The following is a 115,343-nucleotide window of genomic DNA, read 5'->3' as shown; positions in this document are numbered from 1 at the left end:
GAAGGCGAGGAGCGCTTCTCGGCCGGCATCAGCCGCTTTCCCTATCTCGGCGCCATCGCCCACCGCATCCGCTCGGCCGACCTCGCGCGCGTCTATGACAGCGGCCGTCTCGACAGCTGCGTCATCGGGACGCTCACCCAGGACGAGACGATCGACGCCTCGATCCATGTGCCCTCCATGTTGTCCAAGCATTTCGCCATTGTCGGCACCACCGGCGTCGGCAAGTCGACCGCCGTGGCGCTGTTGCTGCGCAAGGCGCTCGCCGCCGATCCGAAGCTGCGGGTTCTGATCCTCGATCCGCACAACGAGTTCGCCGCCGCCTTCCCGACGGAAGCCGTGGTCATCGACACCGACACGCTCGACCTGCCCTTCTGGCTGATGCGGCTGGAGGAGTTCGCCGAAGTGGTGTTCCGCGGCCGCCCGCCGGTGCCCGAGGAGCTCGACATCCTGCGCGACGTCATCCCCGAGGCCAAACGCGCCTTCAAGGGGGGTGGCGACACTGCGCTGATGAGACGACCGACGGAAAAGAGCTCGATCACGGCCGATACGCCCGTTCCCTACCGCATCGCCGATGTGCTGGCGCTGATCGACGAGCGGATCGGACGGCTTGAGGGACGGACCGAGAAGCCGAGCCTGCGTTCGCTGAAAGTGCGCATCACCGCGGCGATCAACGATCCGCGCTACGGCTTCATGTTCTCCTCCAACACGATCACCGACACGATCCTCGACACGATCGGCCGGATCTTCCGGGTGCCTGGCGATGGCCGGCCGCTGACCACCTTCCAGCTCGGCGGCATCCCCTCCGAGGTGGTGAATTCCGTCGCCTCCGTTCTCTGCCGCATGGCCTTCGAAATCGGCCTGTGGAGCAATGGCGGCGTGCATATGCTCGTCGTCTGCGAAGAGGCGCACCGCTATGTGCCCGCCGATCCGGCGCTGGGCTTCGTGCCGACCCGCCAGGCCATCGCCCGCATTGCCAAGGAAGGCCGCAAATACGGCGTTTCGCTCGGCATCATCACCCAGCGCCCGGGCGAGCTCGATCCGACCATCCTGTCGCAATGCTCCACCGTCTTCGCCATGCGCCTGTCGAACGAGCTCGACCAGGAGATCATCCGCTCGGCCATTCCCAATTCGTCGATCTCGACGACCAGCTTCATCTCCTCGATCGGCAACGGCGAGGCGATCGCGTTCGGCGAAGCGGTCGCCGTGCCGATGCGCATGCGGTTCAAGCGGGTCAAGGACAGCGAACTGCCCAAGGCCAGCGGCTTCTCGATGAAGCTGTCCGACGACACGCCGGCCACCGTCGATTTGCGGACAATCGTCGCCCGCATGCGCTCGATCTCCGCGCCGGAGACGGCGGCCTTTCAGCCGCAGGAGCCGGCCATCGCCCCGGCAGTCGCCCATCCGCAGCACGCGCCGGAGCGCGCCATCGTCCCGCCGCCGGCCTCGGCGCCGTCGCCGAGGCCAGAGGTCTTCCGCCATGACCTTCTGCCACAGGGAGATCCGCCGGCGCATCCGCAGCTCGGCCGGTTCAATCAGATCCGCAACCAGCTGCTGAGCGAAGACGCGACGCCGCGGCGGATGGAGGATCGCCCGTTGCACCGCACGCCGCCGCCGGACGAGACGGACCCTCCGCCCCACCGCCCGTCCTCGCTGCGCGAGAGCCTGTTGAAAAAGCCGCTCGGCAGCATCATCCGCAAGTAGCGGGATCGACGCGGATCCAGTCCGGGCCAAGCTGGTTGCGGAACCAGGTCATCTGCCGCTTGGCATACTGGCGCGTGGCGGCCGATGCCGTTTTTACCACCTGCTCGCGCGTCATTGTCCCGGCCAGCATGGCAGCGATCTGCGGCACGCCGATCGCTTTCATGACGGGCAGGTCCGGAGAAAGCTCGAGCGCCAGCACGCGCTTCACCTCCTCGACCGCCCCCTCCTCCAGCATGGTCGAAAAGCGCCGATCGATCCGCTGGCGGAGCAGCGCCCGCTCCGGCTCGACCACCAGCTTCAGCGCCCGATCCGGATCGACCAGCACCGGACCGCTTTCGGCCTGAAAGGCCAGGATGGAGCGCCCGCTGGCGCGCTTCACCTCCAGCGCGCGCAGGATCCGCTGCCCGTCCCCCGGCCTGATCCGCGCCGCCGCCTCTGCATCGTCGCGCGAAAGCGCATCGTGAAGAGCGGCGGCGCCCTGCGCCGCGAGTTCCGCCCGCAGCGCCTCGCGCAATGCGGCCGGCACGGGGGGCATGGCGGACAGGCCGCCCGTCAAGGCCTTGAAGTAGAGCCCCGTGCCGCCGATGATGATCGGCAGCCGGTTCCGTTCGCGGATCTCGTCGAGAACCGGCGCAAGATCGCGGGTCCAGGCACCGGTGGAATAGGTCTCGCTGGCCGGCACATGGCCGTAGAGCCGGTGCTCGATCCCGGCCATCTCCCTGTCCGAGGGGCGCGCGGTCAGAATGCGCAGCGTGTCGTAGACCTGCATGCTGTCGGCGTTGATCACCACGCCGCCATAGCGCGCGGCGAGATCGAGCGAGAGCGCCGACTTGCCGCTGGCGGTCGGCCCGGTTATCAGGATCGCGTCCTGTCCAGTTTCAAGGGTAATTGCCATGGCTCTCGTTGCCACGCTTGTCGCCGCTCCGTCAAATCCGGTGCTGAGCCCCGCCCTTGGCGAGCGCGCTGCAGCGGCGGTAGAGGCCGCCGGTCTCTACTGGCTTGCCGATGGCATTGCCTGCGACATCGCGCTGCGCGACGGCGTGGATGCCGCCGAGGCCGAGGCGGCGCTGCGCGACGCGATCGCGGGGCAGCCGGTCGATGTGGCGGTGCAGGTGGCGGAAACCCGGCGCAAGCGCCTGCTGATCGCCGACATGGATTCCACCATGATCGGCCAGGAATGTATCGACGAGCTGGCGGCCGAAGTCGGCCTCAAGGAACAGGTGGCCGGGATCACCGCCCGCGCCATGAATGGCGAGATCGCCTTCGAGCCCGCGCTGATCGAGCGCGTCGCGCTTCTCAAGGGCCTGCCTGCCGCCGTCGTCGACGAGGTGATCGCCCGTCGCATCACACTGACGCCCGGCGGCCAGCAACTGATCGCCACGATGAAGGCGAAGGGCGGCTATACGGCGCTGGTTTCCGGCGGCTTCACGGTCTTTACCGGACCGATCGCCGCCCGGCTCGGCTTCGATGAACACCGCGCCAACCGGCTGATCGAGGCGGACGGCCATCTGACCGGCGACGTCGCCCGACCGATCCTCGGCAAGCAGGCGAAGGTCGACGCGCTTGAAGACATCGGATCGCGGCTCGGCATCACGCCGGACGAGGCGATGGCCGTCGGCGATGGCGCCAATGATCTCGGCATGATCCAGCGGGCGGGCTCGGGCGTGGCGCTGCATGCAAAGCCCACCGTGGCAGCTCAGGCCAAGCTGAGGATCGACCATGGCGACCTGACGGCGCTCCTCTACCTGCAGGGCTATCGCAAGACGGATTTTGTCGGATGATCGAGACCGAGCGGCTGCGGCTCCGAAACTGGCGAGAGGCAGACCGGGCGCTCTTTCACACGATCAACAGCGATCCCGAGGTGATTACCTTCTTTGCTACTCGTCGCACCAGGGACGAGGCGGATGCCATGATGGATCGCTGCGCGGCAACGATCGCGCAGACGGGGCGAGGCTGGTTCGCCCTGGCCGAGAAGGAAAGCGATGCGCCGATCGGCATGTGCGGTCTCGCCGATGCCCATCTCGCGCCGCTGTTCCCGGCGGAGATGGTCGAGATCGGCTGGCGGCTGGCGCGCCCCTCTTGGGGCAAGGGCTTTGTCACGGAAGCTGCAGAAGCCTTGCTGCGCCTCGGCTTTACCCGGTTCGCCCTTCCCGAAATCGTCTCTTTCGCCGTCCCCGACAATCAGCGCTCGCTGGCCGTCATGCGGCGTCTCGACTTTCAACGGGACGAAAGCCGGGATTTCGACCATCCGCGCGTGCCGGACAGCCACGCGCATCTCAAGCGTCACCTCTTTCACAGCCTCACTGCAGGGCGCTGGGCCGAGCAGCGGCCGGCTGCCACGCGGGGCGGCCTGCAGATTGGCACCCCGTCTATTCCAGGCGCAGGCTGACGAAGCGCAGTTCCCCGGTCTTGTTCGATACCATGACGAGCGTGTTGCGACGCCCGTCACCCTTCAGCTCCTCGATGCGCGCCGACACATCCTCTGGCGTCTTCATCGCTTCCTGGCCGATCTCGACGATGACATCGCCGGCGACGATGCGTCGCTCGGCCGCCGGAGATCCGGCCGCCACGTCGGTGACCACGACGCCCTCGATATCGGCGGCGATCTCATAGGTCTTGCGGCTGGCATCATCGAGCGTGGCCAGCGTCATGCCGAGCACGACATCGGCGGCCGGCAGGGTGGCGGCCGGCGGCTCGGCCTGATCCGTACCTTCCTCCGTGCCTTCCCCCGCTCCAGGGGCCGCGGGCTCGTCGGAGGCAGCCTCGTCATTGTTCTCGAGCCGGCCGAGCGTGACCTTGACCGTCTGCTCCTTGCCGTCGCGCAGGATCACCACATCGACCGCCTTGCCGACCGGGCTCTCCGCCACCACACGCGGCAGGTCGCGCATTTCCACCACATCCCGCCCGTCGAACTTCACGATGACGTCGCCTGCCTTGATCTCGCCATTGGCGATCGGCCCGCCTTCGATGATGCCGGAGACGAGGGCGCCACGGGCCGTGTCCATCTTCAGGCTCTCGGCAATGTCATCGGTGACCGGCTGGATGCGCACGCCGAGCCAGCCGCGGCGGGTTTCGCCGAATTCGCGCAGCTGGCCGACGACATTCTGCGCCAGCTCCGTCGGCACGGAAAAGCCGATGCCGATCGAACCGCCGGAGGGCGAGATGATGGCGGTGTTGATGCCGATGACCTCGCCCTTCATGTTGAAGAGCGGTCCGCCGGAATTGCCGCGGTTGATGGCGGCGTCGGTCTGGATGAAATTGTCGTAGGGGCCGGCATTGATGTTGCGGCCGCGGGCCGAAATGATGCCGACGGTGACCGTTCCGCCGAGGCCGAACGGGTTGCCGATCGCCATCACCCAGTCGCCGATACGCATGGCGCGGCTGTCGCCGAAGGGCACCGCCGTCAGCGGCTTCTTCGGCTCCACCTTTAGAAGCGCCAGGTCAGTCTTGGTGTCCGTGCCGATCAGCTTGGCCTTCAGTTTCGAGCCGTTGGCGAAATTGACCTCGATGTCGTCGGCGCCCTCGATGACGTGGTTGTTGGTGACGATGTATCCGGCGGGATCGATGACGAAGCCGGAGCCGAGCGATTCCACCTTGCGGCTTTGCGGACCGCTGCCGCCCTGCCCCTTGAAGAATTCATCGAAAAAATCCTGGAAGGGCGAGCCCTCAGGCACCTTCGGCATCGGCGCTTCGTCGTCGGATTTCACGTTCTGCGAGGTGGAGATGTTGACGACCGCGTCGAGCAGGCCGGCGGCAAGATCGGCAACCGAGGCCGGCCCCTGCATCATGGCCGGCGGCACCTTGATCTGCGGCGCGGCGGCTGAAGGCGGTGCGGGAAGAGCCTCCGGGGCTGCCGGCGGCGCAGCGGGTGCCGGGGCGGGCGGAACCACATTGGCAGGCGGCGCCATCTGGGCTGCGGCCGGCAGGACCGTTCCGCCAGCGAGAACGGCCGAAAGACCGGCGACGAGCGACCGGGTGAAGCTCAGGCGGAAAGTCGATCCCATGGGGTCCTCATGTTCGCAAGATGATGCAGCGGCCGCGATCGCGAAGTGCGGACGAGATTAGAAAAACGCGCCATGAAGCGAAAGCCCCAGCGGCACCCCTTCGCCACGTCGCCGTGGCAGGCCGCGTTCGAAAATGCATGCGACGCGGAGCACAGGCTGATCATGCGGTGAAGATAAGGCGGGGCCCTGCCCCGTCCAGTCATCTTTTCGTTATGCCCGCATTTCGCTTTCACCGATGCCGCGATCGGCTGGTCCGCTCCCACGGACTTACAGCGTTACCTCGTGCCCATGCGCCTTCAACGCGGCGAGCGCCTTGTCCACATCCGATTCGAGAATGAAAACATAGTCGGTCGAGAACGTGGAACTGGCAAAAAGCCCGACGCCTGCCGCCGACAGCGGCTGCAGCACCGAGGAGAGAATGCCCGGAATGTCGAAGGCGAAATGCTCCTCGATGCGCAGGCAGCGCCAGCCGTTGGAGGAGATGACGCTGGTCGGGACGCGGGCGGCACGGCAAACGAGCGTCATTTCCTCGCGCGAGCTCGACACGGCCCAGAAGCCGGGTCCCGGAAGCCATTCCGGGATCGGCGTGCCGACGTTCAGCCGGATGATCGCATATTCGGCTTCGACCAGACGGATCAGCAATTTGCGTGACATGAATTTCCTCGCGGGGAGCCGCATCCTGCCCGGTTGCGCTCCAGCGGCGGCGCGGCGTGCGCCGTCGATGGCTTGATGGCGCACTGTCTGCGCCCGCTGGCCATTTACCAGCCCGCCTCCTCGCCCTCAAGCCCCTCCTTTCGGAGCAGGCAGGATGGCGAAGATCATGAAAAAGGCCGGCGCAGGGCCGGCCTTTCGAGGTTCATACGCCGACCCGGCTCAATTGGCCGGCGCGGGATTGGCGGGTGCCAGAGCCGGAGCGCCGGCGGGCGCCTGCGGTGCCGCGGCGGCAGGGCCGGCAGCCGGTGCAGCGGGCGGCGTCGGCGTGCCGTCGGAGCTGTTGAAGTAGCGGAAGAACTCCGAGTCCGGCGAGATGACCAGCGTCGTGTCCGGACTGCCGATCGCCTGTGAATAGGCGGTCATCGAGCGATAGAACTCGAAGAAGGCCGGATCGCGCTGGAACGCGTCGCCGAAGATCCGCGTGCGGTCGGCTTCGCCTTCACCGCGCAGCACTTCGGCATCGCGCTGGGCATCGGCAACGATTTCGACCACCTGACGGTCGGCAATCGCGCGGCGACGCTGGCTTTCTTCGTTACCACGGGCACGGATCAGCTCGGCCTGGGCCAGACGCTCGGCGCGCATGCGGTCATAGGTCTGCTGCGAGACTTCCTGGTTGAGATCAGTGCGGCGGATGCGGACGTCCTGAATGTCGAGGCCAAGCGACTCGGCATCGGGCTTCAGGTCGGTGCGTACTTCGCGCATCATGGCTGCGCGCTCTTCCGACAGGGCCGCCTCGAAGCCACGCAGACCGTAAACCCGGCGCAACGAACTGTCGAGACGGGTCCGCAGCCGCGATTCGGCCGATTCCCGGTCGCCGGAAACGGTTTCGCGGAAGCGGCGTGGATCGGCGATCCGATAGACGACGAAGGCGTCCACCTCATAGAACTTGCCGTCGGAGACCTGGACGCGGATGTTGTCGAGATCGAAGCGCAACGCCTGATCCTCGACATACTGCACCCGGTCGGCATCCATGAAGCCGAAGGGCAGCTTGAAGTAGAGACCGGGCTCGGTCTTCACATCCTGGATCTGACCGAAGCGGACGACGACGGCCTGCTGACGCTCGTTCACGACGAAGATCGAGGAATAGCCGATGATCAGCAGCACGCCGAGGGCGATGAGAAGGGCGGGAAAACGGTTCGACATTTACTGGGCTCCGCCGGTCTGGGGGGCCGGACGGCCGATTTCGGTCAAGGGCAGATAGGGCAGAACGCCCTGGTTGCCGGACTCGTCGAGAATGACCTTCTTCGACTTGCCGAGCACGCCCTGCATGGTTTCCAGATAGAGCCGCTTGCGGGTCACGTCGGGCGCCTGCGAATAGGCATTGTAGACAGAGATGAAGCGCTGCGCCTCACCCTGGGCTTCCTGCACGATCCGGTTCTTGTAGGCTGCCGCCTCTTCGCGCAGCTGGGCCGCCTGACCGCGTGCGCCACCCAGAACCTGGTTGGCATACTGGTTCGACTGCTCGACATACTGGTCTTCGTTCTGCTCGGCGCGCTGGACCTCGTCGAAGGCATCGGCCACTTCGCGCGGCGGTGCTGCATCCTCGATCGCGACGGTATTGACCGAAATGCCGGACCCATAGGCATCCATGGTCACCTGGATCGTGGTCTTCACGTCCTCGGCGATCGCCTGGCGATTATCACGGAAAATATCCTGTGCCGGACGACGGCCGACGACTTCGCGCATCGCGCTTTCGGAAACCTGCCGCAGCGTGTTGGCCGGATCCTCGACATTGAACAGATAGGCCTTGGGGTCGGTCACCGAGAACAGCACCGAGAACTGGACGTTGACGATGTTCTGGTCGCCGGTCAGCATCAGGCCGGCATTGGAGCCGTCGCCGCCGGCACCGCGGCCGCCGATCGACTGCTGCTGCTCGGTGACCTTGACGATCTCCACCGTTTCAAGCGGCCACAGATGGAAGTGCAGCCCCGGCATGGAAATTTCGTCCTTCGGCTTGCCGAAGCGCATCTCGACGCCACGCTCGTCCGGCTGGACGGTGTAGATCGAATTGACGAGGAAGAAGGCCACGATCAACAGCGCGACGATGACGAAGACGCCGCCATTGAAGCCGCCGGGAATGACGTTTTTCAGCTGGTTCTGTCCCCGGCGGAGAATCTCCTCCAGGTCCGGCGGACCGCCCGGGCCACGGCCATTGCCGCCACCGCGCGGACGATTCGGTCCCTGGCCCCAGGGGCCCTTGTTACCGCCGCCACCATTGCCGCCGCCGCCACCCCATGGGCCGCCGCCGCCATTCTGATTGCTCCAGGGCATTCATACCTCGTTTGTTGGTTACTCCCCACCCGCAGGTCGGGACCAGCGAGGCTGTTCACTTTATAGGGAGCCGGAAATGCCCTTTCAACGCGACTCCCTCTCACTTCGCCGTTAGAGGTGAAAATAGTTCCACGCATGGCAGGCAAATGGCGGCAGCGGCGGCCGAGCGTCCCCGCAGAGACCTGGCCGTCGCTCAGCCGCGCGGCGTCGCCGGCGCGTGCCGCGTGTAGGTCTCGATGGTCATCGCGTGGCTGTCCTTCTCGCCCCGCGTCAGCGGCTGCGCGGCGATCCGCTCGAACTGTGTCTCGTCGATGGCAGCGAAGACCGTGTCGCCCTCGATCTCCGCCTCGACGCGGGTAAGCTCGATCCGGTCGGCCTTTGCCAGTGCCTGCGCATAGATCGTGCCGCCGCCGATCACGCAGATCTCCGTCACCAGAGCAGCGCGGGCCCGCTCGGCGGCGAGCGTCAGCGCGGTGTCGAGGTCCGGTGCCACATCGACGCCGTCGGGCGCGTAGTCTGCCTGGCGGCTGACGACGATGTTGGCGCGGCCGGGCAGCGGCCGGCCCAGCGACTCGAAGGTCTTGCGCCCCATGACGACCGGTTTGCCCAGCGTCAGCGCCTTGAAATGTTTGAGATCGGTCGGGAGGCGCCAGGGCATGGCGCCGTCGCGGCCGATCACACCATTGCGCGCGGCGGCCACGACGATGACGACGGAGATTTCGGCTTCGCTCATCCTAAACGGCCACGGGCGCGCGGATAGGCGCATCGGCCTCGTAGCCGGTGAGCGTGAAGTCCTCGAAGCGGAAGGCAAAGAGATCGTGGACCGCCGGATTGAGATGCATGGTCGGCAGGGGCTTCGGCGTGCGGGTCAGCTGCTCGCGCGCCTGGTCGAAATGATTGCTGTAAAGATGCGCGTCGCCGAGCGTGTGGATGAACTCGCCCGGCTTCAACCCGGTCACCTGCGCCACCATCATCGTCAACAGCGCGTAGGAGGCGATGTTGAAGGGCACGCCGAGGAATATATCGCCGGAGCGCTGGTAGAGCTGGCAGGAGAGCCTTCCATCCGAAACATAGAACTGGAACAGGCAATGGCAGGGCGGCAGCGCCATCTCCTCGACCAGCGCCGGGTTCCAGGCAGAGACGATCAGCCTGCGGGAATTGGGGGTGGTCTTGATCGCCTCGATCAGATTGGCGATCTGGTCGATCGATCGGCCATCGGCCGCCGGCCAGGAGCGCCATTGTGCGCCATAGACCGGACCGAGATCGCCGTTCTCGTCCGCCCATTCGTCCCAGATCCGCACGCCGTGTTCATGCAGATAGGCAATGTTGGTATCCCCGCGCAGGAACCAGAGCAGCTCGTGGATGATCGAGCGGACATGCAGCCTCTTCGTGGTGAGCAGCGGGAAGCCGGCCGCCAGATCATAGCGCATCTGGTAGCCGAAGATCGAGCGCGTGCCCGTCCCTGTCCGATCGCCGCGGTCGCTGCCATTCTCCAGCACATGGGACAGCAGGTCGAGATAGGTCTTCATGACAAGGCACTCCGGAAGAAGTCGCACGCGTCCGCTGCGCCCGACAGGGCGAGCCTATAAGCGAACAGCTTAGAGAGTCGATGGAGAATCGTGATTGCGGAGATCGAGCTCTCGAGGTTTCAACAACAATCGGTCCCGCCTTGCGAGGATTGCGGACCGAAGGCCTTTTCATCGCACGCGAAAGCGCCTATATCTCTCCTGCTGGTCTTCGGCTCAGCTATGGCAATAAACTGTCGGTGTAATAAACCTATTGGACCCGGGGGCGGTACCCGGCGCCTCCACCAAAAACCGGTCCGGTCCTTTTCAGACCGGCTTTTGATGGGGGCGAAATAGGATCGACAAGGGCGTAAAGATCGAACTTTTGCTCGGCATTGTACCACCGTTATCGGGCTAAAATAGTAGTTGCAAACGACAACTATGCGGAAGCTCGTCTCGCTGCCTAATGGCGGTGTGACACTTCAAATCAAGTCCTAAGGGGTCGCACTCTTGGGCGGGGTTCGAAGGCACCTGGCAACAGAAGCCTTCACTTCTCTCCCTCCCCTTGTCCGACGCTGACGCGCACGCGCCTGACCTGCCCTGCGCCTTGAAATCGTCGATCAATAATGCAAATGCTTTGTGACACGACGCAGGATGCCCGGCCTTTGCCCGGCTGCGTCCCGCACGGCATGAACAGGAAAACGGGGACCTTATGGGCCAGGATCACATCCGCTACGACATTCTGGCGCAGGATGCGCTTCGCAGCGTCATCCGGAAGGTGCTGGGTGAGGTCGCGGCCACGGGTCATCTGCCCGGCGACCATCATTTCTTCATCACCTTCCTGACCGGCGCGCCCGGCGTGCGCATTTCCCAGCATCTGAAGGCCAAATATCCTGAGCAGATGACGATCGTCGTCCAGCACCAGTTCTGGGAGCTAAAGGTGACGGACTCGTTGTTCGAGATCGGTCTTTCCTTCTCCGATACGCCGGAAAAGCTGGTGATCCCCTTCAACGCCATCCGTGGCTTCTACGATCCGTCCGTCAATTTCGAGCTCGAGTTCGACGTGGCCGCCTTCGAGGAAGAGGAGCCCGCCGGTGCCGAGGTGACCGCCTATCCGGTTGCCCCGGTCGAGCGCAGCGAAGAGACGACCGAGGCAGAGCCGAGTGCGGAGACGGATGAGGACGGCAAGAAGCCGGGTGCGTCCGTCGTCTCGCTCGACGCCTTCCGCAAGAAGAACTGATCGCAGCGATGAGCGGCGACGTCGTCAATCTCCGCCAGGCGCGCAAAAAGAAGGCGCGGGCCGAGAAGGATCGCGTCGCCGAGCAGAACCGCCTGACCCATGGCCGCACAAAGGCCGAAAAAACGCTGACCCGCACACTGAACGAGAAGGCCGCCCGCACCCTCGACCAGGGCCGGCGCGAGGGTAGCGACGGAGCCGAGGATGCGTGAGCGGCAGGCGCGCGCCTGACCGGTGCATCGCGTCCCGCAGCCGGCGTGGGAATGGCTCATCGGCCGAATGCGCCACCCCTGCCCGGCGACCGACATGCTGAAGAAACATTCCACGACCCTGCACGGCCACCGCACCAGCATCACGCTGGAGGATGCGTTCTGGCAGGAGCTGCAGCGCCTGGCCGGGCAGCGCGGCCTGCCGCTTGCCGGGTTGATCGCCGAGGTGGACGATCAGCGCCCGGACGGCACCAACCTCTCCTCCGCGCTGCGGCTTCATGTGCTTGCTGCCCTCAAGACCGAGGCCGCCTCCGCGACATCACGTCAAACCGCTTAGGTCGCGGACGCCCCATCTCGCGTCGTCGCTGCAGCTCGAGGCAGTCGCGCGCAGCCTGTGCGTTCGGGAACAACGCCCGATCAGCGTTCGACACTGACGTCCGCTATTGCGGGACGACGCCGGGCAGCCCGTTCAGCGTGGGATCCTGCGAGGGCACCGATGACGGCGCCGGCAGCGGCAGAGTAGGATTGACGAGAGGCGGGGCCAGCGTGCCGCCGCGCTCCACGCGTTCGGCCGGCGGAAGCGGGGACGTCTGGGCGCCGGACTCGGCGGCCTGCCCGGCTTCCTCCGCCGCGCGCCTGGCAGCCGCCGCACTCCTGGCAGCGGCCGCGGCAGCGCGCGCCGCTTCGCGCGCTTCGGCCGCTTTCGCCTCGGCCTCCGCCTTCGCTTGGGCAGCGGCCCGCGCGGCGGCGGCGGCCTTGGCCTCGGCGTCCTGCCGCGCCTTTTCCTCTAGAGCCTGACGTGCGGCCTGCTCGGCGGCGATCTGCCGGCGGCGTGTCTCCTCGATCTGGCGCAGCCGGTCCGCCTCGCGCAGTTCGGTCACTTCCCGGTAGAGCGCAACCTCGCGGCGCAGGCGCTGCTTTTCGAGCACATTGCCCTGCAGGATCTCGACGCGCCGCCGCTCACGCTCGAAGGCGCGCAGTGAAAGGAAGTTGACGAGATCGGCCGTGTCCAGCTTGACCGTCGGGGCCTCGATGGGGCCGGCGAAGGAGAGCATGACCTGTGGCTCCGCCCCGGCCAGGGCGGCATCGCCCGGGCGATAGGACAGTTGCAAGCTCCCGGCCAGTGTCTCTTCCGGCAGTGCGGCATCGAGGCTGGCGCTCACCGTCGCGGCCGCATCGGCCGCCGCGACATTCTGCGCCCGCAGCGTTCCGCCGGCGATCGAGAACGGCACCTCAACCGTGCCGAGCGCCGCCTCGCCGTTGAGGATCAGCGGCCGGACGAGCGGATCGATCGCGTCGGCGGTAATTTCTCCGTCCAGACCATCGGCCGCGGCGAGGATCGCCGGCAGGGCAGCGGTGTTGAGGCCCTTGATCGTCAGGCCGTTCAGCGTTGCGGAACCGGAGCCGCTCATCGATTCCGCCATCGCCCGCAGCGTCTCGCCGGAGGCTTCCAGCGCCAGGGTCAGGTCGGCCTTGCCCATTGCGACCGGGCCGCCAGCGGCTTTCCAGACCGGTCCTGAAAGATCGGCGCCCGTGACATCGAGGCGCGACTGCAGGAAACCGGAGCCGCCGCCATTGCCGAGCGACAGGCGGCCGGTGAGCTTGCCGCCGAACCATTCACCGGTCGCCTCGGTCATATCCACCTGCTCGCCGGTCCAGCTCACCTTGCTGGAGAGGTTGGAGACAGCGCCGAACAGGCCCGGCCAAAACTGCTTGGCGGTCAGATCGAGCGTCATGTTCATGTCGGGCCAGGCGGGCGCGATGATCGGCGTCGTTGGCAGGCCGCCATTCGGCGCCTCGACCGGCCCGAGCAGGCCTTCGGCCAGATAGGCGAGGTCGAGCGTATCCAGCGACAGCTGGCCGCTGCCCTCGCCCGGCTTCTGCCGGTTGAAGCTCAGCTGGCCGGTAAAGCCATTGCGGTCGGCCCGCCCTTCCAGGTTGGTGAGCGCCACCGTTTCTCCCGTAACCGTGACGTCGCTCTTCAGCGTCAGCGGCAGCCCAGTTCCCGTCTGCGGCAGGGCGATGCCCTTCACCAGCAGAAAGGGCTCGAGATCGCGGGTCTCGAGCGCAATTTTCGTCTGGCCGTTCAGGAAGTTGGCGCGCGAAAGATCCACCTCGCCGGTGGCGTTGAAGCTGCTGCGTTCGGTGTTGAACACCAGCGAGCCGTTGGCACGGTCGCCCTCCGTGCCCTGCAGCTTCAGCGAGAGCAGCCCGTTCGCATCCGTATCAAAGGGCAGCGGATCAAAGCCGGCCTGGCCGATCAGCACGAGGCTGGACGGGTTTTCGAGCGTCGCCTCCAGCAGGATCCCCTGACCCGTGGCCGCCTGGGAAAGGCTCGGCGCCTGATAGTTGATGGCAACGCGCGAGCCGCCGGCAGTGCCGATGACGCCGAAGATCACCGGTGCCGTGCCATTGTTGCCGCCGGCCGTCAGCGTCACGTCCAGCGCCGCCTTGCCGTAATAGCCGCCGCTGCCGGCCAAACGCGCGATCGCCGGATGATCCGGCGCGTGTCGGCCGATCATGGCGAAGAAATCGGTCATGTCCTCGGCGGCCAACTTCATCCGCGCGGAAATGGCGGGCGCGTCGAGCGCGCCGCTCATTCGGCCGGACAGCGCCAGCTGCGCGCCGGCGAGATCGCCGATCGCCACGCGCTCGGCCTGGAGCTGGCCGTTCTTCAGCGTCGCCACGAATTGCACGTCCCGCGCCTCCTCGCCGAGCGCCACCAGCGTCTCGGCCGAGATATCGGCAGCGATCGTATGGCCAAGAAGGGTCTGGTAGGAGGCATCGCCCGCCACCAGCCCGGTCAGTGCCTGCAGGGCTTCGAGATCGAGACGATTGCCCTTGAGCTGGATCGACAGCGTCGGCGGCACGCCGTTGAGCGACTGGCGCTCGATGCGGCCCTTGAGCGTCGCCGGGCCGGCGGCGACTTCCAGTCGTTCGAACTGCTGCAGCGTGTCCGTCAGGTTCACGGTGGCCGAGAAGCCGGCGGTGCGCAGACGGCGAATGGCCGGATCGACGGAGCCGGCGAGCCACGAGGCGAGGCCGGAAGGCTGGTTGGAAGCAAGCAGCAGATCGCCGCGGAAAGCACGCTGGCCGGTCAGGTTCAGCCGCCCCTTGGCTTCCAGCAAGGTCCGGCCGGGAAGTTGCGCCACGGCATTGTCGATCAGCCATCCAGCGCCATCCGGCCGGAAATCCAGCCGCACGTCGCGCACAGTCGTATCGCCGATGACGATGGCGGGAAGCTTCAAGCTCGCGCGACCGGGCACCTGCGGAATGGGGATCTCGGCGAGGATGTTGAGCATGGCGGACAGGCGCTGGCGCACGGAGATCGCCGGATCGCGCCCCGTCTTGCCCGCCTCGCCACGATTGCCGATGCGGCTCACATCGATCTGCTGACCATCGGCCAACAGCAGAAATTCCGGCACCTTGCCGGTGTCGAGCGTCGCTTCGCCGGTGACGAGGTAAGGATCGTCCCGCGGCCCTACTTCCAGCCGGTAGTCAGGCACGCGGATTCGTTCGTTGGTCAGCTCGAACTCGCCGTTGATGCGCAGCGCGCCCGCCTGGTCCTCGGCCTTGGCGGCCTCCGTCTTGTCCGCTGCGTTCGGCTGGTTTTCGAACAGCGTGAACCGGCCGGCATAAAGGGGGCGGAAGTCGGCGATCTTCAGTTGGCCGTCGAGATCGACGCCGAAGGGGCGCTTATCAGGCGTCAGCCGGGCGCGCAGCGGCAGGCTGCCCGCTTCGTCCGCCTCGCTGGTGGTGATGGAGAAGGCGCCGGCCTCGCCGTCGAGCGCCGCCCGGCCATCGATCCGCCAGGGGCCGGCCAGCGAGCGCGCGGCGAGATCGGCATTCAGCCCGGTCACCTGCCGGGTGCGGCCGGTCTGCTCATCGACGAAAATGATCTCGCCATCGGTCACCTCGACATTTTCCAGGACGACCGTCTTGGCGGGGATGGCGGCACGCCGGCCGCGCGCCCAGTCGAGCGTGCCATCCGGCAGAAGCTGCATGCGCGCCCGCGGCCGCTCCAGCCGCATGTCGAAGATCAGCGCCTCGCCGCTCAGAAACGGCGCGAGCTCGGCATCCATCGAGAATTTCGCGACCTGCACGAGCGGCTCGCCGCTTTCCGCCTCGCCGACCCGAACGTCGCTCAAGGTTACGGAGGGAAAGGGAATAAGCCGCGCATCGACGCTGCCATGCACGACGACCGGCTGGCCGAGAATGCGGCTCGCTTCCCGTTCGAAATCCTTGCGGAAATCCGTCCAGTCGATGAACAGCGGTGCGATCAGCGCGCCGAAGAGCGCGACCACCACCAGTCCACCGAGAATGACGAAGAGTCGAGCCAGCACCTGCCTTACGCCTTCTTCCTGACCGGGCGCGCAGGACGAGACTCACCCGACCCTGCGCCGGTCGGACGATTTCCAGACAGCCGCGCCGCAGGCGGGCACGCCTGGCCTGAACGAGAGAAGCCCGCACTGCGGGGGAAGGAGGACATCGCCGTGCTCATAGGCGGAAGATCTTGCCGGGGTTAAAGATATTCTGCGGATCGAGGCCGCGCTTCACCTGCCGCATGAGGTCGACCGCGCCACCGAGTTCGGCTTCGAGAAAGGGCATCTTGCCCTGACCGATGCCGTGTTCGCCCGTGCAGGTTCCGTCCATAGCCAGCGCCCGCGCGTTCAGCCGCTCGACAAAGGCTTCCGCCCCGGCGAGAGCAGCCGGATCGGCATCGTTGAACAACAGGCCGACGTGGAAATTGCCGTCGCCCGCATGGCCGACGATCGGGGCGATCAAGCCATGCGCGATGCTGTCCTCCTGCGTTTCCGTCACGCAATCGGCCAGCCGCGAGATCGGCACGCACACATCGGTGGAGAGGATCGCGAGACCCGGCGCCAGCGCGCGCTGCGCCCAATAGCCATTGTGGCGCGCCTTCCAGAGAGCGGCCCGCTCCTCTGCATTCGACGTCCAGCTGAAATCCGTCCCGCCCATCTCGGCCACGATCTCGCCGAAGGCTTGCGATTGCAGCGCGACGCCCTCGGGGCTCCCGTGGAACTCGACGAAGAGGGTCGGCGTCTCGGGCAGGGACAGATTGGAATAGGCGTTGGAGGCTTTCACCTGCAGGGCATCGAGCAGCTCGATGCGGGCAACGGGAATGCCGGACTGGATGGTGAGGATCACCGCATTGCAGGCGTCCGCGATCGTCGGAAAATGGCAGACGCCGCCGGCGATCATGTCCGGGATCCCATGCAGGCGGAGCGTGACGGCGGTGATGATGCCGAGCGTGCCTTCGGCGCCGACGAAGAGCCGGGTGAGGTCGTAGCCGGCCGAGGACTTGCGTGCCCGCCGCGCGGTCGTGATCTCCCGGCCGTCCCCTGTCACGACATTGAGGGCCAGCACGTTTTCCCGCATGGTGCCGTAGCGGACGGCATTGGTGCCAGAGGCGCGGGTGGAGGCCATGCCGCCGATGGAGGCATTGGCGCCGGGATCGATAGGGAAAAACAGGCCCGTCGCCCGCAGCTCGGTGTTGAGCGCCTCGCGGGTGATGCCGGGCTCCACCGTACAGTCGAGATCGCCCTGATTGACGGAGAGGACGCGGGTCATGCGGCTCATGTCGAGCGAGAGGCCGCCGGACGGGGCATTGACATGGCCTTCCAGCGAGGACCCGGTGCCGAAGGCAATCAGCGGCACCCGGTGCTCCGCCGCAACGCCGACGATGGCGCAGACATCCGCGGCGCTCTCCGGGAAGATCACGGCATCGGGAAGCTGCGCCGGAATATAGGTGGTCGAATGCGCGTGCTGACGGCGCAGCGCCTCGCCGGTTTGCAGCCGGTTGCCAAAGCGAGGAGCCAGCGCCGCGAGCGCCGCAGCAATGCCCGTCTCGTTGCGCAGGCCGGACCTGATCGCACTCAATGCCATCCGTTTCGGTGCCTTTCGTCCGCGGCCCAGTCGTCGCGGCGGACCTGCAGGAATATCAAGGCGCTACTGTAAGAACCGGAATCACTTTGTCCAGCACCTCCTGCACTGCATTCGGTTTTCGTCCCATGGATGACGCAAGGAAAACACAGCCCCGGCCCGCAAAGGAAAATGGCGGCTGACACTCCGCCCCCGCGGCTGTGCCAAACTGGGACAGCTTCGGCCCGTCCGTCTACTCGGCCGCCTGCGGCAGCGGGTGGTCCTCGAGCGTGGCGATGCGCTCCGCCTCTTCGAGTTCGCGCTGCAGTCGCCGCTCCTCGTCCACCTGCGGCTTGGTGAAGCGGGCGATGACGAGGTAGGCGACGGGCGTCAGATAAAGCGTCACCACGGTTGCCAGTCCCAGACCGCCGACCAGCACCCAGCCGAGTGCGATGCGCGCCTCCGCCCCTGCCCCGCTGGCCATGATCAGCGGCACGGCGCCGACGATGGTGGCGATCATCGTCATCATCACCGGACGCAGGCGGATGTTGGAGGCATTCTCGATCGCCTCGCGCAGTCCCTGCCCCTGGTCGCGCAGCTGGTTGGCAAATTCGACGATCAGGATCCCGTTCTTGGCCATGATGCCGACCAGCAGCACCAGGCCGATCTGGCTGTAGATGTTGAGCGTGTTGCCGGTGAGAATGATGGCGAAGACGCCGCAGGCGAGACCGAGCGGCACGGTGGACATGATGATCAGCCCGCTGATCACGCTTTCGAACTGGGCGGCCAGAACGAGGAAGATGATGACCAGCGCGAAGCCGAAGGTGATCAGGAGGCCGTTCGAATTCTCGTTCAGCGTCGCCGCCTCGGCGAGCGGGATGACGCGGGAGCCCGGCGGCAGCAGCGGCGCCGCGGTCTGTTCGGCATAGGTGAGCGCTTCGCTGAGCCCGATGCCGGGGGCAAGCCCGGCCGAAAGCGACACCGAGCGCAATTGCTGCTCGCGCTGCAGCTGCGGCGCAACCGCCTGTTCCTCGACGCTGGCGATCGACGACATGGGGACGATGCGCCCGTCGCCGGTCTTGAGATAGATGTTCTGCAGGTCGGTCGGATCGTTGATCGGATTGGTGGTCGAGAGAAGCTTGACCGGATAGGCTTCCCCTTCGACATAGACGTCGAGCACGGAGTTGCCGTCGAGCATCGCCTGCAGGGCGGAGGAGAGACCGGTGATATCGATGCCCAGATCGGAGGCGCGCTCGCGGTCGATCGTCACCGAAAGCTGGGCCTGGTTTGCCTCGTAGTTCAGCCGGACATTCTGGAACTTGCCGCTGTCTTCCATCGCGCGCACCAGCGAGGCAGCGGCGTCGCCGAGCTTCTTGTAGTCGTTGCCGACCAGCGCGATCTGCAGTCCATTGCCGGCACCGCGAATGCCAAGGCTGTTCGGCTGCACGGGGAAGACGCGGATCGACGGGATCTTGTTGGTGAGCTGGGTAATCTCCTGCGAGATCTGCTGCTGCGTGCGCGTCCGCTCCTTCCAGTCGGCAAGGGTAAGCACGATGAAGCCGCCATTGACGGAGCCCCCCTGGCCGGACACCGAATAGACATTAGCGATCTCGCCCTTGTCGACCATCGGCTGCAGGGCGTCTTCCACCCGCCGCATCTGCGCTTGCGTATAGTCGAGCGAAACCCCCTGCGGCGCCTGGATGCGCAGGAGCACGCGGGCGCGATCTTCGGTCGGCGTCAGCTCGGAGGTGATGGTGGTGAAGGCGCCGGCGCCGGCTGCCACGACCATGGCGGCGACGATGAAGACAATCAGCGGCGCGTTGAGGCAGGCGCGGAGCGTGCGGCGGTAGAAACCGGCAGCAGCCGCCCCGATCCGACCCATGATGCCGCTGTGGCCGTGTCCCTCGGCGTGGGCTTTCAACATCCGGGAAGCGAGCATCGGACAGAGCGTCAGCGCCACGAAGGCCGAAAGAAGAATGGCAAAGGCGAGGACGAATCCGAATTCGCGGAAGAGCCCGCCGGTCTGCCCGGGAAGAAAGGAGAGCGGCACGAAGACGGCGATCAGCGTTGCCGTGGTGGCGATGACGGCGAAGAACACTTCCGTCGTGCCGAGCACGGCGGCCGCCCGCGGCCCCATGCCTTCGCTTCGCCGCCGGACGATGTTTTCCAGCACCACGATCGCATCGTCCACCACCAGGCCCGTGGCGAGCACGATGGCGAGCAGCGTCAGGATGTTGATCGAGAAACCGGCGAGATAGATGGCCGCGCAGGTGCCGATCAGCGCGATCGGCATGGTCAGCGTCGGGATGAGCGTCGCCCGCCAATCGAGCAGGAAGAGGTAGATGACGATGGTGACGATCAGCACCGAGGCGACGAGCGCGATCTCCACCTCATGGATCGCGCCCTGAATGAAGACCGCGTCGTCGCTGGTGATCGTCAGCGTGGTTCCGGCCGGCAGAATCGTCTGGATCTCCGCCACCGTCGACTTCACGCCCTCGGAAATGTCCAGCGTGTTCGATTGCGCCTGGCGGATGATGCCGAGCCCGATGCCCTGCTTGCCGCCGGAGCGCAGCGCCGAGGTGCCGATATCGGGGCCCATGGTAACGGTCGCCACATCGCCGAGCCGCACATTGTCGCCAAGCAGCACCCGCTCGAATTGTTCGGGCGTCTGCAGGTCGGCGGTGGCGCGCACGGAAATATCCTGGTCGGCGCTGGTCAGCGATCCGGCGGGCACATCCAGCGAGGCGGTGGCGAGCGCCGTGCGCAAATTGGCGACGGTGAGCCCGCGCGAGGCGAGCTTCGACTGATCGACGTCGATGCGGAAGATCTTCTCCTGATCGCCGTTCAACTGCACGTCGGCCACGCCTTCGACGGCGGCCAGCCGGTCCGTCACCTCGTTTTCGGCCAGCAGCGTCAGATCTTCCATCGAGAGGAGATCGGAGGTCAGCGCCAGGCGGACGATCGGCTGGCTGTCAGCATCGGCCTTGACGATCTGCGGCGCATCGGCGGAATCCGGCAGATCGTTGGTCACGCGGCCGAGCGCGTCGCGCACGTCGTTGGACGCCTGGCCGATATCGGTGGAATCGGAAAATTGAAGCGTTACCCGGCTCTGCGCATATTGCGAGGTCGAGGAAATATCCTGGATGCCCTGCACGCGGGAAACCGCGCCTTCGATGACCGAGGTCACCTCGCGGTCGACCGTTTCCGGCGCCGCGCCTTCGAAACGGGTGTTGACGGAGACGACCGGGCGGTCGACCTCCGGCAGTTCGCGGATCTCCACGCCGTTCAGCGCGGCGAGACCAGCCACGATGATCAGGGTGTTGACCACCATGGCGAAGACGGGACGGCGAATGAAGAGCGCGGTGAAGCCCGCCTGCCCCTTCGTGCCGCCGCCATGGCTGCCGCCGCCGCTCATCGGGCGCCTCCGGCAGAAACGTCGGCCGCAGTCGCCTGCGAGACCTCCTGCTCCGGCGGAGCGGCGCGGTTGGCCATCTGCACCTTGCCGCCATTGCGAAGGCGCTGCACGCCCTCGGTAACGACGAGATCGCCCTTGGCGAGCGCGGCATCCACCAGCACCTTGTCGGAATTGCGCTGGACGATCTTGACCGGCACGCGCTCCGAGGTCTCGCCCTTGACGCGCCAGACGAAGGAGCCATCCGCGCTCCACTGAACCGAAAGGGGATTGACGGTCGGGAAGGTATCGCCGGGGAAACGGGCGGTGACCGCGAAGGACATACCGGCCCTGAGCGCATCATCGGGATTGTCCAGCTTCGCCCGGACCCGGAGCGTCCGGCTCGCCTGGTCGATGCGGTTGTCGATTGCGAAGATCTGGCCTTTCAGCGTCTGGGTCTGGGCGGCAACAGGCACGGCCTCGATCTCCTGGCCGACGCTCATCTTGTTGGCGAAGCGCTCCGGCACCCAGAAATCGACGAGGATCTGCGAACGGTCGTCGACCACGGCGATCGCGCTCGCGGTCGTGACGTAATCTCCCGGATTGACGGTGATGATGCCGACCACGCCCTTGGACGGTGCGACGATGTCCCGCCGGGTGAGATCAAGTTCGGCCATCTTCAGCGCCAGTTCTGCAGCCTGTTCGGCAAATTCCGCCTCCCGAAGCGTGGCGATCGAGACGGCATTGCCGAGGCGGCGGTTGCGCTCCACCTTGTCCTTGGCCCCCGCCAGCGCGACCTTGGCCTGGTCGACGGCGATCTTCTGCTCCTCATTGTCGAGCCGGGCGATCACCTGGCCGGCGCCCACCTTGTCGCCGGACTTGACGAGAACCTCGGCGAGATTGCCGGTCGACAGCGGGGTCACGGTGACGGAGAGAATGGCCTCGCCATTGCCGATCGCGTTCAGGCGGTCATTGACCAGCGCCGTGCCGGCGGCTTCGGTGACGACGAGCGGCGTCTGGTTGCCGCGCCCGGGATTCTGGCCACGGCCCTGATTGCCAGCTTGCCCGCCCGCCTGGCCTCGAGCCTGCCCATCGCCCTGCCCGCCCGAACGCGCCGCACCACCCTCCGGCGATGCAGGAGCAACGAGCGCCACGAGATTGGCCGGCACACCGGCAGCCACGAGCTTGGGTCCGGCTGAAGGCACGAAATGGACGAAGGCCGCACCGCCTGCCGCAAGAACGACGACACCGACAGCAAGCTGTGTCCAGATCCGCATGAAAACACTCCGTGGAAAACGGCTGGGGAGCGTAAGCCACGCCTCCTTCGCTGGGGTAAAGCCTAACCAAGGCATCCGGTTCGATCAATGCGCGAGATTCATTATTACCACTTTGTAATCTCACGGAAATTTTCACGGAACCGTGATCGCGCCATCCCCATTTGCACGGGATCGTCATGGTCGCGCCGAACTCTAGGGCGAGAGCAGCAAAGGAATGAAAGCAGAACGCATTCTGGCCTTTCCACCCCGAATCACTACATTGGGCGCCATGAGCAACGGATTTGACGATATTCCCTTCTTCGACGAAGAGCCCGTTCGGGCCGGCCGAAAGCCGCAGGAGGCGGCACCCGCCGCCCGTGCGCGGCAGGGGGACGGGCAGCATGCGCCGGCTGCCGGCGGCATCGCCGCGCGCGCCATGGCGGCGCGCTCCGGTGGACCCGGCCCCGCGGCAGACTATCTCTCGGGCCTCAACCCGGAACAGCGCGAGGCGGTGGAAACGCTGGACGGTCCTGTTCTGGTGCTGGCCGGCGCCGGCACCGGGAAGACGCGCGTGCTCACCACCCGCATTGCCCATATTCTGGAAACCGGCCGTGCCTATCCGAGCCAGATCCTGGCGGTGACCTTCACCAACAAGGCGGCGCGCGAGATGAAGGAGCGCATCGGCGTGCTCGTCGGTGGCGCGGTCGAGGGCATGCCCTGGCTCGGCACCTTCCACTCGATCGGTGTCAAGCTGTTGCGCCGCCATGCCGAGCTCGCCGGCCTGCGCTCCGACTTCACCATTCTCGACACCGATGACGTGACCCGGCTGATCAAGCAGCTGCTGCAGGCCGAGCAGATCGACGACAAGCGCTGGCCGGCCAAGCAGTTCGCCCAGATGATCGACGGCTGGAAGAACAAGGGCCTGACCCCGCCCGATATTCCGGAAGGCGACGCGCGGGCCTTCGCCAACGGCAAGGGCCGCACGCTCTACGCCGCCTACCAGGCGCGGCTGCGCAGCCTGAACGCCTGCGATTTCGGCGACCTGCTGCTGCACCCGATCGCGATCTTCCGCCAGCATCCGGACCTGCTGCGGGAGTATCATGCCCGGTTCCGCTATATCCTCGTCGACGAGTATCAGGACACCAACACCGCCCAGTATCTCTGGCTGCGCCTGCTCGCCCAGCGTTCCGCCCCGCGCCGGGACGAAGCGGGGGCGGCCCCGGCCGAAGGCCGGCAAGGCCAAGCGGCCGTCGCACCCGATGGCGCGCCCTCGCGGAGCGCGCCGCAGAGCGGCGACAGCGCGAGCGCACGGCAGGTCAACATCTGCTGCGTCGGCGATGACGACCAGTCGATCTATGGCTGGCGGGGCGCGGAGGTGGACAATATCCTGCGCTTCGAGAAGGATTTCCCGGGCGCCAAGGTCATCAAGCTCGAGCGGAACTACCGCTCCACCGCCCATATTCTCGGCGCTGCCGGCCACCTGATCGCCCATAATGAGGGCCGGCTCGGCAAGACGCTCTTCACCGAGCGGACGAGCCCGGAGGACGAGCGCGTGCAGGTTCATGCCGCATGGGACTCGGAAGAGGAGGCCCGTGCGGTCGGCGAAGAGATCGAGCAGCTGCAGCGCAAGAAGCACGCGCTGAACGATATGGCGATCCTGGTGCGCGCCTCGTTCCAGATGCGCGAGTTCGAAGACCGATTCGTCACCCTCGGCCTCAACTACCGGGTCATCGGCGGCCCGCGCTTCTACGAGCGGCTCGAGATCCGCGATGCCATGGCCTATTTCCGCCTCGTCTGCCAGGGCGCCGACGACCTCGCCTTCGAGCGGATCGTCAACACGCCGAAGCGGGGTCTCGGCGACACGACGGTGCGGCTGATCCATGACTACGCCCGCGCCCGCGACATCCCCATGCTCGCCGCCTCCGGCGAGCTGATCGAGACCGACGACATCAAGGCCAAGGCGCGCAAGTCGCTGTTCGATGTCGTGACCATGGTGCGCCGCTGGCAGGGCCTTCTGGAAACCACGCCGCATACCGAGCTCGCCGAAACGATCCTCGAGGAATCCGGCTATACCGACATGTGGAAAGCCGACAAGACGGCGGAAGCGCCGGGGCGGCTGGACAACCTGAAGGAACTGATCCGCTCCATGGAGGCCTTCGACTCCATGCGCGGCTTCCTCGAACATGTGTCGCTGGTCATGGATGCCGAGCAGAACGAGAGCCTCGACGCCGTCAACATCATGACGCTCCACTCCGCCAAGGGGCTGGAATTCGAGACCGTCTTCCTGCCCGGCTGGGAGGAAGGGCTGTTCCCGCATCAGCGCGCACTCGACGAGGGCGGTCGCGCCGGGCTCGAGGAAGAGCGGCGGCTTGCCTATGTCGGCCTGACGCGCGCCAAGCGGCGCTGCCATGTCTGGTTCGTCTCAAACCGCCGCATTCACGGCCTCTGGCAATCGACCATTCCCTCCCGCTTCCTCGACGAGCTGCCGGAGGGCCATGTCGAGGTCTCGGAGATGGACCAGAGCTATGGCGGCTATGGCGGAGGCGGCTATGGGCGCGGCGGCTACGGCCAATCGCGCTTCGACAAGGCGGCCGGCCTGTCCGAACCCTTCTCCAACACCTACCAGACGCCCGGCTGGAAACGCGCCCAGGCGAACCGCACCGACGCGACGCGCGACAATTGGGGCAATCGCTCCGGCGTGGCGGTCGAGCGGATCGGCTATGGCGAGAGCGGTCCGCGCAGCCGCACCATCGAAGGGGAACTGATCGCCAAGTCCACCACCGACGTCCCCTCCAAATTCTCCCTCGGCGACCGCGTCTTTCACATCAAATTCGGCAACGGCAACGTGGCCGCCATCGAAGGCAACAAGCTGACGATCGATTTCGACCGGGCGGGGCAGAAGCGGGTGCTGGATGGATTCGTGGAGCGCGTCTAGCCCAGCTTGAAAGGCAAGCGACGGCTCTCCCCTCATTCCGCGACCTGCAGCCAAAGTTTTGGGCGGATCGGGTGCCCGCCGGACCCGATCCCATGCACCCGCGCGCGTTCATTAACGATCCCTCAACAATAATGCCCTAAAGTTGCAGGAGAAACTGAACATGCAGCCGGAATGAGGTTCGGTTGCGGGTCTCGCCCCGGTCCATGAGGTGGCGTCGAAGGGGTTGAGTGAAGGAGCAGCGCATGACCACGATCGCCAGCAATGTTGCCTTGACCCTCCTTGCCCAGCCCTCGCCGCTTCTCGCCGCGCCGCTTCTTGCCTCGTCAAGCGCAGGCGGCGGCGCCCGCAACGCGGCAGACACGATCCTCGCCATCGTCTCCGCCGCCGCCAGCGCCGGCGAGAAACCGGCCGACGCCGCACCCGCCCCGACGGCGCGCGCGGTCGGCGGCACCGTCTCGTCCGAACTCTCCAAACCGCAGCTGAGCGCCATGGCCGCCGCCGGGTCGATGGTGACCAGCGAAACGACGATCGACCCGGCCGTCTACAGATTCGATCCGATCAAGGCGTCGGTCGAGAATGCCGAAGCGTTTATTCGCAAAGTCTCTTGGGGGATTGATCAGTTCAACGATGGGTTGAGACCCGACGACGAGATTCCTGACCGTCAATCGTTCAACCAAGTGTATATTCAGTGGGGTGAAATTCGCATTGCAAAGGGCGATGACCCTGAGAAGGTCAAGAAGGCTGTCGCCGATTTTTCCAGCGATAAGGCGTATCAGGACAAGGTTGATGCAATCAAGTTTTGGAATTCCAAACGAAAGGAACTTGCAGCGGATGCTATGGAAGGCATAGACAACATGAAGCGCCTGGTTTCGGAAGTATTCGGCGGAACAATTGACGTAGTCAAAAACGCTGACGGCCGATTAAGCCTTGCGAATATAACGATCCAAGGCAAAGATGGAGCGATTATCCTTAAATATGATAGCAAAGATGGCTTGAAGACATTCCATGGAGACGGAAGTGTCCGAACGCAGTATGCTCTGAACGAGGTCAGCCAATGCTGACCTCGCACGTCGAGTGCCTGAGCTAATCAGGTGAATGCACCAAAGTCGAATGAGGCGTTGGACAATGACTGGGCCGAGATACCGATGATCGTGATGTCGATCGTTCCGACGACGACATGCGCGTTGCCGCCAGAATTGAAGATCGTGAGATCACTGTATTCATCTGCGATGGCGGCATTGAACTTGAGACGGTCTACACCGATTTGAAAATCCTCAATCACACTTTTGTCTGCAGAAGACGTGAACTGGAAGTTGTCAGCACCCGCTCCGCCCCAAAGCTCATTATTTCCTTCTCCGCCGTCCAATGTGTCAGTCCCAAAGTCTCCGAAGAGTTTGTCGGCGCCTAAACCTCCAAGCAACCGGTCGTTTCCACCTTGACCGTAAAGATAGTCATTACCCGCGCCACCATTGAGGATATCATTCCCCGCAGCGTTATAATCCGCCGCCCATGGGTTATCCTGCGTTGTATCCCCGTACAGCGTATCGTTGCCGGCATTGCCGTTGAGCGTGTCATTGCCGCCATCACCCTCGACATACTCGCCCAGAGCCCCGCCGGTGAAGGTGTTGGCATCCTGCCGACCGTAGACCTTGGTTCCCGGCGTCATGATGACGACGCTCGAAAAGTCGATCGCGCCGCAGAAGTAGACCGGTTTGGGTCCATCCGTACCGAAATAGATGCGCTCCACGTCCTTCAGACCATTGTCGCGGATAAGAACCGCTGTCCAGTAATAGGGAAATTTTGGAGCGACATAGATTTCGTCGAAGCCCGCCCCGCCGTCGAATGTGTCCCATCCGTTCTGAATACCGCCGACGGCATAGCTCTCGGGTCCCGAAATCTGGAACACGTCATCGGACGACGAACCTTGAAACTCTTCCCAGGCGGATGTGCCGATCCAGTAGTGCCACCCGTAATAGACCGGCGGCGACCCCAGCGTCGGCCGGTCCTCCGCCCATTGCAGGCTGTCGCCGTCGGAGGCCAGGAATTGTGACGGGGCGGGGTCGGTCGTGCTGGTGGCGAGGTCGTCGGTCAGACCCTTATAGAATGCGAGTGACATTGCCTTCTCCTTTCTCAAAAGCTTGAAAACGATCGATCATGAAAAGACGCGAGACATCGGTCCGGAAAGGACCGGATGGTCCTCGCCGAAGGCTGGAGGGGGCATGAACTGAAATGCGGAACTGCGGGTGGGACGGTCGATCTAAATGCGTTCGGCGCTTTCGGCTGACCGCTGCAGCCGGGATGGCAGCCGGCAAAACGACTGATTGACCGAGCCGGAGATCCTTTAACACTCCCTCAACAATAATCTCCTAAAATTGCATGAGAAACTAAACATGCAGCCGGAATGAGGTTCGGTTGCGGGTCTCGCCCCGGTCCATGAGGTGGCGTCGAAGGGGTTGAGTAAAGGAGCAGCGCATGACCACGATCGCCAGCAATGTTGCCTTGACCCTCCTTGCCCAGCCCTCGCCGCTTCTCGCAGCGCCGCTTCTTGCCTCGTCAAGCGCAGGCGGCGACGCCCGCAGCGCGGCAGACACGATCCTCGCCATCGTCTCCGCCGCCGCCAGCGCCGGCGAGAAACCGGCCGACGCCGCACCCGCCCCGACGGCGCGCGCGGTCGGCGGCACCGTCTCGTCCGAACTCTCCAAACCGCAGCTGAGCGCCATGGCTGCCGCCGGGTCGATGGTGACGACTTACGACCCCATCGCCGCTGCCAATGGCTTTACTCCGATCAAGGCGTCGGTGGAGAATGCGGAGGCGTTCATTCGAGGCACGTCTTACGGGATAGATGATTACAATAGGGGGCTAGAGCCCGACGAACAGGCACCCACACGCGAAGAATACTTCGCTCAATACGCAGCATGGGGCGCAAAACGGCTGGCGGATGGTGAAGATCCTGTAATGGTCAAGCGGGATCTCGACTATTTCGCTACCGAAGAACAATTTCAGTCAGCACGAGAATGGGTGGAAGTCCGAAATTCTTCGCGGCACAAGTTAGCCGAACTCGGCCATGACCTTCTTGTTGCCGGGCAAGAGAGAATTGCCGAAGTCTTCGGCGTGAAACTTCCAATCAGCTTTGACGAACATGGCCGTGCATCCATCGGTAGTTTCGAGCTGCGTTACGGCAATGGCAATCTGATGCTGCAATATGACCCGAAAGCTGGGCTGAAGACGTATCATGAAGATGGGACCCTTCGCAGCAGCTATGCGAAAGACAAGGTCAGCTATCTCTAATGATAACCAAGGCCCATGCGTCACCACGCATGGGCCGCTTCTCAAACATAAACGCCGAAATCGAACATGGAGCTATTGACGGCGGACGCTCTGATACCAGCCAGCGTGATATCGACTGTGCCGATCACGACATGGGCGTTTCCGCTTGCATCGCTACTGATCGTAAGCTGGCTGAACCCGCTGGCGATTTTCGTATCAACTCTTATGCGGTCGATACCGACCTCAAAATCTCTGACGGTGCTCTGATCACTCCCGTAGAGGATCTGAAAGAAGTCAGCACCCGCACCACCATAGAGTTCGTTCTTCCCAGCTCCCCCAACTAGCTTGTCGGCGCCAGAGCCGCCATACATCGTGTCATTGCCAGCCCCCCCAGAGAGCCAGTCATCTCCGCCTTGCCCGTAAAGAGTGTCATCGCCGACATCTCCCCGCAGGATATCATTCCCCGCAGCGTTATAATCCGCCGCCCATGGGTTATCCTGCGTTGTATCCCCGTACAGCGTATCGTTCCCGGCATTGCCGTTGAGCGTGTCATTGCCGCCATCACCCTCGACATACTCGCCCAGAGCCCCGCCGGTGAAGGTGTTGGCATCCTGCCGACCGTAGACCTTGGTTCCCGGCGTCATGATGACGACGCTCGAAAAGTCGATCGCGCCGCAGAAGTAGACCGGTTTGGGTCCACTGGTGCCGAAATAGATGCGCTCCACGTCCTTCAGACCATTGTCGCGGATGAGAATCGCTGTCCAGTACCAGCCGTACTTCGGAGCGACATAGATCTCATCAAACCCGGCTCCGCCATCGAACGTGTCCCAACCGTTTTGAACGCCGCCGTATCCTTCGTATCCTGCGAGCTGGAAGATATCGTCTCCGGTCGAGCCTACGAACTCCTCGTTGGCCCAGCTGCCGATCCAGTAATGATAGCCATAGTACCAAGGCGGCGACCCCAGCGTCGGCCGGTCCTCCGCCCATTGCAGGCTGTCGCCGTCGGAGGCCAGGAATTGTGACGGGGCGGGGTCGGTCGTGCTGGTGGCGAGGTCGTCGGTCGGACCCTTATAGAATGCGAGTGACATTGCCTTCTCCTTTCCCAAAAGCTTGAAAACGATCGATCATGAAAAGACGCGAGACATCGGTCCGGAAAGGACCGGATGGTCCTCGCCGAAGGCTGGAGGGGGCATGAACTGAAATGCGGAACTGCGGGTGGGACGGTCGATCTAAATGCGTTCGGCGCTTTCGGCTGACTGCTGCAGCCGGGACGGCAGAACCTTCGCGCTGTCAAAGACGGCACCAAACGCGACCACCACCCGATGCGAGCATGGTCACGAGTCCTACACCTTCTTTCAGAAGATGTAAATTAGATATCCATATTATTAAAGGTTGTGTCTGGTTGCGCGCGAGGCAGCCTCGCCGGCTCTGTGCTCGAGCGGGGGCCAGTGAGCCCCTCACCCGTTCCGCGAAAACAGAGACGCCAGCGTCTTGGCCGGACGTGAGAAGCCACCCTTCATGCTGGTCACGATGACCATCTGCTTGATTTCGCCGCGCTTGAAGGCTGCGAGAAATTTCGGGTAGTTGGCGAAGGCGACGCAGCCGTGGCTGTCGCCGCGCTTGCGCAGCAGGTAGCTATGGGCGAGCAGACCGACGCGGCCATGCGGGGCGATGCCATCGACCGGGGTCAGGCGCACGGCTTCCACGCCGTGGAAGAGGGATTCGCGCATGGTGACCTTGTAGGTGCCGGGCGGCGTCGGGCCCTTCATCGGCACATGCACATATTTCGGGTTGTCGCGCATGGCGCCGATGCCGGAATGAGCTTCGAGCTTCTCGCCGTTCGGCATGTAGACGACGCCTGCGGAAATATCATAGACCGCGACGCCCTTGCTTCTGCCGAAGAGCGGGCGGGCGATGGGCGCATCGTCCTCATCCTCGTCCATCGAGACATCGGGCTTGGCATAGGCGAGCAGGGTGCGCTTGGCCGGCTTGGCGCGGGCGGGCGGAGCGAGTTCGGCCTCCGCTTCCGCGGCGATGGTGACGCCGGGGCGCGTCATCGGAAGGGGCCCGAGGTCGGGCAGCCGCTCGGCCGTTTCGTCATCGGACAGGACGAGGCTGAAGGGCTTCGGCAGCCCGCCGGTCACGGTTCTGTCAGGCTCCACCATGGCGTTTTCGCGCAGCGGCACGGTGATGCCGCCGGTATCGCGCGCGGCAAGGCCGGCGATCGCCTGGGCGGGCCGCAGCGTCCTTGCGGCGCCTTCAGCCGAGGGAAGGCCCGGCATCGGCGGCAGAGGCTGCACCGGGGTCGCGGCGGCAAGGGTGATGGCCGGCCGGGCGAGCGCCACGCGCACGGCGCTTGCGCGCGCCGTCAGTTGCCGGGGCGCGGCGGCATCGGCCACCGCCATCAGCGGCGTTTTGACGAGACGGGAAAACTTGGCGAGATGGACCGTGCGGTCGGCACGCACTGTCCGCGGGATCGCGTTGAGCTTCAACGAGGTTTCGAAACGCGGCAGGCCCGGTTCGGAAACAGCGCTGCCCATGCCGTGCATGGTGGCGAGCGTGGCCAGCATCCAGCCGCCGAAGAGCAGGCTCGCGCCGAGTCCCCCTGCCAGGATCACGGCCTTGGAGAACGAGGACCCCTGGCGGCGCGTGTGGCCGATCGGGAAGGAACTGGTAGTCTCGACTGCAAGCGCCATGGAAGCCTGTTACCCAAAGACAGTTACGCTATCCGGCGGCAAGATCACGCTATGCCGTCAGAGCCGGGAGTTTGGGTCGCCAGGCGCCGGAAAGTTGTTGCGCGCTTAAGACCATGCCGGCTTGTTCAAACAATGGCAAAACATGGTAACCATTTCCTTTACGAGCCGAACATGACGTTCGCGGCGCTTTCGATCGTGCGCCACCGCACGGAAAAGCCGCCCCATTGAGGAGCGGCTTTCAGGAAACCTGGCAATTGTGAGCGGAATACGGCGTCAGCCGTCGATGCGGCGGATCGTGCTGCGCTCGGCAAAGAAGAAGGGGCGAAGACGAACGCCCAGCACATTGCCGGCAAAGGCAGCAAGCGCCCAGACATAGCCATGCAGGCTGCCGGAGGCGATGCCGGAGAAATAGGCGCCGATGTTGCAGCCATAGGCAATGCGCGCGCCATAGCCGAGCATCAGCCCGCCGACGACGGCGGCCAGAATGGAGCGCAGCGGGATATCGAGGCTCGGCGCGAAGCGTCCGGCAAGCGCGGCCGCCAGCATGGCTCCGGCGATCAGGCCGAAATCCATGATCGAGGTGATATCGGCAAAGACGCTTTCGGACAGCGCCTTGGCATTGGCCGGCGTCTGCCAATAGGCCCAGGACGCAGGATCAAAGCCGATTGCCGCCGCTCCCTTGGCGCCCCAGAGCGCGAAAGCCGAGGTGATGCCCCAGGGCCGGCCGGCCAAGGCCAGCGTGGCGAAGTTGAGGAGCGCCAGCGCCAGCGCGCCCCAGACCAGCGGCCAGGGACCGCGCAGCAGACGGGACACACCCTGACGCGGCGCCGGCGGCGCCTGTTCCAGCGCGCCGTTGCGGCGCGTCTCGACAAGCACGGTCAGGCCGGCGATCGCGGCGAAGAGGGCCAGGCTGATGGCGATGCCGCCCACGGCCCCGAACTGCGTCAGCGAGACCGGCGGCAGGGCCGGCAGGCTGGTCCAGAAATCGAAATGCTGGGTGGCGACCACGGAGCCGATGATGAAGAACAGCAGCGTGACCAGCATGCGCGCATTGCCGCCACCGGCCGTGAACAGCGTGCCGGAGGCGCAACCGCCGCCGAGCTGCATGCCGACGCCGAAAAGGAAGGCGCCGAACACGACACCGATGCCGGCCGGCGACACCGAGCCCTTGACCGGATTGCCGAACAGCGTGCCATCGACCAGAGGCGGAAAGAACAGGATGACGGCGACGGCAAGCAGCAGCATCTGCACGCGCAAGCCCCTGCCGCGGCCTTCGGCGATGAAGACCCGCCAGGCCGAGGTGAAGCCGAAGGCGGCGTGGTAGAGCGCGATGCCGAGCGCGCCGCCGACCAGGAAGAGCGCACCATGGGCCGGACCATAGGCAAGGCCGAGCGCCAGCGTCCCGATCGCCAGCACGGCAAGCGACACGAGGCCGGGAACGCCGAGCGGCGGCAGGCCCGAGGTCGAGCCGAAAGAAGGAGAAAGAGCGGACATGAAAGCCTCCGTATGTTGAGGCTTACTTAGTGTCTCTCCCCTGCTGTTCCGAGGAACCATATTCCAAGGCTTGGACGAAGACCGGAATAACTGACCCCCTCCGGTCCTTCGCAGGACCACTGCAGGCCGAGAAAATTCCCGTCCTGCCTTGTGCAGCGCGCCAGCGCTCTTATGTCCATCATACGTTTCTCATATCCCGCCCCTGATGGAGCCCGAACAATGATGCCTTTCCGCCTGACTGTCCTGTCCGCCACCTGCGGGATCCTCGGCGCGTTCCTTGCCGCGGCCCTGCCGGCCCGTGCCGAAACGGTGGGCGAGGTCGGCGTCGACTGGATGGGCAACGATATTCTGGTGGACGCGCTGACGGACCCCAAGATCGAAGGCGTCACCTGCCATGTCACCTATTTCGACCGCGGCGTGCTCGACCGGCTGAAAAACGGCAACTGGTTCGAGGATCCCTCCAACAACTCGATCGCCTGCCGGCAGACCGGGCCGGTGGTGATCGGCGATATCGATCTTTCCAAGGAGGGCGAGGAGGTGTTCCGCGAGGGGCGCTCGCTCATCTGGAAGGCGCTGGTCGTCAACCGGATCTATGACCGCAAGAACAACACGCTGATCTATCTCGCCCATTCCCGCCAGATCACCGAGGGTTCGGCCAAGATGTCGATTTCGACCGTGCCGCTCTTCAATCAGAACGCCGTCTGGAAAAACGGCGCACCGCAATGATGCGCCGGGGAGGCGCGGTCAGACCGCGCTGCGCGCCTCTTCAAGGACGGTGTCGGACGTGATGATCGCAATTCCTGCATCGGCCATCTCGTCACGGGCAGCGGCGACGCCGGCCGGATCGATGCCGCGGCTTGCATCCTCGATGAAGCGGATTTCGGCTTCGGGCAGCATGGCCTTCGCATCGAGCGCGGAAAACTTCACGCAGTAGTCGGTCGCCAGGCCGCAAAGGTCGAGCCGCGTCACGCCCCGCGCACGCAGATAGTCCGACAGGCCGGTCAGCGCGCTCCGGTCGTTGTCGCGAAAGGCGGAGTAGCTGTCGACCCGTGGATCGAGGCCCTTCTGCTGCACATGGTCGATGCGGGCGGTGTCGAGATCGGGATGGAAGGCGGCATCCTCCGTTCCCTGCACACAATGGTCCGGCCACATCATCTGCGGCTTGCCGTTGAGCACGCCCATGTCGAAGGGTGCCTTGCCGGGATGCTGCGAGGCGAAGCTGCCGTGATCGGCGGGGTGCCAGTCCTGCGAGGCGACGACCAGATCGTAGCCGCCCTCTTTCATCAGGCGATTGGCGACCTCCACCACGGCATCGCCCTCCGGCACGGCCAGGTGGCCGCCAGGGCAGAAACCGGTCTGGATATCGACAAGCAACAGGCATTTCATCGGCACGCTCTCCCCGAATGATCGAGGCGACCATAGACCGCGGCGGCGCGAAGGCCAACCGGCCTTCGCACTGCGTTACCCCTTCGCTTGGCCGCTAGTCTCAGGCAGCCTGGGCCAGTTCGTCGGCGATCACCGTATCGAGGTTCAGGAAGCAGACCATGGTCTTTTCGAGCGCGACGATCCCGCGGCAGAAAGCGCGCTGCGCTTCCGGAATGATCTCCGGCGCCGGCTGCAGGTCCTCGCCGCGAATGGTCATCATGTCCGAGACCTGCTCGACCAGCAGGCCGACCAGCTTGCCATTGATGTCGGTGACAATGATGGCCGAACGCTCGGAGGGCTCGGTCATGTTCATACCCAGCCGGCAGGCCATGTCGATGACCGGGATCACCGCACCGCGCAGGTTGATGAGGCCGAGAACATAGGCCGGCGTGTGCGGCATCGGCGTCACCGGCGCCCAGCCGCGAATTTCGCGGATGGCCATGATGTCGATGCAGAACTCCTGCTCGCCGAGGTGGAAGGAGACGATCTCCATTGCGGAGCCGGATTGTTTGATGGCGGATGTCATGGTCAGAACTCTTCCCAGTTTTCTTCGGAATGGGCGGGGGCCGCATGCGGTTTGGCGGAGCTTGCCGTCTGCGGGGCGGAGGTGGAAAAGGCGCCTGAGAGTTTCCCCATCAGGGCTTTGGCGGGAGACGGCGCCGGCCGGCTGGCGCGGCTGGCGGGCTTGATGGCGGGACGTGCAGCCGCCGCTGCTGCCGGCTTGCGAACCGGCGCGGCAGGCGCCTGGGACCGCTCGACGGGCTTATCGCTGAAGCTGCCGCCCTGCTGGCTGTTGCCGTGCGGGTGGCTGCTGCCTTGGTGGACGGTGCGCTGGCTGAGGCTTGCCTGCTCGCCGATGCGAAAATGGGCGATCGCCTCCACCAGGCCATCGCTGTCCTGCGCGAGGATCTGGCTGGCGGCCGTCGTCTGTTCGACCATGGCGGCGTTCTGCTGGGTCATCTGGTCCAGCTGGCCGATGGCGCTGTTGATTTCGCTCAAGCCTGTCGATTGTTCGCGCGCCGAGACGAGGATTTCAGACATATGGCTATGGATTCGCTCGACATCGGCGCCGATCCGGCCGAGCGCGGCGCCCGTTGCCTGCACCAGGCGGACGCCGGTTTCCACCTCGCCGGACGAGCGTCCGACCAGGCCCTTGATATCCTTTGCGGCCATGGCGGCCCGCTGGGCGAGCTCGCGCACCTCCTGCGCGACGACGGCGAAGCCCTTGCCCGCCTCGCCCGCCCGCGCCGCTTCCACGCCGGCATTGAGCGCCAGCAGGTTGGTCTGGAAGGCGATCTCGTCGATCACGTTGATGATCTTGCCGATCTCGGCGGATGCATTCTCGATGCGGGCCATGGCGTCGATCGCCTCGCCGACGATGCGGCCGGACTCGGCGGCGTTGGCCTTGGTCTCGCCCACCATATGGCTCGCCTCTTCCGCCCGGTCGGCGGAGCTGCGCACGGTCGTGGTAATCTGGTTCAGCGCGGCCGAGGTTTCCTCCAGCGAGGCGGCCTGCTGTTCCGTGCGGCGGCCGAGCTCGTTGGCGGCGGTACGCATCTGCTGGCCGTTCGCCTGGATCGAACCGGCATTCTCGCGCACTTTCGCCATCAGGAACGTCAGGCGATCGAGCGCCTGATTGTAGTCGAGCCGCAGCGACTCCAGATCGGCGCGGAAGGGTTCGGAGAGCGAGACGGTCAGGTTGCCCTCGGCCAGCCGCTTCAGCCCGGCGCCGAGCGCGGAAACGGCACCCGCCACTTCGCGGGCATTGGCCTCGGCCGCAGCCTCGCGGGCCGAATGGGTGCTTTCGCTTTCGCGTCGCGCCTCGGCGGCACTGCGCTCAAGATCCGCCTTCTCGACTGCGGCGTCGCGGAATTGCTCAATGGCGCGCGCCATCTCGCCGATTTCGTCGCCGCGGCCCACGGCGGGAATCGCGCTCGTGTAATCGCCGGACAGGATGCGGCGCATGCTGTCACGCAGGCCGGTGATGCCCTTGCGGATGACGGCGCCGTGGTTGAGCGTCAGGCCGAGCATGACGATCATGGCCACGCCGGCGCAGACGAGCTGCAGCCAGAGGGCGCGTGTCGACAGCACGTCTGCCTCCCGCATGCTGTCGGCCGCGACATGATGGGCGCGGTCGGCGAGCTGTCCCAGCCGCTCGACAAGACGCGAGCCGGCTTCGTCCACCCGGTCGTCGAGCGCCATGATCGCCTCGTCCTGCCGGGCTTCGATGAGCCTTGGAAGCTCCGTGGCGACGCCGGTGACGATGATCCCGACATCCTGATCGAGGCCCTGTCCGAGCTCCGGCGCGCCGAGCTCAGCGGCGACAGCCGCGATCTTGCTCAAGCCTGCCTGCAGTTCGGCGACACTCTCGTCGGTTTCCTTCTTCAATTCGGGCGAGACCGTGCCGCTTGCGCGGTCGACCATGGCATCCATGCCGGCCAGAAGCAGCCGGAGATTGGCATCGCGCATGGCCAGGGCATCGGCCATGCTTTGTTCGGCGGCGGCTGCCGCGGCCACGGCATGGCTGGCGGAGCGGTTGAGGACCCAGCCGGTGCCGATGACGGCGCCGAACCCCAGGAGGGCGGCGATGGCGAGGGTTCCAAGACGGAAGGAAATGGTCATGCTGCGCTTCGGAGACGATGTGGACATCGATGCTGTTTTCCGGAAAGACAATTCGCAGGATCATCGTGGCGAAGGGCTGACATCATGCCGGCCCGGACGAGCGGCTTTCCCATGAACCCCCTGCATTGCCGCCGCCCCCCCGCTTCGGGTGACGCGCCACGCCAAGGCCCTTCAAGGCTGGATGTCGTCCCACATCCATATCAGAACATCCTACTTGAAAGTGCTTAATCCTTTCATAAGAGCAGCCCTTCATGTTAGCGATCGGATACGCTATTCTCACGGTCATGAAGACCGGTACCCCGCCCCTGCCCCTCGCGACCCGCGACGCCCTGCGTCTGCCTGCCGTGTTGATCGGCGGCGGCAGCGTGGTGCTGGTTCTGCTTGCCGGGCTGCTCGGCTGGCTGACGCTCGGCGGCGACATGCTGCTGGCGCTTGATCTCGCCGGCCTGTCCACCTGCTTCTAAGCCCCTCCCCACCCCGCCGCGCCGCCGGAGAGATCCGCCCATGAAAACGCTCCGCATCGTCCTCTGGCTCGCCGTCGTCATCGTGGCTGCCGCGCTCGGCTGGATGACCTATCAGATCACCGCCAGGACCGAGACGGCCGAAGGCGGGCCGTTCGGCGTGCCCTTTGCGCTTGTCGGGCAAGGCGGCGCGCCGGTGACGGAGGCGGCGTTCCGCGGCAAGCCGACCGCGCTGTTCTTCGGCTTCACCCATTGTCCCGAGGTCTGCCCGACCACCCTGTTCGAGCTGGACGGCTGGCTGAAGCAGGTCGATCCGGACAAGACGAAGCTGCAGGCCTATTTCGTAACGGTCGATCCCGAACGCGACACGCCGGACGTGCTTTCGCGCTATGTCGCCAATGTCTCGGACCGGATCACCGGCATTTCCGGCCCGGCCGACACGGTAATGGCAATGGTCAAGGGCTACCGGGTCTATGCCCGCAAGGTGCCGCTGGACGAGACAAAGCCCGACGGCGACTACACGATGGACCACACGGCCTCCGTCTTCCTGCTCGATGCCGAAGGCCGCTTCCGCGGCACGATCGCCTATGGCGAGGATCCGGCAACCGCCGTGAAGAAGCTGGAGAACCTGGCCAAGGGCTGACGCTGTCTTTGGCCGCGGAACATGCTAAAGCCGCAGCCCGAACGCAAACCTTGCAGGAACCATGCCGTGGCCGATCTCCGCCTCTTCATCACCACCACCGAGACGGGCTCCGAACAGGCGCTGGCGCTGATGAGCGACGCCTTCGAGGATGAAGGCTACGCCATCGCCACCATGGAGATCGATGAAAAGCGCGATGTCTGGGAGGCCTCCCTCTATCTCGATTTTGCGGAAGAAGAGGCAATGGCGGACCGGTTCAGGGCCGTGCTCGCGCCGCTTTTCCCGCAAGCCCAGATCGAGCGGGAAGAGATTCCGGATATCGACTGGATCGCCAAGTCGCTGGAAGGGCTGACACCGGTGCGCGCCGGCCGTTTTCTCGTTCACGGCTCGCATGACCGCGACAAGGTGCGCGCCGGCGACATCGCCATCGAGATCGACGCCGGCCAGGCCTTCGGCACCGGCCACCACGGCACCACGGCCGGCTGCCTGGAGATGATCGAGCATGTGGTGCGCGCGCGCCCCGTCACCCGGGTCCTCGACCTCGGCACCGGCTCGGGCGTGCTGGCGCTGGCCGTGCGCAAGATCAAGCCGGTCCCGGTTCTCGCCACCGACATCGACCCGGTCGCCACGCGCGTCGCGCGCGAGAACATCCGCCGCAACGGCGTTCTGACCGGACGCGACGGCATCACGGCCGTCAGTGCTGCCGGCTTCCAGTCCCCCGCCTTTGCCGGCCATGGCCCCTTCGACCTGATCGTCGCCAATATTCTCGCCCGGCCGCTGATGCGCATGGCGCCGCAGCTCGCCGCCCATCTGGAGCCCGGCGGCGCCGTCATCCTCTCCGGCATTCTCGCCGCCCAGCGCTGGAAGGTCCTCTCGGCCTACAATGCGCTTGGCCTGCGGCACGTGCGCACGCTCTGGCGCAATGGCTGGGTCACCCTCCTCCTCGACAGCCGCCGCAGCTGATCGGCACGTGCTGCCGATCAGGTGGCGTGCGAGACCCGGAAGTGTCCGATCCGGCAAAGCTTCGAAACGAAAAAGGCCGCCCGGCGCTTAAAGCGTGGGGCGGCCTTTCCCGAACAAGGGCGATGCCGAAGCATCGCCAATCGACCGGCACGCCGATCGATCTGTCCGCGAGCCTGGGAGGAGGAGTGCTCGAGCGGACATCTTCGTGATCCGCAAGCTGGCCACCCGGGAGGGAGGAGGAGAGAGAGGCCAGCCGAACCAGGATCACTGAAGACAGGTGCCTTGCGGCATCTGCGGGAACGGTGTTCGTCGCCGTTCGTTGAAGATGTTTTTAGCGCTTTGGAGACAGCCCGGCCAGCGGCTCGCACACATGGGTGCCATGCGCAGATCGCATAAGTCATATGATTCGCCGCCTGTGTGCCTCCGTCTTTGCCCTTGCCGTCGTCGGCCGCCTGTGTTTCGAGTGAAGGACATTTCCGCAGGAAGCCCGCCATGTTCCAGTCCTTTACTGTCACCTCCACCCCAGAACATGGTGCAGCGCGCGTTGCCGCGCTTCGCGCCACATTCGACAATCGGGGGATCGACGCCGTTCTCGTGCCGCGCGCCGACGAGTATCAGGGCGAGTACGTGCCGGCATCGGCCGAGCGGCTCTCCTGGCTGACCGGCTTTACCGGCTCGGCCGGCATGGCGCTCATTCTGCGCGACAAGGCCTTGGTCTTCGTCGACGGGCGCTATGTGACGCAGCTGGCCGAGCAGGTGGATCCCGCCGTGTTCACCGGTGCCGATCTCGTCGGCGAGCCGCCGCATCTGTGGATCGAGCGGCATGGAGCCAAGGGTCTGCGGCTCGGCATCGACCCGTGGCTGCATACGGGGGCCGAGGTGCGCAAGCTCGAAAAGGCGCTCAAGGCGATCGGCGGCGAGCTCGTCGTGCTCAAGGACAATCCGCTCGATCCGCTCTGGAGCGACAGGCCGGATGCTCCGCTCGGCCGCGTCCGGCTTCAGCCCAACGAGCGGGCCGGCCGGCTTGCCACCGACAAGATCGCCATGATCGCCGAAACCGCCGTCAAGGCCGGCGCCGCGGCCGTGCTGCTGACCGATCCCTCCTCGATCGCCTGGACCTTCAATCTGCGCGGCGCCGACGTGCCGCACACGCCGCATCCGCTCGCCCGCGGCCTCATCCATGCCGATGGCACGGCCGAAATCTTTCTCGACAAGCGCAAGACCGGCATCGAGGAAGAGGCCTATCTGACCCAGATGGCGCGCATCGCGCCGCCGTCGGACTTCGAGGAGCGGGTTTCGGCGCTGGCCGCCAGCGGCGTCACCCTGATGATCGACCCCGACCAGGCGCCCTTCGCGATTGCCGAACGGATCCGCCGCGACGGCGGCACGGTGTTGGAGGCCGATGATCCGGCCCGCCTGCCCCGCGCCATCAAGAACGAGGCGGAGCTCGACGGCACGACCCGCGCCCATCTGCAGGATGGCGCCGCCATGGTGGAATTTCTGGCCTGGCTCGACAGCCGGCAGCCCGGCAGCGTGACCGAGATCGCCGCGGCAAAGGAACTGGAATCGATCCGCTGCAGGGTCGGCGAGCGTCTCCAGAACCCGCTGCGCGATATCTCCTTCGACACGATCGTGGGCGCGGGCGCGCATGGAGCGGTCATTCACTACCGGGTGACGGAAGAAACCGACCAGCCGCTGGCCGAAGGCAGCCTGTTCCTCGTCGATTCCGGCGGCCAATATGTCAACGGCACGACGGACATCACGCGGACAGTGGCGATCGGTTCGGTCGGCGCGGAAGAGAAGCGCTTCTTCACGCTGGTGCTGAAGGGCATGATCGCGATCTCCACCGCCCGCTTCCCCAAGGGCACGCGCGGCGTTGATCTCGATCCCCTCGCCCGCATCGCGCTGTGGAAGGCCGGCGCGGACTACGCGCACGGCACCGGCCATGGCGTCGGCTCCTATCTCTCCGTGCATGAGGGACCGCAGCGCATCTCGCGCGCGGCCATGCAGGAGCTGCTGCCGGGCATGATCCTTTCCAACGAGCCCGGCTATTACCGTCCCGGGGCCTTCGGCATTCGCATCGAAAATCTCATCCATGTGCTGCCGGCGGACGCCATCGAAGGGGGCGATGCGCCGATGCTCGGCTTCAAGACGCTGACCTTCTGCCCGATCGACCGCCGCCTGATCGTCACCGACCTCTTGACGGACGAGGAACGGCGCTGGATCGACGCCTACCATGCCGAAACGCGCGAAACGCTTGCGCCGCTGATCGAGGTGGAGGAGGTGAAGGCCTGGCTGGAGGCAGCGACCCAGCCGCTTTAGGCGGGGGCGCCTTCCCGGCTCGCCGGTTGTCCTCAGTCCGTCCGCAGGCGCGAAACGGCTAGAACAGGCCGCCGAGCCGCAGGGCCATGACCGTCAGCCAGCCGCAGAGCAGCATGACGAGCGAGGGCGCGCGCAGGCCGATCAGGAGAGCGACCAGCATGGCGATCGACACATCCGCCCCGCCGAAGACGAAGGCGGGGGCGACGAGCGTGGACAGGACCGCCGCCGGCACGGCGTTCAGCGCCGCCTCGAGCCGGGGCGGCAGCGTCTTCAGCCGGCTGATGAGAATATAGCCGCCGATGCGGGTCAGATAGGTGGCGAGCGCGGCACCGAGAATGATGAGCGGCAGGCGAAGATCTCCGGTCATCGCTGCGCCTCTCCGCCTGCCCGCGGCTTCAGCGGCAGAAACGCCCCGAGCAGCACGCCGGCCAAAGCACCGATGCTGACATGCCAGGGCGAGCCGACGGTTTTCATGGCGATGACCGAGGCCAGCGAACTGACCGCCACCACCGGCAGCCAGTGATCCCGGCTGCGGAAGCCGAGCACCAGGGCCATGAAGTAGATCGGCAGGAGAACATCGAGCCCGATCGCCTTCGGGTCGCCGATCAACTGGCCGAAGGCGGCTCCCACCGCCGTCAGCGCCACCCAAGGCAGATAGAGCGAAAGCGCCATGCCCATATACCAGCCATAGCCGACCCGCTCGCCGCGCTCGCCCTTCTTCTCGGCTTCCGCATATTGCGGATCGGTAATCAGGAACAGGCCGATCACCTTCTGCGCGAAGCTGAAGTGACGGATATGCGGGGCGACGGACGCGGAATAGAGGATGTGGCGGAAGTTGACCGCGAAGACCGAGAGGATCACCACCCAGGCGGGGATCTCATGGCCGAACAGTTGCAAGCCGACCATCTGGCTCGCCCCGGCAAAGATGCTGGCACTCATCAGCACCGCATCGAAGGTCGAAAACCCATTGTCGACCGCCAGCGCGCCAAACAACACCGCAAAGGGCGCGACGGACACCACGATCGGCGCCCCGCGCCGCACCCCCTGCCAAAACCCGTCAGACGTCATGCTGTCCAGTCTCGCTGCCGCCGAATGTCCGGCACCCGGGCCTTACCCTCTCGTCCGCCGCTTCACAAATGAAATGGGCTGATGCGGGGATCAATCCCGGGAATGGTAGGGGATATCCAGTCGGCGGCTTGGGGCCACTATCGATCATCCCCTCGACCACGCGCACCGGAGCCAAGACCCCCTCTGGCCTGCCGGCCATCTCCCCCACAAGGGGGGAGAGACCGCAGGGCCTGCTCCCAGCGAGAGCGGCTCCCTCTTCGGCGGTCAACGTTTGATCGACCTCCCAGGCTTCGAGGCCAGAGATTTCGGCGAGCGGGCGCCTCTGGGTCTCTCCCCCCTTGTGGGGGAGATGGGCGGCAGCCCAGAGGGGGTCTTCTTGTTCGCCGCCCTTGCAGACCCTCAGCGGCGGGGTTTGAACGTATGGTCCGGTCCGGGAAAGCTGCGGGCGCGGACTTCCTCGGCATAGGCGCCGGCGGCGGCGGAGACTTGGGGGGCGAGTTCGGCGAAGTGTTTGACGAAGCGCGGCTTGAAGTCGTTGAAGAGGCCGAGCATGTCGTCCGAGACGAGGATCTGCCCGTCGCAGGCCGGCGAAGCGCCGATGCCGATGGTCGGCGCCGCCACGGCGGCGGTAATCTCGCGCGCCACCGGCTCGACCGTACCCTCGACGACGATGGCGAAGGCACCGGCCTCGTCGATCGCCTGCGCGTCGCGGCGGATGGTCTCGGCCTCCGCATCGCTGTGGCCGAGCGAGCGATAGCCGCCGGTCGTGTTGACGAGCTGCGGCATCAGCCCGACATGGCCGAGCACGGGAACGCCGCGGCGTGTGAGGAAGGCAACGGTTTCCGCCATCTCCTCCCCGCCTTCGAGCTTGACCGCCGAGCACTGCGTTTCCTTCATCAGGCGCACGGCGCTGCGGAAGGCCTGTTCCTTCGACTCCTGATAGGAGCCGAAGGGCAGATCGACGACGAGGCAGGCCTGGGTGGCGCCGCGTGCGACCGCCTGTCCATGGGCGATCATCATTTCCATCGTCACGCCGACCGTGGAGTCCATTCCATAGAGCACCATGCCGACGGAATCGCCGACCAGCAGCAGGTCGACATGCGGATCGAGCAGCCGGGCGATCGGCGTCGTATAGGCGGTGAGGCTGACGATCGGGCGCTCGCCCTTCATCGCGCGGATCGCCGACGGGCTCAGCCGGCGGCGCTTGGCTTCGACGCTCATGCTCAGGCCACCTTTTTCAGATCGAGACGCGTCCCATAGACGCGATTGTCGAGAAGCCGCGTCCGACCGAAACGCACGAACAGCAGCAGCAAGACGGGCCGGCCATCAAGCCGGTCCAGCACCTGCAGCGTCTCCGGGTCGCGCAGAGCCACCACCTCGGGCACCGCCAGCGGCTCGCGCGACAGAAAGGCCGTCACCGCAGCTTCGAGCGCGTGCGGGTCGCTTATCCCCTGGCGGATCAGCCGTCCGGCCTCCTCGAGCGCGCGCGGCACGATCGCGGCGGCGGTGCGTTCCTCGTCTGTCAGATAGACATTGCGCGAGGAGCAGGCGAGCCCGTCCGCCTCGCGCACGGTCTCGACGCCGATCACGGCGACGGGCTGGGCGAGATCCTCCACCATGCGGCGGATGATCTGCAGCTGCTGGTAATCCTTCTCGCCGAAATAGGCGCGGTCCGGCTGCACGATGTTGAAGAGCTTGGTCACCACCGTGGCGACGCCGGCAAAATGGCCGGGCCGGACGGCACCTTCCAGTTCGGAGCCGAGGCCGGGGAGATCAACCACGGCCTCCATCGGCCGCGGATACATGTCCTGAACGCCGGGTGCGAAGAGATAATCGACCTGGCCGGCTTCGAGCATGGCCTGATCGCGCGGCAGGTCTCGCGGATAACGCGCAAGGTCCTCATTGGCGCCAAACTGCAGCGGATTGACGAAAAGGCTGACGACAACCACGTCGTTCTCGGCCCGGGCCCGGCGCACGAGCTCCATATGCCCCTTGTGCAGGAAGCCCATGGTCGGCACGAGGCCGACCGAGAGGCCCTGCCTGCGATGATCGAGGAGAAGCGCGCGCAGCGCTTCGATCCCGCTTACCGTCTTCATCCGGCCCTCCCGCCGTTCAAACCCGGCCCCGCCGCCGCGCCGATGACAGGCAGAGCGGGAGCGCCCGCCCACAGAAGCGCGGGATAACCACATGCGCGGAAACACCCTTTCCCAGGACGTTCTTTTGCACGTGCTCCTCTAGCCTGTGCGCTGCGGAAAGACAATTCGAGAATGGCCCCCTTGCCCGGCCGGTCAACCGCCGAGGAAGGCCAGCCATTCGTCCTCGTCCATGACCGCGACGCCGAGCTCGCGGGCCTTGTCCAGCTTCGAGCCGGCGCCGGGGCCGGCCACCACATAGTCGGTCTTCCTGGATACGGAGCCGGCCACCTTGGCGCCGAGGCTCTCGGCCCGGGCCTTGGCCTCGTCGCGGGTGAACTTTTCGAGCGAGCCGGTGAAGACCACGGTCTTGCCGGCGATCGGGCTGCCGCTCGCCACTGGCGCCTGCTCATCGAGCGGCGTGACCCAGTCCAGAAGCCGTGCCAGGACATCGAGATTGCGTGGCTCCTTGTAGAATTCGACGATGGCGCGGGCGACCACCTCGCCGATCCCCTCGATCCGGTTCAGATCCTCCCAGGCATCGCCCTCGCCGCGCGCCGCCGCCTGCATGGCGGCGCTGAAGTCGGCATAGGTGCCGTAGGAGCGGGCAAGCAGCTTGGCGGTGGTCTCGCCGACATGGCGGATGCCGAGCGCATAGATGAAGCGCGACAGCGCCACCTGCCGCCGCTCGTTGATCGCCGAAAACAGCTTGCGGACGCTGACACGGCCGAAGCCCTCGACATTTTCCAGCTTTGCGAGCGATCCCTGCTGGCGCTGCTCGAGCGTGAAGATGTCCGGCGCGGTGCGGATCGAGAAGGCGGGATCCTCGGCCTCGAAGAAATAGTCGATCTGCTTCGAGCCGAGCCCCTCGATATCGAAGGCGTTGCGCGAGACGAAGTGCTTGAGATGCTCGACCGCCTGGGCGCGGCACACAAAGCCGCCGGTGCAGCGGCGCACGCTGTCCACCTTGCCGGTCTTTTCATTGACCTCGCGTACCGCATGGCTGCCGCAGACCGGGCAGGTCGTCGGGAACACATAGGGCGCGCTGTCGGCCGAGCGTTTCTCCGGCACGATATCGACGATCTGCGGGATTACGTCGCCCGCGCGCTGGACGATGACCGTGTCGCCGATGCGAATGTCCCGCCCCTCGCGGATCGGCTGGCCGGCATTGCCGAGGCCCTTGATGTAATCCTCGTTGTGCAGGGTGGCATTGGTCACGACAACGCCCCCGACCGTGATCGGCACCAGCCGGGCAACCGGCGTCAGCGCGCCGGTGCGGCCGACCTGGATATCGATGGCAGTGAGCGTGGTGAAGGCCTGTTCGGCGGGGAACTTGTGCGCCGTCGCCCAGCGCGGCGAGCGCGAGCGGAAGCCGAGCCGGCGCTGCAGCGCCAGGTCGTCGACCTTGTAGACGACGCCATCGATATCATAATCAAGGTTCGGCCGTTCGAGCCCGATCTGGCGGTAGTGGTCGAGGATGGTGGACACGGACGACAGCCGCTCGGTGAGCGGGTTGATCGGGAAGCCCCAGCGGCCGAGAACGGCGATCATCTCGTACTGCGTCTCGGCCGGCATCTCCGACAGCTCGCCCCAGGCATAGGCGAAGAAGCGCAGCTTGCGCGTGGCGGTGACCGTCGGGTCCAATTGGCGCAGCGAACCGGCCGCCGTGTTGCGCGGGTTCACATAGGTCTGGCGTCCCTCCGCCTCCATCTGCGCGTTCAGCGCCAGGAAGTCGCTTTTCGCCATATAGACCTCGCCCCGCACCTCGACGATTTCGGGGGCATCGGCGGGCAGGCTCTGCGGGATTTCCGCGATGGTGCGGATATTTGCGGTGACGTTCTCACCCGTCGTGCCGTCGCCCCGCGTCGCTGCCGTCACCAGACGGCGGTTCTCGTAGCGCAGCGACATGGAGAGGCCGTCGATCTTCGGCTCGGCCGTGAAGGCGATCGAATCATCCGGCAGGCGGCCGAGGAACCGGTAGACGCTGCCGATGAAGTCCTGCACGTCCTCGTCGCTGAAGACATTGTCGAGCGAGAGCATCGGCCGGGCATGGGTGACGGTCTGGAACAGGCCGGAGGGCGCAGCACCCACCTTGCCGGAGGGGCTGTCCGGCCGCTTCAACCCGGGAAACCGCGCCTCGAGAGCCTCGTTGCGGCGCTTCAGCGCATCGTACTCGGCGTCCGAAATTTCCGGCGCATCCTTGCCGTGATAGAGCGCATCATGCCGGGCGAGCTCGGCCGCCAGAAAGGCAAGTTCCTCCACGGCATCGGCCTCGGTCAGCGCTTCCACGGGCTTGCGGTCGGTCATGGCACTCACTCAACTGTCCCTATCGCAGGCGTTGTAGCGCAATTCGGCCGCTTGAGAAGATGTGACGGCGACGTTCAACCGGAATCAGAAGAGCGGAAAACCTGCTCAAGCCCTTCATAAGGCTCGCAGAAGCCAGATACGAGCGGCCTAGTGATTTCCCGACAACAGCCGCGCCGCTGCGGCCCGGGCTTCCTCGGTAATCGAGGCGCCGGCGAGCATGCGGGCGATCTCTTCGGTACGGCCCTTGTCGTCCATGCGCGCGACCCGGGTGGCAATCGTTTCCGCCTGCTTCTCCGAAGGTCCCTTGGAGATGAGAAGATGCGTGGCAGCCCGCGCCGCGACCTGCGGGGCGTGGGTGACCGAGAGCACCTGAACTGTGGCCGAAAGCCGCTTCAGCCGTTGGCCGATCGCATCCGCCACGGCCCCGCCGACCCCGGTATCGATCTCATCGAAGACGAGCGTCGGCGCCGAGCCGCGGTCGGCCAGCGCCACCTTGAGCGCCAGCAGGAAGCGCGAGAGTTCGCCGCCCGAGGCCACCTTCATGATCGGCCCCGGCCGGGTGCCCGGATTGGTCTGCACATGGAATTCGACGACATCGATGCCATCGGCTGTCGGCTGTGCCGGATCGCTCTCGACAGTCGCCGTGAAGCGGGCACGCTCCAGCTTCAGGGCCGGCAGTTCGGCCATGACGGCCGCGGAGAGCGCAGAGGCGGTGTTGTGCCGCTTGGACGAAAGCGCACTGGCGGCGGCATCGAAATCGGCCTTAGCGATGGCCACACGTCCGTCGAGCTGCTTCAACAGCTCCTCGCCGGCATCGACATCGGCCAGCGCCGTGATCATCCGCACGGCGAGCGCCGGCAGTTCGGTAACGGGAACGGAATATTTGCGCGCGGCGGCTCTCAGCGCGAACAGCCGCTCTTCGACGCGCTCCAGTTCCTTCGGATCATATTCGGTCTTGCGCAGCGCGGTTTCCACCGCCATCTGCGCATCCGAAAGCTGGTTCAGCGCGGCATCGAGCAGCGCGACGGTTTCCTCCAGCAGGCCCGGCGCCTCATGGCTCTTGCGTTCCAGCCGGCGCATCAGCGAGGCGATCAGCGGCACCGGCGAGGTGTTGCCGTTCAGAAATTCCGAGGCTTCGTTGATGTCGGAAGCGATGCGCTCGGCCTTCATCATCGTCGCGCGGCGCTCGGCAAGGCTGTCCTCCTCGCCGTCTTCCGGCGCAAGCGCCTCCAGTTCCTCCACCGATGCGCGCAGATAGTCGGCCTCGCGGGCGGCCGCCTCCACCTTTTCGCGGTGGCGCTTCAGGGCGCGTTCGGCATCCCGCCAGGTCTTGTAAAGTTCGGCCACCGTCACCGCCTCGGCGCTCAGGCCGCCGAAGGCGTCGAGCAGCAGGCGATGGGCGTTGACGTCCACCAAGGCGCGGTCGTCATGCTGGCCGTGGATTTCCACGAGCATCTGCCCGGCCTGCCGCATCAGCTGCACCGAGACCGCCTGGTCGTTCACATAGGCCTTGGTGCGGCCATCGGCGGATTGCACGCGGCGGAAAATCAGATCGCCTTCGTCGTCGATGCCGTTGTCGCGTACCAGCTGGCGGGCCGGATGGTCCGGCGCCACGTCGAAAACGGCCGTCACCTGGCCCTTGTCGCCGCCATGGCGCACGAGCGAGCCATCGCCCCGACCCCCGAGGGCGAGCGAGAGACTGTCGAGAAGGATCGACTTGCCCGCGCCGGTTTCCCCGGTCAGCACCGAGAGCCCGGCATCGAAGGAAAGGTCAAGCCGTTCGATCAGGACGATATCGCGGATCGAGAGCTGGGCGAGCATGGGTTTTCAGCTTTTGAGATCAGACGCCGAGAATCTTCTTGCCGGCGCGGGAAATCCAGGAATTGCCATTCTCACGCGGCTCCAGACCGTTCGTCTGCAGGAGCTTGTAGGAATCGGCATACCACTGGCTGTCGGGGTAATTGTGGCCGAGAACGGCGGCAGCGGTCTGCGCCTCGCTCGTCAGACCCATGGCGAAGTAGGTTTCCGTCAAGCGCGCCAGTGCTTCCTCGACCTGATTGGTGTTGGAATATTGCTCGACCACCGTGCGGAAGCGGGTAAGCGCGGCCAGATATTCGCGCCGCTCCAGATAATACCGGCCGACCTGCATTTCCTTGCCGGCGAGGTTGTCCTTGGCAAAGCGGATCTTCGCCTGGGCATCCTCGACATATTCGGAGTCCGGATATTTATCGACCACGACCTGCATGGCCGCAATCGTGTTCATTGCCGGCTTCTGGTCCTGCGTGACCGTCGGGATCTGCTTGGAATAGGCAAGCCCGACGATGTACTGCGCATAGGCCGCATCGGCCGATTCCGGATAGAGGTTGAGATAGCGCTGGGCTGCGTTGATCGCGTCCTGGTTCTGGCCCTGCCGATAGCTGACGAAGGCCTTCATCACCAGCGCCTTGCGCGCATATTCGGAGAAGGGATGCTGCTTGTCGATCGCGTCGAACTTGCGCGCGGCCTCGGTCGTCTTGCCGGCGTTCAGGTTGGCGAGACCCTGATTGTAGAGCACGTCCGGCGGATCCGTTTCGGCCGTCAGCTTGGTGATGTCGATATCGGGATCGTTCTGGCAGGCGGTCAGGCCCAGGCCGGCACCGCAGACCATCAAGGCCAGGAGCGCCGTCCGGCCCTTGGCCTTCCACTTGAAGCCGTCTGCAAGCACCATGTTCACTTCCCACTCGAAGAACGGCCGCCCCGCCGTCCGGGCGCTCCGCCCACGATCTGCGTTTTAGTTCAACATCCCTGGATATCGCAACGTCTTGATGATCGATTAACGCAAATTTGTGGCAGATCGACCATGAAAAAGCCGGCCCGAAGACCGGCTCCCATGCAATGCGGCGGCGATCAGGCGAGCCGCGGCGCCAGTTCCGCACCGGCAGCGGCCAGCGCGACCCGCTGGCGCGGCGCCGTGGCTTCGACGATCTCGTAGGCGGTAGGATCGGCAAAGAGCGCCTTCAGCGCATTGGCATTCATCTTGTGGCCGCCGCGGAAGGACCGGTAGCAGCCGATGAAGGGTGCGCCCGCCAGCGACAGGTCGCCAACGGCGTCGAGCGTCTTGTGACGCACGAACTCGTCCTTGGCATAGCGCAGGCCTTCGACATTGATGACCGTGTCGTCGTCGGAGATGACGACCGAGTTTTCCAGCGACGAGCCGAGACCGCGGCCGGCCGCCCACATGCGCTCGACATCGCGCATGAAACCGAAGGTGCGGGCGCGCGACAGCTCGGACTTGAAGACCGACGCCGACATGTCGCCCTGCCAGGCCTGGCGGCCGATCAGCGGCGTGTCGAACTCGATCTCGACCTCGAACCGCATCCCGCCGTCATAAGGCACGAATTCCGACCAGGATGCGCCATGCTCGATGCGGACCGTCTTGAGGATACGAATCATGCGGCGCTTCACGGCCAGGGCCTTGATGCCCGCTTCTTCGATCGCCTCGACGAAGGGCGCCGAACTGCCGTCCATGATCGGCATTTCGCCGCCATGGACTTCGACGAGCAGGTTGTCGAGGCCGACGGCATAGATGGCTGCCATGACATGCTCGATCGTGGCGATCGAGGTGGCCGGCGCGGTGCCGAGAATGGTGCACAGATCGGTGTTCCCGACCTGGGACGAAATGGCCTTGTAGGAGGAGAGAACCCGCCCGCCCTCGACCCGCTGGAACACGATGCCGCTGTCGGCCTCAGCCGGGTGGAAGGTGATCGAGACCGCAGCGCCGGAATGCACGCCGGTTCCGCTCAGGCTGATCGAGCGTGCGATCGTCGTCTGAAAACCGAGAAGTCCGATACCGAGTGCCATGCTCTTCGCCTTAATCACGCTGGCGGCCGTGCCGCCGAGGTTCCGTTGACCGGAGGTCTGCGCCTGCTCAGGAGCGAAAGCGATCCTCGGAGCGTCTCCGCCGCCGGTGTCTTTCCGCGTCCATGATGGGAGGTCGCAAGCGGTGCCTCACAGTTGGTAGCCTGAAGATAGAGCGGCGAAACCTCTATCTCAAATCACTGTTTCTTTCGCTTTGTAACGCTTCCCCCTCCCCCGCTACCTATTGATTTGACAATGGAAACGGGAAAATGCCCGGGCTTTCGCCCAGGCATTCCGGCAAGGTGGAAGACGGGTCCGATCAGTTCGACTGACGGCGCAGGAACGCCGGGATTTCGAGCTGATCGTCGTCATGCGCACGCGGCTGCGGAACGGTGCGGCCGCGGTCGTCGAGCGCACCGCGACGCGGCGCGTAGACGCTCGCTTCGGGGGACAGCGGACGGCGCTGCTGAGAGGCAGCGGCCGGCGCTCCCGAAGTCATATCCGACGCGACGGAGTGGTCTTCCTCCTCGCGGCGGCCGAGCGAATTGGTGATTCGCTTGAGCAGGCCCATCGGGCCGCGCTCTTCGTGATGGGCAGCCGGTGCGACGCGATGTTCGACCTCGGCCTTCACCATCGGCGGAAAGTCTTCCACCTTGGGCATGCGGGCAGAGACGTCCATGCCGGGGCGCATGGCCGGGGCGACCGGCTCCTGGCGCGTCTGCGCCATCGGCTGGGCCTGCATCGGCTGCTGGTAGACGGGCGCTTCCGCCATCGGCTGGGCCGGTGCCGGAGCGTGGTGCATCGGGGCCTGCGCCATCGGCGCATGCTGAACCGGCTGGGCCGGTGCAGCGGCGCGCGGAGCGGCCGGCGCTTCGGTCGGCGCAGCGCCGGCGAAGAGGCGGCTCTGCGGACGGAAGGCTTCTTCCTGCGCCTTTTCGGCGGCGCGGGCGTTGATCAGCAGTTCGCGTTCGATCTCGGCCTGGCGGATCGCTTCGGCGATCGCATCAACCTGCGGCGCGGCCGGCTGCTGCGGAGCCTGGACCGGTGCTGCCTGGGCGGCCGGAGCAGAGGCCGGGATGGCGGCCGACGGACGGACGGTGGGCTTGGCTACCTGGCGAAAACTGGCATTGCGATCGGCCACCTCCGCGGCCGTACGATCGATACCGGTTGCGACGACGGACACGCGGATGAGACCTTCGAGGTCTTCATCGAACGTTGCACCGAGGATGATGTTGGCGTCCGGATCCACTTCCTCGCGGATGCGGGTCGCGGCTTCGTCGACTTCGAACAGGGTGAGGTCGCGACCACCGGTGATGGAGATCAGCAGGCCTTGAGCACCCTTCATCGAGGTTTCGTCGAGCAGCGGGTTGGCGATTGCGGCTTCGGCAGCGGCCATAGCACGGCCTTCGCCGGATGCCTCGCCGGTGCCCATCATGGCGCGGCCCATTTCGCGCATCACCGAGCGGACGTCGGCGAAGTCAAGGTTGATCAGGCCTTCCTTGACCATCAGGTCGGTGATGCAGGCGACGCCCGAATAGAGAACCTGGTCGGCCATGGCGAAGGCGTCCGCGAAGGTCGTCTTGTCGTTGGCGATCCGGAACAGGTTCTGGTTCGGGATGACGATGAGGGTGTCGACCGACTTCTGCAGCTCGGCAATGCCCTGATCGGCAAGCCGCATGCGGCGCTGGCCTTCGAAGTGGAACGGCTTGGTGACGACGCCGACCGTGAGGATGCCCTTGTTGCGGGCTGCCTGGGCCACGACCGGAGCCGCACCCGTGCCCGTGCCGCCGCCCATGCCGGCGGTGACGAAGCACATATGCGTGCCGTTCAGGTGGTCGATGATCTCGTCGATGCATTCTTCGGCAGCCGCGCGACCCACTTCCGGCTGCGACCCGGCACCGAGACCTTCGGTGACGGCGACGCCCATCTGGATGATTCGTTCGGACTTCGCCATGGTCAGCGCCTGGGCATCCGTATTGGCAACGACGAAGTCGACGCCCTGGAGGCCGGCCGTGATCATGTTGTTGACGGCGTTGCCGCCGCCGCCGCCCACGCCGAACACAGTGATGCGGGGTTTGAGCTCGGTGATATCCGGCTTCTGCAGAGAGATGGTCATGTTACCCGTTCCTTCCTGGTTTCTGGCCGCCTTGCCGAGCCGGCCAAATCACAAATAACCCGTATGCATGTCCTAGCTTACGCGAGGCTAGAAGCTTTCCTTCAGCCACTGCCCGACCCGGGCAATGCGGCCGTTTCCGCCGTTGAGCGAGGTGAGCATGCCGCCTTGCGCAGCATGGGTTTCGAGCGCGGCGACCTGCGGATAGATCATCAGGCCGACGGCGGTCGAAAAAGCCGGGCCCTTGGCGGCGGCGGGCAGGCCCGAGACGCCCAGGGGACGGCCGATTCGCACGTTGCGGGCGAGGATCCGCCGGGCCGCCTCGGGCAGGCCGGTCAGCTGGCTTGCCCCGCCGGTCAGGACGACGCGCTTGCCGACGATGGGCGAAAAGCCCGATTTCTGGATGCGATCGCGGATGAGCTCGAGCGTTTCCTCGATTCGCGCCCGCACGATTCGCGACACCAGGGCGCGCGGCACGTGAGTCGGCTGGTCGCGCTCATCCTCGCCGATCGGCGGAACGGTGACCATTTCCCGCTCGTCGGCATCGTTCGGCATGGCAGAGCCATGCACGACCTTCAGCCGCTCGGCGTCCTCGATCCGGGTGGAAAGCCCGCGGGCGAGATCGGTCGTCACGTGATGGCCGCCAAGACCGACGGCATCGGCGTGGATGAGCTTGCCCTCGGCGAAGACCGAGATCGTCGTCGTGCCGCCGCCCATGTCGATGGCGGCGCAGCCGAGTTCGACCTCATCATCGACCAGGGCAGCCAAGCCGCTGGCATAGGGAGTGGCCACGATGCCTTCGACCGAGAGATGGGCGCGGTTGATGCAGAGTTCGATGTTCTTCAGCGCCGCGCGTTCGGCCGTCAGCACATGCATGTCGACGCCGAGCACATCGCCATACATGGACAAGGGATCGCGAATGCCGCGCTCGCCATCGAGCGAGAAGCCGGTCGGCAGGGAATGGAGGATCAGACGATCCTGGCGCTGCGAGCGCTGGCCGGCGGCGGCGAGCACGCGCTTCAGGTCGTTGCCGTCGACTTCCTGGCCGCCGAGATCGATGGTCGCGGTGTAGATGTCGCTCTGCAGCCGGCCGGCGGAGATGTTGACGATCAGGCTGTCGATCGTCAGGCCCGCCATGCGCTCGGCCGCGTCGACCGCCAGGCGCACGACGCTTTCGGCCGCATCCAGATCGGCGATGACGCCGTTCTTCATGCCGCGCGACTTGTGATGGCCGAGGCCGATGATCTCGATCGCATGGGTGCGGCCGGGCAGGATCTGGCTCTCCGCGCACGGCGTCAGCCGGCCGATCATGCAGACCACCTTGGTGGATCCGATGTCGAGCACCGAGACGACGTGCGAGCGCTTGGCCGAGAGCGGCTTGAGGCGGGGCATGCCGAAATGGGATGAACCGAAAAGGCTCATAGACTGTCCTCTTGCTGCTCGATCTTCTTGAGCTGCTTTGTACGGGCTTCCAGGGCGACCTGACGGCGCTCCGCAGCGCCGGCGGTCAGTTGAATGCTGGTGCGATCTTCGAGCCGAAGATCGACGGCGGCGATATCGCGTTCGAGCAGCTGCTGGCCCTCCTCCATCGTGGAGAGCACCTGCATGGCGCGATCGAGATCATGCTCCGGCAGCTTGACGATGACGCCATTGTCGAGGACCAGGTCCCAGCGGCGGCCGGCGACGCGGACATAGGCCTTCACGCGCTTCTGGATCTCCGGCCAGTCGGCGAAGCGCGCATAAAAGTCGGCAGCAGCTGTTTCGGCGTCCCGACCGACGAAGAGCGGCAGAGCGGCGTATTTGTTGTCGCGCAGCGGCGCGATGACGCTGCCGCTCTTTTCGATGAGCGACAGATCGGAGCCATGCTGCCAGATGCCGAAGGCCTTGCGCTCCTTGAGCGTGATCTCCACCGTGTTCGGATAGACCTTGCGGATGCGCACATCCTGCACCCAGGGCATTTCGGCGATCAGCTTGCGGGCGACCTCGATGTCGAGCGAGACGAGCGAGGTTGCGCCATCGAGGCCGAGCTGCTGCAGGATGTCGATTTCCGAGGTCTGGTCGTTGCCCGAGATCTTCACGTCCTCGATGGCAAAGCCGGCCGCCGACGTCGCCGCCTTGGCCACCTCCGGTCCATGGCCGCCGAGCGACATGCCGTAGAAACCGGTGGCGGCGTAGAGCGCGATGACGGAAACGGTGCCGGTATAGGGGGCGAAATGAATCCGCCCCGTTCCGAGGTTCACGAGAAAACGGGTGAGCCGGCGGAACGGACGCGGCAGAATGAACTGCGCATCGCGCTCGGCGAGCTCCAGCGGTGTCGGCACCCTGGCCTTGCGACCTCTCAACGCAAACACGAGGCGTCCTCCACCATCCAGCTCAAGAATTCACCAAAGCGATAGCCGGCATGCGCGGCCATTTCGGGCAGCAGGGAGGTGGGGGTCATGCCGGGCTGCGTGTTGATCTCGAGCCAGATCAGTTCCCCGGATCGCTCGTCGAAGCGGAAGTCGGAGCGGCTGACGCCGCGGCATCCCAACGCCTGATGCGCCGTAACGGCCAATCTTTGGATAGTTTGGTAAACATCCGGTAAAATCTGTGCCGGAATGACGTGCTGCGAGCCGCCTTTCACATATTTCGCATCATAGTCGTAGAAGGCATGGCCGAGCGGAATGATCTCGGTCACACCCAGCGCCTCCTCGCCCATGACGCCGCAGGTCAGCTCGCGGCCGGGAATATAGCGCTCGACCATCACCCGGTCGCCGTAGCGCCATTCGCTGGACGACAGGATCTGCGGCGGATGGGACTGGTCTTCCTTGACGATGACGATGCCGAAGCTCGACCCTTCGCGCACGGGCTTGACCACATAGGGGGCCGGCATCGGATGCGCACCGGTGATCGCGTGACGGTCCATGATCAGCGTTTCGGCGACGGGAATGCCTGCGGCCTTGGCCACATGCTTGGCGAGCGCCTTGTCCATGGCAAGCGCAGAGGCCAGAACGCCGGAATGCGTATAGGGGATTTCAAGGTAGTCGAGGATGCCCTGGATCGAACCGTCTTCGCCATAGGGCCCATGCAGGGCGTTGAAGGCGACATCCGGTCGGAGATCGGCAAGCACGCTGGCGACCGTGCGGTCGACATCGACGCGGGTGACGCGGTAGCCCTCCTCCTCCAGCGCCGCCGCGCAGGCGGCACCCGAAGATAGGCTCACCGGACGCTCGGACGAAAAGCCGCCCATCAGCACCGCCACGTGTTTGCCGCTCATGATACCCTCGACACTCTGCCTTCGAACCCTGTGCCGACTGCCGCCCCGCCTGCCTTCCGCGAGTCGCGCCGTCGACTGGAAAGCACTTAAGAGCCATTAAGGTTAATGAACCGTTTACTTTCGTTAACCTGGCACGGGATCCAGCCCGGGGAGAGGGCGCTCGCAGACGCCGCGCCGCTGCATGGGTCATTTGTGCAACAGCTACCCTGCCGGCCGATCTGGCCCGATGTGACGCGCCGCTGATGAGGAAAGAGGCAGATGGCGCCGTCACCCTTCCAGCAGCCATGCATTCGCATCACAGCTGCCTTCAACAGGAGCTGCTAACCCATTATAATCTTGCGTTTTGCGGGTTTATTCCGAAAGGAACTTGCCGTAAGAGCCGCTGGAAGAGCGCGCTTGATGGCAAGCCGCCTTCCTTAATTTGACGGACAGAACCATGAGCAAAGCGATACCCACCGGATCGCCGACCGCAGACGTTTTGGACGCACGCGCGACGAACTCCCCGGCCCGCGTGCTTCTGGCGAGCCTCGTCGGCACCACGATCGAATTCTTCGACTTCTATGTCTATGCGACCGCCGCCGTGCTGGTCTTCCCGACCCTGTTCTTCCCGAACAGCGACCCGACGACCGCGCTTCTCGCCTCCTTCGCGACCTTCTCCATCGCCTTCTTCGCCCGCCCGCTCGGCGCGGTGGTCTTCGGGCATTACGGGGACCGGATCGGCCGCAAGACGACGCTGGTCGCCGCCCTGCTCACCATGGGTATCTCGACCGTCATCATCGGCCTGCTGCCGACCTATGAGCAGATCGGCGTCATCGCCCCGCTTCTCCTCGCGCTCTGCCGATTCGGCCAGGGCTTCGGCCTCGGCGGCGAATGGGGCGGCGCCGTGCTGCTGGCGACGGAAAACGCGCCGGAAGGCAAGCGCAGCTGGTACGGCATGTTCCCGCAGCTCGGCGCACCGGTCGGCCTGTTCCTCTCCTCCGGCATCTTCTGGCTGCTCCTGCATGTCATCTCGCAGGATGCGCTCTTGAGCTGGGGCTGGCGCATTCCCTTCGTCGCCTCGATCCTGCTGATTGCCGTCGGCCTCTGGGTACGTCTGTCGATCACCGAGACGCCGGCCTTCCAGAAGGCGATCGACAAGCATGAACGCGTCGCGGTGCCGGTCGCGGAGCTGTTCCGCCATCACAAGCGCTCGCTGGTGCTCGGCACCTTCGTGGCACTCGCGACCTTCGTGCTGTTCTATATCGGCTCGGCCTATCTGCTGTCCTACAACGTCAAGGTCCTGAAGTTGCCCTTCCTCGACGCGCTGGAGATCCAGATCCTCGGCTCGGTTCTGTTCGGCCTCTTCATTCCCGTGGCCGGCAAGCTGGCCGAGCGTTTCGGGCGGCGCGAGATCCTGATCGGCGTTACCGTGCTGATCGGCCTGTTCTCCTTCTTCCTTGGTCCGCTGCTGACGAGCGGCGAGACGAATGTGATCGTCTTCGTCGTCATCGCCATGGCGCTGATGGGCGTCACCTATGGTCTGATCGGCACGGCGCTCGCGGCCCCCTTCCCGACCAATGTCCGCTATACGGGCTCGTCGATCACCTTCAACTTCGCCGGCATCTTCGGCGCCTCGCTGGCGCCCTATATCGCCACCTATCTGCAGGCGACCTACGGCATGACCTATGTCGGCTACTACCTCGCCGCCGCCGCCGTCATCACACTCGCCTGCATCCTGCTGTCGGGCCGCGACGAAGTGTAAGTTCAATCTGACTCAGAAGACCAAAAAGCCCTGCCAAGCGGTTCGCTCGGCAGGGCTTTTCTGTTTCGAGGCAATCGGTCGGGCACCTACTCGCCCGGATGAAGCCTGTGCTTTCGCGCCGTCCGCCACTCGCCGAGCCAGATCGCGCCCCAAACAAAGGCAACGAGCAGGAGCGGAAGGAGATAGAGATAAAAGATCGTGCCGAAGGTCATTGCCTGAGCTTTCCGAGCAGGTGCCTTGCTGCCAAATGTAGTGCCAGCGCCGCGAAAAGCCAAGTTGCCGTCGAGATGGCGAGCGGGGTCGAGAACGTGAAGACGAGCTGGCCGTTTGCAAGAGGCACCACCGGCGTGATGAAGCCGGCAGCGATCGACGCTGTCGCCAGGCGGTCAATCGAGTTCGCCGCGAGCTTCACCCGCTCATTATGCACCAGCGTGTCGGCCGGCGCGCGCTCCATTAGGCCGTCGCCCGGCCCAGGAATTCGCGGACCTCATAGCCCGGCATGAAGGTGCCGATACGCTTTATTTCCCAGTCGAGCTTGATGCCGGAGGTCTCCATGACCCGCTGGCGCACGGTCTCGCCCAGATATTCGAGTTCGTAGCCGCTGGCCTGGCCGGTGTTGATCATGAAGTTGCAATGCATGGGCGACATCTGCGCGCCGCCGATCATCATGCCGCGGCAGCCGGCCTCGTCGATCAGCTTCCAGGCGGAGTGGCCCTCGGGATTTTTGAAGGTCGAACCCCCGGTCTTCTCGCGGATCGGCTGCACGGTTTCGCGATGCTGGCGAACCGCATCCATGTCCGCGCGGATCTTTGCCTTGTCTTCCGCATAGCCCTCGAAGATCGCGTGGGTGAAGATCAGATCCTTCGGCGCGGTGGAGGAGCGGTAGCTGTAGCCCATATCGGCGTTGCTCAGCACATGGATCTCGCCCTTGCGATCGACCGCATGCACCTCGACGACGCGCTCGCGGGTCTCTCCCCCATTGGCGCCGGCATTCATGCGCAGCGCTCCGCCGACCGTGCCGGGGATGCCGTAATAGAAGAAGAAGCCGCCGATCCCGTGATCGAGCGTCATGGCAGCAAGATTCTTGTCAGGGCAGATGGCGCCGGCCTGCACGCGGTTTTCTCCGACGAGCTCCAGATCGCCGAAGCCCTTGGCAGACAGGCGGATGACGACGCCCGGAATGCCGCCATCGCGCACCAGCAGGTTCGAACCGACGCCGGCCACCATCACCGGGACGTCGTCCGGCAGCAGCTTCAGGAAGGTAATCAGATCCTCGCGGTCATGCGGCTGGAACATCAGCTCGGCCAAGCCGCCGGCCCGGAACCAGGTCACGCGGTCCATGGGCGCATCCGGCGTCAGCCGACCGCGCACGGCCTTCACGCCGTCGCCGAGCGAGGAAAGAAGCTTCACTCCATTGACCTGTTTCATGCACTCTGTCCCGACACGCGCGCTAGTTCTCCCGGCAAGGCGGCAGCCCAATATGTAATGCTGCCCGCCCCCAAAAGAACCACGAAGTCACCAGGTTGTGCAATGGTGGAGACGATCGGCGCCAGCGCGTCCGGACCTTCGACATAGCGGGCATCACGGTGGCCACCGGCCTTGATGCGCGCCACGAGCTCCTGCGAATTGACGCCCTCGATCGGCTCTTCGCCGGCCGAATAGACCGGCGAGAGCAGAATCGTGTCGGCATCGTTGAAGCAGGCCGAGAAATCCTGGAACAGGCTTTGCAGGCGGCTGTAGCGATGCGGCTGGTGGACGGCGATGATGCGGCCCTGGCAGGCCTCGCGCGCCGCCTTCAGCACGGCCTTGATCTCGACGGGATGATGGCCGTAGTCGTCATAGACGCGGACATTGTTCCACTCGCCGGTGAAGGTGAAGCGGCGCTTGACGCCGCCGAAGGACGCCAGGCCTTTCGCGATGTTGTCCGGGCTGACGCCGAGACGCTGCGCCACGGCCACCGCGGCGGTCGCGTTGGAAATGTTGTGCCGGCCGGGCATCGGCAGGCGCAGATCCTTGAGCTCGATCAGCTGCCCCGTACGGCGCCGGCGAATGACGACGTCGAAGATCGAGGTCGCGCCGTCCATGCGGATATTGAGGAAGCGCACATCGGCCTGCGGGTTCTCGCCATAGGTGACGACCTTGCGGTCCTCGATGCGCGAAACCATGGTCTGCACTTCGGGATGATCGAGGCACATGACGCCGAAACCATAGAAGGGCACGTTTTCGACGAACTGCCGGAAGGCAGCGCGCACGGCATCGAAATTGCCGTAATGGTCGAGATGCTCGGGATCGATATTGGTGACGACAGCCACATCGGCGGGCAGCTTCAGGAAGGTGCCGTCCGATTCGTCGGCTTCGACCACCATCCACTCGCCGGCCCCCATGCGGGCATTGGTGCCGTAGGCATTGATGATACCGCCATTGATGACGGTCGGGTCGAGACCGCCGGCTTCCAGGAGGGCGGCGACCATCGAGGTGGTCGTCGTCTTGCCATGGGTGCCGCCGATCGCGATCGACGAGCGGAAGCGCATCAGTTCGGCCAGCATCTCGGCGCGGCGCACCACGGGCAAAAGCTTCTCGCGCGCGGCGATCAGCTCGGGATTGGTCTTCTTGATCGCGGTGGAAACGACCACGACCTCGGCATCGCCAAGATTCTCGGCCTTGTGGCCAACGAAAACCTCGATGCCCTTTTCGCGCAGGCGCTGGACATTGGCGCTTTCGGACTGGTCGGAGCCCTGAACGCGATGGCCGAGATTGTGCAGCACCTCGGCGATGCCGCTCATGCCGATGCCGCCAATGCCGATGAAATGGACGAGGCCGATCGTCTGCGGCAGTTTCATGACCGTCTTTCCTTGAACTCTTTGATCGGTGAACCGCCCGCAATAGCCTCAACCATGGCGGCAAGCAAGCGCGCTGCGTCCGGCCGTCCGGTTGCGCGCGCCCGTGCAGCCCGATCGGCAAGTCCCTCCGGATCCTCCATCGCCTGGCTGAGGATCGAGGCGAGCCGGTCGGGCGAAAGCTCCGCCTGGGCAATCACCTGCGCCCCGCCATTGGCGGCAAGCGCCGCGGCATTGGCCGCCTGGTCATGATCGAGCGCATAGGGATAGGGAACGAGGATCGACGGGCGGCCGATCACCGCGACCTCGGAGACCGTGGACGCACCGGAGCGGCAGATGACCAGATGCGCCGCGCCGATCCGCTCGGCCATATCGGTGAAAAAGGGTGAAATCTCGCCGGAAAGGCTCAGCTTCGCGACCGCGCTGCGGACGCCGTCGAGATCCTCCGGCCGGGCCTGCTGGGTCAGATGAAGCCTCTGGCGCAGCGGCTCCGGCAGCCGCTCGATCGCCGCGGGCAGAGCCTTGGAGAAGAACTGCGCCCCCTGGCTGCCACCGAAGACGACGAGGCGAAAGGTCTCGCCCGCCCGGCTCGGCGTATAGGGCGTCTGAGCCGCCTCGAGGACTGCGGGGCGCACCGGATTGCCGGTCGTTACCGTCTTTGCGGAGTAGCTGCCGCCCGTTTCCGGCAGGAAGCCGCCGGCGATCGCCATCACGCGGCCGGCGAGCATCCGGTTCGCCCGTCCCATGACGGCATTCTGCTCATGCACCATCGAGGGGATACGCAGCTTGGTGGCGGCCAGTAGCGGCGGCACGGTGGGGTACCCGCCGAAGCCGACGACCACCTGCGGCTTCACGCGCTGCAGCAGGCGCTTGGCCTCGCGAATGCCGCTCCACAGCGTCCACAGCGACGCGGCGACCTTGACCGGGTTCTTCGAGCCGATCGTGGCCGAGGAGACCACGTGGATCTCATCGGCCGGAAACCGGCCGGCATAGCGCTCAGCCCGGCTGTCGGTCACCAGATGCACGCTGAAGCCCATGGCCTTCAGCTCATGGGCGAGCGCCTCGGCCGGAAAAAGATGGCCGCCGGTTCCCCCGGCGGCGAGCATGGCGATGCCCTTGGTCATGACGCAATACCTCCAATGGGTGCGGACGGACCGCTTTACTCCGCCGGAACCGCTGCGCCGGGGCGGAAGAGGCTCCGCTCGAGCGCGCGCTGTTCGGGACGGTGGCGGGTGAGCGCCAGAATGAAACCGGCCGTGACGCAGATCGCGATCATGGACGAGCCGCCGTAGGAGATCAGCGGCAGGGTCATGCCCTTGGCCGGCAGGAGCTCCAGATTGACCCCGACATTGATGAGCGACTGAATGCCGATCTGCAAGACGAGGCCGGCGACGGCGAAGCGGGTGAAGTCGTTGCGCTCGCGCAGCGCATGGCGCAGGCCGCGCATGACGAGCAGCGAGAAGATGGCGACGATCACCATGCAGAAGATGATGCCGAACTCCTCGGCCGCCACCGAGAAGATGAAGTCGGTATGACTGTCGGGAATGATGCGCTTGACGATGCCTTCGCCCGGCCCCTGCCCCAGCCAGTCGCCACGAATGATCGCCTCGCGCGCCGTGTCCACCTGGAAGGTGTCGCCCTCGCCGGTCAGGAACCGGTCGATACGCCCTGCCACGTGCGGCAGCACCGTGTAGGCGACCACGAGCCCGCCGACCGCCGAGCCGCCGAGCACGATGATCCACAGCCAGGGCATGCCGGCCATGAAGAACATGCCGCCCCAGACGGCCGTGGTGAGAATGGTCTGACCGAGGTCGGGCTGCGCGACCAGGAGTGCTGCCACCATGATGTAGAGCAGGATGGCGAAGAGATTGCCGGGAATTTCCGGCTGGCGGGCATGTTCGGAGAAGAGCCAGGCGCAGACGACGACGAAGGCGGGCTTCATGAATTCCGACGGCTGGATGCCGAGCGGGCCGATCGAGAACCAGCGGCGCGAGCCCTTGATCTCGGCGCCGAAGAGCAGCGCCAGCACCATCATGCCGAGCGAGACGATGAGCAGGATGATGGCGGTGCGGCGCACCTGGCGCGGGGTGAGGAAGGAAATGCCGATCATGACGGCAATGGCCGGCAGCAGGAAGGCGGCATGCCGCTTGACGAAGTGGAAGCTGTCGAGGTTCAGCCGCTCGGCCACCGCGGGGCTCGCGGCGAAGGACAGCATGAAGCCTATTCCCATCAGCAGGATGAACGTCGCCAGGAAGAACCTGTCGATCGTCCAGAACCAGTCGGCCACCGGCCCGCGTTCCGCACGGCTCACCATTGTCGTCGTCCCTCGTCAAACAGGCGCGTCGGCGCGCCGAAGCTATCCGTGAGAGCATTTCCGGCGATCACGGGATCACCTCCAATGCTCTCTGTCTTTGTTTTAACCGCATTGTCCGACGCCGAAGCGATCACGCTTCGGCTGGATATGCTCTAGATCAGCATGGCGACGCCTGGCAGGCCGGCCACATGGCCGACGAAGGCATCGCCGCGCATCTCGAAGTTCTTGTACTGGTCGAAGCTTGCGCAAGCCGGGGACAACATGACGGCTGCGGTCTCGCCCGCCCGCTCGGCATCGGCCGCCGCTTCCGCCACCGCGGCCTCCAGCGTGCCCGACCGCGAAACCGGAACGGCGTCGCCGAGCGTCGCCGCGAAGGCGTCCGCCGCCTGGCCGATCAGATAGGCCTTGGCGATCTTTGGGAAGAAGGGTCGCAGCGGCTCGATGCCGCCTTCCTTGGCAACCCCGCCGGCAATCCAGTAGATCCGGTCATAGCTCGACAAGGCCGGGGCGGCGGCATCGGCGTTGGTCGCCTTGCTGTCATTGACGAAGGTCACCGCCCCGCGCTGCGCAATCGGCTGCATGCGGTGCTTGAGGCCGGGGAAGGATGCAAGGCCGGCGACGATCTCTTCCCGGCTCAGGCCGACCGCGAGGCAGGCGGCGATCGCGGCGGCGGCATTCTGGGCATTGTGGCTGCCGCGCAGCGTCTCGATGCCGGCGAGATCGGCAAAGATCGTCTCGCCCTCTCCCCCGGCATGATGCAGAACCGTACCCGCGGCGTAGAGGCCGGAGTGGACCGCGTGATCGCGCGAGATGCGCAGCACACGTCGGCCCTTCGCCTCGAGCTCCGCTGCTATTGCTCGACAGAACGGATCGTCGTCGCCGAGCACGGCGGTCTGGCTGCCGGCCACAAGGCGCGCCTTGACGGCCGCGTAATTCTCCATCGTCCCATGACGGTCGATATGATCCGGTGTCAGGTTGAGGAGGATCCCGACGGTCGGATCGAGGCTCGGCGCCAGATCGATCTGGTAGGAGGAGCATTCGACCACGTAGAAGCGGTCCGCCGCTGGCGGATCGAGGGTGAGCACCGCGGTGCCGATATTTCCGCCGAGCTGGGTGTCGCGGCCGCTTGTCCTGAGGATATGGGCGATCAGTGCCGTCGTCGTCGACTTGCCGTTCGTGCCGGTGATGCAGATCAGCGGGGCATTGGGGGCAAGCGTCCGGCGCTCGCGAACAAAAAGCTCGATATCGCCGATGATTTCCACGCCGGCCGCGCTCGCGAGATCGGCCGACCAATGCGGCGCGGGATGGGTGAGTGGCACGCCGGGCGACAGGATGAGCACCGCAATGCCCGACCAGTCGATCTCGCGCAGATCCGCCGTGCCGATGCCTTCCTTGGCCGCCCTAGCGACGCTCTCCGGCTTGTCGTCCCAGGCCAGCACATCCGCACCACCCTTGACGAGCGCGCGCGCAGTCGCGAGGCCGGAGCCGCCGAGGCCGAACAGCGCGACCCGTTTGCCGGTGAAGCTGGTGACGGGGATCATGACGCTCTCACCGCAGCTTGAGGGTCGAGAGGCCGATCATCGCCAGGATGACGGCGATGATCCAGAAGCGGATGACGACCTGGCTTTCCGTCCAGCCCTTCTTCTCGAAATGGTGGTGGATGGGCGCCATCAGGAAGACGCGCCTTCCGGTGCGCTTGAACCAGCCGACCTGGATGATGACCGACAGCGTTTCCATGACGAACAGGCCGCCGATGATGACCATGACGATCTCGTGCTTGGTGGCGACCGCCACGGTCCCGATCAGACCGCCGAGCGCCAGCGAGCCCGTATCGCCCATGAAGATGGCGGCGGGCGGCGCGTTGAACCAGAGAAAGCCGAGACCGGCGCCGATGACAGCGCCGAGGATGACGGCGAGCTCGCCCGTGCCGGGCACGAAATGGATTTGCAGGTAATTGGCGAAGACGGCATTGCCGGCCAGATAGGAAATGAGGCCGAAGGCCGCGGCGGCGATCATGACCGGCACGATCGCCAGACCGTCGAGGCCATCCGTCAGGTTGACGGCATTGCCCGCTCCCACCACGACGAAGCCGCCGAACAGCACGAAGAAATAGCCGAGATTGAGCGTGAAATCCTTGAGGAAGGGGAAGGTCAGCGACGAGCCGAAGGTCGATCCGGACGTGCCGGCCGACAGTGCCGCCTGCATCATGAAGAATACGGCGATGGCGGCGATGGCGAACTCGATGCCGAGACGGGCGCGGCCGGAAAAGCCCTTGTCCGACTGCTTGGTCACCTTCAGATAGTCGTCGTAGAAGCCGATGGCGCCGAAGCCGAGCGTGACCAGGAGCGTCGAGACGACGTAGACGCTGGACAGATCCGCCCAGAGCAGGGAGGAGACGACGATGCCGGCCAGGATCATCAGGCCGCCCATGGTCGGCGTGCCCGCCTTCTTGAAATGGGTCTGTGGCCCATCGGCGCGGATCGGCTGACCGCGGCCCTGGCGAACGCGCAGCGAGGAGATCATCATCGGCCCGAACAGGAAGACGATCATGGCCGAGGTGAAGAGTGCCGCCCCTGTCCGGAAGGTGATGTAGCGGAACAGGTTGAAAAACTGGAAATGGTCCGCCAGTTCGACAAGCCAGATGAGCATGAGGGACCTTTCCCCAAAGGTGATGCGCCCCAAGGGACGCCGGCCTTGCGGCACTTTCAGTTACACAATGATCAAGGACGGAGACCGCCCCGCCCGCTCCGGAAAACCGCCCGGTCGAGCCTGTTCAAATTCCAAGAGCGCTGCCGCCGCGACAGAGCTTTGCCGCGGCGGAGAAGGCGCTAATCGGCGCGTTCCGTCTCGGCAAATGCCGGATACTTGTCAAGCAAGGCTGCCACGATCCGCCCGCAGCCGGTTCCCTTGGACGACTTGACCATCACGACATCGCCGGCCCGCACATGGGTGAGCGCATAGTCCAGCAATTCGTCGACGAAGCTGCGATAGACGACCTCGACCGTTTCCGGCAACGCCTCGCGCAGATGGCTCATCTCCGGCCCCGCCAGCCAGACCGTGTCGATGCCCTGCTCGATGAGCGGCGCCGAAAGCCGCGCATGGACATCCGCCGAATGGGCGCCCATTTCCAGCATGTCGCCCAGGATGGCGATCCGCCGACCCGCTGCGCCGGAGGGCGCAAACTCGGGCTCCGCCTCGGCCAGAAGGGCAATCGCCGCGCGCATGGAGGCGGGGTTGGCGTTGTAGCTCTCGTCGATCAGCGTCAGCTGGCCGCTGCCGATCTTCAGAACATGGCGCTCGCCACGCCCCTTTTCCGGCGTCAAGGTCGCAAGCGCATCGACCACGCGGTCGAGATCGGAGCCGGCAAGTGTCGCTGCGCCGATGGCGGCCAGCGCGTTTTCGGCGATATGGTGGCCCGGCGCGCCGATCTTCACCTCGACCGTACGGCCGCCGATGCCGGCCCAGAGCGTGCCGCCGTCCGGCGCGCTTGCATATTCGATCATGCGGAAATCGGCCCGCTGTTCGGTGCCGAAGCTGTGGACGTTGGAAACGCCGAGCATGGCCGCGGCCCGCTCCAGCGCCGGATACTGGGCGTTGTCGCGGTTGAGCAGCACATGGCCGCCATCCACCAGACCCTCCATGATCTCGGCCTTGGCTGCGGCGATCTCCTCGAGGTCGCGGAAATTGCCGAGATGGGCCGGTGCGATCGTGGTGATGATCGCCACATGCGGGCGCACCATGCGGGTCAGCGGCCGGATCTCGTTCGGATGGTTCATGCCGATCTCGAAGACGCCGTAATCGGTCGCCTCCGGCATGCGGGCGAGCGTCAGCGGCACGCCCCAATGGTTGTTGTAAGAGGCGACGGAGGCATGGACCCGCCCGGTGGCCGACAGCATGTGCCGCAGCATCTCCTTGGTCGTCGTCTTGCCGACGGAACCGGTGACGGCGATGATCTTGGCGGCGGAGCGGTCACGCGCCGCGCAGCCCAGGCGAATCATCGCCTCCAGCACGTCGTCCACCACGATCATCGGCGCGATCAGCCTTCCGAGCGCCGGCAGCTTCCCTTCGCTGACGACCAGCAGCGAGGCGCCGTTGGCGAGCGCGATGCCGGCGAAATCATGTCCGTCCACCCGGTCGCCCTTGATGGCGAAGAAGGCGTCGCCCTTGCCGAGCGAGCGGCTGTCGATCGAAATGCCGTTGATTCCCTCCGGCAGGTTGCCGACCGGGCGTCCATGCATGGCGGCCAGAAGATCGGCCTTTGTCCAGAGATAGCTCAAACCGCCTGCCCTCCCGTCCGTGGCGCCTCTGCCGCCTGGGCCTGCAGCGCCTTGCGCAGTTCCGCATGGTCGGAGAAAGGCAGGGTTACCGACCCGACCGTCTGTCCTTCCTCATGCCCCTTGCCGGCAACGATCAGCGTATCGCCCGGCTGCAGCATGGCGACAGCGGTGCGGATCGCCTCGGCGCGATCGCCGATCTCCGTTGCGCCCGGTGCGGCAGCAAGGATTTCGGCACGAATGGTTTCGGGAATCTCGGAGCGCGGATTGTCGTCCGTGACGATGACGACATCGGCAAGGCGGGCGGCGATTTCGCCCATCAGCGGACGCTTGCCCTTGTCCCGGTCGCCGCCGCAGCCGAACACCACGACGACGCGGCCCGTGGTGAAGGGGCGGACGGAGCTCAGCACATGGGTCAGCGCATCCGGCTTGTGGGCATAATCGACATAGGCGAGCGCGCCATCACGCGTCTGGCCGACCAGTTCGAGCCGGCCGGAGGCGCCTTCGAGCTTTTCGAGCGCGGACATCACCTCCCTCGCCGGCACGCCGGTCGCCATGGCGAGGCCGGCGGCGACGAGGGCGTTGGCAATCTGGAAGTCGCCCGCCAGCGGCAGGTTCACCTCATAGATCGTGCCGGCGGCATGGATTTCGGCAATCTGCTTGTGGCGGAAATGCTCGACGCGCTTGAGCGTGAGATAGTCGCCCTTCCGCCCGACCGTGCGCACATCCGCGCCGGCGGCGCGCGCGGCAGCCACCGCCGCCTCCGAATAGTCGCCATCGGCGAAGATGATCGCCGGCGCGCCCTTCGGCAGGAGATCGGTGAACAGCCGCATCTTGGCGGCCAGGTAATGCTCGACCGTCGGATGGTAGTCCATGTGGTCGCGGCCGAGATTGGTAAAGGCAGCGGCGGAAAGACGGACGCCGTCGAGACGATGCTGGTCGAGCCCGTGGCTGGAGGCTTCCATGGCGGCATGGGTGACGCCGGCGCCTGCCAGCTCGGCCAGCAGGCCATGCAGCGAAACGGGGTCGGGCGTCGTCAGCGAGCCGTAATCCTTGCGCCCCGGCGCCACGACGCCGGTCGTGCCGATCATGGCAGCGGCAAGCCCGCTATGGGCCCAGATCTGACGGGTGAAGGCCGCGACCGAGGTCTTGCCGGCCGTGCCCGTGACGGCGACGATGACCTCCGGCTGCGCGCCGGCCAGCCTGGCGGCGGCCAGCGCCAGAAAGCGGCGCGGCGCGTCCACCCGCAGCACGGGAAGGTCGGTTTCAAGATCGAGTGCGGTATCGGTGACGATCACGGCCGCGCCGCGCGCCTGCGCATCGGCAACGTAGCGGCGTCCATCGGCCTTGGTCCCGGCAACGGCCACGAAGACGCTGCCCGGCGTCACCTGCCGGCTGTCCGCGGTAACCGCAGACACGCGCGCCTCCATGGCGGCCGCAGCCGAGCGGGCTTCCGGGAACTCCTGACCGATGAGGTCGCTGATCGTCATCTGTTGCAAATGTCTACCCCTCTTCACGCATCCGACGGACGCCGCGTCGGATCGTTCTACGCCTCAATACGACACGAGCAAGGCGGACCCGTCCGGGCCGAACTTGGGCTCCACGCCGAGCATGGGGGCCGAGCGGGCGATGATATCGCGCACCAGCGGCGCGGCATTGCCGGCGGCGGTGCGGATACCCTTCTCGCCTGTCTTCGGCGCGTCGATGATGGCGAGAACGACATATTGCGGATCGTCGATCGGGAAGCCGGCAAGGAAGGCGTTGAAGTTGAGCTCGCTGGAATAGCGGCCGTTGACCACCTTGTCGGCCGTGCCGGTCTTGCCCCCGACATTGAAGCCGGGCACGAGGGCGTTCTTGCCCGAGCCATGCGTGCCGTTCCAGCGGAAGAGATAGCGCATGTCGTCGCTGGTCGACTTCTTGATGACCGGAACGGCCGTCTGGTCCGCTTCCTCGCGGGTACGCGGCAGGAAGGTGGGCTCGATCAGCTTGCCGCCATTGATCAGCGCCGCACCGGCCACCGCCGTCTGCAGCGGCGTGGTCGAGACGCCATGGCCGAACGAGATGGTGATGGAGTTGATCTTCTTCCACACCCGCGGCTGGCTCGGAGTCTTCACCTCCGGCAGCTCGGTCGGCAGCTTGGTCAGCAGGCCGAGACGCGTCAGAAACTCCTTATGCGCGTCGATGCCCACCAGATCGGCCATCTTGGCGGTGCCGATGTTGGAGGAATACTGGAAGATCTCCGGCACGGTCAGCACCCGATGCTTGCCGTGAAAGTCCTTGATGGTAAAGCCGCCGATCCGGATCGGGAACCGGGCGTCGAAACTGTCCCTGAGCGTCACCTTGCCCGAATCGAGCGCCATGGCGGTCGTGAAGGATTTGAAGGTCGAACCCATCTCGAACGTGCCGTTCGACATGCGGTTCATCCAGCCTTCCTCGCCGCCCGAGGCCGGATTGTTGGGATCGTAATCCGGGACCGAGGCCATGGCGAGGATTTCGCCCGTGTGGACATCCATGACCACGGCGCCGGCGGCGATGGCCTGGAATTCCTTCATACCGTGGTCGATCACCTCGCGCACGATGTTCTGCACGCGCAGATCGATCGACAGGCGCACGGGCTCCAGCTTGGCATCGCTGGTCATGCCGATGGCGGCGAGATCGGCGAGGCCCTGCCCGTCGATCCAGCGCTCCATGCCGGCGATGCCGCGATTGTCCACATTGACGTGGCCGACGATATGCGCGGCCGTGGCGCCGCCCGGATAGAAGCGGCGCTTCTCCGGCCGGAAGCCGATGCCCGGAATGCCGAGCGCCAGAATATCGCTCTGCTGCTTCGGCGTCAGCTGCCGCCGCAGCCACTGGAACCGCGATTTCGACTTCAGCTTGTTGTAGATGTCGGCGACGTTGAGGTTGGGCAGGACCGTCGCCAGTTGCTCGACCGCTTCGTCGGCATCGACGATCTTGTGCGGCTCGGCAAAGAGCGAGACGGTGCGGATATCGGTGGCCAGAACCTCGCCGTTGCGGTCGAGAATATCGGGGCGCGAAGCCATGAGGTTGTCGGCGCGGCCGATGCTCGACACGGAGTCCGGCTGGGCGAAGCCATATTGGATGAGCCGTCCGCCGATGATGCAATAGGCCAGCACGAAGCCGCCCATCATGATCGCGACGCGGCTGCGGGCCTGGGTGCCGCTGCGCTTGCGGGTGCCCTCGAAGCGGCCGGAGCCATCGCCCGGATGATTGTTGCCGCCGGCGGAGAAGTGCGCCTTGCTCTTGACGACCATGATGCGGGACAGAAAGGACATCAGCGTGCCACCGAACCTGTTGCGATCGTGTCGGCGGCGGGGGCCGCCGGCGTCTTGGTCTTGCCCTTGCCCTTGGTGTCCGCCACCTCTTCCGGCGGCGGCACATCGGCCTTCAACATCGGCAGCTCCTCGGGATGGATGAGCTGGGTCGGCGCCGTCGGCTGCAGGGCGAGATCCTGCTGATAGGCAGAGACCAGCCGATCGAGCCGGTTCGGCTGCGAGAGTAGCGCCCAGTCGGCCTTCAGAAGATCGATCGTGTCTTCCTCGAGCTTGATCGCCGCATCGAGCCGGCGCACCTCCTCGAGCTTGTTTTCGGCATTGTGCTTGATCGTGTAGGTCACCGTCGCCGCGGCGGTCATGATGACGATCAGGACGATATCGAGCGTTCGCAGCATGGCTCAGCCTCCCATCGTTGCAAGAGCAGCAAGGTCGGGCAGATCGAATATCGACATGTCATGGGCCTCGGGAGGGGCATTCGTTCGTTCGCCGGCGCGCAGCTTGGCAGAGCGCGCCCGCGGATTGAGCAGTGATTCGGCGTCGTCAGCCGCAATCATTGCCTTACCGACTGGTGCGAAAGTTGCGGCGCGCGATTGTGCAATCGGAAGATGGCGCGAGCCGGACGCCTTGCCGGCGCGATCCTGGAAGAAGCGCTTGACGATGCGGTCTTCCAGCGAATGGAAGGTGACGACGACGAGCCGCCCGCCGGGCTTGAGAGAGGCTTCGGCGGCAAAGAGCGCGCGACCCAGCTCGCCGAGCTCGTCATTGACGAAGATGCGCAGCGCCTGGAAGACGCGCGTCGCCGGATGGATGCGATCCTTCGCCTTGCGCGGCGTCACGACCTCGATCAGGCCTGCCAGATCGCGCGTCGTCTCGAAGGGCTGCTCGGCGCGGCGCTTCTCGATCGCGCGGGCGATGCGGCCGGACTGCGGCTCCTCGCCGAGAAAGCCGAAGATGCGGATGAGATCGGACACCTTCGCCCGGTTGACGACATCGGCCGCCGAGACGCCCGAGCTCGACATGCGCATGTCGAGCGGGCCGCGTTTGGAGAAGGAGAAGCCACGCTCCGCCTCATCGATCTGCATGGAGGAGACGCCGATATCGAGCACCACGCCATCAAGCCCCTCGTCGGGCGCATGAACGGCGAGCGCGGAAAACCGGTCATGAACCAGACTCAGCCGGCCCTGCATTTCGGCAAGCATCGGCTGGCCGCCGGCTATCGCCGTCGGATCGCGGTCGAGCCCGATCACGGTGGCACCGGCGTCCAGAATGGCCCGGCTGTAACCGCCGGCTCCGAACGTCCCGTCCAGGATCACCTTGCCGGGCTTCGGATCGAGGGCCTTGAGCACCTCGGGAAGAAGAACTGGAATGTGGCGGACCGGTCCGCCATCGGCTTCAGGTTGTCCTGCGCCTTGATCCGCCGCCATTCCAGTTCTCCATGCTAGTCGCCAACCCCTGCCGGTCTCGGCGCGTGAACCCGCCGCGACTGACGCGCCGCTGCCTGGGCATCCTGGAATGCCTGCGGCGACCAGAGCTGGAAGTGATCCGCCCGTCCGACGAAGGTCACCTCCGTGGTGATGCCGGTGAAGTCGCGAATGAAATCCGTGACCATCAGCCGACCCTCCTGGTCGAGCTTCATGAAGACCCCGCCCCCGTGAATAAGGAGCGACATCTCGTTCGCATGCGGCGAAAACGGATCCTCGTCCGCAATCTGCCGCTCGAATCGCTCGAGGAGCTCCGGCCCGCCGGCGCTGATCGCCGGAAACACGAAATCCTGGAAGCAGAACAGCTCCCGGATATCGAGCTTCGCCAGCACCGCGCGAAACGGCGCCGGAACGGACACCCGTCCCTTCGCATCGATCCGGTTCGTGGCATGCGAAAGAAAGCGGTTCATGACGCGAGACAGCCGTTTCCATCCGGCGCGGACGCCTCGTAACGCCGCGCTCACCCCCGAAACAAGACACAAAAGAACACCACCGGGCGAGATGCCCGTTCCAAAGCCCCTGTTGGAGCAACCACCAAACTCGCGATGATCGGGTCCTGAGCGACCCTCGTGCAGTGCAGGTTTGGGATATCATGGGAGCATATGGGGGTCAATGGGAATTGGCTGGTTCAGGGTCGTCCGTCCAGCAGATATTGATAGACCGTTAAGTTTAACAAAGCGTTACGATCGCCCAGTTAAACCCTTGTTAAGACGCATGATTTCGAGACCGTCACCGCGCTGTCCGAGCGGAGGTCGTCTCGGCAAAAGTCGAGGAGAAACAGACGGTTGCAGCCGCTCCTGGAGCGGCCTGCAACAGCCTTCGAAAAAGAGGGAAATTTGCCAGTCGGCCTGTAAGCCGGGTTCTGTATGGCCCCGGTCGCGAGACCGGAACGTGGCAGCCATTCATCTGGGACGACGCTTGCGCGCCGCCTCGTGCAACCCACCCGGATGACTGGCCCGGAAAAGGCCGGAGCGGCCCGAAAGCCGCATCCGCGTCATCCCTATTCGGTTTTGCTCCCGGTGGGGTTTACCGTGCCGCCTCTGTTGCCAGAGGCGCGGTGGGCTCTTACCCCACCCTTTCACCCTGACCCGCGCACGCGCGGGCGGTCTGCTTTCTGTGGCACTGTCCCTGGGGTCGCCCCCGCCGGACGTTATCCGGCACCGTTTTTCCGTGGAGCCCGGACTTTCCTCACCTCGCAGCCTTTCGGCCCTCGCGAAGCGCGGCTGCCCGGCCGACTGGCAAGCGGGCAATAGCGGAAGGCGGGCGGCTTGGCCAGAGGGGAAGGGCTACGGGAAGCGGACCTCAGCCGAAAACAGCCTTGTTGTAGCCGACAGCGGGGTACATGCTCAGATCCTCGCTCGAGGCGAAAGCGCCGAAAGGCATGCCGATATCCTCGACATTCGCGACCACGATATCCGGTCGGTCGCGGCGGACGGTGCGATAGGCCGCCAGGAGCGCGTTCTGGTCCGCCCACCAGCCGGAGCCAGGATGCTTCATCAGTTCCTCGAAATGGCGCGCCATCTCGGCTCGAACGACGTCGGCAAAGGCAAGTCCGTTGGGATTATTGCGCAGGACCAGGCATGCGGCATTGACGTGCGACCAGGGCAGGATGCGCGGGTAGCGATAGACGAGATCGCCGCGAACGGTGGAACGCGCCACGCGCACCTTGTCGTAGAACCGCATGACCGCATCCGCCTCCAGCACGCGCGCGTCGCGCAAGAAGGGCTCGGGATCGCGTGGATAGGTGACATCGATATCGGTGAGAAGAATATCGCAGCCGAGCATGCGGAGGAAACTCGGCGCACGGAAGAACCGGACGCAGGCGTAATAGGTCGTCTTTTCAACCTCGAGCCGCTCCGTCGACAGCGACAGAGACCCGAACCGCGCGTTCAAGGCCGCGTGGCGACGCAGGGTGTCGTCTGTCGGGTTGATCACATGGAAATGGATGGGCACCTCGCTGCCGCTCTTGCGAACGGACTGGACATAGATTTCGGCATAGCGTGCGAAGTAGCGGGGATCGGAACAGGCCAGAAGCACGCGTTGCGGCTGTGTCGCCGGTGCGGTGACCATAGTCAGCTGGACGGCTGCATCGCTATAGGGGAATGCCGCCTCGTCAAATTCCGGCGAACGAACGAGCGCAACCGGCAAGAAGGATCGACGGCCGGAGAAGGCGACGTCGAGTGTCGGCGTCCATCCGCGAGCCCGTTCAGCCCTTTCGAAGGCCTGCGCAGCCCCTTCCCATTCCCCAGCCTGTGCCAGCCATGAGGCCTGGGTCAGAAACTGCTGCGCGGTCATAGCCCGCTTCGGCATGCGCTCGCCGATCAGCGAGACAAGCTCTTGGCGCTGCGTCTGATCCCAATATTCCTTGGTCATCGCAGAGCGGGTCAGCGTATCCCGCGCGACCTTTCCGGATCGCAGATAGGACACCTCCGGCGAGCGCGCCATGTCGCGCACCACCATCCGCTTCAGTGCCTCATCGCCATCATAGACGAAATTCCAGAGCTTCTTCTGGGAGAGGATCGCGCGATGACGGATCAGGGTCGGAGCGGACCGATAGATATCGAGGACCGACTTTGGTGGCTTGCCGCCGCGCGCCGCGAGAATCTTCTCTTTCCAGGCCTCCTGGCCTGCCATTGCCGAAGCCAGAGCCGCCGCACCGATATAGTTGGTCTTGAAGGTGCCGAGCGGCTTTCGATCGACGACATCATGGGCCCGCACGAGACTGTCAACCTTGCGGGAGGAATCGAAGTCGCGGATGAGGGATTGGATGAGAGAGGCAGAGGCGTCCGTCGTTGGACGCCGGGCAAAGTTCGCCTCATCGAATGCGACAAGGTTCGCAGCGTTGCCGAGCAACATCAGCCGCTTGCGCAAGGTTTCCGTCATCACCGGAGAGTGCGGGAGCGCTGCCTTCAGCGCCTCGAGCTTTGGCAGGATGGCGTTGAGGAATTCGGTGCGGGTCACGCTGCGCTCCGGCTGGGTGAACTGGACCGATTCCCATCCGGTCCGGTTGAAGCCGATCACGGTCAGAAGCCGCGATACGCGCCGCGCGACCACATTCGCCTCCGAACGATCCTTTTCGAAGCACGCATAGAGAAGGTCGAACGCCTCGGTGTAGAAGCCCGCTGTCTGATAGACCTCCGCCTTCATGAGAAGCAGCAGCGCCGCATCGCCGGGGTTCTTCGCGATCGCCTTGTCGATCGTCTGTAGCAGGTCCGCGCTCTTCTTCCGGTCGTCGGTGCGGAAACTGCGCCCCTTGTTGAGCGCAACGACACGCTTGTCGAGGCTGCGGAACAGAAGGTGGCGTCTGATCGAACGAAGCGCATCCTTGAGCGAAGCGCCGGCGGCCAGAATCATAGCGTCATCCCTTACCCGTTCGAACGACGGCAGCCTGACAGGCGTCCGCAAGCTCGGCACCGTGCGGGCTGCCCGGCGCCGCCTATCTATCAAATTGGCCTGCCGGAGCAAGCGATGCGTCGCGCTTAAACTTTCGCCTCACCGCACCACTGGCGAAAAATCCCCCGAATACCCCTCGCCGGCCAGCGTGCCCTTCTCCACCATCACCGCACCGAGCCGGCCGATTTCGTCGGCGCTTTTCGCCGCCTTGCCGTTGCCGCCGGTCAGCACGGCGATGCGTGGCGACGTGGGGAAGCCGATGTAAGGCAGGTCGTGGACGGTTTTCGTCACCGCGCAGGGGGCGTGGTGCAGCGAGACGGGGCGGAGGTCCGGCAGGAGGGCGCTGAGGTGGCGCGCCATATGGGCGGCAGCGGCGTCATCGCCTCCGCTGCGGAACCACGCGCGGATCGCCCCTTCGTCGGCAAGGGCGCGATCGGTCGGGTCGCCGCCGATCTTCAAATAGGTCCTGCCGTCCGGATAGACGATCGGCGGGAGAAGGTAATAGCTGTCCGCTTCGCGCGCCGCATCGCGGATGAGCGAGGGCATGGCAGCGAGCCGGGCCGCATCATCGGGCCCGATCTCTGCGAACACCACCGTTCTCCCAAAGACCGACAGGTCAAGCGGAACGCCGGTCAGCCGAGGCTGCAGCGCAAAGGCGCCGGTGGCGACGAGCGCCTTGCCGCCGAGAAGCGTCGTCCCGTCGATCATCTCGACCGTCACGCCGTGCGATGTATCCTCGACAGCCCGGACCTCCTTGGACAGGACGGTGACGCCAAGCAGCACGGCGCACACGAGCGAGGCGGCGACGAAGGCCCGCGGATTGATATGGCCGGCACCGCTTGCTTCATAGAGGCCGGCATCGCCTGCCGAAAAAGCAAGGGCGGGAAAGCGCTCCGCGAGCGCATAGGGGCTGAGATGCTCCGTCGCCACGTCGAGCGCATCGGCGGCACGCTTGGCCGCTGCCAGGCGGTCCTCTTCCTCCCGTGCTAAGATCAGGCATCCGGCTTCCGTGTAGAAGCGAATGCCGGACCGTGATTCGATCTCGCCATAGCGTTCGATGGACCTTCGGGCGAGCCGCGCCCAGTCGGCACTCGGATCGATGGTGCGGGTGATGCGGCCATTGTCATAGTGGCTGGCGAAGACGCCGGGATGCGCCGCCCAGTCGCGCGGCTCGTCGGGGCCGATGAGGGCAACCCGCGCCCCGGCGAGAGCAAGATGGCGTGCGGCCGCCACACCCATCATGCCCTTGCCGATCACGATGACATCGAATGCTGACTGCATGGTGGATCCTCGAGGCGGGCGCCGCCCGCGGTGGCGAGCGGCGGCGCGGATGCGCGGCGGTGGACCGCAGCGCTATCACGAGTCGAGGAGCGTTTGCACCTTGCCGCAATACCGGCGAGACACGGGATTCATGCGGGTGGCGCCGTGGCCGGCATTGTATCGCAGGATCGTGCCGCAAGTGAAACCGCCGGACAGAAGATGCGCCTTGGCGAGGTACTTCATACCGAACTTGATGTTCGTCTCCGGATCGAAGAGGCCGGTTCGGCCGCCGTCATAGCCCATCATCCGCGCGGTGGCAGGCTTGATCTGCATCAGGCCGATCTCGCCGGCACTGCCGCGCGCCTTCGGATTGTAGTTGCTCTCCACCCGGATCACCGCCTGGGCGAGATCGAGAGGAACGCCATATTCCTCCGCATAGGTTTCGATGAGCGGCGCATAGGGTGTGGCAAGCGGCTCCGGAACCGGCGCCGGATAGCCCTCGAGGCGACTGACATCCGGCAAGGCTGCCGTGATGGTCTGAGCGTCATCGCCCGCAAAAGAAGTCTGAACCCCGGAAAGAAGCATGCAAAAGCAGGCGGCTGCCTGAACGACAGTCGGTCGTCTCATGGATGGTGAAGTCTCCGCTGGGTGGCGGAACGGTCTTTGCCAAGGGCGCCCCGCCCTGCCGTCCGCACCACGTCTTCGTCACCCGCAATCGACAATCAAACGCGATACAGGCGTGTCTTGCGGTCGGTACCCCCTTAAAATTGGGGGCGAAGATGGTCATCCTGTGGCAATGCAGCAAAAGCGCTGCGATGCGGCCGAGCGGCGATGCAATCAGGAAGAGAACTTCGGGAGCGCTGCCAGCAGGCGGTGAAGCGTATCCAACGTCGAAATATCGGCGATGCCGTCGATTCGTTCCGGGCGAAAATGGCGCTGGAAGGCTTCCACCACCCCGGCGGTCTTCGGTCCGAATTGTCCATCGATCTCAATGCCATAGCCATAAAGCGAGAGCATGGACTGGATCGCTTCCACCGGCTGGCCGACATCGCCCTCTTGGAAGAAGCGCCCGCCCGAAACCGGCGCAGGCGCAACCCAGTGGCCAACCCCTTTGTCATACAAGTTCTTCCAGGGGAAAACTTCTCCCGGATCCACCTTGCGAATGGGGGCGACGTCACTATGTGCGAGCACCTTTTCCGGGCTGATCGACCATCGCTCGACACAGAACTGACACAATTCGATCAGCGCCGCGATCTGTCGATCCGGGTAGGGCGGGAGGCCGCCCGGATGGCCGGCATTGGCGATTTCGATGCCGATCGAGCGTGAATTGATGTCGCTCTGCCCCTGCCACATGCTTTTTCCCGCGTGCCAGGCCCGGCGCGTCTCCGGCACCAGCTGGTCGATCCGTCCGTCTTCATAGACGAGGTAGTGACAGGAGACCTGGCTTTCCGGCGTGCAGAGCCAGTCGCGCGCGCCCTCGGCCGAGGGCATGCCGGTGTAATGGAGGAGGAGAATATCCGGGCGGTCGGTGCCGACGCGCTCGCCGTGATTGGGTGACGGAATGACCCGTGCCCGGGGATAATCCCAGTGAAGGGGGCTCATGCGGCGCGGCGTTCCTTCTCGATCGCCTCATAGGCGGCATTGAGAGCCGCCATGCGATCATGGGCTTCGGCATGCGCCTCGGCCGGGGCGCCGGCGGCGATCAGCCGGTCGGGATGGGTCTGCGAGACCAGCAGCCGATACCGGTGGCGGATGGTCGAGAAGTCGTCCTTCCGCGAAACGCCAAGCAATTGATAGGGATCGACACCGGACGACATGACATAGCGGCACATGATCTTCTCGAAGCCGGCCTCCGTCAGCTTGAAGATCTCGCCGACGCGGCGCAGGAAGGCGAGTTCCTTGTCGTGCAGCGCACCATCGGCCGTGGCGATGTGGAACAGGCCGTCGACGATATTCTCGAGCATCGGGCAATCCGCCTCGCCGGATGCGCACAGCGCCGACAGCTTCTCGGCATAGGCCTCGTAGCCGGCAACGTCCTGGCGGGCGAGGTTGTAGAGCCGTGCGACGTTCTGGGCCTGGTCTTCCGGATACTGGAAGACGTCGCGAAAGGCAGCGACCTCCTTCTCCGTGACGATTCCATCGGCCTTCGCCATCTTGGCCGACAGCGCGATCATCGCCACCGAGAAGGCAACCTTGCGCCGGGTTTCGGGGTCGCCCTCGAACAGGGTGCGCAACGCTTCGACCACGCCTGCGAGCGCATTGCCCGTGGCTGTCACGATCCCGACAAGACGATCCCAGATCGACATGAGCCTTCGCTTTCCGCTGATGACGGTGAACTTCCGGTGCGATAAGTCATACGGCGCCGGAAGGTTGCTGGATGCCGCCGCAATCGATGGTCGGTGCCCCCACCGACATGATCCGGCCTGTTGAGCAGATGGCAGAAGCCGACGCAAGACGGATGCGACGCGGCACCCCCTTGATAACAGTTTTGTGATGGTCCCTCAATAAATTTGTCGCATCGCGATCGACACCGGTGGCTGAAGACCTTGAAACGACCCTTGGAGGATGGAGGCCGGTCGAGGCTTGTCATTTCGCTTACGCAGAATCTGCGCTAGGAGGGGGGTGAGGCAAGGCAGAAGTACGGTGAGGACCGTGCCTGTGCCCCGTCCGTCCCATTCGGCAAGGCTGGCGCCGCTGGCAGCCCTTGCTCTCTCACGTGATGTCCCCGAGGAGGATCCATGGCCAAACAGAAAGTCGCAATGCTGACCGCGGGCGGGCTCGCGCCCTGCCTTTCATCGGCGGTCGGCAGCCTTATCGAGCGCTACACCGATATCGCCCCGGAGATCGAACTGGTTGCCTATCGGTCCGGCTATCACGGCCTGCTGCTGGGCGATCGCATCGAGATCGACGCAGCGATGCGGGAGAAGGCCGGGCTGCTTCACCGGTTTGGCGGGTCGCCGATCGGCAACAGCCGCGTCAAGCTGACCAACACCGCCGATTGCGTGAAGCGCGGCCTCGTGAAGGACGGCGAGAACCCGCTCAAGGTCGCAGCCGATCGTCTGGCGGCCGACGGCGTCACCATCCTCCACACGATCGGCGGCGACGACACCAACACGACAGCCGCCGACCTCGCCGCCTATCTCGGCGCCAATGGCTATGCCCTGACCGTCGTCGGCCTTCCGAAGACCGTGGACAATGACGTGGTCCCGATCCGCCAGTCGCTCGGCGCCTGGACGGCGGCCGAATATGGCGCGCTGTTCTTCGACAATGTCTCGAACGAACAGACGGCGGCGCCGAAGACCCTCGTCGTGCATGAGGTGATGGGCCGCCATTGCGGCTGGCTGACGGCGGCGACGGCGCGCGCCTATCTCGCCCGCGTCAACGGCACCGAGTTCGTCGACGGCTTCATGATGAACCCGCAGATGAAGCGGATCGACGGCCTCTATCTGCCGGAAACGGCCTTCGATCTCGAGGCCGAGGCCGAGCGGCTGCGCGGCGTCATGGCCAGAAACGGTTCGGTCACGCTGTTCGTCAGCGAAGGCGCCTGCCTCGATGCCATCGTCGCCGAGCGCGAAGCCTCCGGCGAGGCCGTGAAGCGCGACGCCTTCGGCCATGTGAAGATCGACACGATCAATGTCGGCAGCTGGTTCTCGCGGCAGTTTGCCGATCTTCTCGGTGCCGAGCGTGCCCTGGTGCAGAAGTCCGGCTACTTCGCCCGGTCGGCGCCGGCCAATGTCGACGATCTCCGGCTCATCAAGGGCATGGTCGATCTGGCGGTCGAAAGCGCACTCAAGGGCGTCTCGGGGGTCACCGGCCATGACGAGGACCAAGGTGGCCGGCTGCGGACGATCGAGTTTCCGCGCATCCGCGGCGGCAAGCACTTCGACGTCAAGACACCGTGGTTCGGCACCCTGATGGATGAGATCGGCCAGGGTTGGAAGGCCGCGCATTAAGTTTTGTTAACACTGTCTGAAGGCCCGCAAAGCCCGGAAATCCGGCATTTTGCGGGCCTTTTGCTTGCGCGAAGCTGGCCACGAAGCCCGTGAAACCGGCCTGAAGCTTGCGGGCGCGGGGTCGATAGGTTAATGAGGGTGCGCGCCGGACGAAGGAAACGACGTCTGATGAGAGGGGCTGCGGGGCCGCATCTATGAAAGCGACAGCATGGCAGATTTCCGTTTTTCCGTGAGCACGTCGGCGCTGAAAGCCTGTGCTCTCCTCTCGGTGGCCTCGCTTGCGGCCTGCTCGAGCGTCGAGAGAACACCGCTTGAGCAACTGACCGCGGCGCAGACCGTGACGCCACTGGCCAAGCCTGGAACGGAAATGACGGCCTATGCGCTGCCGACGCCGGATGGCGCAGCAAGCGCCACCGCCGCGGCCCTCGCCACGCAAACGGCGATGGCAAAACCCGCTGATCCCACAGCCTCCGGCGTGACCGCCCCCGGCGCCACGGCCGCCGGCGCCCCGGTTCCGAGCGCGCTTGCGCTGGCCGAAACCACCCCGTCCAACGCCGCTGCCGCATCGATCCAGACCGCGACCGCCGCTGCCGGCGTGTCCGCGCCCATCGAAATGGCCTCGCTGGCCACGAAGGGCGCCCGCCCCGGTGCGACCGTGAGCGAGCCGACCGCCGAGCCCATTCCCGCCACGACCAAGGCCATCGTCACGGTCGAGACGGTCAAGGTCCCCTTCTCGCCCGATGGGCTCACCATGCGGGCCATGGATTCCGATTTCGATACGGGCGAGCCGGTCGGCCTGGAAAACCTGGTCGCCAACCGGATGATCGTTCCGAGCCCGAAGCCGAACGCCATTGCCGCCGCCTATGCCAAGGTCGAGGGCGCTGCGAGCTCTCTGCTCGGCCGGCAGAAGCCGACCAGCAACCGCCCCGAGCTCGACAGGCTGATCGCCTATTACGCCAAGCTGAACGAAATCCCGGAAGAGCTGGTCCACCGCGTGGTCAAGCGTGAGAGCACCTACAATCCACGCGCCTACCACAACGGCAATTACGGGCTGATGCAGATCCGCTATAACACGGCCAAGAGCCTCGGCTATGACGGTCCGGCGGAAGGCCTGTTCGACGCCGAGACCAACCTGAAATATGCCACGCAATATCTGCGCGGCGCCTGGATGGTGGCGGACAACCAGAACGACCACGCCGTCCGCCTCTATGCCAGCGGCTATTACAACACGGCCAAGAGCAAGGGCATGCTCGACCAACTGAACATGCGCTGACCCATGCGGCGCGGGCACGAAAGCCCCGCCGCGCGCTGCCGCTTCCTCACCCTGGACCGGCCAAACCAATCTTAAGTCTTGAAACGCTGGGAATGCAGCGGGCGGTTGCCAAGCCGGCCGGAGATGGCGTGCTTCAAGCGTCTAGGGCGTCTTCGCGTCGCGCTTGGCGAGCGCCTCGATCACACCCTTCTGCAGCACCGTGACATCATAGCCGCTGCGGCGCGGGGTCAGCCCCATGCGCAGGACCGCCAAGTTCAGCGACGGCACCAGCATGATCGACTGGCCATCATGCCCACGCATAAAATAGGTGCCGACCGGGAAGCCGGCCTCCTCCTCGCCGGAGCGCGTCCAGACCTGGCCGTTGCCGAACCGCCCACCGGAGGCGGCTGTCGGGGTGCGCATCATCTGCACGAACCCATCGGGGAGGATCTGCTCGTCGTTCCAGCGCCCGTTCTGCAGCAGAAGAAGCGCAAAGCGCGCCCAGTCGCGCGCCGTTGCATAGAGATAGGACGAGCCCACGAAGGTACCGTGCGCATCGGGCTCCAGAATGGCGCTCTGCATGCCGAGCGGCCGGAACAGCCGCGTGCGCGGAAAGGTCAGCGCCTCGCGCGGACTGGAGAAGGAATTCATCCACAGGCGGGCGAGAATAACCGATGTGCCGCTCGAATAGGCGAAGCGGGTGCCGGGCGAGGCCTCGAGCGGCCGGGAGGCGGCATAGGCCGCCATGTCGTTTTCAAGGAACAGCATGCGCGTCGCATCGGAGACGGTGCCGTAATTCTCGTTGAACTGCAGGCCGCTCTGCATGGCCATCAGATCGCCCAGCGTGATGCGGCTGCGCTCGTCGTTGCGCCATTGCGGCAGGAGGTCGGCCTTGTCGAGCGCCATCTGCCCATCGCCGATGCGAATGCCGATCAGCGCCGCCGTAACCGTTTTCGTCATCGACCAGCCGAGCAAGGGCGTCGAGGTGTAGAAACCCTCGCCGTAGCGCTCGGCGATGATCCGGCCATCCTTGACGACGACGAGGGCGCGCATGCCCTCGCCCGCCATGGCATCGTCGTCGATCAGCGCCTGGATCGGCGGGCTGACTTCGGCCCCGCCGCCCTCCGGCCAAGGCGCCGGATCATCGGGCGAAGGGCCGCGCCGGCGCAGCGACTTGTTGCCCGGAAAGGCCGCGAACCCGCCTTCGGTCACGTTGGAGCAGCCGAGGCCATCGCGGAAGATCGCATGGCTGGCGGCGGCAAAGCCGAACATGCGCGCCGTCACGGTCTTGCGCTGCTCGTCGACGGAGACGCGCACAAGCCGCAGCAGCGGATGACCGGGCGCCTGAACGTCGTCGTCCAGCACCCGCCCCGCGCTGCGCCCGGCGAGAAACAGATTGGAACAGACCATCTTCGCCGCATAGGCATCGCCGACGCGCAGCAGGTCCGGCGGTGCGACGACCAGCCAGGTGGCTGCCGTTGCAAGGCTGGCAAGAATGCCGCCCGCCACCGTCATGAAGATCGTCCTTCTCCGCATGCCCCGTCTTTCGCACCCCGTTCAGCCGCCTTAGGAGCCCACTATGGCTTTTTCCCACAGTGAAGCCAAGGCACGCCGCCATGTCGTTTGACTGGCTGCTGAATGAGCGACAGGGCCTAGCGATCGGCGCGGCGGCGGTCCCGCGCGCGGCGGGCGAGCATCCGCGGCACGTCGCGCGCGGCAAGTGGCCGGGAGATCAGGAAGCCCTGCACGGCACTCGCGCCCATGGCCCGGGCCTGCTCGAACTGGGCGTCGGTCTCGACTCCTTCGATCGTGGCGGCGAGGCCGAGATTGTCCTTCAGCGTCTGCAGAAGATCGGCGAAGCGGGGATCGCGCCCCGCCTCGCCCATGTCGCGGGTGAAGGAGCGATCGACCTGCAGGTTGTCGAGCGAGAAGGAGCGCAGATAGTGGATGGAGGAAAAGCCGCGCCCGAAATCATCGAGGGCCACCTGCACGCCCAGCCGCCGCAACCCGCTCAGGCAGGTGGACACGACCTCCGGATCGACCGAGAAGATCGATTCGGTGAGTTCGATGGTCAGGCGTCCGGGCGAGAGCCCGGTGGCGCGCAGGCAGCTGTCGACATGGCCAAGGAAATTCGGATCGCGAAGCTGGTCGCCGGCGACATTGACCGCCACCCCCACCGTGCCCGGCCAGGCGATCGCCTCCGCGCAGGCCGTGCGCAGCACCCAGTTGCCGATCGGAACGATCAGTCCGGTCGATTCAGCCAGGCGGATGAAGCGATCCGGCTCGACCTCGCCTTCGACCGGATGGCGCCAGCGCAGCAGCGCCTCGAAGGTCTCGATCGTCCGGGTCTTCAGGCAGAGGATCGGCTGATATTCGAGATAGAGCTCGCCATTGTCCAGCGCCGCCGCAAGTCGCATTTCCAGAACGCCGCGCGATTCTGCCTCGGCCAGCAGGGCGGGCGAATGGAGAAGATGGACCGTTCCCGGCTGGTCCTTCGCCTTGCGCAGCGCGCATCCGGCCCGCTCCAGCACGTCGTCGGCGCCGTCATCCTCGGGACGGCTCAAGGCGACGCCCATGCTGGCATTGATCCAGAAATCACCAAGCGTCAGCGGAAAGGGCTGCGAGAAAAGGCTCTTGATGGTGTCGCACAGATCCTCGAGCTTGCCCGGCGACGGGCGTCCCCGCACGTGGATCGCGAAATCGTCGCCCGCAAGGCGGAACAGGCGGCCGACCTCGCCAAGGCAGGTGACGAGACGCTCGGCCAGCTGCACCAGAAGCTCGTCGCCCGACCGGCTGCCCATCGTCGCATTGACGAAGCGGAAGCGATCCAGGTTGAGAAGCACGACGGCGCCGCGCGCAGATGGCGGCTCGGCGTCGAGAGACTGGTCCAAGGCAAGGCGGTTGCCGAGGCCGGTCAGCGGGTCGACCACGGCAGCCTCGCCGCTTCGCGGTTCAGGGGCCACCTCGCCCTCCTGCAACGGCACACCGAGCGCCCGATCCCGGTAGCGCAGGAAGAGCGGCCAGAAACCGGCGAGCGCGACACCACCTGGATCAGGCATCGCGCCTCCAGCATGACCATGCAGCCAGCCGCCGCAAACGGCGAAGGCTGCGAGCGCCGTAGCGCCCAGCAGAAGCACGGCATTTGGTCGGCTCAGCATCATGGTCATTCCGCCAGCAGAAGGCAGCCGGCGACTCATGCCGGCTTGTTTGTAACCTTCCGGTAAAATAGGGAGAGCGGTTTAACGAGAGATGAAGAGTGAGGTGGCTTCGCCATGAGCCCTAACGCAACCTTAACGCGGGCCGCCCATCCCACAGGCAGCGTCACGAAACTGTTGCGCCCATGTCTTAAAAGCCGCTCATCTCCAACGGGCGGCTCCTCTGATGACAGATCTTCCCCTTTCGGACTTGGCCCCGCAGGCCGGCATGCGCCGGGGCAACGCGGCGTTGAAACAGGCACTGCTGCAACATGAACCGCTCTCGGCCGCCGGCCTGTCCGAACGCCTCTTCGGCCTCCTGTTCTCCGGCCTCGTCTACCCGCAGATCTGGGAGGACCCCGAGGTGGACATGGAGGCGATGGCGCTGAAGGCCGAGCACCACATCGTCACCATCGGCTCGGGCGGCTGCAACATGCTCGCCTATCTCTCCGCACGGCCAGAGCGGATCGACGTCGTCGATCTCAATCGCCATCATGTGGCGCTCAATCGGCTGAAGCTGGCGCTCTTCGGCCACCTGCCCTCCCATGCGGATGTGGTGCGGTTCCTGGCAGAGCCCGGCATGTCCAGCAACGTCGCGGCCTATGACCGCTTCGTCGCCCCGCATCTCGACGAAAACACGCGGCGCTACTGGGAGAGCCGCCAGCTCAACGGCCGCCGCCGCATCTCCGTCTTCACCGACAACATCTACCGCACCGGCCTTCTCGGCCGCTTCATCGGGCTTAGCCATGCGATCGCCCGGCTGCACGGGCTCGATCCGCGCGACTTCGTGAAAACCCGCTCCCTGCGCGAGCAGCGGCATTTCTTTGAGGCGCGGGTGGCGCCCCTTTTCGACAAGCCGCTGATCCGCTGGCTGACCAGCCGGAAAAGCTCGCTCTTCGGCCTCGGCATCCCGCCGCAGCAGTTCGACGAGCTGGCGAGCCTCAGCGACCGCCGCTCCATCGCTCCGGTTCTTCGCCAGCGCCTGGAAAAGCTCTGCTGTCACTTCCCGCTCAAGGAGAATTACTTCGCCTGGCAGGCCTTCGGCCGCCGCTATGCCACGCCCGGCGAAGGCTGCCTGCCGACCTATCTGCAGGCCGATCGCTACGCTGCGATCCGCGCCGAGGCGGGCCGGGTTCACGTCCACCACACGAGCTTTACCGATCTCCTCGCCCGCAAGGCCGAGGGTTCGGTGGATCGCTTCGTGCTGCTGGATGCGCAGGACTGGATGCGGCCAGAACAGCTCGACGCGCTCTGGCGGGAAATCACCCGCACCGCCGCCCCCGGCGCCATCGTCATCTTCCGCACTGCGGCGGAGGAGAGCATCCTCACCGGCCGCCTCTCTCCGGATCTTCTATCCCGCTGGTCCTATGACGCCGAACGCTCGCAGGCCCTTCACGCCCGCGACCGCTCGGCCATCTATGGCGGCTTCCATCTCTACAGGCTGCAGCCATGAGCAATTCGCACGTCCAGAGCCAGGAGCATCAACGGCTGATGGATGCGATGTACCGCCATCAGCGGCACATCTACGATCTGACACGCAAATACTACCTGTTCGGCCGCGACCGGCTGATCGCCGAGCTCCGCGTGCCTGCCGGCGGTCGCGTGCTGGAGGTCGGCTGCGGTACGGGTCGCAACCTGGCCCTGATCGGCCGCCGCTATCCGGAAGCGCGGCTCTTCGGTCTCGACATATCGAGCGAGATGCTGGCCTCGGCGGAACGAACGCTCAACCGGCGACGGAAAGGCCGCGCCGTTCTGCGTCAGGCGGATGCGACAGCGTTTACCGCGGTCGAGTTCGGCGAAAGCGGCTTCGACCGCGTCGTCATCTCCTATGCGCTGTCGATGATCCCGGACTGGGAGAGTGCGGTAGACAGGGCGCTCGACGCGCTCGCGCCCGGCGGCGTGCTGGCCATTGCCGATTTCGGCCAATCCGAGAGCCTGCCATCCCCCCTACGCCGGCTGATCTTCGCCTGGCTGGCACGCTTCCATGTGACGCCGCGCGCGCAGCTGATGGAGATCGTGCGACGCAAGGCGGCGCTTCGCGGCATGTGGACCGAGACGCGCACCATCGGCGGCGGCTATGCCTGGCTCGTCACCTGCCGGCGCCCTTGAGCAGAGGTCGCGCCTGCCTCGCGCAGGCTTGCGCGTTCACAAAGATCGACATCTTCGTGATGGGTTGGCAGTCGCGTAAGCGTGCGATTGCGCTTGAAACTAACCCAATTTTTACGATGATAGGATGAAGATGGGGTTCACGCCTCCGGGGGGTCGGCACGTATGGGCAGTCACGGGTGAGGCAGATCGACCAATCGATTGGCATCGGAGACCCCATGCGCCGGCTGCTTCTGGCCCTACTTCCGCTTGTTTCGCTTCTGGGGGGCTGCACGTCGACGGATTATGACCTGGTGAACACCGCGTCGATCCCGCCCCGCTTTGCCGACAAGGACCCGCAGGACTTCGGCGCGCGCACGCCGCATCACCACAGCATCCACGGCATCGACGTGTCCAAATGGCAGGGCGATGTCGACTGGGAGCGCGTCAAGGCCTCCGGCGTCTCCTTCGCCTTCATCAAGGCCACCGAAGGCAAGGACGTGGTGGATACGAAATTCCCGGAATTCTGGCAGCGTGCTCGCGCCGCCGGCCTGCCCTACGCCCCCTATCACTTCTACTACTTCTGCTCCTCGGCCGACGAGCAGGCCGATTGGTTCATCGCCAATGTGCCGAAGAGCGCGGTCTATCTGCCGCCTGTGCTGGACGTGGAATGGAACGGCGAATCCAAGACCTGCCGCTACCGCCCCTCGCCGCTCACCGTCCAGAGCGAGATGAAGCGCTTCATGGACCGGCTGGAAGCCTATTACGGCAAGCGCCCGATCATCTACACGTCGGTCGATTTCCACCGCGATAATCTGGTGGGACAGTTCAACGACTATCACTTCTGGGTGCGCTCGGTCGCCAAGCACCCGACCGAGATCTACGAGAACCGCCGCTGGGCCTTCTGGCAATATACCAGCACCGGCCAGGTGCCGGGCGTGAAGGGCAACACCGACATCAATGTCTTTGCCGGTTCGGAGAAGAACTGGCGCAAATGGGTGAAGGCCGTTTCGCAACCCAAGGAAATCGCAAGCAACTAAGGCAGCGTTCAGGCCCAGCCCGCGGTCGCCTTCTGTCGCGTGCCGGCCCGACCTTCTTCAATTTGCCCCATTGGCATGGAACGCGACATTTCTCCCGGCCGCGGCCCCGCGCGGCCTTTCCTCGATTGCACAAGGACCCGTCATGACCTCCGCACCCCGGCGCCTGCTCTACTCCCTCGGTCTGCTCACGCTGATGAGCGCAACGGCCGCAGCGCAAGGCACGGATGGCGCGGCCCCGGCCGGTGCGCCCGCCGGCGTTCCTGCTGCACCCTGCGGCGGTGATCTTTCGGCCTTTCTCGACGGTGTGCGGGCCGAAGCGAGCGCCAGGGGCATCCCGGCGGCAGCGATCGACAAGGCGCTTGCCGGCGCCCAGATCGACGAGAAGGTGCTTTCGCGCGACCGCGCCCAGGGCGTCTTCCGCCAGACCTTCATGGAGTTTTCCACCCGCACGGTGAGCAAGGCCCGCCTTTCGATCGGCGCGAAGAAGATGAAGGAGTATGAGGCGGTCTTTGCTCGCGCCGAACAGGAGTTCGGTGTTCCGGCACCGGTGATCACCGCCTTCTGGGCCATGGAAACCGATTTCGGCGCCGTACAGGGCGATTTCAACACGCGCAACGCGCTGGTGACGCTGGCCCATGATTGCCGCCGGCCGGAAATGTTTCGCCCGCAGCTGATCGCCGCGATCGAGATGGTGCAGCATGGCGACCTCGACCCCGCCACCACCACCGGCGCCTGGGCCGGCGAGATCGGCCAGGTGCAGATGCTGCCCGAGGACATCATCGCCCAAGGGGTCGACGGCGATGGCGACGGCCATGTGACGCTGAAGACCAGCGCCCCGGACGCCATCCTCACCGCCGCGAAGTTCATCAAGAGCCTCGGCTTCACCGCCGGCCAGCCCTGGATCCAGGAAGTGCGCCTGCCGGAAAACCTCCCCTGGGAGAAGACCGGGCTTCAGGAGGGGATGACGGCGGGCGACTGGTTCGCGCTCGGCGTGGAGCCCCGCGACGGCAACAGGCAGTTTGCCAGCCTGCCGGCCTCCGTGGTCGTTCCGCAGGGGCGCAAGGGGGTCGCCTTCATGACCTATCCGAACTTCAACATCTATCTCGAATGGAACCAGTCCTTCATCTACACCACCTCCGCAGCCTATTTCGCCACGCGGCTGGCCGGCGCACCTGCGTATAACCCCGGCAACCCGGAGCCGGGCCTGAGCGACGAGCCGATGAAGCGGCTGCAGACGCGACTGGATGAACTCGGCCACGACGTCGGCAAGATCGACGGCATTCTCGGCGCCGGTACCCGCGCAGCCCTGCAAAAGGAACAGCAGCGCCTGGGCCTGCCGGCCGATGGCTGGGCAACACAGGCGGTTCTCGACAAGCTCTGAGACGACCGGCCGGGAAACGGCCATCCGGATGGTTTCCGGGTGGCCGCTCGGTTCGGGCCTCGGTAAGGAAGGTACACGCCAAGCCGTAGGAGTTGCCGATGCGCGCCGCCGCCCCCCTTGCCGAACAGCGCATGAGCCTTCTGACCTGGGGGCTCCTGGTTCTCCTCGGGTTGATCTGGGGCGCGTCCTTCTTCTTCGGCCGCATCGCGGTGGCGCATGTGCCGGCCTTCACGCTGGTGTTTCTGCGGCTTTCGATCGCGGCGCTCGCCCTGCACCTCGTCCTTCGCGCCCGGCACGGTCTCTATCCGGCGCTTCGCGACAATGCGGGGCGGTTCCTGCTCCTGGGCCTTATCAACAATGCAGTGCCGCACAGCCTGATCTTTCTCGGGCAGACGGAGATCGGCGCGGGTCTCGCCTCGATCCTCAACGCGACGACGCCGATCTGGACGGTGCTCTTTGCCCATGTCTTCACCAGCGACGAGCGGATGACGCCGGCCAAGATCGCCGGCGCGGTGCTGGGGCTGGCCGGGACGGTGGCACTGATCGGACCGAGCGCCCTCTCCCATCTCGCCAGCGGCGACCACGAAATCCCGCTCTGGGCCCTGATCCTGCCGATCGGCGCAGCCATGAGCTATGGCGCGTCGGCCATCTATGGTCGGCGCTTCCGGCACCTGGCGCCGGGGGTGACGGCCGCCGGCCAGCTGACGGCCTCGTCGCTCATCATGCTGCCGGTGATGCTTCTGGTGGACGAGCCTTGGGCCTTGCCCGTTCCGCCGCTCGGCACCATCCTCGCCATCCTGGCGCTGGCCCTCGTTTCCACCGCCTACGGCTATATTCTCTTCTTCCGAATCATGGCGCGGGCGGGCGGCACCAACACCTCGCTCGTGACGCTGCTCGTGCCGCCGAGCGCGATTCTTTTCGGAGTTCTGTTCCTAAACGAAGCATTGGGCGCCAATCAGCTGCTCGGCATGGCGCTGATCCTGACCGGCCTCCTCGTGCTCGACGGTCGTATGGTTAAGGCTTTTCGACGGTGATCACGACCGACCGGAAAAATGCGGCGGCCGCACTGCACAAGCGGGCGGAATGAGGGCAGAGCATCGCCCCGCGACAAGAAATCTTAAGACGCCATGAATTTACTAGACTTTGTTAAAAAACAGTGGGTAAAGGCTGTGGACAACGACCTTCCTGCGGCCGATGACCGCGCTGCAGCACAAGATTCCCTTTGCACTGTGGCATTTTCAACCTATGTTTCAATCGTTAACGCCAGGAGGGCCGGACATGGGTATCACGCGTTCGCTGAATGTCGTCATGGTAGGTGCAGCCTTCGCTTTCGTTGCGATGATGCTCTTCATTTGAGGAGAGGGAGAGCAGACCGAACGGCCCTGAACAAGAATGGCCGACGGGACCTTCAGACTTTTTGAGCGCCGGAACCCTCGAGAGGGACGGACGTCGATCAAGCCTCCGAGTGAACCCTCGGAGGCTTTTTCATGTCCACAGACGAGACAGGCAGACCGCGGGACCGGCGAGCGATCAGGCGGCGGCGCCCTGCGGCATCCCATCTGCGGCCGCACGATGCGGAAAGCCGACGAGATCGCACACGGCCGAAATGAGCGGCGCGCGGTTCATCGTATAAAGGTGGAAATCGCGGATGCCACGGCGGGCGAGATCAGCGATCTGTTCGGCGGCGATATGCGTCGCCTCCTTGAACCGTTCCTCCGGCTTGTCGTCGAGATGGGCAAGGCGGGTCGCCAGCACCTCCGGCACGCGCGCGCCGCAGAGGCCGGCGAACTTGGTGACCTGCGCGAAATTGTTGATGGGCAGGATGCCCGGCACGATGGGAATGGTGATCCCCGCAGCGCGCACCCGCTCGAGATAGCGCTCGAAATCGTCATTGTCGAAGAAGAACTGGGTCAGCGCCCGCGTGGCGCCATTGTCGACCTTGCGCTTCAGCATGTCGATATCGGCATCGACCGTGCTGCTTTCCGGGTGCTTTTCCGGATAGGCGGAGACCGAGATTTCGAACCGGCCGCGGCGCGCCAGGCCGGCCACCAGCGCGGCCGCATTTTCATAGCCACCGGGAAAGGGCGAATAGGACGCACCGATGCCGCCCGGCGGATCGCCGCGCAGCGCCACGAAATGGCGCACGCCGGCTTTGGCAAACTCCTCGATGACCTGGTCCACCTCGGCGCGGCTGGCGCCGACGCAGGTGAGATGGGCCGCCGTGCCGGGCATGTCGCACTCTTCGATCAACCGCTTGACCGTGGTGAGCGAGCGGGACTTGGTGGAGCCACCGGCGCCATAGGTGACGCTGACGAAGCCGGGCGCGAAGACATCGAGCGACCGCGCTGTGTCGAACAGCTGCCGCTCCATCTCCTCGTTCTTCGGCGGGAAATATTCGAAGGACAGGCGCAGGTCGCCGCGCTCGGCCGGGTAAAGGGTGCGGTCGGACATCAGCGGGCTCCTGCGGCAAGCGGACGGGCGGAGAGATCGGCGGACGGCGCGGCCACGGCCTCGCCCTTGATGGCGATCCAGATCGTGACGGTGAGCGGCCGGTCGGCGGCCGTGCTCGGTGTCAGATCGACGACGCGCGTCAGGCTGAGGCCTGCCTGGTCCAGCCAGGCTTGCATCTGCGCATGCGAGAAGCCGAGCCGCAGATGGGCATGCTCGTCGCGCAAATCCTCGACCGCGTGGGGGGCGAGATCGACGATGGCCAGCCGGCCGCCGGTCGCCAGCAGCCGCGATGCCTCCTGCACCGCCGCCTCAGGCTCCTGCAAGAAGTGCAGGACCTGATGGATCGTCACCAGATCGAAGCTCGCCGCTTCGAGGGGCAGATTGAAAATATCGCCGAGGCGGACGCCGGCACGCGACACGCCGGCGCGGTCGAGATTGGCGCGGGCCACCGCCAGCATGTCGCGGCTGGCATCGACGCCGGTCGCCTCGTCATAAAGCCCGTCGAGCAGCTGCAGCATGCGGCCCGTTCCGGTGCCGAGATCGAGAAGGCGCGAGACCGGGGCGGAGCCGAGGGCCGCAAGCAGCGCCTCCTCCACCTCCTGCTCGCCGACATGCAGCCGGCGCAGCGCGTCCCATTCAGCGGCATTGCGGGCGAAATAATCCTGTGCGCGCTCCGAGCGCGCCTGCTTCAACGCCTTCAGGCGCCCGTGGTCGCGCTCGAGAACCGGATCGCTGCCATCGGCCGCGGACAGGACCGCGCGCACCAGCGCTATATTTCCGCCCTGCCCGCGCAGCCGGAAATAGGCCCAGGCGCCTTCCTGATAGCGATCGATCAGCCCGGCTTCGCCGAGCAGCTTCAAATGCCGGGAAATGCGCGGCTGCGACTGGCCGAGGATCTCGGTCAGATCGGTAACGGTCAGATCGCCGGCCGAAAGAAGGAGAAGAAGCCGCAGACGCGTGGGTTCCCCCGCCGCCTTCAACACCTCCACCGCCTCATCCAACCGCAAACCCTGATCCGCCATGACGTCCTCATCAACACATAAAGATATGTTTATGTGATTTCAGGGTGAAGCGCAAGACCTATTGCGGGAGCAGCGGCAGAAGGAGACGCACGGCGGATGCGGGTGCCGGCGAAGGGAGCGTGGACCACATGAAGGCACGGTGGCGAGACCGCAGAGACAGGGGGCGGATACACCACCGAAGACCCGAGACACCGCATCGCCCGTCTTCGAAGATCTACGGAACTGCCGGGCTCCCGCCGACACACGTCGCGCGGTTCTCATGGCCACGCGCAGTTCCGGACCGTCACGACATGCGAAATCCGTACCACCCGCTCTTCGCCGCTCTTGTGGCAGAGCGCGCGCTACAGTCGACCCCTTAGCAAGGGAGATGCCGGCAGGCGGAAGGGGGCCGCCCCGTGCGAAGGCCCGCCTGTTTCGGACCGAACACGTCCCTTTGCCGCGGCGGAGGCCCGCCATGAATAGGCTGCGGCGGACCAACCGCCGCAGCCAGATGTGTTCAGCGCGTCAGACGCTTGTAGGTTACCCGCTTCGGGTTGACCGAATCCGGGCCGAGGCGGCGGATCTTGTCCTTTTCGTAGTCCTCGAAATTGCCTTCGAACCATTCCACATGGCTATCGCCTTCGAAAGCGAGGATGTGGGTGGCCAGGCGGTCGAGGAACATGCGATCGTGGCTGATGATGACGGCGCAGCCGGCGAAGTTTTCGAGAGCGTCCTCGAGCGCCGACAGGGTTTCGGTATCCAGATCGTTGGTCGGTTCGTCGAGCAGGATGACGTTGCCACCGGCCTTCAGCATCTTGGCGAGGTGCACGCGGTTGCGCTGGCCGCCCGAAAGGGTGCCGACCTTCTGCTGCTGGTCGCCGCCCTTGAAGTTGAAGGCGCCGCAATAGGCCCGCGAGTTCATCTCGTGCTTGCCGAGCTTGATGACCTCATTGCCGCCGGAAATCTCTTCCCAGACGGTCTTGTTGCCGTCCAGCGCATCACGGCTCTGGTCGACATAGCCGAGATCGACGGTCTCGCCGATGGTGACCGCGCCGGCATCCGGCGTCTCCTGGCCGGTGATCATGCGGAAGAGCGTCGTCTTGCCGGCGCCGTTCGGGCCGATGACGCCAACGATGCCGCCCGGCGGCAGCTTGAAGCTCAGATTGTCGATCAGCAGGCGATCGCCATAGCTCTTGGATACGCCTTCGATGTCGATGACCGTATTGCCAAGACGCTCGCCGACCGGGATGACGATCTGTGCATCGCCGGGCCGGCGATCGGCCGCTGCCTGCACCAGTTCATCATAGGCGCGGATACGCGCCTTCGACTTGGCCTGGCGTGCCTTGGGGCTGGAGGCGATCCACTCCTGCTCGCGCGACAGCGCCTTCTGGCGGGAGGCTTCCTCGCGACCCTCCTGCTGCATGCGCTTGGCCTTCGCCTGGAGATAAGCGGAGTAGTTGCCTTCATAGGGAATGCTGCGGCCGCGGTCGAGCTCGAGGATCCAGCCGGTCACGTTGTCGAGGAAGTAGCGGTCGTGGGTGATCATCAGCACGGCGCCCGGATATTCGCGCAGGTGCTTTTCGAGCCAGGCGATGGTTTCGGCGTCGAGATGGTTGGTCGGTTCGTCGAGCAGCAGCAGATCGGGCTGCGACAGCAGCAGGCGGCAGAGCGCGACACGGCGCTTTTCACCGCCCGAAAGCGCGGTCACGTCGGCATCGCCCGGCGGGCAGCGCAGCGCGTCCATCGCCATTTCCACCTGGCTGTCGAGGTCCCAGAGGTTCTGGCTGTCGATGATGTCCTGGAGCTTTGCCCCCTCATCCGCCGTCTCGTCGGAATAATTCATCATCAGGTCGTTGTAGCGGTCGAGGATCGCCTTCTTCGAAGCGACGCCTTCCATCACATTGTCGAGCACGCTCTTGGTTTCGTCGAGCTGCGGCTCCTGGGCCAGGTAGCCGATGGTCGCGCCTTCGGCGACCCAGGCTTCGCCGGTGAACTCCTTGTCGAGTCCGGCCATGATCTTCAGAACCGTCGACTTACCGGCCCCGTTCGGGCCGAGAATGCCGATCTTGGCATCGGGGTAGAAGGACAGGTGGACGTTCTCGAGCACCTTCTTGGTGCCGTAGGACTTGTTCAGTCCGGCCATGTGATAGATGAATTGACGCGCCATGGTCGATGGAAGCTCCCGCGGGGATGGATGTGGCCGCTATGTAGGCGAATTGCGCCCGCGGAGCAATGCGGCCACCGAGCCTGCGCGCCGGAAGCCTCGGATCAGGCATTGTCGCGGGGGCCACGCGCTGCGGCACGCGCCCACCGGACAATGGCAGCCGCAGAGGTCACTCCGTCTTCGCCGTGCTGCTGCCCGGCTGATCGACGATGCCGCTCTCGCAGCCGAAGCGCGTCACCGGCGCCCCTGCCATCGCCTCCTTCAAACCTGCCTGATCCGGCGTCGCGCCGAGGCCGAGGGTCAGGCCCGTGACCAGCATGCGGTCGCCGATCTTGCGGCAGCGCATCTTAACGCGAAGCGCGCTGTCTTCCCCGAAGCTCTCGGTAAACGCGGCGACGACGGCCGCGCGATCCACGCCTTGGCCGAGACGCGCCTTGAAGAGCCGCCCGACGGCCGAGCCGTTCACTTCGTCGAGCAGGCGCAGCTGCAGCGCGAAATAGGCCTCGGCCGTGCGCGTCTGGCAGCTGCCATTCATCAGCCAGACATGGCGGTCGAGGCCGGAGACCGTGCCGGGCATGGCGGCTTTGAGCCGCGCGTTCAGGTCAGCCGGCAGCGCCACGGCGGGCAGACCCAGCCAATCGCGCGCTTTGTCCCGGGCGCGTGCCGTTTCTTCCACATGGCAGAAGCGCTGGCCCGGCACCCACAGCCCCTGCAGCGAGAACTGCGGCGCCACCGCCGATCCGCTGCATTCCGGCCGCTTCGCCTTCTTCTCGCAATAGGCAGGCTGCCAGCCGAGGCCGAGAACGAAGGCCGGCTTGGCCGAAACCGGCCTCGCCTGCGCCGCGAGGAAGACCGTGCCCGGCATGCAGAACAGGAAGAGACCCAGCAGAGCCGAAAGTCCAAACAGCCGGCGGGCGAGATGCAAAGAGATCCGAGGCATGAAAACGCTCCATAGCGAGAACAAATCATGTCTAATACACGATAGAACCATGAACAAATCAAGCCGATTATCGTGCCTTCCTAAAATTCATGCAGATGATGCAAGCAGCTTACCGTTGGGCTATGCTGGCCCCTCCACCAGCCAGGCCGCGCCATGACGATCCCCTACGCCCCGACCATCCAGCTGAGCCCGACCGGCGCGCATCTATCGGTCCGTCATTACCCGGCAGATGGCGCGGCGCGAGGGATCCTCCTCGTCAGCCATGGCCTCGGCGAGCATTCGGGACGTTATGGCGCCTTTGCCGCGGCCATGGCCGGGCATGGCTTCTCGGTGCACGCGCTCGACCATCGCGGCCATGGGCGAACGCAGGCGCCGGACGCGCCGCTTGGCAGTTTCGGTTCGGTCGACGCGGTGTTCGACGATCTGGAAGCGCTGCGGAAAAAGGCGGTCGATGCGGAACCCGGCCTCCCGGTGCTGTTGTTCGGCCATTCCATGGGCGGGCTGATCGCGCTCAATGCCGCCATCCGGTCCCCTGCTTTCTATGATGGCCTGGCCGTCTGGAACAGCAACCTGTTCCCAGGGGCAGCGGGGCGGGTTGCGCAGGGCCTCCTGGCGCTGGAGCGCATGCGCAAGGGATCGGATGTGCCGAGTGCCCTGCTGCCGGTCCTGACGTTCGAGGCCTGGGGAAAGGCCATTCCCGGCGCACAGACGCCCTTCGACTGGCTCTCGCATGATCCCGACGTCGTGGCCGCCTATCAGGCCGATCCGCTCTGCGGCTTCGCCGCCAGTGTCGGCCTCTGGCAGGCGCTCTTTCGGCTGGCCTATGCCGGCGCGGCAATCGACAGGCTGAAGCGGCTCGAAAGTGACCTGCCGATCCACCTTGCCGGCGGCGGGCAGGACCCGGCAACGGCCAAGGGCTCGGCCGTCGAGCGCCTGGCCACGCAGATGCGCAGCGCCGGGCTCAAGGACGTGACGCTGCGCATCGATCCGCAGGCGCGCCACGAAACGCTGAACGACCATGGCCGCGAGGCGGCCATCGCGGCCTTCGCCGCCTGGGCGCGCCGGGTGGCCGAACAAACGGCCGGGAGGGCTGCCGGGCGGGCGCAACCGGCGAGCTGAAAGCTCAGCCGCGGATATGCCGGGTCTGTTCGTAGACCGCGGTGGAGCGCGCGCCGGACCGGCAATAGCCGAGCATCGGCCGCTCGAAGGTGTCGAGCGCATCGACCATAGCGTGCACGGCATCCGCCGTGACCCCGGCAGGGCCGACCGGGATATGCTTGGTTTCGAGGCCGAGCTCCCTGGCCCGCGCCTCGATCTCCGCGAAACGCGGCTGGTCGGCAGCCTCCTGGTCCGGCCTGTGGCAGACGATGGACTTGAAGCCCATGGCCTTGATCTGCTCAAGGTTGTCCGGCGTGATCTGACCGGTCACCGAATAGCTCTCGTCGATCGTGCGGATATCCATCATGCTCATCTCCTGTTCGCCCATCGCCCGCGCGCCGCAATCAACGGTCCGTGAAGCCCGGGCCCTTCGTCCCCTTTGATGTAGGCTGCCCCCGCCCGACCCGTCAACCGGCGGCCGTTCCGCCGTGGGGGGCCTCATCGATGATCCGCAACGCCAGGCGATAGGCGATCGACCCGCCCGGTTGCAGAAGCGGCAGCTCCCCCGCCGCCTCAAGCGCCGGCCGCTTGGCGATGCGGTGCGAGACCGGCTCCAGGCTTAGGACATCCGCGCCGTCGCGCTGGCAGCGCCACATCTGAAAGAAAGGCAGCGTGTCGGTCGGATAGCGCACTTCGAGCATGCGGCGCTTGAGCCCAGGGATCGGGCCCAGCAGGATGCGCGCCTCGCCCGCCGACGACGATCCGGCCGCCGGCAGGCAGACATGGGCGCTTTCCCCCGCTCCGAAGCGCCAGGGCAGCATGCCGCCGGGCAGCATCAAGCCCGCGACGACGGTGTCTTCGCCAAGCAGCCGCCCCGCAAGATTGATGTGATACATGCACATGGGCGAAAAGGGCGCGGGCCCGACATTCGTCACACGGTCGGACAGCGCGACCCAGCCATCCGCCCCAACGGACCAGCGCCGCTCGATCTCCGCCGTTCCGCCATCGGCGAGCGGAACCTCAAAGCGCGCCTCGACCGCGCCCGGCTCCGCGCGGCAGGCGGACGGCGGCACCGCCGTTCCGGCCATCGACCCGTGCAACGGGTAGTGGGCCTGGCCATCCCCGGCTGGCTCGGGATGGCGGATATGCTCCGGGCCACAGGTGAAAAAGAAGCCCTGAAGCGCATGATCGATGCGCGGATCGCCATCCGACGGAATAGCCGAGCCCGGCGAAAGATCGACGCCTCCGACCACGAAGGCGGCGAGGTCGAGCGCGGAGGTTCGATCGAGCCGGAGGTGGCCTCCGCCTGGCTGAAGATCAAGTCGCATGCCGTCCGCCTCCCGCGGCCTCCACCGAGGCCCTTGTTCTGCCTCACAAATTCTCCGCACGCGAGGAGGCGCTACCAGCCCTCTTCTCCTCGCGCTGTGGTTAGCGAAGTCTTTACGATGAATTCAGTCTTTCCATATTACCGTCGAATTCCGCTTGTAGCGCTCGCGCGTCCCCGCCCGTCAACAGGTTTTGCCGTGATCATCGCCTTACACCGCTGTCTCTCTCCGCTCCTGGCTGCCGGTCTGATCTCCGTGGCCGTGCTCGGCAGCACCGTGCCGGCGCGTGCGCAGACATCCTATCGCCTCGCGCCCGATGCCGTCGTGGTGACCCCACAGGGCGAAGTGCTGGACTATATTCCGGATGACGGCAGCGTGCGGGTGATGCGCGACCGCCGCGGCCGCACCGTGCTGGTGGATGATTGGGGCCAGGTGATCGGAACGGTGACGAGCGACCGACGCCGCGCCGCGAGCCGCGACCCGTACGCACCGGGCAATGACGGATTTGCGACCGATGGTTTCGACAATGGCAGAACGGGCGCCGTTCGCGACTACCGCGATCCGTCCACTGGCTATGGCGCGGACCCCGGGTTCCGCAGCGTCGTCCCGCCGGGCGTCGAGCGCAGCGATCTGCCCTCGGGCCTGCCGCAAGACGGCTTCAGCGATGGCCTGCCGCCCGCCGATGGCCTGCCGCCGGCAGACGGGTTGCCGCGCGACGAGAACGATCTGGCCGCGCTGCCGCCGGGCGAGCCCGCAGCCGAGCCGCGCCTGCAGCTGCCCCGGGCCGCCGCCATCACCCGCAAGTCGAGCGCCGAGATCACCGCGCTGCAGGTTTTCCTCGATCGCGAAGGCTTTTCGCCCGGCGTCATCGACGGCAAGACCGGCTCCAACGTGACCAAGGCGATCGAGGCCTGGCAGCAGGCGACCGGCGAAACGCTGGATCCGAACAATACCGAGGATATTCTCGAGCGCCTGCGCCTGAACGGCGGCTTGCCCTTCACGACCTACACGATCACATCGGCCGATGCGGCCGGCCCCTATGTCGCCTCCATTCCGGAAGATTACGCCCACAAGGCGGAGCTGCCGCATCTCTCCTACACCTCGGTGCCGGAGATGCTGGGCGAGAAATTCCACATGGACGAGGCCTATCTGCGCGAGATGAATCCGGGCGTCGATTTCTCCATTCCCGGCACCATCGTGAAGGTCATCAACACCGGCGTGCCGAAGACCGGCAAGGTGACCAAGATCCTGGCCGACAAGGCGCGAAAGCAGGTTTTCGCCTATGACGAAAGCGGCGCGCTGATCGCCGCCTATCCCGCGACGATCGGCTCTTCCGACACCCCCTCGCCGTCGGGCACGGTGCAGGTCGATCGCATCGCGCTCAACCCCGGCTATACCTACAATCCGAAGATCAATTTCAAGCAGGGCAACAATGACAAGGTGCTCACCCTGCAGCCGGGGCCGAACGGGCCGGTCGGCACGGTCTGGATCGCTCTGTCAAAGCCAACCTATGGCATCCATGGTACGCCGGATCCTTCCAAGATCGGCAAGACCCAGAGCCATGGTTGCGTGCGCCTGACCAATTGGGACGCCACGGAGCTTGCGAAGATGGTCAGCGTCGGCACGGTCGTCGAGTTTATCGACTAGCTGGCTGGTCAGAATCGGACACATCTCCGTGAGAAGAAAATTACGGAGATGCCACGACTGTTCCGCCTTAAAACAGTCATAATGAATCTCTAAAGCAAGGTGCCCGCCGGTCGACCCCGTATTTCGCCGGCACCGCTCCGTATTGAACCCGTTTTGTCTCCGCAGCTAAGCAACCGCATCCCGACGGTTGCTCTATCCTTACTGCATGCGCATTCGGCATTGGCCGAAACGATCGCGGACCGGCTTGCCGGTCCGCGATCGACGCATGCCCGGCCTGCCCCCTCCGGCCACGTGCATTTCGGACATGCTGCCGAGAGCCGGGATGGTCATGGCCCGGGAATGACCTGATGGCACAATCTCATGATCGACCTCTGTTACTCAGGCCAAACTCGGCCTAAGGATCGGGTCTCGATGCCGCAGGACCAGACCATGACCGCTGCCCATTCCCTCCCCAATCTCTGGCACACCAGCGCCATTCCCGCGCCGGCCACGACACCGCTCGATGGCACGCTTGCCGTCGATGTCGCCGTCATCGGCGGCGGCTTCACCGGCATCTCCACCGCCCTGCACCTTGCCGAACGTGGCATTGCCGTCGCGGTTCTGGAAGCGAAGACGATCGGCCACGGCGCTTCGGGCCGCAATGTCGGCCTCGTCAATGCCGGCATGTGGACCATGCCGGATGATCTGATCGCCACGCTCGGGAAGGATGCGGGCGAGCGACTGCTGCACGCTCTCGGCAATGGTCCGTCGCTGGTCTTCGACCTGATCGACCGTTTCGGCATCGACTGCGAAGCCGTTCGCAACGGCACGCTGCATCTGGCCGTCGGCTCCGCGGGCGTGACCGAGATCCGCGCGCGCGAGGCGCAGTGGAAGCGCCAGGGTGCGCCGGTCGAAGCGATGGACGAGGCCGCGGCCCGCCGCCTGACGGGCGCGGAGGGCTTTGCCGGGGCATTGCTCGACCGCCGCGCCGGCACGATCCAGCCGCTGTCCTATGTTCGCGGCCTGGCGCGCGCAGTCCTCGACCTCGGTGCCCGGATCTTTACCGACTCGCCGGTTCTGCGGGCGGAAAAGGAGGGCGATGCCTGGCGTCTGACGACGCCGCGCGGCGATGTCCGCGCCACAAGGATCGTCGTCGCCACCGATGCCTATGGCCGGATGATCGACGGCATGCCTTTCACCGACCACACGCAGGAGTTGACCATCCTGCCCTACTTCCAGTTTGCCACCAAGCCGCTCTCCGCCAATCTGGCCGGGAGCATCCTGCCGGAGCGGCAGGGTTGCTGGGATACGGGAATGGTCATGACATCCTTCCGCATGGACCGCCAGAACCGGCTGATCTTCGGCAGCATCGGCCGGCTGGATCCCCTGGCGGCCGGCACGCACAAAGCCTTTGCCGAGCGCGCGCTGAAGGCGCATTTCCCGCAGCTTGGTCCCGTCGAATTCGATCATGGCTGGGACGGCCGGATCGGCATGACCGTCGATGCGCTGCCGCGGCTGCATAGCCTGGCACCCGGCGTCGTTTCGGTCGGCGGCTATAACGGGCGCGGCATTGCGCCGGGCACGGTGTTCGGCCGAGCCCTCGCCGCCCATCTCGCCGGCGAGCCGCAGGCGCTGCCGCTTGCCGAAAGTCCGATCGTTCCCGATCGGATGCGGTCGCTGAAATCCGCCTTCTACCATGCCGGCGCGCAGGCCAAGCACCTGATCGACCGCAGGGTCTGATCAGGCGCCCGGCGCGCTGTGCGTGCGGCCGCTCAAGCCGCGCGGCGGAACCCGGACGGGGCCCGGCGCTGCGGAACGAGCCGGCGAACCTCATCGCCGAACATCCGTGCATTGTCGCGGGCCTTGTCCAGATTGCTGACCCGCGCGGGATCGAGCGTCTGCAGCGTTCCGCCCCAATCGAAGATGTCGCGGAAGGCGGCGCGCTCGATGATCGGCGTCTCGAGCACGCGCACCTGGCGGCTCGCCAGCAGGTCCTTGACGACCTGCAGGGCGCGCGTCGTGACGAGCGAGTTGACCCGCGTCAGCACCACCGAATGGTCGATCTCGATCCCTGTCGTCGCCTTGATCTCGGCAAGCAGCTCCAGCACCTGCGCCCCGCCCTTGGCATCCATGGAGCAGCCCTGGATCGGGATCAGCACATGGTCGGACAGGCCGATGGCGGTGGCAAGCAGGCTATTGCGCGCACCGGCGAGATCGATCACGAAATAGTCGGTCGAGCGGCGGTTTTCCGAAATATGGCCCTGGATCGACGCCAGCGTGATCTCCGAAATCACCTCGATATTCGGGATCACGCCGGACACGGCGTGCCAGGACGAGATCCAGCGCTGCGGATCGGCGTCGAGCACGGTGACGCGGGCGCCCCCGCGCGCAAGCTCCGTTGCCAGGATGAGCGCTGCCGTGGTCTTGCCGGCGCCGCCCTTGGTGTTCGCGAAAGTGATGACTGCCATATGGCCCCCGTTTCAAACGCGGATCGCGCCGCAAGGGCACCCACTGCCCTATCCCGCCTCGAATATTAGCGGCATCGATCCAACACAATCAGAGAGAAACCAAAGGATGGCAAAAAGCAATATGGCAGAACCAGCGCCTTGCCGGCTCTTGACGAAGCAACGCCAGCGATTTTGCAAGATCGGGCATCCGAATCAGCTTGATGCCGCGGCGCAGGCTAGGAGAAGGAAAAACCTTCAGAAACAGAGATTTGAGGCGCTCCCATGTCAGGAACCAGCAGCCTCGTTCGGGAGCTTCAAGACATCGATCATTGCCGACTGACCGTTTAGAAGGGCGTTTCCGACACGGACATTGCTGCTTATGCGAGGATGTAGTCTTCAGCTTGACACAAGCTTCGACCCACTTCTCTCAAACGAGCCCCTCCCCGCCTGCGCGGGAAGGGGCGAGCGTGCGTCGTCAGATGCACTCGGCAAAGAGCGTCTTGGCCGCTTCCAGCGTCAAGGCAACAGGGTTGCCGCCGGCTGTGGGGTCGACGATCGCCATCGCCGCCATCTCGTCGATCCGGTCGGTCCCGACGCCCAGCGCCGAGAGCTTGTCCGGCACGCCCAATTCGGCACGCAGCGACAGGACATAATCGAAGAAACCGTCGAAGCCGCCGGAAATGCCGAGATAGGCCGCTGCCGCCGCGATCCTGGCTTCGACGGCCGAGCGGTTGAAGCGCAGCACCGGCGGCATGACCACGGCATTGGTCATGCCGTGATGGGTGTTGTAGATCGCGCCGACCGGATGGGAGAGCGAGTGGATGGCGCCGAGCCCCTTCTGGAAGGCGACCGCACCCATGGCCGCCGCCGACATCATATGGGCGCGGGCCTCGAGATCGGACCCGTCGGCATAGGCGCGGGGCAGATACTCCTTGACCAGTCGCATGCCTTCAAGCGCGATACCCTGGCTCATCGGGTGATAGAAGGGCGAGGAATAGGCCTCGAGGCAATGCGCGAAGGCATCCATGCCCGTGCCGGCCGTGATGACCTTGGGCATGCCGACGGTCAGTTCCGGGTCGCAGATCGTCACTGCAGGCAGGAACTTCGGATGGAAGATCACCTTCTTCGTATGGGTCTTCGAATTGGTGATGACGCTGGCGCGTCCGACTTCCGAGCCGGTTCCAGCGGTGGTGGGCACGGCGATGATCGGCGCAATGCCTTCCACGCTGGCGCGCGTCCACCAGTCGTCGACATCCTCGAAATCCCAGACCGGCCGTGTCTGCCCGGCCATGAAGGCGACCGCCTTGCCGAGATCGAGGCCCGAGCCGCCGCCGAAGGCGATGACGCCATCATGCCCGCCGGCCTTGAAGGCGGCAACGCCCGCATCGAGATTGACGTCGTTGGGGTTCGGATCGACCTCCGCGAAGATCGCCCGGCCGAGGCCGGCAGCCTCGAGGATATCGAGCGCCTGCGCGGTGATCGGCAGGGTGGCGAGGCCACGGTCGGTGATCAGCAGCGGCCGGGCGATGCCGTTTGCCTTGCAGTGGTCGGCCAGTTCCTTGATGCGCCCGGCGCCGAACTTGATGGCGGTCGGGTAGCTCCAGTTTGCAGCGATGGTCATGCGGTGACTTTCTTCAGGTGGTAGGACTTCGGCCGGGTCAGGTTCTGGAAGCCGATGATGGAGAGCGCGCCACCGCGCCCGGTTTCCTTGACCCCGGTCCAGCAGAGCGCCGGATCGAGATAATCGGCCCGGTTCATGAACACGGTCCCGGTTTCGATCTCGGCGCCGATGCGCCCCGCCCGCTCGGCGTCCTTGGTCCAGAGCGAGGCGGTCAGGCCATAGGGGCTGTCGTTCATCAGGCTCAGCGCTTCCTGGTCGCCCGACACCTTCATGATGCCGACCGCCGGACCGAAGGTCTCGTCGCGCATGAAGGGCATGGTGTGGTCGACATCGACCAGGATCTGCGGCGCGACATAGGTGCCCTGCCCGTCATCGGCCGGGAAGAGCGCGGGATCGACCAGCGCCCGTGCTCCCCGCGCCTTGGCGTCGGCGATCTGCTCGCGCACGGTTTTGGCAAAGCGCTTGTTGGCCATCGGGCCGAGCGAGGTTTCGGGGTCGAGCGGGTTGCCGAGCGTGTAGTTCGAGACCCAGGCGACCGACTTTTCGACGAAGGCGTCGTAGAGCGATTCATGCACGTAAATGCGCTCGATGCCGCAGCAGCACTGGCCGGAATTATAGGTCGCGCCGTCCATCAGCGTATCGACGGCCGCATCCAGATCGGCATCCTCCATCACATAGCCCGGATCCTTGCCGCCAAGTTCCAAGCCGAGCCCGGTGAAGGTCCCGGCCGCCGCCCGCTCGATCGACCGCCCGCCTTCGACCGAGCCGGTGAAGTTGATGAAATCGAAACTGCGTGCGGCAATCAGGGCCGAGGTGGTCTCGTGGTCGAGGAAGAGGTTTTGGAACACCTCCAGCGGCACGCCAGCCTCGTTGAAGGCCCGCACCATGCGCTCGCCGACGAGCAGCGTCTGGCTGGCATGCTTGATCACCACGACATTGCCGGCCATCAGCGCCGGCGCGATCGTGTTGATCGCCGTCATATAGGGGTAGTTCCACGGCGCGATGACGAAGACGACGCCATGCGGCTCGCGGGCGATGCGGCGCTCGAATCGGTCGCTCTCCTCGACGATCATCGGCTTCAGCGCGTCGGCGGCGATCGTCGCCACATAGTTGGACCGCTCGTTGAAGCCCTTGAACTCGCCGCCATACTTCACCGGCCGGCCCATCTGCCAGGCGAGCTCCGGCACCACCTCGTCCACCATCTCGTTGAGACGGGCCACACCTTTCAGCACGAGTTGGACACGCTCTTCCAACGGACGGCGCGCCCAGTCCTTCTGCGCGGCACGACCGCGCGCGATGGCGGCCTTCGCCGTCTCGAAGCTTGCCGCCTCGCGCTCGGCATAGACCGAGCCGTCGATCGGCGAAATACATTGAATGGTGGTCATCTTCCGTCTCCTTCGGCCCAAGGCGCCTTTGCCTAGCAGGCCAGTACCTTCACATGTCCCGCCGCGCCATAAGCCAGAATGGCGCGGTCGCGGGTAATGATCGTCAAATCCAACTCCCGCGCCGTGGCGATGAGGATGCGGTCGACTGGATCGCCATGCACCGGCTCCGGCAGGAAGGACGCGGCAACCAGAATGCTCGCGGTCGCCGCCAACACCTCGACATCAAACCGCGCCGCTGCAATCCGAAACCAGGTCAGCGGGTCACGCTCCAGCGTCAGACGCCCTTTCGCCACGAGCATGCCGATCTCCCAAGCCGAGAAAGCCGACAGAACGATCTCAGTCGGATAGGACGGCAACCCACTGAGCAATGCCTCCACCGGTTCTGATACCGGCTGATCGCCGGCAATGTACAGCATCGCGCAGGTATCGAGCAGATAGCGCTCAGTCGTCATAGACCTTCGCCCACTCCGGATCGGTCGGTGCGGCAAGATCCACCCCAGGTGCGACGGTGATGGTTCCTTTCATACAACCGCGAACGCGGTCATAGAAACTCAAACCCACGTCCGTCCCGTGCAAAGCCTCGATCTTGCGCCTGTCCAAACCCTCCTCATCCATGACCAGCGGCTCTTGCCCGCGCTCTCCGACCCCAGCCCCCGTGCCTCGCCGGCGACGAGCAACGTCCGCGAGCGGCAAACCAAGATAGGCGGTGATGCCATCCTGCTCCTCGGCACTCATCTTCCGCTCCCCGCGCAGCATCCGCGAGACCGAGCTTGGATCAAGTTCAAGGTGACGGGCAAGATCGCGAACCGAACGACCGCTGGCAGCCAATTGCTCATGAAACCAGACCGTATCAATCATGAGAAAATCTCCACACGCGTAGAGATCATATCATCGCCCGTCCGTGACGTAAATTCTGCGCCTCACGCCCGCTCGAACCCCCGCGCCACCTCCCAGTCCGTCACGCGCCGGTCATACTCCTCCTGCTCCCATTCTGCAGCGCGGGTGTAATGATCGATGACATCGTCGCCGAAGGCCTGGCGCAGCATGGTCGAGCCGGTCATGTGGCGGGTGGCGTCGCGCAGGGTCTTCGGAATTTCGCGGATGTCCTTGCCGCCATAGGCGTCGCCAACGAAGGGTGCCTCGAGCTGCAGCTTGCCCTCGATGCCGGCGATGCCGGCGGCCAGAAGTGCGGCCATGGCGAGGTAGGGGTTGAGGTCCGAGCCGCCGACGCGGCATTCGATACGGATGCCCTTCGTACCCTCGCCACACAGCCGGTAGCCGGCCGTGCGGTTATCCTTCGACCAGACCGCCTTGGTGGGGGCGAAGGTGCCGGCCATGAAGCGCTTGTAGGAATTGATATAGGGCGCCAGGAAATAGGTGATCTCGCTCGCATGGGTGAGCAGACCGGCTACATAATGGCGCATCATCTCCGACATGCCGTGCTCGGCCTTGCTGTCGAAGAATTCCGGCGTCTTGCCGTCGAGGCTCCAGAGCGACTGGTGGATGTGGGAGGAGGAGCCGGCGGCATTGTAATGCCATTTGGCGAGGAAGGTGATCGCCTTGCCGCGGCTCCAGGCGATTTCCTTGCACCCGTTCTTGATGACCACATGCCGGTCGGCCATGCTGAGCGCATCGGCATAGCGGACATTGATCTCCTCCTGGCCGGCCGAGGCCTCGCCCTTGGAGTTCTCGACCGGGATGCCGGCGCCCTGCAGGCCCTTGCGGATGGCCCGCATCACATCCTCTTCCTTGGTGGTCTGGAAGATGTGGTAGTCCTCGTTATAGCCACTGGCGAGGCGAAGCTCGCGATAGCCGCTCTCGCGGGCATCGTCATAGCTCTGGTCGAACAGGAAGAATTCGAGCTCGGTCGCCATGAAGGCCTTGAGACCCATCGCCTCCAGCCGCTTCACCTGTTTCTTCAGGATCGCGCGCGGCGAATGCGGCACTTCTTCATGGGTGTGGTGATCCAGCACATCGCAGAGCACCAGCGCCGTGCCCTCGAGCCAGGGAATCCGGCGCAGCGTCGAGAGATCCGGCTTCATCACATAGTCGCCATAGCCGGCCTCCCAGCTTGTCGACTTGTAGCCGGAGACCGTCTCCATCTCCATGTCGGTCGCCAGCAGGTAGTTGCAGCTGTGGGTCTCCTCATAGGCGCTTTCGACGAAATACTCCGCCTGGAACCGCTTGCCCATCAGCCGCCCCTGCATGTCCACCTGGACGGCCAGCACGGTATCGATGCGTCCCTCCTCGACGTCGGTCTTCAGGGCCTCGAAGGTGTAGGGTGCAGTCATGGGGATCGTCCTGTCTCTGGCCGACATCGGCAGCCGGTGGGCGCAAGGGGAGAAAAGCGGGCGCTTTGTCGCGCCCGCCGGAGCTGGTGTGTGCAGCGTCAGGCCTGGCCGACGGCGCGTTCGGCCGCGGCGATCTCGGCAGCCCGCTTGGCAACCTCGTCCCCGATCGGCGGACCGCGGAAACGGCGCTTCTCGAAGCCGAACCAGATGATGCCGGACAGAATGAGGAAGCCAACCGTCACGTAAAGCGCGGCACCGTTCGGCGGCTGCACGCCGAGCACGAAGATCAGGATCATCGCCAGAACAGTCAGGCCGGCAAAGAGCTTGAACAGGCCTTCGCCGAGGTTCCACGGCCCCATCTTCGGCCATTTCGACGTGCCATAGGCAAAGAGCCCGAGCGTGATCGGAATGGCGAAGGAGAAGAACAGGAAGATGACGGTGCAGGAGACGACGATGGTGTAGACCGGCGTGTCGCCGATCGAGATGAGCGACGAGCCCCAGACGAACAGCACCGAGAGCATCGAACCGGTCCAGATAGCCGCGACCGGCGTGCGGTATTTCGGACTCACTTTCGCCAGAGCCTTGGAGGCCGGCAGGCCGCCATCGCGCGAGAAGGCGAAGATCATGCGAGAGACGGAGGTGACGGTCGCCAGACCGCACAGCCACTGGCAGATGAAGATGGCGAGGTAGAGCACATCCTTCACGACCCAGTTCAACTGCGTATCCATGGCCCAGAAGAACACGTTCCAGCCCTGTGCGGCGGCTGCCGTCATGCCGTCGACCACTGCGCCATCGGCAAGCGTCGATTCCTTCGGAATCATCAGCACGAAGGAGCAGAGCATGATGTAGCCGAACAGCGCCGACCAGAGAACGGAGGAGATCATGCCGCGCGGCACGGAGGTTGCGGCCTTTACCGTTTCTTCCGAGGTATGCGCCGAGGCGTCATAGCCGGTGATCGTGTAGATCGGCAGGAGAAGGCCGAGCAGGAACACCCAGCCGCCGGAGGTTTCCGGCCAGACATTGCCGCCCGCGGCACCCGAATAGTTCGAGAAGGTGAAGAGCCGCGCGATGTCGAAGCTGTCGGCGGCGACGAGGCAGGCCAGCGACAGCAGGATCGCGGTCGCGAAGATCAGGTAGCCGGAGAAGTCGGTCAACTTGGCGGTGAGCCCGATGCCCATATGGTTGACCAGCGCCTGGGCGCCGGTGATCACCACCAGGAAGATGATGCGGAAGGTGGTCGTGTCTTCCAGCCCGAAATAGGGCGTGCCGAAGGCGCCCATGAAGAAATAATAGGTGCCGACATTGATGGCGCCGAGCACGGTGACGAGGCCGAGCAGGTTGAACCAGGCGGTGAGCCAGCCGGTGAAGCGGTTACCGAGGATCGAGCCCCAGTGGTAAAGGCCGCCGGCGGTGGGATAGGCGGAGGAGATCTGCGCCATGGCGACGGCGAAGACGGCGGAGACCAGGCAGCCGAGCGGCCAGCCGATGCCGATTGCGGCGCCGCCCGCGCCGGCCGTTGCCTGGGCGAGCGAATTGATCCCGCCCGAGAGAATGCAGATGATCGAGAAGGACACGGCGAAGTTCGAGAACGAGCTCATTCGCCGTTCCAGCTCCTGCGCATAGCCCATGGAATGCAGGATCTGCAGATCCGCATGTTTGTCGACGTCGTTATAGTCCGACATGGTTTTCCCCTGATTGTCCCGGCACCCGGCGGAATTGCCGGACACCCCATCTGCCGACGCCCGCCTGTCTAGCGGTGCGCCCCATCCGCGGACATGCCGCTCCCCAGGTCTTTGTTTTTATCGTTTGCAAGCGCTGCCAGACCATAATCCAGCAGTCTTGCGAGACGGGCGGCCATGACCCGCTGGCCGTCCTCCTCTGCAATCAGATCATTGCGTATTTCGATCATGACATTGGCGATGCCGGTCTTCACGCCATGCTCGATCAGCGTATGGGTGACCCCGTCCTGCGGCCCGTAGGGCGCGTTGCGACGGATGATGATGCCTTGCTCCTGCTCGCCGGCGGCCAGCATTGCGTCGGCCAGGCGGCTGTCCGTGTCGTGCAGGATGCCGAGCTCGACCTCGCGCGGCTTTCCGAAATAGACCGGCGTGAAGGAGTGCATGGTTACCAGCACGGTTTCGATCCCGGCGGCCTGACGGGCCTGGATCAGACCCGCAAGATGGTCCCGGAAGGGGAAATAGAGCGCCTGCGTGCGCTGATCGCGCTCGGCCTGCGTCAGCCCCTGATTGCCGGGAATGGCAAAGATCTCGCTTGTCTGCGGCATGGCGCTCTCGGCCTCGGGCGGCCGGTTGCAGTCATAGACCAGACGGGAGAAGCGCTGGTAGACGAGCGTTGCATCCAGCGCCGCGCTCAACAGCCGGCAGACGGCTAGCGCGCCGGGATCCCAGGCGATATGGCTCGACAGCGCATCCGGGGAGAGACCGAGCGAGCCGATCCGCTCCGGCAGACGCTGCGAGGCGTGCTCGCAGACAAGGAGGACCGGGCTCTTCCCCCCGGTCCGCTCCTCGGCAACCGCCGCCCCATCCTGTGCCGTCAGAAGCGCCCCCATCGGCCTTCGCTCCCCGTGCATGAGCCCCGACGCCTCCGGCATCGGACCAGCGACACCGGCACAAGACCGGAAGCGGCTGGTTCATTCTGAAGAGAATTCTTCATAAAATTTTGGGTGTCAATGGATGCTGAAACGATCTCTTCATGTTTTCGAGTCCGCGCGGCGGGCGCCACCGTGTTCGTGCGCCCTATCGGATCAAGGATGCGCGCGCGGCGCGCCATGCTCAGCCTCAGGATCCCCGACTGGTGGTGAAAAGACCTCTTCACATTCTTTCGACAACCACATCGTCCTGAAACGATCTCTTCAAAATTCGTTTGACACCCCCTGCCCTGCGTTCTTTACTCGGCTCAAAGGGCTGGCACGAGATCGGCCCGGGGGGAATGAGCGCGTATGGGTGCACTGCCGTCTGCCACGGCTGGAAGGGACATGACCGTGTCCGAAGTGATCGCCGCGAATTTCGCGGCGCTGACGCGCGCCGAGCGGCAACTGGCGCAGACCCTGCTCGACAACTATCCCGTCTCCGGCCTCGGCAGCATCACCACCGTCGCGGAGAATGCCGGCGTCTCGACACCCACCGTCGCGCGCATGGTGCAGAAGCTCGGCTTCCGGGGCTTTCCAGATTTCCAGGCGCGGCTCCACAGCGAGCTCGAAGCGACAATCCAGAACCCGATCGCCAAGCATGACCGCTTCGCCTCGCAGGCTCCGACGGCGCATGTGCTGAACCGCTTTGCCGATGCCATTCTCTCCAATCTGCGCACCTCGCTTGCCCAGATCGACCCGCGGGAATTCGACGGCGCCGCAGCCCTCATCGCCGATCCGAAACGGCGGGTCTATCTCGTCGGCGGGCGCATCACGCGGACGCTCGCCGACTATCTCTTCACCCATCTCCAGGTCATCCGGCCGGGCGTGACGCTGATCGCCACCGGCACCAGCCCCTGGCCGCACCACGTACTGGACATGAAGAAGGGCGACGTGGTCGTCGTCTTCGACATCCGCCGCTACGAGCGCGAGATGGAGACGCTGGCGCGCGCTGCCAAGGCCCGTGGCGCAGAGGTGATCCTCTTCACCGACCCCTGGGCCTCGCCGATCGCAGCCGTCGCGCGCCGGGTCTTCCGCCTGCAGATCGAGGCGCCCTCCGCCTGGGATTCCTCTGTCGTGACGCTCTTCACCGTCGAGGCGATGATCGAGGCCGTTCAGGCCGCGATCTGGCCCGACGCCAGCCAGCGGATGAAGGCGCTCGAGACCCTGTTCGATGCGACGCCGCTCTTCCGCAAGCCTTACAGGGAGGACCGTTAGCCGGCCTGCTGATGTCGCGGCCTGCGGCGCAAACCGGACAAGTAAGCCACTGTGTGCATGCAAGGATCACTGTCATGCAAGCGTTACAGGGCCTGAGTATTAGCATCCACGATCGATCAGACCGGCGCAGCCTGCCCCGGCCATGACGACCAAAACCCGAGGAGACTACCCGTGCCGTCGACGACCAAACGCCTTCTGTCCCTGACCACCGCCATCCTGATCGCCTCCAGCGCGGTCGCAACGGCCGCTCCGAGCGAAGAGCTGATCGCTGCCGCCAAGAAGGAAGGCCAGCTGACCACCATCGCCCTTCCGCACGACTGGTGCGGCTATGGCGACGTCATCGCCAGCTTCAAGGCCAAGTATCCGGAAATCACCGTCAACGAACTGAACCCCGACGCCGGCTCCGCTGACGAAGTCGAGGCGATCAAGGCCAACAAGGACAACAAGGGCCCGCAGGCGCCCGACGTCGTCGACGTCGGCCTCGCCTTCGGCCCGCAGATGAAGAAGGAAGGCCTGCTGCAGCCTTACAAGGTTTCCACCTGGGACGAGATCCCGGACAATGTGAAGGATTCCGAAGGCTACTGGTACGGCGACTATTACGGCGTCATGTCGTTCCTCGTGAACAAGGACCTCGTGTCGAATCCGCCGAAGGACTGGTCCGATCTGACCAAGGCGGACTATGCTGGCCAGGTCGCTCTTGCCGGTGACCCGCGCGCCTCCAACCAGGCGATCCTCGCCGTTCTCGCCGCCGGCATGGCCAGCGGTGCGAAGGCGGGCAAGGAAGCCGGTGAAGCCGGCCTGAAGCTGTTCGCCGACATCAACAAGGCCGGCAACTTCGTGCCCACGATCGGCAAGTCCGGCACGCTGGCCCAGGGCGCAACCCCGATCGTCGTCATGTGGGACTACAACGCGCTGTCCGCCAAGAAGACGCTCGCCGACAACCCGCCGGTCGACGTCATCGTGCCGGAGAAGGGCGTTCTCGCCGGCGTCTATGTGCAGGGCATCTCCGCCTACGCACCGCACCCGAACGCTGCCAAGCTGTGGATGGAGCACCTCTATTCCGACGAAGGTCAGGTCGGCTGGCTGAAGGGCTATTGCCACCCGATCCGCTTCAACGCCATGGTCAAGGCCGGCAAGGTTCCGCAGGACCTGATCGACGCCCTGCCGCCGGCAGCCTCCTATGAAAAGGCCTACTTCCCGACGCTCGAGGAAGTGGACGCCAACAAGGCTGCCGTGACTGCCGGCTGGGACAGCGTCGTCGGCGCCAACGTGAAGTAATCTGCGCCTGTTTGCCGCCCGGTGCATGACGCGCCGGGCGGCAACGCGGACGAGCACTGCGCGCCGGGGGCGGCGCCAAGAGGGGATCATCCATGCCGCCAGCCACGACCGCTGCCGGAACGACCGCGCCGGTACGGCGCAGGCGGCGACGCCTGAACCTGACTTGGGTCGGCATCGTGCCCTTCGGCCTGTTCGTTCTGCTCTTCCTCATCCTGCCGACGATGAAGATCGTCATCGGCGCCTTCCAGAGACCGGATGGCAGCCTGACCTTCTCCAACGTCGCCTCCCTCTTTACCCCGTCGATCCTGTCGGCCTTCTGGATCTCGATCCGGATCAGCGTGGCATCCGCCCTGCTCGGCTGCCTGATCGGTTTCGCGGTTGCTGCCGCTCTGGTGCTCGGGGGACTGCCGGCCCGCATCCGTTCCCTGCTCCTCACCTTCTCCGGCGTCGCCTCGCAGTTTGCCGGCGTGCCGCTGGCTTTCGCCTTCATCGCCACGCTGGGCCCGGTCGGCATGGTCACCGTTTTCCTGCGCTCCGAGCTCGGCATCGATCTGCGCATGCTCGGCTTCAATCTCCTGTCCTTCTGGGGCCTGACGATCACCTATCTGTTCTTCCAGATCCCGCTGATGATCCTCATCATCACGCCTGCGCTCGACGGGCTGAAGCGGGAGTGGAAGGAGGCGGCCTCGATCCTTGGAGCGACCGGTGTGCAGTATTGGCGCATGGTTGCCCTGCCGATCCTCACGCCCTCGCTGCTCGGCACCTTCGCGCTGCTCTTTGCCAATGCCTTCGGCGCCGTGGCGACCGCGATCGCGCTGACCGGTTCCTCGCTCAACATCGCGCCCATCCTGCTCTATGCCCAGATCCGCGGCGACGTGCTTGGCGATCCGCATCTGGGCTACGCGCTTGCCTTCGGCATGGTCGTCGTCACCGGCATCGCCAACGCGATCTACATCTGGCTGCGCGCCCGCAGCGAAAGGTGGCTGAAATGAAGAAGATCTGGGCCTGGGGCGCGCTGACGATCGGCCTGCTCTATTTCTTCCTGCCGCTGATCGGCATGACCAATTTCTCCCTGAAGATGCGGCGCGGCGTCTATTCCTTCGACGCCTATGCCAAGGTCTTCGCCGATCCCGCCTTCCAGGCGACCTTCACCTATTCGGTGGTCATGGCGCTCGCCACGATCGTCTTCGGCGTGCTCCTGGTCGTTCCGACCGCCTACTGGATCCGGCTGAAGCTGCCCGGCCTCAGGCCCTATGTGGAGTTCATCACGCTGCTGCCGCTGGTCATCCCGGCCATCGTCATCGTGTTCGGCTATATCCGGCTCTACAACACGGCCAGCTGGCTGCCGCTCACCGGCACTTCGGCCGGCACCAATCTGCTGCTGATGTTCGGTTATACCACGCTTGCCCTTCCCTATATGTACCGCGCGGTCGATACGGGCCTGCGCACCATCGACGTGACGACGCTGACCGAAGCGGCCCAGAGCCTCGGCGCCGGCTGGACGACGATTCTCGCCCGCATCATCCTGCCCAATGTGCTGCTTGCCGTGCTGTCCGGCGCCTTCCTCACCTTCGCAATCGTCATCGGCGAATTCACCATGGCGGCGCTTCTGAACCGCCCGGCCTTCGGTCCATACATGCAGCTGCTCGGCGCCAACCGTGCCTATGAGCCGGCCGCTCTCGCGGTCATCGCCTTTGCCATCACCTGGGGCTGCCTCGGCCTCATCCAGCTTGTCTCGCGCCTCCAGAAGGCCGCTCCGCCCAAGGTGTAACCTCGCCCATGAGCTTCCTGACCCTTACCCACATCAAGAAGTCCTTCGGCCCGGTCCAGGTCGTCCACGATTTCAACATGGCCATCGAGAAGGGCGAGTTCGTCTCCTTCCTCGGCCCGTCCGGCTGCGGCAAGACGACGATCCTGCGCATGATCGCCGGCTTCGAAACGCCGAGCGACGGCACGATCGTCATCAACGGCCGGGACCAGAGCGCGCTGAAGCCCAACCAGCGCAATATCGGCATGGTCTTCCAGGCCTACGCGCTTTTTCCGAATATGAACGTCGCCGACAACGTTGCCTTCGGGCTGAAGGTGGCCGGCGCGCCGAAGGACGAGATCGCCAAGCGGGTCAAGGAGATGCTGGGGCTCATCCACCTCGACCATCTCGCGGACCGCTATCCCTATCAGATGTCGGGCGGTCAGCAGCAGCGCGTGGCGCTTGCCCGCGCTCTCGCGCCCAAGCCGCAGGTGCTGCTCCTCGACGAGCCGCTCTCGGCGCTCGATGCCAAGATCCGCGTGTCGCTGCGCGAGGAAATTCGCCTCATCCAGCAGCAGCTCGGCATCACCACCGTTTTCGTGACCCATGACCAGGAAGAGGCTCTGTCGATCTCCGACCGCATCGTGATCATGAATGCCGGCCGCGCCGACCAGATCGGCACGCCCTTCGAAATCTACAACCGGCCGGCCACCCGCTTCGTTGCCTCCTTCGTCGGCACGCTGAACCTGATCGAGGCCAAGGTCGTGGATCCCGCCGCCAACCGCGTGGCGATCGGCGATCAGGGCGTGACGCTGAAGGAACCGCTCGGGACTGCGAAGGCGGGCGAGACCGTGTCCCTGGCGCTGCGCCCGGAAGCGGGTTCGATCGCCGAAG

94 protein-coding genes and 2 other RNA genes (2 of these 96 running past the window's edge) are annotated in these 115,343 nt (G+C 65.2%); 31 read left to right on the top strand and 65 right to left on the bottom strand.

Going from position 1 to position 115,343, the window contains the following annotated elements; translation table 11 throughout:
• On the top strand, positions 1-1,701 hold the 3' portion of the coding sequence (locus U8330_RS07150; RefSeq protein ID WP_323104481.1) for an ATP-binding protein. Its footprint begins 321 nt before the window's first position; only the last 1,701 of its 2,022 coding nucleotides appear in the window; its start codon lies off the left edge, out of view; it ends in the stop codon at positions 1,699-1,701.
• On the opposite strand, the gene miaA is transcribed toward U8330_RS07150, so the two are convergent.
• On the bottom strand, positions 1,688-2,596 hold the full coding sequence (gene miaA / locus U8330_RS07145; protein WP_323104480.1) for a tRNA (adenosine(37)-N6)-dimethylallyltransferase MiaA: 909 nt from the start codon (positions 2,594-2,596) through the stop codon (positions 1,688-1,690). The genes U8330_RS07150 and miaA overlap by 14 nt on opposite strands.
• On the opposite strand from miaA, the gene serB reads away from it, so the two are divergent.
• Positions 2,595-3,482 (top strand): phosphoserine phosphatase SerB, encoded by an 888-nt coding sequence (gene serB / locus U8330_RS07140; protein ID WP_323104479.1) that lies wholly within the window; start codon positions 2,595-2,597, stop codon positions 3,480-3,482. The two genes, miaA and serB, sit on opposite strands and share 2 nt — an antisense overlap.
• A complete protein-coding gene (locus U8330_RS07135; RefSeq protein WP_323104478.1) occupies positions 3,479-4,090 on the top strand; it encodes a GNAT family N-acetyltransferase in 612 nt (203 codons plus the stop codon). Before serB ends, U8330_RS07135 begins: the two co-directional genes overlap by 4 nt.
• Here U8330_RS07135 and U8330_RS07130 read toward each other — a convergent pair.
• From U8330_RS07130 to U8330_RS07105, 6 genes are all read right to left on the bottom strand, one after another.
• Complete coding sequence (locus U8330_RS07130) at positions 4,071-5,705, bottom strand: DegQ family serine endoprotease (RefSeq protein WP_323104477.1); 1,635 nt, start codon at positions 5,703-5,705, stop codon at positions 4,071-4,073. The two genes, U8330_RS07135 and U8330_RS07130, sit on opposite strands and share 20 nt — an antisense overlap.
• 267 nt (positions 5,706-5,972) lie before the next feature.
• Positions 5,973-6,359, bottom strand: coding sequence for an ACT domain-containing protein (locus U8330_RS07125; RefSeq protein ID WP_323104476.1), 387 nt, complete (start codon positions 6,357-6,359; stop codon positions 5,973-5,975).
• A 219-nt stretch (positions 6,360-6,578) separates the two neighbouring features.
• Positions 6,579-7,562, bottom strand: coding sequence for a protease modulator HflC (locus U8330_RS07120; protein ID WP_323104475.1), 984 nt, complete (start codon positions 7,560-7,562; stop codon positions 6,579-6,581).
• On the bottom strand, positions 7,563-8,690 hold the full coding sequence (hflK, locus tag U8330_RS07115; RefSeq protein WP_323104474.1) for an FtsH protease activity modulator HflK: 1,128 nt from the start codon (positions 8,688-8,690) through the stop codon (positions 7,563-7,565).
• A 193-nt stretch (positions 8,691-8,883) separates the two neighbouring features.
• Positions 8,884-9,423, bottom strand: a complete 540-nt coding sequence (locus U8330_RS07110) for a dihydrofolate reductase (protein WP_323104472.1) — start codon at positions 9,421-9,423, stop codon at positions 8,884-8,886.
• 1 nt (position 9,424) lies between these two features.
• Positions 9,425-10,219, bottom strand: coding sequence for a thymidylate synthase (locus U8330_RS07105; RefSeq protein WP_323104470.1), 795 nt, complete (start codon positions 10,217-10,219; stop codon positions 9,425-9,427).
• A 161-nt stretch (positions 10,220-10,380) separates the two neighbouring features.
• Here U8330_RS07105 and ssrA point away from each other — a divergent pair.
• The 4 genes from ssrA (at position 10,381) to U8330_RS07085 (ending at position 11,978) form a co-directional block, all read left to right on the top strand.
• Positions 10,381-10,747: a transfer-messenger RNA gene (ssrA, locus tag U8330_RS07100) on the top strand.
• A gap of 160 nt (positions 10,748-10,907) precedes the next feature.
• A complete protein-coding gene (locus U8330_RS07095) occupies positions 10,908-11,435 on the top strand; it encodes an SspB family protein (protein WP_323104469.1) in 528 nt (175 codons plus the stop codon).
• Between the two features lie 8 nt (positions 11,436-11,443).
• A complete protein-coding gene (locus U8330_RS07090; RefSeq protein ID WP_323104468.1) occupies positions 11,444-11,644 on the top strand; it encodes a DUF4169 family protein in 201 nt (66 codons plus the stop codon).
• 94 nt (positions 11,645-11,738) lie between these two features.
• Positions 11,739-11,978 (top strand): ribbon-helix-helix domain-containing protein, encoded by a 240-nt coding sequence (locus U8330_RS07085; protein ID WP_323104467.1) that lies wholly within the window; start codon positions 11,739-11,741, stop codon positions 11,976-11,978.
• A gap of 103 nt (positions 11,979-12,081) precedes the next feature.
• Here the strand turns inward: U8330_RS07085 and U8330_RS07080 are convergent, their stop codons facing one another.
• The 4 genes from U8330_RS07080 to U8330_RS07065 all read right to left on the bottom strand — a co-directional run bounded on the left by U8330_RS07080 (position 12,082) and on the right by U8330_RS07065 (position 22,192).
• Positions 12,082-15,984: an AsmA-like C-terminal region-containing protein gene (locus tag U8330_RS07080; protein WP_323104466.1), complete on the bottom strand. Its 3,903-nt coding sequence runs from the start codon at positions 15,982-15,984 to the stop codon at positions 12,082-12,084.
• A 154-nt stretch (positions 15,985-16,138) separates the two neighbouring features.
• On the bottom strand, positions 16,139-17,548 hold the full coding sequence (locus U8330_RS07075; RefSeq protein WP_323104465.1) for an FAD-binding oxidoreductase: 1,410 nt from the start codon (positions 17,546-17,548) through the stop codon (positions 16,139-16,141).
• A gap of 229 nt (positions 17,549-17,777) precedes the next feature.
• The gene (locus tag U8330_RS07070) at positions 17,778-20,939 is read right to left on the bottom strand and encodes an efflux RND transporter permease subunit (RefSeq protein WP_323104464.1); all 3,162 of its coding nucleotides are present in this window, start codon (positions 20,937-20,939) and stop codon (positions 17,778-17,780) included.
• Positions 20,936-22,192 (bottom strand): efflux RND transporter periplasmic adaptor subunit, encoded by a 1,257-nt coding sequence (locus U8330_RS07065; RefSeq protein ID WP_323104463.1) that lies wholly within the window; start codon positions 22,190-22,192, stop codon positions 20,936-20,938. The genes U8330_RS07070 and U8330_RS07065 overlap by 4 nt, the downstream gene beginning before the upstream one ends.
• Positions 22,193-22,460: 268 nt before the next feature.
• Here U8330_RS07065 and U8330_RS07060 point away from each other — a divergent pair, with 268 nt between their 5' ends.
• Both U8330_RS07060 and U8330_RS07055 read left to right on the top strand, forming a co-directional pair.
• Positions 22,461-25,106, top strand: a complete 2,646-nt coding sequence (locus U8330_RS07060) for an ATP-dependent helicase (protein ID WP_323104462.1) — start codon at positions 22,461-22,463, stop codon at positions 25,104-25,106.
• 242 nt (positions 25,107-25,348) lie between these two features.
• Entirely contained in the window at positions 25,349-26,167 is an 819-nt protein-coding gene (locus tag U8330_RS07055) for a hypothetical protein (protein ID WP_323104461.1), read from the top strand.
• A 26-nt stretch (positions 26,168-26,193) separates the two neighbouring features.
• Here U8330_RS07055 and U8330_RS07050 read toward each other — a convergent pair whose 3' ends face one another.
• Entirely contained in the window at positions 26,194-27,222 is a 1,029-nt protein-coding gene (locus tag U8330_RS07050) for a calcium-binding protein (RefSeq protein WP_323104460.1), read from the bottom strand.
• Positions 27,223-27,578: 356 nt separating this feature from the next.
• Between U8330_RS07050 and U8330_RS07045 the strand changes: the two genes are divergently transcribed.
• Complete coding sequence (locus U8330_RS07045; protein ID WP_323104459.1) at positions 27,579-28,394, top strand: hypothetical protein; 816 nt, start codon at positions 27,579-27,581, stop codon at positions 28,392-28,394.
• Between the two features lie 41 nt (positions 28,395-28,435).
• On the opposite strand, the gene U8330_RS07040 is transcribed toward U8330_RS07045, so the two are convergent.
• From U8330_RS07040 to U8330_RS07030, 3 genes are all read right to left on the bottom strand, one after another.
• Positions 28,436-29,461 (bottom strand): hypothetical protein, encoded by a 1,026-nt coding sequence (locus tag U8330_RS07040; protein ID WP_323104458.1) that lies wholly within the window; start codon positions 29,459-29,461, stop codon positions 28,436-28,438.
• Between the two features lie 369 nt (positions 29,462-29,830).
• Entirely contained in the window at positions 29,831-31,069 is a 1,239-nt protein-coding gene (locus tag U8330_RS07035) for a DUF2778 domain-containing protein (RefSeq protein ID WP_323104457.1), read from the bottom strand.
• Positions 31,070-31,342: 273 nt separating this feature from the next.
• Positions 31,343-32,563 (bottom strand): YeeE/YedE family protein, encoded by a 1,221-nt coding sequence (locus U8330_RS07030; RefSeq protein ID WP_323104456.1) that lies wholly within the window; start codon positions 32,561-32,563, stop codon positions 31,343-31,345.
• 219 nt (positions 32,564-32,782) lie between these two features.
• Between U8330_RS07030 and U8330_RS07025 the strand changes: the two genes are divergently transcribed.
• A complete protein-coding gene (locus U8330_RS07025; RefSeq protein ID WP_416236828.1) occupies positions 32,783-33,289 on the top strand; it encodes a CreA family protein in 507 nt (168 codons plus the stop codon).
• An 18-nt stretch (positions 33,290-33,307) separates the two neighbouring features.
• On the opposite strand, the gene pncA is transcribed toward U8330_RS07025, so the two are convergent.
• From pncA to U8330_RS07010, 3 genes are all read right to left on the bottom strand, one after another.
• On the bottom strand, positions 33,308-33,949 hold the full coding sequence (gene pncA / locus U8330_RS07020; protein WP_323104455.1) for a bifunctional nicotinamidase/pyrazinamidase: 642 nt from the start codon (positions 33,947-33,949) through the stop codon (positions 33,308-33,310).
• Between the two features lie 100 nt (positions 33,950-34,049).
• Positions 34,050-34,514 carry a chemotaxis protein CheW gene (locus U8330_RS07015; protein WP_323104454.1) on the bottom strand — a complete coding sequence of 155 codons (465 nt, stop codon included), beginning with the start codon at positions 34,512-34,514 and terminating at the stop codon, positions 34,050-34,052.
• 2 nt (positions 34,515-34,516) lie between these two features.
• Positions 34,517-36,610: a methyl-accepting chemotaxis protein gene (locus U8330_RS07010; RefSeq protein ID WP_323104452.1), complete on the bottom strand. Its 2,094-nt coding sequence runs from the start codon at positions 36,608-36,610 to the stop codon at positions 34,517-34,519.
• A gap of 251 nt (positions 36,611-36,861) precedes the next feature.
• Between U8330_RS07010 and U8330_RS07005 the strand changes: the two genes are divergently transcribed.
• From U8330_RS07005 to U8330_RS06990, 4 genes are all read left to right on the top strand, one after another.
• Entirely contained in the window at positions 36,862-37,074 is a 213-nt protein-coding gene (locus tag U8330_RS07005) for a hypothetical protein (protein ID WP_323104451.1), read from the top strand.
• A gap of 40 nt (positions 37,075-37,114) precedes the next feature.
• A complete protein-coding gene (locus U8330_RS07000) occupies positions 37,115-37,714 on the top strand; it encodes an SCO family protein (protein WP_323104450.1) in 600 nt (199 codons plus the stop codon).
• Between the two features lie 66 nt (positions 37,715-37,780).
• Positions 37,781-38,674, top strand: a complete 894-nt coding sequence (locus tag U8330_RS06995; RefSeq protein WP_323104448.1) for a 50S ribosomal protein L11 methyltransferase — start codon at positions 37,781-37,783, stop codon at positions 38,672-38,674.
• 492 nt (positions 38,675-39,166) lie between these two features.
• The gene (locus U8330_RS06990; RefSeq protein ID WP_323104447.1) at positions 39,167-40,996 is read left to right on the top strand and encodes an aminopeptidase P family protein; all 1,830 of its coding nucleotides are present in this window, start codon (positions 39,167-39,169) and stop codon (positions 40,994-40,996) included.
• Positions 40,997-41,054: 58 nt separating this feature from the next.
• On the opposite strand, the gene U8330_RS06985 is transcribed toward U8330_RS06990, so the two are convergent.
• The 12 genes from U8330_RS06985 to U8330_RS06930 form a co-directional block, all read right to left on the bottom strand.
• Positions 41,055-41,363 carry an AzlD family protein gene (locus U8330_RS06985; protein WP_323104446.1) on the bottom strand — a complete coding sequence of 103 codons (309 nt, stop codon included), beginning with the start codon at positions 41,361-41,363 and terminating at the stop codon, positions 41,055-41,057.
• Positions 41,360-42,064 carry an AzlC family ABC transporter permease gene (locus U8330_RS06980; RefSeq protein WP_323104445.1) on the bottom strand — a complete coding sequence of 235 codons (705 nt, stop codon included), beginning with the start codon at positions 42,062-42,064 and terminating at the stop codon, positions 41,360-41,362. The genes U8330_RS06985 and U8330_RS06980 overlap by 4 nt, the downstream gene beginning before the upstream one ends.
• Before the next feature lie 399 nt (positions 42,065-42,463).
• Entirely contained in the window at positions 42,464-43,285 is an 822-nt protein-coding gene (panB, locus tag U8330_RS06975; protein ID WP_323104444.1) for a 3-methyl-2-oxobutanoate hydroxymethyltransferase, read from the bottom strand.
• A gap of 2 nt (positions 43,286-43,287) precedes the next feature.
• Positions 43,288-44,160, bottom strand: coding sequence for a pantoate--beta-alanine ligase (gene panC / locus U8330_RS06970; RefSeq protein WP_323104443.1), 873 nt, complete (start codon positions 44,158-44,160; stop codon positions 43,288-43,290).
• A gap of 192 nt (positions 44,161-44,352) precedes the next feature.
• Entirely contained in the window at positions 44,353-46,503 is a 2,151-nt protein-coding gene (gene ligA / locus U8330_RS06965; protein WP_323107215.1) for an NAD-dependent DNA ligase LigA, read from the bottom strand.
• Positions 46,504-46,650: 147 nt separating this feature from the next.
• Positions 46,651-48,324: a DNA repair protein RecN gene (gene recN / locus U8330_RS06960; protein WP_323104442.1), complete on the bottom strand. Its 1,674-nt coding sequence runs from the start codon at positions 48,322-48,324 to the stop codon at positions 46,651-46,653.
• Between the two features lie 19 nt (positions 48,325-48,343).
• Entirely contained in the window at positions 48,344-49,150 is an 807-nt protein-coding gene (locus U8330_RS06955; protein WP_323107214.1) for an outer membrane protein assembly factor BamD, read from the bottom strand.
• Positions 49,151-49,389: 239 nt separating this feature from the next.
• Positions 49,390-50,343 carry a UDP-3-O-acyl-N-acetylglucosamine deacetylase gene (gene lpxC / locus U8330_RS06950; protein WP_323104441.1) on the bottom strand — a complete coding sequence of 318 codons (954 nt, stop codon included), beginning with the start codon at positions 50,341-50,343 and terminating at the stop codon, positions 49,390-49,392.
• A 316-nt stretch (positions 50,344-50,659) separates the two neighbouring features.
• Positions 50,660-52,456 carry a cell division protein FtsZ gene (gene ftsZ, locus U8330_RS06945; RefSeq protein ID WP_323104440.1) on the bottom strand — a complete coding sequence of 599 codons (1,797 nt, stop codon included), beginning with the start codon at positions 52,454-52,456 and terminating at the stop codon, positions 50,660-50,662.
• An 87-nt stretch (positions 52,457-52,543) separates the two neighbouring features.
• Positions 52,544-53,875 carry a cell division protein FtsA gene (gene ftsA, locus U8330_RS06940; protein WP_323104439.1) on the bottom strand — a complete coding sequence of 444 codons (1,332 nt, stop codon included), beginning with the start codon at positions 53,873-53,875 and terminating at the stop codon, positions 52,544-52,546.
• A complete protein-coding gene (locus tag U8330_RS06935) occupies positions 53,872-54,804 on the bottom strand; it encodes a cell division protein FtsQ/DivIB (RefSeq protein ID WP_323104438.1) in 933 nt (310 codons plus the stop codon). The genes ftsA and U8330_RS06935 overlap by 4 nt, the downstream gene beginning before the upstream one ends.
• A complete protein-coding gene (locus U8330_RS06930; protein WP_323104437.1) occupies positions 54,792-55,709 on the bottom strand; it encodes a D-alanine--D-alanine ligase in 918 nt (305 codons plus the stop codon). Before U8330_RS06930 ends, U8330_RS06935 begins: the two co-directional genes overlap by 13 nt.
• Positions 55,710-56,145: 436 nt before the next feature.
• Between U8330_RS06930 and U8330_RS06925 the strand changes: the two genes are divergently transcribed.
• Positions 56,146-57,450, top strand: a complete 1,305-nt coding sequence (locus U8330_RS06925; RefSeq protein ID WP_323104436.1) for an MFS transporter — start codon at positions 56,146-56,148, stop codon at positions 57,448-57,450.
• Between the two features lie 208 nt (positions 57,451-57,658).
• On the opposite strand, the gene U8330_RS06920 is transcribed toward U8330_RS06925, so the two are convergent.
• From U8330_RS06920 to U8330_RS06830, 19 genes are all read right to left on the bottom strand, one after another.
• Positions 57,659-57,904 (bottom strand): hypothetical protein, encoded by a 246-nt coding sequence (locus U8330_RS06920; protein WP_323104434.1) that lies wholly within the window; start codon positions 57,902-57,904, stop codon positions 57,659-57,661.
• Positions 57,904-58,878: a UDP-N-acetylmuramate dehydrogenase gene (murB, locus tag U8330_RS06915; protein ID WP_323104433.1), complete on the bottom strand. Its 975-nt coding sequence runs from the start codon at positions 58,876-58,878 to the stop codon at positions 57,904-57,906. The genes U8330_RS06920 and murB overlap by 1 nt, the downstream gene beginning before the upstream one ends.
• Positions 58,875-60,290: a UDP-N-acetylmuramate--L-alanine ligase gene (gene murC / locus U8330_RS06910; protein WP_323104432.1), complete on the bottom strand. Its 1,416-nt coding sequence runs from the start codon at positions 60,288-60,290 to the stop codon at positions 58,875-58,877. Before murC ends, murB begins: the two co-directional genes overlap by 4 nt.
• Positions 60,287-61,411 carry an undecaprenyldiphospho-muramoylpentapeptide beta-N-acetylglucosaminyltransferase gene (murG, locus tag U8330_RS06905; protein ID WP_323104431.1) on the bottom strand — a complete coding sequence of 375 codons (1,125 nt, stop codon included), beginning with the start codon at positions 61,409-61,411 and terminating at the stop codon, positions 60,287-60,289. The genes murC and murG overlap by 4 nt, the downstream gene beginning before the upstream one ends.
• Before the next feature lie 35 nt (positions 61,412-61,446).
• Positions 61,447-62,601, bottom strand: a complete 1,155-nt coding sequence (gene ftsW / locus U8330_RS06900) for a putative lipid II flippase FtsW (protein ID WP_323104430.1) — start codon at positions 62,599-62,601, stop codon at positions 61,447-61,449.
• Between the two features lie 152 nt (positions 62,602-62,753).
• Positions 62,754-64,142, bottom strand: coding sequence for a UDP-N-acetylmuramoyl-L-alanine--D-glutamate ligase (murD, locus tag U8330_RS06895; RefSeq protein ID WP_323104429.1), 1,389 nt, complete (start codon positions 64,140-64,142; stop codon positions 62,754-62,756).
• Positions 64,143-64,149: 7 nt separating this feature from the next.
• Entirely contained in the window at positions 64,150-65,250 is a 1,101-nt protein-coding gene (gene mraY, locus U8330_RS06890; RefSeq protein ID WP_323104428.1) for a phospho-N-acetylmuramoyl-pentapeptide-transferase, read from the bottom strand.
• A 179-nt stretch (positions 65,251-65,429) separates the two neighbouring features.
• Positions 65,430-66,878 carry a UDP-N-acetylmuramoylalanyl-D-glutamyl-2,6-diaminopimelate--D-alanyl-D-alanine ligase gene (locus tag U8330_RS06885; protein ID WP_323104427.1) on the bottom strand — a complete coding sequence of 483 codons (1,449 nt, stop codon included), beginning with the start codon at positions 66,876-66,878 and terminating at the stop codon, positions 65,430-65,432.
• Complete coding sequence (locus tag U8330_RS06880; RefSeq protein WP_323104426.1) at positions 66,875-68,365, bottom strand: UDP-N-acetylmuramoyl-L-alanyl-D-glutamate--2,6-diaminopimelate ligase; 1,491 nt, start codon at positions 68,363-68,365, stop codon at positions 66,875-66,877. The genes U8330_RS06885 and U8330_RS06880 overlap by 4 nt, the downstream gene beginning before the upstream one ends.
• Positions 68,366-68,428: 63 nt before the next feature.
• Complete coding sequence (locus U8330_RS06875) at positions 68,429-70,171, bottom strand: penicillin-binding protein 2 (protein WP_323104425.1); 1,743 nt, start codon at positions 70,169-70,171, stop codon at positions 68,429-68,431.
• Positions 70,171-70,566 carry a cell division protein FtsL gene (ftsL, locus tag U8330_RS06870; protein ID WP_323104424.1) on the bottom strand — a complete coding sequence of 132 codons (396 nt, stop codon included), beginning with the start codon at positions 70,564-70,566 and terminating at the stop codon, positions 70,171-70,173. The genes U8330_RS06875 and ftsL overlap by 1 nt, the downstream gene beginning before the upstream one ends.
• 3 nt (positions 70,567-70,569) lie before the next feature.
• Positions 70,570-71,595: a 16S rRNA (cytosine(1402)-N(4))-methyltransferase RsmH gene (gene rsmH, locus U8330_RS06865; protein WP_323104423.1), complete on the bottom strand. Its 1,026-nt coding sequence runs from the start codon at positions 71,593-71,595 to the stop codon at positions 70,570-70,572.
• Positions 71,596-71,609: 14 nt separating this feature from the next.
• Entirely contained in the window at positions 71,610-72,062 is a 453-nt protein-coding gene (mraZ, locus tag U8330_RS06860; protein WP_323104422.1) for a division/cell wall cluster transcriptional repressor MraZ, read from the bottom strand.
• A gap of 425 nt (positions 72,063-72,487) precedes the next feature.
• Positions 72,488-72,891, bottom strand: an RNA gene (gene rnpB / locus U8330_RS06855) — RNase P RNA component class A.
• A 63-nt stretch (positions 72,892-72,954) separates the two neighbouring features.
• The gene (locus U8330_RS06850; protein ID WP_323104421.1) at positions 72,955-75,006 is read right to left on the bottom strand and encodes a putative nucleotide-diphospho-sugar transferase; all 2,052 of its coding nucleotides are present in this window, start codon (positions 75,004-75,006) and stop codon (positions 72,955-72,957) included.
• 138 nt (positions 75,007-75,144) lie between these two features.
• Positions 75,145-76,326 (bottom strand): FAD-dependent oxidoreductase, encoded by a 1,182-nt coding sequence (locus U8330_RS06845; protein ID WP_323104420.1) that lies wholly within the window; start codon positions 76,324-76,326, stop codon positions 75,145-75,147.
• 75 nt (positions 76,327-76,401) lie between these two features.
• Positions 76,402-76,932, bottom strand: coding sequence for a lytic transglycosylase domain-containing protein (locus tag U8330_RS06840; protein ID WP_323104419.1), 531 nt, complete (start codon positions 76,930-76,932; stop codon positions 76,402-76,404).
• A 210-nt stretch (positions 76,933-77,142) separates the two neighbouring features.
• Positions 77,143-77,907, bottom strand: a complete 765-nt coding sequence (locus U8330_RS06835) for an N-acetylmuramoyl-L-alanine amidase (RefSeq protein ID WP_323104418.1) — start codon at positions 77,905-77,907, stop codon at positions 77,143-77,145.
• Entirely contained in the window at positions 77,904-78,611 is a 708-nt protein-coding gene (locus U8330_RS06830) for a DnaJ family molecular chaperone (protein WP_323104417.1), read from the bottom strand. Before U8330_RS06830 ends, U8330_RS06835 begins: the two co-directional genes overlap by 4 nt.
• Positions 78,612-79,043: 432 nt before the next feature.
• Here U8330_RS06830 and U8330_RS06825 point away from each other — a divergent pair, with 432 nt between their 5' ends.
• Both U8330_RS06825 and U8330_RS06820 read left to right on the top strand, forming a co-directional pair.
• Entirely contained in the window at positions 79,044-80,258 is a 1,215-nt protein-coding gene (locus U8330_RS06825; RefSeq protein ID WP_323104416.1) for a pyrophosphate--fructose-6-phosphate 1-phosphotransferase, read from the top strand.
• Positions 80,259-80,466: 208 nt separating this feature from the next.
• Complete coding sequence (locus U8330_RS06820) at positions 80,467-81,531, top strand: lytic transglycosylase domain-containing protein (protein ID WP_323104414.1); 1,065 nt, start codon at positions 80,467-80,469, stop codon at positions 81,529-81,531.
• A 141-nt stretch (positions 81,532-81,672) separates the two neighbouring features.
• On the opposite strand, the gene U8330_RS06815 is transcribed toward U8330_RS06820, so the two are convergent.
• Positions 81,673-83,046 carry a serine hydrolase gene (locus tag U8330_RS06815; RefSeq protein WP_323104413.1) on the bottom strand — a complete coding sequence of 458 codons (1,374 nt, stop codon included), beginning with the start codon at positions 83,044-83,046 and terminating at the stop codon, positions 81,673-81,675.
• Positions 83,047-83,162: 116 nt separating this feature from the next.
• On the bottom strand, positions 83,163-84,569 hold the full coding sequence (locus tag U8330_RS06810; protein WP_323104411.1) for a bifunctional diguanylate cyclase/phosphodiesterase: 1,407 nt from the start codon (positions 84,567-84,569) through the stop codon (positions 83,163-83,165).
• A gap of 322 nt (positions 84,570-84,891) precedes the next feature.
• Here U8330_RS06810 and U8330_RS06805 point away from each other — a divergent pair, with 322 nt between their 5' ends.
• The 5 genes from U8330_RS06805 to U8330_RS06785 all read left to right on the top strand — a co-directional run bounded on the left by U8330_RS06805 (position 84,892) and on the right by U8330_RS06785 (position 90,244).
• Positions 84,892-86,157 (top strand): DUF3419 family protein, encoded by a 1,266-nt coding sequence (locus U8330_RS06805; protein ID WP_323104410.1) that lies wholly within the window; start codon positions 84,892-84,894, stop codon positions 86,155-86,157.
• Entirely contained in the window at positions 86,154-86,813 is a 660-nt protein-coding gene (locus tag U8330_RS06800; RefSeq protein ID WP_323104409.1) for a class I SAM-dependent methyltransferase, read from the top strand. Before U8330_RS06805 ends, U8330_RS06800 begins: the two co-directional genes overlap by 4 nt.
• Positions 86,814-87,028: 215 nt before the next feature.
• Positions 87,029-87,829 (top strand): GH25 family lysozyme, encoded by an 801-nt coding sequence (locus U8330_RS06795; protein ID WP_323104407.1) that lies wholly within the window; start codon positions 87,029-87,031, stop codon positions 87,827-87,829.
• Between the two features lie 142 nt (positions 87,830-87,971).
• Entirely contained in the window at positions 87,972-89,210 is a 1,239-nt protein-coding gene (locus U8330_RS06790; protein ID WP_323104406.1) for a lytic murein transglycosylase, read from the top strand.
• A 98-nt stretch (positions 89,211-89,308) separates the two neighbouring features.
• Positions 89,309-90,244, top strand: coding sequence for a DMT family transporter (locus U8330_RS06785; RefSeq protein ID WP_323104404.1), 936 nt, complete (start codon positions 89,309-89,311; stop codon positions 90,242-90,244).
• Positions 90,245-90,740: 496 nt separating this feature from the next.
• Here U8330_RS06785 and metF read toward each other — a convergent pair whose 3' ends face one another.
• The 4 genes from metF to U8330_RS06765 all read right to left on the bottom strand — a co-directional run bounded on the left by metF (position 90,741) and on the right by U8330_RS06765 (position 95,766).
• Positions 90,741-91,661: a methylenetetrahydrofolate reductase [NAD(P)H] gene (gene metF, locus U8330_RS06780; protein WP_323104403.1), complete on the bottom strand. Its 921-nt coding sequence runs from the start codon at positions 91,659-91,661 to the stop codon at positions 90,741-90,743.
• Positions 91,661-92,683, bottom strand: a complete 1,023-nt coding sequence (locus U8330_RS06775) for a metalloregulator ArsR/SmtB family transcription factor (RefSeq protein WP_323104402.1) — start codon at positions 92,681-92,683, stop codon at positions 91,661-91,663. Before U8330_RS06775 ends, metF begins: the two co-directional genes overlap by 1 nt.
• A gap of 496 nt (positions 92,684-93,179) precedes the next feature.
• Complete coding sequence (ettA, locus tag U8330_RS06770; RefSeq protein WP_323104400.1) at positions 93,180-94,829, bottom strand: energy-dependent translational throttle protein EttA; 1,650 nt, start codon at positions 94,827-94,829, stop codon at positions 93,180-93,182.
• Between the two features lie 166 nt (positions 94,830-94,995).
• Positions 94,996-95,766 (bottom strand): ribonuclease, encoded by a 771-nt coding sequence (locus U8330_RS06765; RefSeq protein ID WP_323104399.1) that lies wholly within the window; start codon positions 95,764-95,766, stop codon positions 94,996-94,998.
• A 153-nt stretch (positions 95,767-95,919) separates the two neighbouring features.
• On the opposite strand from U8330_RS06765, the gene U8330_RS06760 reads away from it, so the two are divergent.
• Entirely contained in the window at positions 95,920-96,885 is a 966-nt protein-coding gene (locus U8330_RS06760) for an alpha/beta hydrolase (RefSeq protein WP_323104398.1), read from the top strand.
• A 4-nt stretch (positions 96,886-96,889) separates the two neighbouring features.
• Here the strand turns inward: U8330_RS06760 and U8330_RS06755 are convergent, their stop codons facing one another.
• On the bottom strand, positions 96,890-97,228 hold the full coding sequence (locus U8330_RS06755) for a TIGR01244 family sulfur transferase (protein WP_323107213.1): 339 nt from the start codon (positions 97,226-97,228) through the stop codon (positions 96,890-96,892).
• Between the two features lie 103 nt (positions 97,229-97,331).
• The gene (locus U8330_RS06750; RefSeq protein WP_323104397.1) at positions 97,332-98,192 is read right to left on the bottom strand and encodes a DUF4432 family protein; all 861 of its coding nucleotides are present in this window, start codon (positions 98,190-98,192) and stop codon (positions 97,332-97,334) included.
• A 273-nt stretch (positions 98,193-98,465) separates the two neighbouring features.
• On the opposite strand from U8330_RS06750, the gene U8330_RS06745 reads away from it, so the two are divergent.
• On the top strand, positions 98,466-99,836 hold the full coding sequence (locus U8330_RS06745) for a L,D-transpeptidase family protein (protein ID WP_416236906.1): 1,371 nt from the start codon (positions 98,466-98,468) through the stop codon (positions 99,834-99,836).
• Between the two features lie 429 nt (positions 99,837-100,265).
• Positions 100,266-101,555 carry an NAD(P)/FAD-dependent oxidoreductase gene (locus U8330_RS06740; RefSeq protein ID WP_416236905.1) on the top strand — a complete coding sequence of 430 codons (1,290 nt, stop codon included), beginning with the start codon at positions 100,266-100,268 and terminating at the stop codon, positions 101,553-101,555.
• A 32-nt stretch (positions 101,556-101,587) separates the two neighbouring features.
• Here the strand turns inward: U8330_RS06740 and U8330_RS06735 are convergent, their stop codons facing one another.
• The 8 genes from U8330_RS06735 to U8330_RS06700 form a co-directional block, all read right to left on the bottom strand.
• Positions 101,588-102,283 carry a ParA family protein gene (locus tag U8330_RS06735; RefSeq protein ID WP_323104393.1) on the bottom strand — a complete coding sequence of 232 codons (696 nt, stop codon included), beginning with the start codon at positions 102,281-102,283 and terminating at the stop codon, positions 101,588-101,590.
• A 454-nt stretch (positions 102,284-102,737) separates the two neighbouring features.
• Complete coding sequence (locus tag U8330_RS06730) at positions 102,738-103,883, bottom strand: iron-containing alcohol dehydrogenase (protein ID WP_323104391.1); 1,146 nt, start codon at positions 103,881-103,883, stop codon at positions 102,738-102,740.
• Positions 103,880-105,268 (bottom strand): aldehyde dehydrogenase family protein, encoded by a 1,389-nt coding sequence (locus tag U8330_RS06725; protein WP_323104390.1) that lies wholly within the window; start codon positions 105,266-105,268, stop codon positions 103,880-103,882. The genes U8330_RS06730 and U8330_RS06725 overlap by 4 nt, the downstream gene beginning before the upstream one ends.
• A gap of 32 nt (positions 105,269-105,300) precedes the next feature.
• Positions 105,301-105,720, bottom strand: a complete 420-nt coding sequence (locus U8330_RS06720) for a type II toxin-antitoxin system VapC family toxin (protein ID WP_323104389.1) — start codon at positions 105,718-105,720, stop codon at positions 105,301-105,303.
• Positions 105,710-106,126, bottom strand: coding sequence for a helix-turn-helix transcriptional regulator (locus U8330_RS06715; RefSeq protein ID WP_323104388.1), 417 nt, complete (start codon positions 106,124-106,126; stop codon positions 105,710-105,712). Before U8330_RS06715 ends, U8330_RS06720 begins: the two co-directional genes overlap by 11 nt.
• A gap of 62 nt (positions 106,127-106,188) precedes the next feature.
• Entirely contained in the window at positions 106,189-107,559 is a 1,371-nt protein-coding gene (locus U8330_RS06710) for a glutamine synthetase family protein (protein WP_323104387.1), read from the bottom strand.
• 98 nt (positions 107,560-107,657) lie between these two features.
• The gene (locus U8330_RS06705; protein WP_323104386.1) at positions 107,658-109,241 is read right to left on the bottom strand and encodes an amino acid permease; all 1,584 of its coding nucleotides are present in this window, start codon (positions 109,239-109,241) and stop codon (positions 107,658-107,660) included.
• A gap of 68 nt (positions 109,242-109,309) precedes the next feature.
• On the bottom strand, positions 109,310-110,128 hold the full coding sequence (locus tag U8330_RS06700; protein ID WP_323104385.1) for an N-formylglutamate amidohydrolase: 819 nt from the start codon (positions 110,126-110,128) through the stop codon (positions 109,310-109,312).
• 426 nt (positions 110,129-110,554) lie between these two features.
• On the opposite strand from U8330_RS06700, the gene U8330_RS06695 reads away from it, so the two are divergent.
• From U8330_RS06695 to U8330_RS06675, 5 genes are all read left to right on the top strand, one after another.
• Entirely contained in the window at positions 110,555-111,424 is an 870-nt protein-coding gene (locus tag U8330_RS06695; protein ID WP_323104384.1) for a MurR/RpiR family transcriptional regulator, read from the top strand.
• Between the two features lie 171 nt (positions 111,425-111,595).
• Positions 111,596-112,702, top strand: a complete 1,107-nt coding sequence (locus U8330_RS06690) for an ABC transporter substrate-binding protein (RefSeq protein WP_323104383.1) — start codon at positions 111,596-111,598, stop codon at positions 112,700-112,702.
• Between the two features lie 92 nt (positions 112,703-112,794).
• Entirely contained in the window at positions 112,795-113,694 is a 900-nt protein-coding gene (locus U8330_RS06685) for an ABC transporter permease subunit (RefSeq protein WP_323104382.1), read from the top strand.
• Entirely contained in the window at positions 113,691-114,473 is a 783-nt protein-coding gene (locus U8330_RS06680) for an ABC transporter permease (protein ID WP_323104381.1), read from the top strand. The genes U8330_RS06685 and U8330_RS06680 overlap by 4 nt, the downstream gene beginning before the upstream one ends.
• An 8-nt stretch (positions 114,474-114,481) precedes the next feature.
• Positions 114,482-115,343: the 5' portion of an ABC transporter ATP-binding protein gene (locus tag U8330_RS06675; protein WP_323104379.1), read on the top strand. Its footprint extends 200 nt past the window's final position; 862 of the gene's 1,062 nt are visible here — the first part of the coding sequence; the start codon lies at positions 114,482-114,484; the stop codon falls past the right edge of the window.

The organism is Rhizobium sp. CC-YZS058 (assembly GCF_034720595.1).
Lineage (GTDB): Bacteria > Pseudomonadota > Alphaproteobacteria > Rhizobiales > Rhizobiaceae > Ferranicluibacter.
Note: the sequence above shows the minus strand (reverse complement) of the source record. Positions and strands in the feature narration are given on the sequence as shown.

Excerpts from the sequence above, each read along its gene's own strand:
- serB (WP_323104479.1), top strand. The coding sequence starts at position 2,595 with ATGGCTCTCGTTGCCACGCTTGTCGCCGCTCCGTCAAATCCGGTGCTG.
- miaA (WP_323104480.1), bottom strand. The coding sequence starts at position 2,596 with ATGGCAATTACCCTTGAAACTGGACAGGACGCGATCCTGATAACCGGG.
- U8330_RS07135 (WP_323104478.1), top strand. The coding sequence starts at position 3,479 with ATGATCGAGACCGAGCGGCTGCGGCTCCGAAACTGGCGAGAGGCAGAC.
- U8330_RS07130 (WP_323104477.1), bottom strand. The coding sequence starts at position 5,705 with ATGGGATCGACTTTCCGCCTGAGCTTCACCCGGTCGCTCGTCGCCGGT.
- U8330_RS07125 (WP_323104476.1), bottom strand. The coding sequence starts at position 6,359 with ATGTCACGCAAATTGCTGATCCGTCTGGTCGAAGCCGAATATGCGATC.
- U8330_RS07120 (WP_323104475.1), bottom strand. The coding sequence starts at position 7,562 with ATGTCGAACCGTTTTCCCGCCCTTCTCATCGCCCTCGGCGTGCTGCTG.
- hflK (WP_323104474.1), bottom strand. The coding sequence starts at position 8,690 with ATGCCCTGGAGCAATCAGAATGGCGGCGGCGGCCCATGGGGTGGCGGC.
- U8330_RS07110 (WP_323104472.1), bottom strand. The coding sequence starts at position 9,423 with ATGAGCGAAGCCGAAATCTCCGTCGTCATCGTCGTGGCCGCCGCGCGC.
- U8330_RS07105 (WP_323104470.1), bottom strand. The coding sequence starts at position 10,219 with ATGAAGACCTATCTCGACCTGCTGTCCCATGTGCTGGAGAATGGCAGC.
- U8330_RS07095 (WP_323104469.1), top strand. The coding sequence starts at position 10,908 with ATGGGCCAGGATCACATCCGCTACGACATTCTGGCGCAGGATGCGCTT.
- U8330_RS07090 (WP_323104468.1), top strand. The coding sequence starts at position 11,444 with ATGAGCGGCGACGTCGTCAATCTCCGCCAGGCGCGCAAAAAGAAGGCG.
- U8330_RS07085 (WP_323104467.1), top strand. The coding sequence starts at position 11,739 with ATGCTGAAGAAACATTCCACGACCCTGCACGGCCACCGCACCAGCATC.
- U8330_RS07075 (WP_323104465.1), bottom strand. The coding sequence starts at position 17,548 with ATGGCATTGAGTGCGATCAGGTCCGGCCTGCGCAACGAGACGGGCATT.
- U8330_RS07070 (WP_323104464.1), bottom strand. The coding sequence starts at position 20,939 with ATGAGCGGCGGCGGCAGCCATGGCGGCGGCACGAAGGGGCAGGCGGGC.
- U8330_RS07065 (WP_323104463.1), bottom strand. The coding sequence starts at position 22,192 with ATGCGGATCTGGACACAGCTTGCTGTCGGTGTCGTCGTTCTTGCGGCA.
- U8330_RS07060 (WP_323104462.1), top strand. The coding sequence starts at position 22,461 with ATGAGCAACGGATTTGACGATATTCCCTTCTTCGACGAAGAGCCCGTT.
- U8330_RS07055 (WP_323104461.1), top strand. The coding sequence starts at position 25,349 with ATGACCACGATCGCCAGCAATGTTGCCTTGACCCTCCTTGCCCAGCCC.
- U8330_RS07050 (WP_323104460.1), bottom strand. The coding sequence starts at position 27,222 with ATGTCACTCGCATTCTATAAGGGTCTGACCGACGACCTCGCCACCAGC.
- U8330_RS07045 (WP_323104459.1), top strand. The coding sequence starts at position 27,579 with ATGACCACGATCGCCAGCAATGTTGCCTTGACCCTCCTTGCCCAGCCC.
- U8330_RS07040 (WP_323104458.1), bottom strand. The coding sequence starts at position 29,461 with ATGTCACTCGCATTCTATAAGGGTCCGACCGACGACCTCGCCACCAGC.
- U8330_RS07035 (WP_323104457.1), bottom strand. The coding sequence starts at position 31,069 with ATGGCGCTTGCAGTCGAGACTACCAGTTCCTTCCCGATCGGCCACACG.
- U8330_RS07030 (WP_323104456.1), bottom strand. The coding sequence starts at position 32,563 with ATGTCCGCTCTTTCTCCTTCTTTCGGCTCGACCTCGGGCCTGCCGCCG.
- U8330_RS07025 (WP_416236828.1), top strand. The coding sequence starts at position 32,783 with ATGATGCCTTTCCGCCTGACTGTCCTGTCCGCCACCTGCGGGATCCTC.
- pncA (WP_323104455.1), bottom strand. The coding sequence starts at position 33,949 with ATGAAATGCCTGTTGCTTGTCGATATCCAGACCGGTTTCTGCCCTGGC.
- U8330_RS07015 (WP_323104454.1), bottom strand. The coding sequence starts at position 34,514 with ATGACATCCGCCATCAAACAATCCGGCTCCGCAATGGAGATCGTCTCC.
- U8330_RS07010 (WP_323104452.1), bottom strand. The coding sequence starts at position 36,610 with ATGACCATTTCCTTCCGTCTTGGAACCCTCGCCATCGCCGCCCTCCTG.
- U8330_RS07005 (WP_323104451.1), top strand. The coding sequence starts at position 36,862 with ATGTTAGCGATCGGATACGCTATTCTCACGGTCATGAAGACCGGTACC.
- U8330_RS07000 (WP_323104450.1), top strand. The coding sequence starts at position 37,115 with ATGAAAACGCTCCGCATCGTCCTCTGGCTCGCCGTCGTCATCGTGGCT.
- U8330_RS06990 (WP_323104447.1), top strand. The coding sequence starts at position 39,167 with ATGTTCCAGTCCTTTACTGTCACCTCCACCCCAGAACATGGTGCAGCG.
- U8330_RS06985 (WP_323104446.1), bottom strand. The coding sequence starts at position 41,363 with ATGACCGGAGATCTTCGCCTGCCGCTCATCATTCTCGGTGCCGCGCTC.
- U8330_RS06980 (WP_323104445.1), bottom strand. The coding sequence starts at position 42,064 with ATGACGTCTGACGGGTTTTGGCAGGGGGTGCGGCGCGGGGCGCCGATC.
- panB (WP_323104444.1), bottom strand. The coding sequence starts at position 43,285 with ATGAGCGTCGAAGCCAAGCGCCGCCGGCTGAGCCCGTCGGCGATCCGC.
- panC (WP_323104443.1), bottom strand. The coding sequence starts at position 44,160 with ATGAAGACGGTAAGCGGGATCGAAGCGCTGCGCGCGCTTCTCCTCGAT.
- ligA (WP_323107215.1), bottom strand. The coding sequence starts at position 46,503 with ATGACCGACCGCAAGCCCGTGGAAGCGCTGACCGAGGCCGATGCCGTG.
- recN (WP_323104442.1), bottom strand. The coding sequence starts at position 48,324 with ATGCTCGCCCAGCTCTCGATCCGCGATATCGTCCTGATCGAACGGCTT.
- U8330_RS06955 (WP_323107214.1), bottom strand. The coding sequence starts at position 49,150 with ATGGTCTGCGGTGCCGGCCTGGGCCTGACCGCCTGCCAGAACGATCCC.
- lpxC (WP_323104441.1), bottom strand. The coding sequence starts at position 50,343 with ATGGCACTCGGTATCGGACTTCTCGGTTTTCAGACGACGATCGCACGC.
- ftsZ (WP_323104440.1), bottom strand. The coding sequence starts at position 52,456 with ATGACCATCTCTCTGCAGAAGCCGGATATCACCGAGCTCAAACCCCGC.
- ftsA (WP_323104439.1), bottom strand. The coding sequence starts at position 53,875 with ATGAGCCTTTTCGGTTCATCCCATTTCGGCATGCCCCGCCTCAAGCCG.
- U8330_RS06930 (WP_323104437.1), bottom strand. The coding sequence starts at position 55,709 with ATGAGCGGCAAACACGTGGCGGTGCTGATGGGCGGCTTTTCGTCCGAG.
- U8330_RS06925 (WP_323104436.1), top strand. The coding sequence starts at position 56,146 with ATGAGCAAAGCGATACCCACCGGATCGCCGACCGCAGACGTTTTGGAC.
- U8330_RS06920 (WP_323104434.1), bottom strand. The coding sequence starts at position 57,904 with ATGGAGCGCGCGCCGGCCGACACGCTGGTGCATAATGAGCGGGTGAAG.
- murB (WP_323104433.1), bottom strand. The coding sequence starts at position 58,878 with ATGAAACAGGTCAATGGAGTGAAGCTTCTTTCCTCGCTCGGCGACGGC.
- murC (WP_323104432.1), bottom strand. The coding sequence starts at position 60,290 with ATGAAACTGCCGCAGACGATCGGCCTCGTCCATTTCATCGGCATTGGC.
- murG (WP_323104431.1), bottom strand. The coding sequence starts at position 61,411 with ATGACCAAGGGCATCGCCATGCTCGCCGCCGGGGGAACCGGCGGCCAT.
- ftsW (WP_323104430.1), bottom strand. The coding sequence starts at position 62,601 with ATGGTGAGCCGTGCGGAACGCGGGCCGGTGGCCGACTGGTTCTGGACG.
- murD (WP_323104429.1), bottom strand. The coding sequence starts at position 64,142 with ATGATCCCCGTCACCAGCTTCACCGGCAAACGGGTCGCGCTGTTCGGC.
- mraY (WP_323104428.1), bottom strand. The coding sequence starts at position 65,250 with ATGCTCATCTGGCTTGTCGAACTGGCGGACCATTTCCAGTTTTTCAAC.
- U8330_RS06880 (WP_323104426.1), bottom strand. The coding sequence starts at position 68,365 with ATGACGATCAGCGACCTCATCGGTCAGGAGTTCCCGGAAGCCCGCTCG.
- U8330_RS06875 (WP_323104425.1), bottom strand. The coding sequence starts at position 70,171 with ATGTCCTTTCTGTCCCGCATCATGGTCGTCAAGAGCAAGGCGCACTTC.
- ftsL (WP_323104424.1), bottom strand. The coding sequence starts at position 70,566 with ATGCTGCGAACGCTCGATATCGTCCTGATCGTCATCATGACCGCCGCG.
- rsmH (WP_323104423.1), bottom strand. The coding sequence starts at position 71,595 with ATGGCGGCGGATCAAGGCGCAGGACAACCTGAAGCCGATGGCGGACCG.
- mraZ (WP_323104422.1), bottom strand. The coding sequence starts at position 72,062 with ATGAACCGCTTTCTTTCGCATGCCACGAACCGGATCGATGCGAAGGGA.
- U8330_RS06850 (WP_323104421.1), bottom strand. The coding sequence starts at position 75,006 with ATGATTCTGGCCGCCGGCGCTTCGCTCAAGGATGCGCTTCGTTCGATC.
- U8330_RS06845 (WP_323104420.1), bottom strand. The coding sequence starts at position 76,326 with ATGCAGTCAGCATTCGATGTCATCGTGATCGGCAAGGGCATGATGGGT.
- U8330_RS06840 (WP_323104419.1), bottom strand. The coding sequence starts at position 76,932 with ATGAGACGACCGACTGTCGTTCAGGCAGCCGCCTGCTTTTGCATGCTT.
- U8330_RS06835 (WP_323104418.1), bottom strand. The coding sequence starts at position 77,907 with ATGAGCCCCCTTCACTGGGATTATCCCCGGGCACGGGTCATTCCGTCA.
- U8330_RS06830 (WP_323104417.1), bottom strand. The coding sequence starts at position 78,611 with ATGTCGATCTGGGATCGTCTTGTCGGGATCGTGACAGCCACGGGCAAT.
- U8330_RS06825 (WP_323104416.1), top strand. The coding sequence starts at position 79,044 with ATGGCCAAACAGAAAGTCGCAATGCTGACCGCGGGCGGGCTCGCGCCC.
- U8330_RS06820 (WP_323104414.1), top strand. The coding sequence starts at position 80,467 with ATGGCAGATTTCCGTTTTTCCGTGAGCACGTCGGCGCTGAAAGCCTGT.
- U8330_RS06815 (WP_323104413.1), bottom strand. The coding sequence starts at position 83,046 with ATGCGGAGAAGGACGATCTTCATGACGGTGGCGGGCGGCATTCTTGCC.
- U8330_RS06810 (WP_323104411.1), bottom strand. The coding sequence starts at position 84,569 with ATGCCTGATCCAGGTGGTGTCGCGCTCGCCGGTTTCTGGCCGCTCTTC.
- U8330_RS06805 (WP_323104410.1), top strand. The coding sequence starts at position 84,892 with ATGACAGATCTTCCCCTTTCGGACTTGGCCCCGCAGGCCGGCATGCGC.
- U8330_RS06800 (WP_323104409.1), top strand. The coding sequence starts at position 86,154 with ATGAGCAATTCGCACGTCCAGAGCCAGGAGCATCAACGGCTGATGGAT.
- U8330_RS06795 (WP_323104407.1), top strand. The coding sequence starts at position 87,029 with ATGCGCCGGCTGCTTCTGGCCCTACTTCCGCTTGTTTCGCTTCTGGGG.
- U8330_RS06790 (WP_323104406.1), top strand. The coding sequence starts at position 87,972 with ATGACCTCCGCACCCCGGCGCCTGCTCTACTCCCTCGGTCTGCTCACG.
- U8330_RS06785 (WP_323104404.1), top strand. The coding sequence starts at position 89,309 with ATGCGCGCCGCCGCCCCCCTTGCCGAACAGCGCATGAGCCTTCTGACC.
- metF (WP_323104403.1), bottom strand. The coding sequence starts at position 91,661 with ATGTCCGACCGCACCCTTTACCCGGCCGAGCGCGGCGACCTGCGCCTG.
- U8330_RS06775 (WP_323104402.1), bottom strand. The coding sequence starts at position 92,683 with ATGGCGGATCAGGGTTTGCGGTTGGATGAGGCGGTGGAGGTGTTGAAG.
- ettA (WP_323104400.1), bottom strand. The coding sequence starts at position 94,829 with ATGGCGCGTCAATTCATCTATCACATGGCCGGACTGAACAAGTCCTAC.
- U8330_RS06765 (WP_323104399.1), bottom strand. The coding sequence starts at position 95,766 with ATGCCTCGGATCTCTTTGCATCTCGCCCGCCGGCTGTTTGGACTTTCG.
- U8330_RS06760 (WP_323104398.1), top strand. The coding sequence starts at position 95,920 with ATGACGATCCCCTACGCCCCGACCATCCAGCTGAGCCCGACCGGCGCG.
- U8330_RS06755 (WP_323107213.1), bottom strand. The coding sequence starts at position 97,228 with ATGGATATCCGCACGATCGACGAGAGCTATTCGGTGACCGGTCAGATC.
- U8330_RS06750 (WP_323104397.1), bottom strand. The coding sequence starts at position 98,192 with ATGCGACTTGATCTTCAGCCAGGCGGAGGCCACCTCCGGCTCGATCGA.
- U8330_RS06740 (WP_416236905.1), top strand. The coding sequence starts at position 100,266 with ATGACCGCTGCCCATTCCCTCCCCAATCTCTGGCACACCAGCGCCATT.
- U8330_RS06735 (WP_323104393.1), bottom strand. The coding sequence starts at position 102,283 with ATGGCAGTCATCACTTTCGCGAACACCAAGGGCGGCGCCGGCAAGACC.
- U8330_RS06730 (WP_323104391.1), bottom strand. The coding sequence starts at position 103,883 with ATGACCATCGCTGCAAACTGGAGCTACCCGACCGCCATCAAGTTCGGC.
- U8330_RS06725 (WP_323104390.1), bottom strand. The coding sequence starts at position 105,268 with ATGACCACCATTCAATGTATTTCGCCGATCGACGGCTCGGTCTATGCC.
- U8330_RS06720 (WP_323104389.1), bottom strand. The coding sequence starts at position 105,720 with ATGACGACTGAGCGCTATCTGCTCGATACCTGCGCGATGCTGTACATT.
- U8330_RS06715 (WP_323104388.1), bottom strand. The coding sequence starts at position 106,126 with ATGATTGATACGGTCTGGTTTCATGAGCAATTGGCTGCCAGCGGTCGT.
- U8330_RS06710 (WP_323104387.1), bottom strand. The coding sequence starts at position 107,559 with ATGACTGCACCCTACACCTTCGAGGCCCTGAAGACCGACGTCGAGGAG.
- U8330_RS06705 (WP_323104386.1), bottom strand. The coding sequence starts at position 109,241 with ATGTCGGACTATAACGACGTCGACAAACATGCGGATCTGCAGATCCTG.
- U8330_RS06700 (WP_323104385.1), bottom strand. The coding sequence starts at position 110,128 with ATGGGGGCGCTTCTGACGGCACAGGATGGGGCGGCGGTTGCCGAGGAG.
- U8330_RS06695 (WP_323104384.1), top strand. The coding sequence starts at position 110,555 with ATGACCGTGTCCGAAGTGATCGCCGCGAATTTCGCGGCGCTGACGCGC.
- U8330_RS06685 (WP_323104382.1), top strand. The coding sequence starts at position 112,795 with ATGCCGCCAGCCACGACCGCTGCCGGAACGACCGCGCCGGTACGGCGC.
- U8330_RS06680 (WP_323104381.1), top strand. The coding sequence starts at position 113,691 with ATGAAGAAGATCTGGGCCTGGGGCGCGCTGACGATCGGCCTGCTCTAT.